This window comes from Halodurantibacterium daqingense (assembly GCF_042666235.1).
Classification (GTDB): Bacteria; Pseudomonadota; Alphaproteobacteria; order Rhodobacterales; family Rhodobacteraceae; genus Halodurantibacterium; species Halodurantibacterium daqingensis.
Window position 1 is genome coordinate 110,134 of sequence record NZ_JBHTFQ010000006.1, and the last position, 112,176, is coordinate 222,309.

Consider the following 112,176-nt stretch of genomic DNA (forward strand, 5'->3'; position numbering starts at 1 on the left):
GCGAGATCTCGACCGAGGTGATCCTCGCCTCGGCCTGCCTGCCGACGCTGTTTCAGGCGGTCGAGTTCGAGGATCCCGCCACGGGCGAAAGCGAAGCCTTCTGGGACGGCGGCTATTCCGGCAATCCTGCCCTGTTCCCGCTGTTCGACGCCGCACTTCCCGATGATGTGGTGGTGGTGAACATCAACCCGCTGCGCCGTGACAGCGTGCCCACCAGCCCCCAGGACATTCTCAACCGGATCAACGAGATCAGCTTCAATTCTTCCCTGTTGCGTGAACTCCGCTCGATCGCCTTCGTGAAGGAACTCATCGCCGGCGGCCGGGTCGAACGGGGGGTGATGAAGGATGTGCTGCTGCACATGATCGCCGATGACGCGCTGATGAACGATCTGTCCTCGGGCACCAAGCTTGTGCCCTCGCCCATCCTGCTGCACCGGCTGAAAGAGGCCGGTCGCAAGGCTGCCGATCTGTTCCTGGCAAACCACCGCGATGATCTGGGGCGGCGCAGCACCGTGGATCTGGAAACGCTGCTGTGAGACCCGCGCCGGGGCGTCAGACGGCGCCGGATGCCCGCATTCCCTCGGATGGCACTGCAGTCCGGACGCTGCCGCATCGCGTCGTCGTGCCACAGACGCGCCGGCGCGCCTGACCTGACGGCGACGCAGCCCCGGAATCCGATCGTGATCGCCTTGGGCGGACGCTGCCGATCTGGCAAGGTGACGATCCGGATCCCGGGCGGGGCGCGCCTTGCCAGGCGCAGGCAAGACGGCTTCGCAGCCCAATCTCCGGAACACCCGCCCCTCGGACAGCCCCACCCACGCCCATGACCTTTCCCCGTCGGCGCCCGCGCCCGGATGCGCAGAGGTGCCAAGGGCGCCCCGGGGCAGGCGCGCCACCGCGCCGGGCAAAAGGCGCCCGTGCCGCTCGGCCCCACCAGGAACAGACGCCCGGGGCAAGCGCCCCGCAGGCCAAGGCAGATGGCGGTTCAGCGGCAGGACAGCGCGCCCCGGCGCCGCTTCCGGCATAGCGAGAGGAGCCAGGCCGGCCGAACCCGCGGGCCAGCCCGAGGCGGCGCCGGACGGTCCCAGGCTCCGCTTCCGCTTCGGCACGGCAGCTTGGACAACGCCGGTTGGCCCGGGCCGCAGAGGGGCTGAACCCCGGCGCGGCCTGTCCCTGCGGGCGCGTTCCGCCTGCGCGTCCTCGCGGCTCAGTCGTCGCCCTGGGCCTCCGAGCGGCTCTTGCCGGCCACGTCCAGCGCCAGCGTCGCAGCCATGAAGCGGTCCAGATCGCCGTCAAGAACGCCCTGCGTATCGGATGTCTCGACCCCGGTGCGCAGATCCTTCACCATCTGGTAGGGCTGCAGCACATAGGAACGGATCTGGTTGCCCCAGCCGGCATCGCCCTTGTTTTCGTGCTGCTCCTGGATCTTTTCGGTGCGCCGGCGCAGCTCCATCTCGTAAAGCCGCGACTTGAGCGCCGCCATCGCGTTGGCGCGGTTCTGGTGCTGCGATTTCTCGGAACTCGTCACCACGATCCCGGTGGGAATGTGGGTGATCCGCACGGCGGAATCGGTGGTGTTCACGTGCTGACCGCCCGCCCCCGACGACCGGTAGGTATCCACGCGGATCTCGTTCGGCGGGATCTCGATCTCGATATTCTCGTCCACGACCGGATAGACCCAGACCGAGCTGAACGAGGTGTGGCGCCGCGCCGCGCTGTCATAGGGCGAGATGCGCACCAGTCGGTGCACGCCGCTTTCCGATTTCAGCCAGCCATAGGCGTTCGGCCCGGTGATCTTGTAGGCGGCGGAACGGATGCCGGCCTCTTCGCCCGAGGTTTCGGACATCAGCTCGACCTTGTAGCCCTTCTTCTCGGCCCAGCGGACATACATCCGCGCCAGCATCGCGGCCCAGTCGCAGCTTTCGGTGCCGCCGGCGCCGGCGTTGATCTCGAGGAAGGTGTCGTTGCCATCCGCCTCGCCGTTCAGAAGCGCCTCGACCTCCTTCTCGGCCGCCCGCGCCGCAAGGCTGCGCAGGGCCGCCTCGGCTTCGGTCACGACTTCGGTATCGCCCTCGGCCTCGCCCAGTTCGATCAGGTCGATGTTGTCGGTCAGGTCCTGGCGGATGCCGTTATAGGTATCCAGCGCGTCCATCAGCATCTGACGGTCGCGCATCAGCTTCTGCGCCTTGGCCGGATCGTTCCAGAGATCGGGATCCTCGATCATGGCGTTGAACTCCTCCAGCCGGTGGCTGGCGGTTTCCACATCCAGGCGCTGCCCCAGAAGGCTCAGCGATTTGCGGATCGTCTCGACAAGGTTCTGTGCCTCGGCACGCATCGCGGCTCTCTCTTTCGTTCGTCGCAGGGGTGATAGCGCGCGGGGCGCCGCCCGGCAAGGTCAGTAGAGCCCGCCCGAACTGAGCGTGCCGAAATCGGAACGTTCGGGGATCACCACATTGCGCCCGGTCGAGGTGGTCACCTCGGTTCCGCCGCCCTCGGCATTGTCGGTTTCACCGCGGGCGAACAGCGGCAGGTTCTGGCCCATGGCAAAGCCGCCATCCACGACCACCGCGGCGCCGATGAAGGGTTCGGCGCCTTCGCGGAAGTATTCGGCCACAACATTGTCGCCGGTTGCATCATCAGAGAGGCGCGCGCCGGTAAAACGGTCGATCTTGACGAAATAGCCGCCCGGGGGCACGGCGAAACGGGTGCCGCCGTATTTCTTGACCGCCTCGGTCATGAAGCTCTGGAACACCGGGCCGCACATGCTGGACCCATAGGCGCCCTGCCCCAGGCTGCGCGGCTGGTCATAGCCGATGTAGCAACCCGCAACGATGTTCGAGGAATAGCCGATGAACCACACATCCTTGGCATCGTTGGTCGTGCCCGTCTTGCCGGCGATCGGCACCGGCACATTGATGCCACGGCCCGTGCCGCGGGTCATCACGCCCTCCATCATCGAGGTGAGCTGATAGGCCGTCACCGGGTCCATCACCCGTTCGCGCGACGACAGGATCTCAGGCGCACGGCCCTGCGGCAGGTGCGCGCTGCTGCAATCGGCGCATTGGCGCTGGTCATGGCGATAGATCGTGCGGCCCCAGCGGTCCTGCACCCGGTCCACCAGCGTCGGCTCGACCCGTTCGCCGCCATTGGCGAACATGGCATAGGCGGCCACCATCTTGAACAGGGTGGTTTCCTGGCTGCCAAGCGCGTTGGACAGGAAGGTCTGCATGGGGGAATAGACGCCGAACCGTTCGGCATAATCGGCCACGGTTTCCATGCCGATTTCCTGCGCCATCCGGATGGTCATCAGGTTGCGCGACTGTTCGATCCCGGTGCGCACCGGCGTCGGCCCATAGAACTGGTTGGTGGAGTTGCGCGGCCGCCACAGGCCCTGCGGCGTGTTCACCTCGATCGGCGCATCGACGACGATCGTGGCCGGGGTATAGCCGCGGTCAAGGGCTGCGGCATAGACGAAGGGCTTGAAGGCCGAACCCGGCTGCCGCTGTGCCTGCGTCGCACGGTTGAACACCGACTGCTGGTAGGAAAAGCCGCCCTGCATGGCGATCACGCGACCGGTGTTGACATCCATCGCCATGAAGGCGCCCTGCACTTCCGGCACCTGGCGCAGCGACCAGCGGCGGAAGCCGCCATCGTCGCCCGTGACCGCGCGCACCAGCACCACATCGCCCACCGACACCAGATCGCCCGGCACGGTCGCCCGCGGCCCAAGCCGCCCGTCGGCCTGCCGCTTGCGCGCCCAGGTGACATCCTCGGCCGGGATGAAATGGCCCTCGTCGGTTTCCTCGACACCTTCGATGCCGATGCGTGCGCGGTTGCCCTCGGTCGAGAGCACCACGGCCGCATGCCAGCCTTCGATGTCGCGCGACACGGGCGTATTGGCAAGTGCGGCGCGCCAGGCGTCCTCGGTTTCCAGGTGCTCGGGCTCGATCACCTGCCGGGTGCCGCGCCAGACGCCCTGATTGCGGTCGTAGCGTTCCAACCCGTCGCGCAGCGCCTTGGCGGCAACTGTCTGCAGATCGGGATCGACGGTCGCCTTGATGGTCAGCCCCCCGCCGAAGAACTCCTGCTCGCCGAAGGTGCCGGACAGCTGACGCCGGATCTCGTCGCTGAAATAGTCGCGCGGCGGAAGGCTGTCGCGGAAGGCGGGGAAATCGCCGTTCTGCACGGTCAGAAGCGGTGCGGCCACGGCGCGGTCATGCTGGTCGCGGTCGATATAGCCGTTCTCCAGCATCTGCCCCAGCACATAGTTGCGCCGCGCGATCACGCGGTCGCGGTTGCGGACGGGGTGAAAGTTCGACGGCTGCGTCGGCAGGCCGGCCAGGAAGGCGACCTCCTCGAGGCTCAGCTGCGACAGGGTCTTGTTGAAATAGGTTTGCGAGGCGGCGGCCACACCATAGGAATTCTGGCCGAGGAAGATCTCGTTCAGATAGATCTCGAGGATCTTGTCCTTGGGCAGTGTCTCCTCGAACCGGGCGGCGAGGATGATTTCCTTCACCTTCCGCTCGGCCGAGCGTGATCCGTCCAGAAGGAAGTTCTTCATCACCTGCTGGGTGATGGTCGATGCGCCGCGCAGGGTTTCACCCCGGGTCTGCACCGCTTCCCAGATCGCCGCGCCAATGCCGCGCACGTCATAGCCGCTGTGGGTGTAGAAATTCTTGTCTTCGGCCGAGATGAAGGCCTGACGCACGATTTCCGGGATTTCCTCGATCGGCAGGAAGATCCGGCGTTCCTGCGCGAATTCGTCCATCAACTCGCCCTCGCCCGAATAGATCCGGCTGATGGTCGGGGGCGTATACTGGGCCAGCTGTTCGTGGCTGGGAAGGTCGCGGCTGTAGATCCACAGCACCCCGCCGATGGCAACCGCGGCGAAGAACAGGCCGATGGTCAGCCAGCTGAAGATCGCCCCCAGGAAGGACAGGATGAAACGTATCACGGAATACCCCCGATGGTGATGGCGCCTATATAGACTCATGGCCGCCAGGGGTCAAAGCCGCACCACCGCAGGATGCGCCATTTCCTGCCCGGTTCCGGTCACGATTTCGAAGGCGCGCCGTCCCGGCCGCTCAGCGCCGCAAAAGCCCCGCCTGTGCGGCATCCGCCGCAGCCCAGCCCTTGAGTGCCTGAACGATCCCGTCGGCGGTCTGGGCGCGCCAGCTCGGGCTGCGCAGCCGGGCCAGATCCTCGTCATTGGACATGAAGCCCAGTTCGATCAGGACCGAGGGGATATCGGGCGATCGCAGCACGGAAAAGCCCGCATGCAGCCGCGGCCGCTTGTGCATGGGGCCGGCCCGCGCCGCGATGCCCGCCACCAGCGCATCGGCCAGCGCCTCGCTGCGCGGCTGGGTTTCCGTCCGCGCCAGCGACATCAGCACATCGGCCACCAGATCGTCATGGCCGCTCAGATCCACGCCCGCCAGAAGGTCGTCGCGGTCGTGACGTTCCGCCAATGCCGCCGAGGCGCTGTCCGAAGCCTCGTCCGACAGGGTATAGATCGTGGCGCCGGTCGCATCCCCGTCGGCAAGCGCATCGGCGTGCAGCGACAGGAACACATCCGCCCCCGCCGCCCGGGCAATGCTGGCGCGGGCTTCGAGGGGCACAAAGGCGTCTTCGTCCCGGGTCAGCACAACGCGAAAGCCGCCGGCGCGCAGCAGATATTCCTTCAGCTCGCGCGCAAAGGTCAGCATCAGGTCGGCCTCGCGCAGCCCGCCGCGTTCGGCGCCCGGGTCGATGCCGCCGTGACCGGGATCAAGCACCACCACCAGCGGCCCCTCGCCGCGCTGACGCGGGCGGGCAAGGCCCTCGATCGGCGCGCGGGGCGGCAGGTCCCACAGCACTTCCTCGGCGGGGCGGGCGCGGGCGGCAAATTCCGGCGGGCTGATCGGCGCAAGCGTCAGGCGCAACAGCGCAAGCCCGCTGCCTTCATCCCGGCGCAGCCCCGCGCCGGTCACGCCATAAGGGCCATCGAGTTCGATCACCAGCCGCGACCAACCTGGTCCGATCGCGCCGAACCGCAGATCGCGCACGCCGCGCCGCACATCGGCCAGCAGCGCCTCGCGCGACAGGCCGTCCCAGGTCACCCCCTGAAAATCGACGACGATCCGCGGCGGATCGTTCAGGGTGACGATCTTGTAGGGCACCGGCTGCGACAGGGCGAGCGTCAGGACCACGCCCCGGCGCCCGGTTTCCAGCACCGTCTGCGCAGGTTCGACCCGCGCGCGGCCCGAAAAACCCTCGGCCGCCACCGGCTGGGGCGCCAACTGGATCAGAAGCGCAGCCAGAACCACGCTCAGGAAAGGTCTCAGACCGCTCATCGCCTCGCTCCTCGGCCTCTGTCGGGCCTTTGGCCGCAGGATAGCGCGAAGCCGCCGCCGCGAAAAGCCCCGCCGGACGTGGGAACGGCACCGCCCGGCATGGCGCCCTGGGACGGCAGATGACGGTCAGGCCTTGCCGCGCACCGCCATGAAATCCGCAAGCCGGCGCAGACCCTCGGCAATGTCCCCGGTCCCGCGGGCGTAGGAAAACCGCAAGGTCTGGTGGCCGCGCACCGGGTCGAAATCCAGCCCCGGCGTCACGGCCACGCCCGCCCCCGAAAGGATTTCCGCCGCAAGCGCGCGGCTGTCCTCGGTCAGTTCGGACACATCCGCGTAGATGTAGAAGGCTCCATCCGGCGGGGCGATCCGGGTAAACCCGGCACGCGGCAGGCCTTCCAGCATCAGGCGGCGGTTTTCGGCATAGACGGCGCAGTTGGCGTCCAGCTCTTCCGTGCAGTCAAGCGCCGCCAGCGCGGCGATCTGGCTGGCATGGGAAGGGCAGATGAACATGTTCTGCGCCAGCCGTTCGACGGTGCGAACATGATCCTCGGGCACCACCATCCAGCCGATCCGCCAGCCGGTCATCGAGAAATACTTGGAGAACGAATTGATGACGTAAAGGTCGTCGCTGATTTCCAGCGCGCTGACCGCGCGGCCCTGATACTGCAGCCCGTGATAGATTTCATCCGAGATGAAGCTGATGCCCCGTTCCGCGCAATGGCCGACAAGCGCCGCCAGCGCCGCATGGTCCAGCATTGTGCCCGAGGGATTTCCGGGCGAGGCGACGATCAGACCGTCCAGCCCTTCGGGCAGGTCCGCGGGCACCGGTTGCAGGCGGTTGGCCTCGGCCGTCGGAATGCCCACCGGGCACAACGACAGCGCCTTCAGGATCTGACGGTACGAAGGATACCCGGGCTCGCCCAGGCCCACACGCGCCCCCGCATCGAACAGCGCCGTGAACGCCAGCAGAAAGGCCGAGGACGACCCCGAGGTCACCACCACCCGCGCCGGATCAAGGCTGATCCCATACCAGCGCCCGTAAAGCGCCGCGATCCCTGCGCGCAGTTCCGGCAAGCCAAGCGCAACGGTATAGCCCAGCGGGCCGGCCTCCATCTGCCGGGCAAGGGCTGCGCGGGCCCCGGCGGGCGCCGGCGTTCCGGGCTGGCCCACCTCCATATGGATGATGTGACGCCCTGCGGCCTCGGCGCGGCGGGCCGCTTCCATCACGTCCATCACGATGAAGGGATCAACCGTTCCCCGGCTTGATATGCGCATGCCTGCCCTCCTATGCTGCGGCCCGGTCATCGCAGCGGGGGCCGGCAAGGTCAATGGCACCCGCCACCGACCGAGGTCGCGCCGGGCGCATGGCCCTTGCCCCCGCGCCCGGTTATCGCGATGCTGCGCGCAATGAAAACGGAGACTGACATGACTTCCAGCCGCCTGACGCTTGGCCTTGCAAGCGGGCTTGTAGCCGGCCTTGCCCTTGCCGCCCCCGCCGATGCCTTCGACATCGGCGCCATGAGCGCCCCCGAACGCGAGGCCTTCGGCGAAGCGGTGCGCAGCTATCTGATGGAAAACCCCGAGGTGCTGGTCGAGGCGATCACCGTGCTGGAACAGCGCCAGTTCGCGCAGGCCGCAGAGAACGATGGCGCGCTGATCGCCATGAACCGGGACGCGATCCTCGACGATGGCCATTCCTGGGTGGGCGGCAACCTCGAGGGCGATGTGACCCTGGTCGAATTCGTGGATTACCGCTGCGGCTTCTGCCGCCGTGCCCATCCCGAGGTCGAGGCGCTGATCGCGCAGGACGGCAACATCCGGCTGATCCTCAAGGAATTCCCGATCCTGGGCGAACAGTCCACCCTGGCGTCGCGCTTTGCCGTTGCGGTGCAGCAGCAGGCGGGCGACGACAGCTACAAGGCCGCACATGACGCGCTGATGGAGCTGCGCGGCGACGTGACGATCCCGACGCTCGAACGGCTTGCCGGAGAGCTGGGCCTCGACGCGCCCGCGGTGATCGCCCATATGAACGCCGAGTCGGTCAGCGAGGTGCTGCGCGCCAATCACCAGCTTGCCGAGCGCCTGCGCATCAGCGGCACCCCGACCTTCATCCTGGAAGACCAGATGCTGCGCGGCTACCTGCCGCTTGAGGGGATGCAGGAGATGGTCGCAGCCGTGCGCGACAACTGACCGGGATCGCGCACAGATGCCCGGAAAAGGGCACCGACCGGGCGTCGGTGCCGCATCGGACATGACCTTCATGCCCAAGACTTACGGTCAGAGGCGCAGTATCGTGATGACGCGCTGCCAGCCCGGGCCCTGCCGCCCGGTTCTGGCACCATGGCCCCATGCCGGCGGCGCGGGGTTGGGCAGGATGCTGATCCGCTGCACCACCCTCGCCGCGACTGCTGCGCCCTGATATCCGCCGCTGGCTACCCTACCCACACAGTCTCCAATGAGAGGCATCGCGCGCGCCTCGGCACAGATCCGCCCTGCCCTCCGCGCTTCGCACGGTCGGCGCGCGTTGCACGACCCTTCCCCGTGCGACGTTCATCCCCTCGCGTTTCACGGATTTCCTGACGCTCAGATGGATCGCGAACGTGTCGCAAGAGCCGACGGTGTTCTCATCGGCGCTTTGGTCAAGATGCTGGGGTCCGGACAGGTGAGGTCGCCGGGGCAATTGCGCGTAACGACTTCCGCAACCGCAACGCCCCGGCGACGCGACAGTCAATCGCCCTGTTCGCGGGCGCCGTCACTCGGACGCGTCTCCCTGCCCGCACCTTCACAAGAAACCTTTTATGCCGCCCCGGCCCCCTTATTCGCCGTGTAAGGACATGGGTCCCGGCGCAGAGTGTCCGACGAAGATCAGCGGGCAGCGACCGAGGCTGGCACATCAGGCTCCGCTTCCGCATCTGCGGCAGCTTCTGCGGCCTCGATCTCCTGCGCCTTCTTCTCGACCAGATCGACGATATGGTCGATCATCGCCTCGTTCGACATCTTGTGGCTTTGCCTGCCGGCCAGATAGACCATCCCCGCGCCTGCCCCGCCACCGGTGAAGCCGATATCGGTCATCAGCGCCTCGCCAGGACCGTTCACGACGCAGCCGATGATCGACAGGCTCATCGAGGTGGTGACATGGGCCAGACGGTCTTCCAGCGCGGAAACCGTCTTGATCACGTCGAAGCCCTGACGCGCGCAGGAGGGGCAGGAAATGATCGTGACGCCGCGGTGACGCAGGCCCAGCGATTTCAGGATCTCATAGCCCACCTTGACCTCTTCGACCGGATCGGCCGAGAGGCTGACGCGGATCGTGTCGCCGATCCCCATCCACAACAGGTTCCCCAGGCCGATCGCCGACTTGACGGTTCCCGAAACCAGTCCGCCGGCCTCGGTGATGCCCAGATGGATCGGTGCATCCGTCGCCTCGGCAAGTTGCTGATAGGCGGCGGCGGCAAGGAACACGTCGCTCGCCTTCACGCTGATCTTGTATTCGTGGAAATCATTGTCCTGCAGGATGCGGATATGGTCGAGCCCGCTTTCGACCATCGCCTCGGGGCACGGCTCGCCGTATTTCTCCAGCAGATGCCGTTCAAGACTGCCCGCGTTCACGCCGATCCGGATCGAGCAGCCGTGGTCCTTTGCCGCGCGGATCACCTCGCGCACGCGGTCGGGGCTGCCGATATTGCCCGGGTTGATGCGCAGGCAGGCGGCGCCGGCCTCGGCCGCCTCGATCGCGCGGCGATAATGGAAATGGATGTCGGCCACGATCGGCACCGGGCTTTCGGCCACGATCTCGCGCAGGGCGCGGGTGCTGGATTCATCCGGGGTGGAAACCCGGACGATATCCGCGCCCGCCACCGCACAGCGCTGGATCTGCTCGATCGTCGCCTTGACATCGCTGGTGTCGGTGTTCGTCATCGTCTGCACCGAGATCGGCGCATCCCCGCCCACGGCGACCTTTCCGACATGGATCTGCCGCGAGGGGCGGCGATGGATGTTGCGCCAGGGGCGGACGTGATTGAGCGACATGGGGCTGCCTTCGCAAGACTTGGGGCTGCCCCTCAGATAGCGCAGACGGGGCGTCATCACAACTCACCCCGCCGTGTGGCTTCGCTCAGTTCGCGGAAACGGCCTCGGCCACGGCGATGAACCGGGCAAGCTCCGGGTCGGCCTCGACATCGGCCAGGGCGAAGCGTTCGGTCAGCGCCTCGGGCGACAGCACGACATTGCGCGCCACATTCGCCCCGGGGGCGGCCGGGCCATAGGTTTCGCCATTGACCGCAAAGAAGACCGAGCCCGAGTTCCCGGCCCGCAGCACCGGCGGCTCTTCCATCGCCGGGACGACATAGCGTTCGCCGGCGTCAAGGATACGCTCCAGCAGGATCGTGCCATCGGCCGCCTGAACCCGCACCCAGGCCGGACGGATGGCCAGAATGGCCAGTTCCGGCGGGGCCTCTTCGACCACGCGCACCAGTTCGGGTTCGGGTTCGTCCAGAACCGCGGCAAGCTGTTCCGGCTCGGTCGTGCGCCGCGGATCGATGGCCGCGATCGGCCCGTCGCGCGCCACCAGCACCGGAACATCCAGCGCCTGCGGGCGATAGAGCCGGTCCAGCGCATCCGGATTGGGCAGAACCAGATCGGCCTGCTGCTCGAGCCCCTCGGACGGGCGGGTGAGTGCATCCAGCGGGTCGAGTTCGGCCACCACACCCGGCGTCTGTTCAACCGGAGTCAGCCGGACGCGCTGCACCTCTTGCAGGACGGACCAGCCGCCATAGCCGATCACGCCGATCAGGCCCAGCAGCACCAGAACCGAACCGACAGCCCCGGGCTGCACGCCACTCAGCAACCGTTCGCCACTGGGCACGAAGGGCGCGCGCGGGTTCATCAGCGGATCGGCGTCGCGCGTCGCCGCCTTGCGCGCCAGGGGTGGCCGCGGGCTGGCGGCCTTGGGCGACATGCCATGCGCCACGGTGAAATTCGCCTCGGCGCAGAATTTCTGATAGGCCCATTCCGGATCCATGCCCAGGTAACGGGCATAGGAGCGCACATAGCCGGCCACGAAACCCGGGGTTGCAAAGGCGCCGATATCGCAATTCTCGATCGCCGCGATATGGGTGGCCTTGATCTTGAGGTCGCGCTGCACATCCAGAAGCGATTTGCCAAGGGTCGCACGCTCGCCCCGCATGAGGTCGCCAAGCCGCAGATCGAAGTCGTCAAAGCCCTTCGGCTTCTCCTCTTCCGCTGCGGGAGGTTCCACCTTCCACCGGATCATGCGCCTGCCCCATTCCTTGCACGTTATCCGCGAGTGCGCCCAGAATCGGACGGCTCCCCGCATCTTGCGACATGGTTAGCATAGCCCAAGGTGCTTTGCACCTGTGAGATGAATCATGCAGACAATTCGGCGCGATTTAGCGCACAATGCGACCAAAGACCGTCCATCGCGCGCACCAGCCTGTCCATCATCGGCCCGTCGTGCACCGGCGAGGGCGTGAAGCGCAGCCGCTCGGTGCCGCGAGGCACGGTGGGGAAGTTGATCGGCTGCACATAGATGCCGTAATCCTCCAGCAGCCGGTCCGAAAGCATCTTGCACTTGACCGGATTGCCGACATGGACCGGAACGATATGCGACCCGTGGTCGATGATCGGCAGGCCCAGCCCGCGCAGGCGCATCTTGAGCACACGTGCCCGTTGCTGATGCAGATCGCGCAGGCCCTGATCGGTCTTGAGATGCCGGACCGAGGCCGCCGCCCCGGCTGCAACCGCCGGTGGCAGCGAGGTGGTGAAGATGAAGCCCGGCGCGTAGGAGCGGATCGCGTCCACCATCTTCGCGCTGGCAGCGATGTAGCCGCCGAACACGCCATAGGCCTTTGCAAGCGTCCCGTTGATGATGTCGATCCGGTGCATCAGACCGTCGCGTTCGGCCACGCCCGCACCGCGGGGGCCATACATGCCGACGGCGTGCACCTCGTCGATATAGGTGAGCGCGCCGAATTCATCGGCCAGATCGCAGATCTCGCGGATCGGGCCGAAATCGCCGTCCATCGAATAGATCGATTCAAAGGCGATGACGATCGGGCGTCCGGGCGTTATCGAGGACAGGATCTCGCGCAGATGCGCCACGTCATTGTGGCGGAAGATGTGCTTTTCGCAGCGGCCGCGGCGGATGCCCTGGATCATCGAGGCGTGGTTCAGCTCGTCCGAGATGATCACGAGGTCGGGAAACAGCAGTGGCAGCGTCGAGAGCGTTGCGTCATTGGCGATATAGGCCGAGGTAAAGACCAGCGCCGCCTCCTTGCCGTGCAGATCGGCCAGCTCGGCCTCCAGCTCCTTGTGATAGAGCGTCGTCCCCGAGATGTTGCGCGTCCCGCCCGAACCGGCGCCCGTCGCATCCACGGCGCGATGCATGGCCTCAAGCACCACCGGATGCTGGCCCATGCCCAGATAATCGTTGCCGCACCACACGGTGATCTCTTTCTCCGTCCCGTCGGGCCGACGCCAGATGGCATGGGGAAAGGCGCCATTGCGCCGTTCGATGTCGATGAAGGTCCGGTAACGGCCCTCCTCGTGAAGCCGGTTCAGCGCGGTGTCGAGTGCGTGGGCGTAGTCCAAGTGAAGTCTCCCTGGCCGATTGCTGGGTGCAGACGTAGCCTGCGCTCAGAGGGTGCTGGGGCAGATGAGCCGTTCTGTTGCATTCCTGCCTTGATATGGGTCAAATACGACGAAGCAAAGCCGGAAAATGACCTTTGTCTGCCGCCATGCCGCAAAACCCCCGGTTTTCCACTGCGGCATGTCGTCCCGGCCGCGCACGAAAGGCCCGGCCTGCGGGCCGGCGCGTCCTGGCCCGCCATCCTCCCCGGGATCCGATCGGGCGGCTTCGGCGGCCGTGGCCGCACCGCTCGGCCGCCTCGTCTCCTGGCACTTCGGCGCGGTCCGGGCGGGGAGTCCGGCGCAGCGCTCCACCCGCGGCCCCGCCCTCTGGACAGCAGGGGCAAGGCTGGTAGGCTGCCCCGGAACGATCGAAGGACCCGACCATGACCACTTCTTCCCGGCTCGATCCGGTGCTTGCCCGCATCGACGATACCCTGCCCCAGGCGACCGAGCGTCTTCTGGCGCTGCTGCGCATCCCCTCGATCTCGACCGACCCGGCCTATCGCGCCGAATGCGACCGCGCGGCGGACTGGTTGGTCGAGGATCTGCGCGGCATCGGCTTCGAAGCCGCAAAACGCCCGACCCCGGGCCATCCGATGGTGACCGGCCACGCCGGGGGCGCAGGGCCGCACATCCTGTTCTATGGCCATTACGACGTGCAACCGGTTGATCCGCTTGACCTCTGGGAGCGTGACCCGTTCGATCCGCAGGTCGAGGATACGCCGAAGGGCCGGGTGATCCGTGGCCGCGGCGCCTCGGACGACAAGGGGCAGCTCATGACCTTTGTCGAGGCCTGCCGCGCCTGGAAGGCCGTGCATGGCACCCTGCCCGCCCGCATCAGCCTGTTCTTCGAGGGAGAGGAGGAATCCGGGTCCCCCAGCCTTGTGCCCTTCATGCGCGAGAATGCCGAGGAACTGCGGGCCGATGTGGCGCTGATCTGCGACACGGGCCTGTTCGGGGACAGCACCCCGGCGATCGTCACCATGCTGCGCGGGCTTCTGGGCGAAGAGATCACCATCACCGGCCCGTCGAAGGATCTGCATTCCGGCATGTATGGCGGCATCGCGATGAACCCGATCCGGGTGCTGGCGCGCATCATCGCCGCGCTGCATGACGATCAGGGCCGTGTCACCATCCCGGGGTTCTATGACGGCGTGCCCGAACTGCCGGCGGATGTGGCGGCGCAATGGCAGGGGCTGAACTTCGATGCGCAGGGTTTTCTGGGCGAAGTGGGCCTGGGCCAGCCGGCCGGCGAGACCGACCGCAGCCCGCTCGAGATGATCTGGTCGCGCCCGACCTGCGAGGTCAACGGGATCACCGGCGGCTATACCGGCGCAGGGTTCAAGACGGTGCTTCCCGCGAAGGCCAGCGCCAAGATCAGCTTCCGCCTGGTCGGCCAGCAGGATCCGCTGAAGATCCGCGAGAGCTTCCGCAAGATGGTGCGCGACATGCTGCCCCCCGATTGCGAGGTCAGCTTCGCCGACCATTCGGCCTCGGCGGCAAGCCAGATGGAAACCAGCCACCCGGCCTTCGAGGCGGCCCGCATCGCGCTGTCCGACGAATGGCCGAACCCCGCAGCCTATGTCGGATGCGGCGGCTCGATCCCGATTGCGGGCCACTTCAAGACGTTGCTGGGCATGGACGCGATGCTGATCGGCTTTGGCAAGGACGACGACCAGATCCATTCCCCCAACGAGAAATATGATCTGGAGAGCTTCCACAAGGGCATCCGCAGCTGGGCGCGCGTGCTGGATGCGCTGTCGCGCTGATCCGGCGTGATCTGGCCCCGGGTCCGGCGGGTCAGATCACCACAGCCTTACCGGCAGCGCCGGCGCGGCCGCAACCGGTGAACGGTGGCCGCTCGGCGCCACCCTCCTGCGGTGACGGGTCTGCCCGGGCCCGGCCTGCGCAGCACGCGCGCCCACCAATGCCATTCGGGATTCAACCTGATGCGTCGTGCGACGCTGCGCGGCCATCCGCGTCACTCCGCCGGAAGTCGCGGCGCCGCCGCGACCCGCACATGCCAGCGGCGCCGTCAGGCAGGGCAAATCCCGGACCTGTCGCTCAGCTGCCCAGAATCACCTGAACGTAATTCGTCGTCTCGCGGTAGGGGGGCACATCGCCGTGGCGGTCCACCGCGCCGGGGCCGGCGTTATAGGCGGCCAGTGCCAGCCGCCATGTGCCATAGCGGTCATACATCATCCGCAGATAGCGCGCCCCGCCGTCAAGGTTCTGATGCGGATCCTCGATGCTGACCCGCAAGAGCCGCGCGGTATCCGGCATCAGCTGCGCCAGCCCCACCGCGCCCTTGTGAGAGACCGCCTGCGGGTTCCAGCCGCTTTCCTGCTGCACAAGCCGCAGGAACAGATCCTCGGGCACGCCATGCCGGCGCGCCGCGTCGCGCGCCACGACAAGATATTCGCCGCGATAGCTGCCGGCATAGGCGGGGATGCCGCTCTCCTGCCGCTGCGATGGCGGCTGCAGGCGCACCGAATTGTTGTATTGCTGGGCGCCCCGCGTATCGAGAAGCCGCGTCGCCGCCGAAAACGAGCCCGACTGTGCCTTGGACGAGGCCGAAAAAAGCAGCGTTTCCGAGGTTGCCGGGCTTGCGCAAAGCGCCATGATCCCGGCGGACCAAAGCCAGTTCCGCATGTTCCTGTCCCCCTTGTTCCGGCGGCACTATAGCCATTCCGCCGGCTGATTCCAGCATCTCGCGCGCGGCGCAGCCGCCGGCCACGGGCCCGGCGGCGGTTTTATGCTTTTCACCGGCGGGCGCGGATGCTGTAACGGAGGGCAGGACACATCAGATTCGAAGGGAGCGGCGGATGGCGGGCTCGGTCAACAAGGTGATCATCGTGGGCAACCTGGGGCGCGACCCCGAGGTGCGGAGCTTCCCCAACGGCGGCAAGGTCTGCAACCTGCGCATCGCCACCTCGGAAACCTGGCGCGACAAGGCCACGGGCGAACGGCGCGAGCGCACGGAATGGCATTCGGTCGCGATCTTTTCCGAGCCGCTGGCGAAGATCGCAGAACAATACCTGCGCAAGGGCTCCAAGGTCTATATCGAGGGCCAGCTGGAAACCCGCAAATGGCAGGACCAGAGCGGCGCCGACCGCTACACCACCGAAGTGGTGCTGCGCCCCTATCGCGGCGAGCTGACCCTGCTTGACGGGCGCGGCGAAGGCGGCGGTGCGGGCGGTGGCTATGACAGCGGCCCCGGCTATGACAGCGGTCCGTCGGGGGGCGGTTACGGCGGTGGCCAGGGCGGCTATGGCGGCGGTCAGGGCGGCGGCCGCCCGAACCTCGACGACGAGATCCCGTTCTGATTCGACGCCCCTCCGGGGGCGTCTGCATTGAAAGGATAAGCGATGTCCTGGTCGTTCCCCATCGGGCGGTTCCTTGGCTCGGAACTGCGGGTCCATGCCACCTTCTTCCTGTTGCTGGTCTGGATCGGGGCCGTGGCCTGGCTGGATGGCGGCGCGGCGGCGGCGGTCACCAACATCGCCTTCATCGCGGCGCTGTTCGCCTGTGTCGTTGCACATGAATATGGCCATGCGCTGATGGCGCGGCGTTTCGGGATTGCCACACCCGACATCACGCTGCTGCCGATCGGCGGCATGGCCCGGCTGGAACGGATGCCCGAACGGCCCGGGCAGGAAATCGCCGTGGCGCTTGCCGGCCCGGCGGTGAACGTCGTGATCTGGGCGGTGCTGGTTCTGGTTCTGGGGGCCGAGACGCGGATGCAGACCTTCGAGGAGATCGAGAACCCGGCGCGCGGCTTTCTGGCGCGGCTTGCGGCGGTCAACCTGTTCCTGGTGCTGTTCAACCTGCTTCCGGCCTTCCCGATGGATGGCGGGCGGGTGTTCCGGGCGCTTCTGTCCTATCGGCTGGACCGGGTGCGGGCAACGCGGATCGCGGCCGCCGGCGGGCAGGTTCTGGCGTTTGTCTTCGGCTTTCTGGGCCTGACCTCCGGCAATCCGCTGCTGGTGCTGATCGGGGTCTTCGTCTTCATCGCCGCCTCGGCCGAAAGCGCGGATGTGGCGATGCGGGCTGCGGCACGGCAATTCATGGCCCGCGATGCGATGATCACCACCTATGAACATCTGGACGAAGGCGACACGATGCAGGCCGCGGCGCAGGCGCTGATCCGCACCACCCAGCACGAATTTCCGGTGCTGGCTGCGAACGGGAGCCTTGCCGGGTTCCTCACCCGCCAGGCGCTGTTCCGCGCCCTGGCCGAGGATCAGCGCATGGCGCCGATCGCGCCGATCCTGCAGCGCGACATTCCCCGCATCGCCCTGACCGCCCCGCTGGAAGAGGCAATCCAGGCGTTGCAGGCCGGCGCTCCCGCCGTTGCCGTGACCAGCCGCGATGGCACCCTGGTGGGCTATGTGACCACCGAGAACATCGGCGAGCTGATGGTGGTCCGCAACAGGGGCTGAGGCGGGCCGGTCCGGGCCTGATCCGGCAGCAGCCGTGGCGCGCGGTTCGGATGGCTTGACCCGGCCAAGACAGAGCAGCCACCACCGCACAGCTTCGGTCCACGGCCGCGGCTGGGCCGTCGGACCGGCCGACCGGGACCCGGGCACCCTCCCCGGCACAGAGAGCGGCTGCGGTCCTGTTCCTTGCCCAGAGGCAGGACCGGCGGCAGTCGCTGCGCGGTCCGTTCGCCCATCCCGGCCCGTCGGGCGCGGGCGCGGCGCGCCGCGGCTCTCGAAAACACGCCGCAGGCCCGTCCGGTCCGGACGAGCGGCCGGACCGGGCGGGAATGGCCACCGCCCCAGGCCGGGCGTTGCACGTCCTGCGCCCTGCGCAACCCCCTGCAACAGCCGCGGTCCACCCGGTCAGCGGGCTTCCAGCGCCTCGGACAGAACGTTGCGCACGATGGCCGTATCGACGCCATCCGCGACGAAGGCCTTGCCGATGCCGCGCGCCAGGATGAAGCGCAGCCTGCCGTCCTGCACCTTCTTGTCCTGTGCCATGAGCTGCAGAAGCCCCTCTGCGTCCGGCAGATCGCCGGGGATATCGGCCAGCGTGGCCTTCATGCCCATGGCGGCAAGATGCGCGCGCAGCCGCCCCGGTTCCTCCTGCGGGCACAGGCCCAGCTTCTGGCTCAGATCAAAGGCCAGCGCGCAACCGATCGCGACGCCCTCGCCATGCAGAAGCCGGTCGGAATAGCCCGTCGCGGCCTCGAGCGCGTGGCAGAAGGTGTGCCCCAGGTTGAGAAGCGCGCGCTCGCCCTCCTCGGTTTCATCGCGCGACACGATGCCGGCCTTCATCTCGACCGAGCGGCGCACCGCATGCTGGCGCAGGCCCATGTCGCCCCGCGCCATCGCCGGGCCGTTCGCCTCGAGCCAGTCGAAGAAATCGGCATCGCCCAGAAGGCCGTATTTCACCACCTCGCCATAGCCGGCAAGGAAATCGCGCGGTGGCAGGGTTGCCAGAACCCCGATATCGGCCAGAACAAGCGCCGGCTGATGGAAAGCGCCGATCAGGTTCTTGCCCTGGGCGGTGTTGATCCCGGTCTTGCCGCCGACGGAACTGTCCACCTGCGCAAGAAGGCTGGTCGGGATCTGCACGAAGCGCACGCCGCGCCGCAGGACCGCCGCGGCAAAGCCCACGAGATCGCCGATCACCCCGCCCCCCAGCGCGATCACGATATCGCGCCGCTCGACCTGTTGTGCCAGCAGCCATTCCGAGGTGCGGGCGAACTCGGCCCAGCATTTGGTCGCCTCGCCCGCCGGAAGGGTCAGCGCGGCGCTGGCGATGCCCCGCGCCTCGAGCGCGGCGCGCAACACGTCCAGATGCAGGGCACCGACATGCACATCGGTGACAATCGCCGCCCGCGGGCGCCGCAGCAGGGGCGCGACCTGCGCCCCGGCATCGGCCAGAAGCCCCTGCCCGATCCGCACCTCGTAGGATCTTTCGCCCAGCGGAACATGGACCACATCCATCGCTTACCTCTTTTCCAGAACATCGGGCCGGGCCCGCAGCGCCTCGATCACCTCGCCGGCCATCCGCTCGACCGAATAATCTCCGCGCGATTCCACGCTGAGTTCCGCCAGCGCGTAGATCGGCGCGCGGGCCTCGTAGATCCCGGCCAGCGTTTCGCGCGGATTGGGCGTGCGCAGCAGGGGGCGCGTCGCCTTGTGCCGCACGCGCTGCCAAAGAAGGTCAAGATCGGCGCGCAGCCAGACCGCAACGCCCCGTTCGGCGATCGCCGCGCGATTGGCTTCCGCCAGAAAGGCGCCGCCGCCGGTGGACAGCACGCAGGGCCGCCCGCGCAACAGCCGGTCAAGCACCTGGCTTTCCTTGGCACGAAAGAAGGCCTCGCCATCGCGGGCAAATATCTCGGCGATGGTCATGTTGGCGGCTTTCTCGATCTCTTCGTCCGAATCGAGGAAAGGCACCGACAGAAGCCGCGCAAGCTGCGTTCCGACCGCAGTCTTGCCCGCCCCCATCATGCCCACCAGCACAACCGTCTTTTTCAACCGCCATGCCACGCCGGTCAGTTCCCGTCATTTTGTCTGGCCCCTGAATGGCGTGATCTGTAGACAAATGCCATATATAATCCGCACGATCCGACCGGCACCGCCCGGGCGGCTGTGGTAACGAACAAGAAACCGACAAATGGGGCCGAGGGCATGGGGCGACTTCTGAAACTGGTGCTGTTTCTGGCTGTGGTGGGCTTTCTTGGCCTTGTGGCCTATGCCTATCTGGGCGACATGCGCCCGACGCAGTCCGAAGTGACACGGCCGGTGAGCCTGAATGTCGATTAGGCGCGGGGTTCTGCCCTTCGTGGCGTTGGGGGCCTTGCTGGCGCCTCTGCCGGCCCTTGCGCAGGAGGCGCCGCTGTCGGCAATCGACTGGCTGTCCGAATCGGTCGCGTCTCCGCCGCCGCAACCCGTCACGCCCCGCGCCGAAGAACCCGCCATCACCGACAGCGCCCTGCCCGAAGAAATCAGCACCCGCCCCATCGACGGGCCCAGCCGGGATGCGACGGGGCTTCTGGCGCCGTCGGTCACCGGCCTGCCGCGCAAGCTCTGGGGGGAAACCTCGACCGATGAGCTGATCGCGCTGATCCGCGCCCAGCGTCCGGGCGGGCTGCCTGCGGTGCAGGACCTTCTGTATACCCTTCTGATGGCGGAAGTTGATCCGCCGGCCGACAGCGATCACAGCGGGCGGTTGTTCCTTGCCCGCGTCGACAAGCTGCTGGAATTCGGCGCGCTGGATCCGGCCATGTCGCTGCTGGAACTGGCCGGGCAGGACGAACCCGAAACCTTCCGCCGCTTCTTCGACGTGGCGCTTCTGATGGGGGATGAAGACCGCGCCTGCGACACCATGCGCGCCACACCGGAAATCGCCCCCACCTTTCAGGCCCGGATCTTCTGCCTTGCCCGGGGCGGAGACTGGAACGCCGCCGCGCTGAGCCTGCGCACCGGCCATGCCCTTGGCCAGATCAGTGCCGAGGACGAGGCGCTTCTGGCCCGCTTTCTTGACCCCGAGCTGTTCGAGGGGGAACCTGATCTGGTCCCGCCCTCGCGCCCGACGCCGCTTGTCTGGCGCATGTTCGAGGCTTTGGGCGAACCCATCCCGACGCAGACGTTGCCGGTGGCCTTTGCCCAGGCCGATCTGCGGGCCAACACCGGCTGGAAATCGCAGATCGAGGCCGCCGAGCGTCTGGCGCGGCTGGGGGCGATTTCCCCGAACCGGCTTCTGGGGCTTTATACCGAACGGGTTCCGGCGGCCTCGGGCGGGGTCTGGGACCGGGTGCGCGCGGTGCAGCGGCTGGATCAGGCCCTGAACCGCGAGGATGCGCCCGACGTGCTGGCCCAGGCGGTTCAGACCGCCTGGGAGGTGATGGGCGATGCCGAGCTTGAGGTCATTCTGGGCCAGCTTTATGGCGAGGCGCTGATGACGCGCGATCTGCCCGGCCCGGCGGGGGCCACCGCCTACCGGCTGGCGCTTCTGTCGCCGGCCTATGAAGAGGCCGCGACCCGCCGCGATCCGACCCAGGGCGAAGAGCGTTTTCTGGCGGGCATCGCGCGCGGCGCGCTGGATGGCGCCAGCATGCCCGGATCGATGGCGGCGGCGATCCGCACCGGGTTGGGGGCCGAGGCGCCGCCCGCCGATGTTGCGGCGCTGATCGAGGGCAACCGTATCGGCGAGGCGCTGCTGCGCGCCGCGCGCGGGCTCAACGAAGCCGCTTCGGGCGATCCGCGCAGCGCGGCCGACGGACTTGCGGCGCTGAGGCATCTGGGGCTCGAGGACGTGGCGCGGCGCGCGGCGCTGCAGCTCATGATCCTTGAACGGCGGGGCTGAGGTGGACCGCTGGATCTCGGCCTTTCTGGAAGCACAGGCGGCGGAACTTGATGCCGCGCGCAACACCCGCCTGGCCTATGGCCGCGATCTGCGCGATTTCGCCACCTGGGCCGCAGGGCGCGGGCTTGACTTCGAGACCGTGCAGCGCAGCGATGTCGAGGCCTATCTGATCCATTGCGACGCACAGGGCCTGTCGCGCGCCACGCGGGCGCGGCGGCTGTCGGCCATCCGGCAACTGTTCCGCTTTGCCTATGAGGAAGGCTGGCGCAGCGACAACCCGGCGTTGCAGATCAAGGGGCCGGGCAAGGCGCGCAGCCTGCCGAAGACCCTGAGCGTGGAAGATGTGGAACGGCTGTTGCAGGCGGCGCGCGAAACCGGACGCAGCCCGTCGGACCGGCTGCGCAACACCTGCCTGATGGAGCTTCTCTATGCTACCGGGATGCGGGTGAGCGAACTGGTCAGCCTGCCGGTTGCCGCCGCCCGTGGCGATCCGCGCATGCTGCTGGTGCGGGGCAAGGGCGGCAAGGAACGGATGGTGCCCCTGTCGCCGCCCGCGCGCAGGGCACTGATCGACTGGCTTGCGCAACGCGATGCCGATGAGGACCGCGCCCGCGCCAAGGGGCATACGGCCTCGCGTTACCTGTTCCCGTCGCGCGGGGCCGAGGGTCATCTGACCCGGCACCGCTTCTACACCCTCATCAAGGAGCTGTGCGTGCAGGCCGGGATTTCGCCCGCGAGCGTCACGCCGCATACGCTGCGCCACGCCTTTGCGACGCATCTTCTGGCCAATGGCGCCGACCTGCGCGTGATCCAGATGCTGCTGGGCCATGCCGATCTTGCCACGACCGAGATCTACACTCACGTCGTCGAGGACCGGCTGCGCGATCTGGTCCTGCAGCACCACCCGCTTGCCCGCAGCCCCGAGCGGCCTTGATCGCAGGCCGCAGGCGCCCCATAAGCATGAGGGCGCAACCAAGGATGAACGCCCTCATGGACGATGGTTCCAGTCTGTTCGACGCCGCCTTCTGGATTACGGCCGCGGCAATCTTTCTTCTGCTCCTGTTCTCGGCCTTCTTCTCGGGCTCGGAAACGGCGCTGACCGCATCCTCGCGCGGCAAGCTGCGCGCCCAGGCCGACAAGGGATCGACCGGGGCGCAGATCGCGCTTCGGATCACCGAGGACAACGAACGCCTGATCGGTTCGGTGCTGCTGGGCAACAACCTCGTCAACATCCTTGCCACCTCGCTGACCACGGCGCTGTTCACGCGGATGCTGGGCGAAGGCGGCGTGGCGCTGGCGACGCTGGTGATGACGCTGCTGGTCCTGATCTTCGCCGAAGTGCTGCCCAAGACCTATGCGATCACCAATCCCGAAACCGCCTCGGCGCGCGTGGCGCCCCTGATCCGCGTGACGATCCTGGTCTTTGCGCCGGTGGTCTCGGCGGTGCGGCTGCTGGTGCGGGGGCTTCTGTGGCTGTTCGGCGTCAAGACCGATCCGAACAGCCAGATCCTGTCGCTGCGCGATGAAATCGCGGGGGCAATTGCGCTGGGGCATTCCGAAGGCTCGGTGCACAAGGAGGATCGCGACCGCCTGCTGGGCGCGCTTGACCTGTCGGACCGCACGGTCGAGGAAATCATGCGCCACCGCAGCCAGATCGAGATGATCGACATCGACAGCTCGCCCGAGGCGATCATCACCCAGTCGCTTGCCTCGCCCCACACCCGCCTGCCCGCCTACAAGGGCGAGCGCGAGAATATCGTCGGCGTGATCCATGCCAAGGACCTGCTGCGTGAAGTGGACCGCCTGCTGCGCGGCGCGAACGGGCGGCTGCGGGCGATCGGCGACCTCAAGGTGATGAACATCGCCCGCAAGCCCTATTTCGTGCCGGAAACCACGCCGCTTGACGAACAGATGCGCCAGTTTCTGCGGCGCCGGGCGCATTTCGCGCTGGTGGTCGATGAATACGGCGCGCTGCGCGGGCTCATCACGCTTGAAGATATCCTCGAGGAGATCGTGGGCGAGATTACCGACGAATTCGATCAGGACGAAGGCGCGCCGCTCAAGCGGACCGAGGCCGGGGATTACCTGGTCGATGGCGCCATGACGATCCGTGACCTGAACCGTGCAATGGACTGGAACCTGCCGGATGAAGAGGCCAATACCGTCGCGGGCCTCGTGATCCACGAGGCGCAGATGATCCCGAACGAGGGGCAGGTGTTTTCATTCCACGGCTTCCGCTTCGAAATCGCGGCGCGGCAGGAGAACCGGGTCACCATGCTCAAGGTCCGCCCGGCAGGGGCCGTTGGCGGCGCCGCAGCAGCCATCCCCCCGAAGGGCTGAGGCGGCCGGCAAGGCACAGCAACACCGGCAACAGCCCGGCCGGGAATGTCTTCCGTCACCCGCCTGTGCACCCGGGCTTGCGCCGCTCCGGGCGATCCGGTCCCGATACAGTCCGGGATCGGCACGGGCGGCTTCGGGTTCCACCACGGCCACTGCCCGCCGCCCGAGCCTGGTCCCGCCGGCGGCCCCGACCCTCGGCGCAGTGGCGGGGGCGGCGTGATCGGCCGCAGTCGCTAGCGATATGTTAACCTGTTGCCGGCAGGATCGATCCGTCGAAGCGATAGATCCCGCTTCGACTTACTTCCTCCCTGTTGGACTGGCCGCGCCCCAGGGCGCGGCCCTTTTCGCGGGCCTGACGGCTGCACCCCCTTCCCCTGCGTCCGAGGCAGCCAGACCTGTTGACGAGCCGTCACGCCGCTGAGGATGCAGAGAGTGCCCAGCCTGTCTTGCAGCGCGGATCCGGGATCCCGTCGTCCCCCTTGGCCGCATCCGGTGCGGCCGTCCCGCTGCGCGGGTCTTGCCGTCCGGCGCAGCACGTGATCGCGCCTCGCGCGGCGCATCTGCGCGCCCGCCTGCGGCCGGGCCCGCACCGGCTTGCGCGGGATCGTGCCGAAAAATCCGTTGACGCGTTTGTCATAACTTCGTAGCGTTTTCTTCAATGATGTAAGTCGGCCCGTCCGACAGGGAGCGCACAGCAAAAAGGGCCTTTGCGGGCCCTTTTTCATTCGGCAGCCGCGTGTCCTGCCCGGTCGGCCGCGCGCGAGGCCCGCCCGATGCCCTGCCCGTTGCCCCAGCCCCGCGTTTTGCCCCTGACAGGCGCGTCCCCGCGTGATAGAGCGGGGCCAGAGTCTTTAACCCGATGGAAACTGGAATGTCCGACATGAGGAAATCCCTTGCTCTGGCCACGGCCATGCTCTGCGCCGTTGCGATGCCGCTGAGCGCGCAAGAGACGAACGAGGCACCGGCAGAAGAAACCCAGGCACCGGTCGTCGGCGATGGCGCCACCGGTTCGGCGACGGATCTGTCGCTGGGCGAGGTCGTGGGCGAAGACGGGTTGGGCGAGGCCTATACCGCCGAAACCTTCGGCGACTGGGAAATGCGCTGCATCCGCACCCCCGACGATCAGGATCCCTGCCAGCTTTACCAGCTTCTGGATGATGCCGAGGGCAATTCCGTGGCCGAGATCAGCCTGTTCGCCCTGCCCGCAGGACAGCAGGCCGCGGCGGGTGCCACCATCGTCACGCCGCTGGAAACGCTGCTCACGCAGCAGATCACCATTCAGGTGGATGGCGCGCAGGCCAAACGTTACCCCTTCACCTGGTGCAGCCCGATCGGCTGCGTGGCCCGGGTGGGCTTTACCCAGGCCGAGATCGATGCCTTCAAGCGCGGCAACCGCGCAACGATGACGATCGTGCCGGTGGCCGCCCCCGATCAGCAGGTGGCGCTTGACGTGTCGCTGGCAGGCTTCACCGCAGGCTATGACGCGGTGGCCGCAAGCAACGCCGCCCTGCCGGAATAACCGGCCCCCGGCCCGCGCGCCGTCCCGTCGGGGCGGCGCGCTCAGACCGCGCGCAGGGCCAGAACCGCGTTCAGCCCGCCAAAGGCGAAAGCGTTGGACAGGACCGCCGTCACCTTCGCCTCGCGCGCCGTGTTCGGCACCACATCCAGCGCGCATTCGGGATCGGGCTCTTCATAGCCGATCGTGGGCGCAATGATGCCCTCGCGCAGTGCCATGATGCAGGCCAGAAGCTCGACCGCGCCGGTGCCCCCGATCAGATGCCCGTGCATGGATTTGGTCGAGGAGATCATCAGCGCATCGGCATGATGACCGAAGGCATGGGCGACGGCCGCGCATTCCGTCTTGTCATTCGCCGCTGTCCCCGTGCCATGGGCGTTGATATAGCCCACATCCTCGGGGTTGAGCCGCGCATCGCGCAGCGCGCCGGTGATGGCCCGTTCGGCCCCCTGCGCCGAGGGCATCACGATGTCGCCGGCATCCGAGGTCATGGCAAAGCCCACAACTTCGGCCAGAATCTCGGCGCCGCGGGCGCGGGCATGATCATAGTCCTCGAAGACGAAGATCGCCGCACCCTCGCCCTGCACCATGCCGTTGCGATTGGCGCTGAAGGGCCGGCAGGCGTCGCGCGACATGACGCGCAGCCCCTCCCAGGCCTTGACGCCGCCAAAGCACAGCATCGCCTCGGACCCGCCGGTCAGCATCACCTTGCACATGCCGCCCCGGATCATGTGAAAGGCCTGGCCCATGGCGTGATTGGAAGATGCGCAGGCCGTTGCCACGGTGAAGCTGGGGCCCTTGAGATTGAACTCCATGCTCAGGTGGCTCGCGGCCGCATTGTTCATCAGCTTGGGCACCACGAAGGGATGGACGCGGTTCTTGCCCTCTTCATAGACGGTGCGGTAATTCTCGTCCCAGGTGTTCACACCGCCGCCGGCCGTGCCCAGCACCACCCCGGTGTCATAGGACAGCGGATCATCAAAGCTCAGCCCCGATTGCGCCACCGCCTGCTGGGCGGCCAACACGGTGAACTGGGTGAACTTGTCGAACAGCGCGATCTGCTGGCGGTTGAAATGGACCTCGGGGTCCCAGCCGTGCACTTGGCCGCCGATCCGCACCGACAGACGTTCCACATCGCGGAACACCAGCTCGGAAATTCCGCAGCGCCCCTCGCGGAAGGCCCGAAGCGTGCCGGGAACGTCATGCGCCAGCGCGTTGATCGTGCCCGCGCCCGTGATGACGACGCGCTTCATTGCGCCTTCCCGGCCACCAGACCCTCTACCGCACGGACGATGGCCGCGACCGAGGAGATGTCGAAATCGCTTTGCGACGGCTCATTCGCGTTGAAGGGCACCGAAATGTCGAAGGCTTCCTCGATCGCGAAGATGCTTTCCACAAGCCCGAGGCTGTCGATGCCCAGATCCTCGAGCGTCGAGTCCATCTTCACATCCGCCACGTCCAGCACGGCCTGTTCGGCGATGATGGCGATCACTCGGTCCTGAACGCTTTCCATGACGCAACTCCTGCTTGGGTCCGGTCAGTCGCCGGCACGCTTGAACACCGCTTTCTGCAACTCGGCCACCTGGGCGAACAGCCGCGGCAGGCGGCGGACGGCCTTGTTGATTTCCATCTGCGTTTCCATCTTCACCGCCGGCGAGCCCAGAAGAACCCGCCCCGCCGGCGCATTGGTGAAGATCTTGGTCGCCCCGCCCGCGATCACGTCATCGCCGATGAAGATGTTGTCGCTGACGCCCACCTGCCCGCCCAGCACGACACGGTTGCCGATGCGGACCGAGCCGGCCACGCCGACCAGCCCGCACATGAGGCAATGATCGCCCACCTGGGAATTGTGGCCGATCTGCACGAGGTTGTCGATCTTGGTGCCGTTTCCGACCGTCGTGTCGCGGATCGTGCCGCGATCAATGGTGGAATTCGCGCCGATTTCGACATCATCGCCGATGCGGACGGCGCCAAGGCTGTGAATCCGCGTCCAGCTTTGCGCCTCCTGCGCCGCGCGGGCGCCAAGGGTCTCGCGGATCTGCTCCACCCCGGATTTTTCGGGTGTCACGAAGGAAAAGCCGTCGCCCCCGATCGCGGCACCGGGCTGGGCGATGAAGCGGTCGCCGATCCGCACCCGGGCGCCGATGCGGGCGCCCTGCATCAGCAGCGCATCCGCGCCGATCTGCGCGCCTTCCGCGATGCTCACATGGCTGGCGATCCGGGCGCGCGGCCCGATCACCGCGCCGGCGCCGATCGCGACGAAGGGGCCGATGGCCGCACCTTCCCCGATACGGGCGCTGGGATCGATCACCGTCATGGGATGGATGCCCGGCGCGATATCGGGGCCGGGATCCATCAGCCGCGTGAGGCCGGACATGGCATAGCGCGGGCGCGGCACGAAAATCGCAGCCTCAAGCCCCATCGCCTGCCAGTCGGCCCCTTCCCACAGGATCGCCGCCCTTGCTGCACCGCGGGTCAGGCCCTCGCCATATTTCGGATCCATCGCGAGCGCGAGCGCGCCGGCATCCGCGTCATCCGGCTCGGCAGCCCGGTCGATCCGCAGGGCGCCATTGCCCTCGACCCGGGCGCCAAGCGCCGTGGCGATGTCCTGAACCGTGAACTTCATGCGCGCCCTCTCCGGTTGCAGGGACAAGCGGCCGTCCCCGCGCCCGGTTTATCCCTGAACGCCGCCCAAGACTACCCCAGCCTGCGTGAGTGCCTCGAAAATTCGCGCGTCGCGGCCATAGATGTCCCGACGAAAGGTGATGGCCCCGTCGGGACCGACGAAGGCGGTGCGATAATCGAGATGGATCGGCACCGGGCGTTCCAGCGGCACCGTGGTTTCCCGCCCCGTCGCGAGGATCCGCGCGAAATAGGCCTCGGGATCCGCCACCTGCCCGGCCAGAAGCGCATAGGCGAAGGCATGGGGATCATTCAGGCGGATGCAGCCGTTCGAGAAGGCGCGCATATCCCGCCCGAACAGGTTTTTCTGAGGGGTATCATGCAGATAGATCGCATACTTGTTGGGGAACATGAACTTCACCGTTCCCAGCGCATTCTGTGGCCCCGGTGCCTGGCGCATGTGAAAGGGGAAGTTGCGCGCGCTGAACTGGGTGAAGTCGATCGCCCCGCGCGGGATCTCGCGCCCGCTGGCATCCACCACCTGCAGATGCCCCACCGCATAGGGATCACGCTGCAGGGCCGGAAGATAGTCGCGTCCGATGATCGAGCGCGGGATGGACCAGCTCGGGTTGATGACCATATAGGTCATCTGGTCCGAGAATTCGGGCGTGCGCCGTTCGCGGGTATCGCTCCCGATGACCGAGCGCGTCTCGAAGGTGATCTGCCCGTCCTCGACGATCTGCGTGGTGAAGTCGGCCAGATTGACCCAGACGTGGCGCGCTTCGCGCGGGCCAAGCCAACGCTCCCGCTCCATCGCCGCGATGACCGATTGCAGCCGCGCCTCGGGGCTGGTGTTGATCGCGTCCAGCGTGGCCTCGCCCACCACCCCGTCGGCAACAAGACCGTGGGCGGCCTGAAAGCTGCGGACGGCCTCGGTCAGCACGGCGTCGAACCCCGACCCCGTCGCTTCGGCAAGGACTCCCATCGCGGCAAGCCGGTCGCGCAGGGCCAGAACCGCGGGGCCGTCGTCGCCGGGACGCAGCGTCGCGCCGGCGGGCACTGCCGGCCCCCATCCGGTGCCGATCACCCGCTGCTCCAACCGCAGCTTTTCGCGCATCAGCGCCGCATATTCCGGCGTCTGCGGCGGCAGTTCCCGCAGGAACCGCGGGCCCTCGCGCTCCAGTCCGTGCAGAAGTGCCAGCGGATCGGGGCGCGTGACCTCGCGCACGATGCCCGCATCGAGCCGCCCGGGCTCCAGCACCCCCGAGGACACGTCGCGCGCCCAGGCAAGAAAGGCGCGGCTCATCCGCACCTCGAGCACGCCCAGATCACGATCGCTGCGCAGATCACGGAAAGCCGCCGAAAGCCCTTCGGCATCATACCGGACGGCGGGCAATCCATGGGCCTGAACCTGTTCCAGCGCCGCGAAGAAGGCGCGCCGCAGTTCGGCGGCGTCCGGGGCCATCCACAGCGGCGCCTGATCGCGCGCGGCATAGAACCGGGCCAGAGCTTCGGACTCGACGGCAGAATCGTTCAGCGATTCCATCAACGCCCCGCGGAAAGCGCCGCTTGGCACCGGCGGCGCGGCGACCGCAGCGGGAATGCCAAGCCCAAGACTCGCCCCAAGGACGATCAATGCAACTGCGCGGGTGGGGGCGGAGCGGAATGCCATCCGGATGCCGAAGCCTTTCACAACTGTGTCAGCTGCGCTTGTGCGGGATCTGCTGTTTTGCGTCCATTCACAACTTTGCAAGAGACTCCAGAGACCTGCAATTTTCGTGTCCTTTCCGCAACAGTTCCTGCCCCACCCGCTCTCGGCAGGAAGGCACGTTCATATTCGGGCCATTTCGGCAGATTTTTGCCGACAAAGGTTAACGCCCCGTGCAGCCCGGACTCGGCTGTTGGGAAAACGGGCGGCCTGTGGCATAAGTTCCTCGAACAAGGTAACGACCATATAAACAAACCGCGACAACGGCGGTGATGTGCAAAATAGCGGGACAGGCGTTCAGGCATGACAGTGACTTCGGAAAAGGGGCTTTCAAGGCGTGCCCTTCTTGGCATCTTTGCGGCAACGACAGTGGCTGCGGCCCCTACCTATGCAAATGCGTTCGGAATTCTGCGCAGTGCGGGCGATTTTCGCCGCATCCGCATGTATTCCGGACGCACCGGGGAAAGCATCGATACGATCTACTGGATCGATGGCAACTATATCCCCGAGGCGCTTGGCGAAATCACGCATTTCATGCGCGACTGGCGGTCGAATGCCACGCGCAACTTCGACCCGCGCGCGGTCGATATCATGGCTGCAGCGCATCGCATGATGGAGGTGAACGAGCCCTACACGATGCTGTCGGGTTACCGCTCGCCCCAGACCAACGCGATGCTGCGCTCGCAGTCGCGCGGTGTGGCGCAGAACTCGCTGCACATGTCGGCCCAGGCGGCAGACCTGCGGCTGAAATCCCGCAGCGTGGCCCAGATGTATCGCGCGGCCCAGGCCTGCAACGCCGGTGGCGTCGGGCGGTATTCGCGCTCGAACTTCGTGCATATGGATTGCGGTCCGGTGCGCCACTGGGGCGCCTGAAGTCCCGTCGAACAGAATGCGCGAAAAGCCCCACCGCCTGCGGTGGGGTTTTTCGTATGTGAAGAGCGTGAGCGCGCAAGGCCCCGGACGACGGGCATGACATGGCCCACGCGGACCTGCGCCCTGACCCGCAGCAGGAAGGCAGAACGGGCCGATCGCTTGGCATGAGGCGCCCGTGACTTCCCGGTCGCGGCGCCCGGCGCTGGCCCCGTCTTGCTCCGCTGTGGCTTCGGCCGGGCCGGGGGCCCGGCCGGAAAGCCTTGGGTCCGTCGTCTGCCGGTCGCACCAGCAGTTTGCCTTCCTTCCGGCGCGCGTTGCGATCCGGCCATAGGGGCGGTGAAGCCGGGCGTCACAAGAACGGTCCGCCGGGTCTTGCGCCACCTCCCGGCGGGCAGCTCTCGCTGCACCCGGATCAAGCCTGCCCGCCGCTCTGGCGTCACACGGCCGGCGGGAGTGCTCGGGCGTTCCGGTCCTGTTGCGCGGGTCCAGCCAACGCCACTCGCGGATCGGCGGCCCTGCCCCAACCGAAGATGGGATGGCTTCGAAAGCGGCCGGTCACCCGTTCCGTTCCCCATCGGGCCAGCGCGGGGTGTGAGATCAAGATATCCTTGCACCCCTGCGGGCGCCGGGCCGGTGCACAGACACCAACGCCCCGGAAGGCAGGGCAGGCCTCACGCGAAGCTTCAGGATTTCGCCCACCGGCTGATCCCTCGGCGGGCTCTGGCGCTGCGCGTGCATTGGCAAGGTTCGGAGCGAAAGCCGATCAAGCTGCCGCGTTTCCATCAACAGATGCCGAGGCACGAGACCGGCTGCTGATCGGGGTCGAGGCTGGGCCTGCGGGGGCGCCGGAGTTCCCCCGCAAACCCGGCGAGTGCCCGGAACCTGATCCGGCGCTTACGGATGATCCTCATCCGCCGGCTGCTGCCGCCGACCGCGAAAGCCGGTTGCGACCACGAATTTCTCGGAACTGTCCGAGCGGCTTGCCGGCGGCTTCACATTGGCCACCTTCTCGAAATTCTGCTTGAGGATGGTTTGCAGGCTGTTCTCCGCGCCGCCCGCCAGCACCTTGGCCACGAAGGTTCCGCCGTCCTCGAGCACGTCAAAGGCAAACTCGGCCGCCGCTTCGCACAGGGCGACGATCCGCAGGTGGTCGGTCTGCTTGTGTCCGCTGGAGGCAGCGGCCATGTCCGACATCACCACATCGGCGCGCCCGCCCAGCCAGTCCTTCACCTGCTGATCGGCGCCCTCCGCGAGGAAGTCCAACTGGTGGATCTCGGCTCCGGCAAGCGGTTCGACGGGCTGAAGATCGACGCCCAGCACGCGGCCGATCTTCTTGCCCGGCCGCTCTCCCAACGCATTCACCCGCGCCACCGCCACCTGGCACCAGCCCCCGGGGGCGCAGCCCAGATCGACCACCCGCGCGCCAGGCACGAGGAAGCCGAAGCGGTCATCCAGCTCCAGGATCTTGAACGCCGCGCGGCCGCGATAGCCCTCGCGTTTCGCGCGCTGCACATAGGGGTCGTTCAGCTGCCGTTCGAGCCAGAGGGTCGAGCTGAGCTTGCGCCCCCGCGCCGTCTTGACCCGCACCCGCAGATCGCGTTGCCCGCGACCCGAGGTATTGCCCGTGCCGCCCGATTTTCCGCCACTTTTCGTCATTTCAGAACGGCCCGTCCTCGAGAACTCCATCGGCGCACATCTGCGCGTAAAGCAAGCCCTCGCGCAACCCCCGGTCCGCCACCGAAAGCCGGTCGGTCGGCCAGATTCGCATCAGCGCCTGCAGAATCGCCGCCCCCGACATGATCAGCGTGTGCCGGTCGCGCCCGATCCGGGGATCGCTGCGCCGCCCTTCCGGCCCCAGCACCAGATATTCGCGGATCACCCGGTCGATCTGGTCGCTGGTCATCCGCAGCCCGTCAACCTTGTTGCGATCATAGCGCCGCAGGTTCAGATACGAGGCCGCAACCGTGGTCACCGTGCCCGAGGTGCCGATGATCTGAAAGCCCTCGCGCGCCTGCTGATGGCTGTAGGGCGAGAAATCGGCGAGGTTCTCCTCGAAGAACCAGCTCATCAGCGCGAAGCGTGCCGCGTCATCCTCGACATCCTGAAACTGGTCCTTCAGCGTCGCCACCCCCAGCGGCACGCTGATCCAGTCCACGACCTTGGCGGCGGGAAAGGGGCTTTCGGGCGGATGGAACCCGGCGTGCAACCGCATGATCGCGCGCGGCCGTTCATGGCGCGGCACCGAGGAGAGATCGATCCAGACCAGCTCGGTCGAGCCGCCGCCGATATCCACCACCAGAAGCTGTTCGGTGCGCACCGACACCAGCGGCGCGCAGGAAACAACCGCCAGCCGCGCCTCTTCCTCGGGCTGGATCACATCCAGCGCAAGGCCGGTTTCGCGCCGCACCTGGCGCAGGAAGTCGCGGGCGTTGCGCGCACGGCGGCAGGCCTCGGTCGCGACCAGCCGCATGCGCTTGACATTGTGCTGTTCGATCTTGCGCTGGCAGATCCGCAAGGCCTGGATCGTGCGCGACATCGAGGCCCGCGACAACCTGCCGGTTGCCTCGAGCCCGGCGCCAAGCTGCACCGTCTTGGAAAAACTGTCGACCACATGAAACTGGTTGCCCTTGGGCTGGGCAATCAGCATGCGGCAACTGTTCGTGCCCAGATCCAGCGCGGCGTAAAGCTCGGCCGGATCGGGTTTTGGGGCGCCGGGCGGCTCGACCGGTTTGGGAAACGCGCCCGCACCCCGGGGACGCCTGGGCGTCATCTCGTCGCCCTCCATTCGCTGTTGGATCAAGCCTATCGCCAGCCCCCGGCCGACGCAAGCAAAGACGGGGCCGGGCCGCCCTCGCGCTGTCTTGGCCAGCTGCACCCGAAGGCACCCGATGCCATCATCGGCCCCGCGCGATGCAGAGCCCCCGCGCGGGCGAGCCCGGGGCTTGACCGGCCCGAAGATGCAATGCCCGGGTTCGGCTTGCAGCGCGCTGCCTCGCGGCCTATCACCAGTGAACCCGCGCCCGAGGAGATCCATATGCGCCAGCCCCCCAGCCTGTCTGTCGTGGCCGATATCGGCGGCACCAATACCCGCGTCGCCCTGGCCGAGGGCCCTGCGCTGCGGCCCGACTCGATCCGCCGGTTCCGCAACGCCGATCATCCGGGGCTGGAGCCGATCCTGCGGGCCTATCTGGACACGATGGGGATCGAGGCCTGTGCCGGCGCCTGCGTTGCCGTGGCCGGACCCGTGCGCGACGGCGTGGCGCGGATGACGAACCTTGACTGGGAAATGACCGAGCGTTCCATCGCCGCGGCAACGGGGGCCGCGCGGGTGGCCATTCTCAACGACCTGCAGGCGCAGGGCCACGCCCTGGACCATCTTGGCCGTGAAAGCCTGCTTCCCGTCCTGCCCGGCCGGCCCGCGCCCGCCGGGGCGGCCCGGCTTGTGGTGGGGCTTGGCACCGGCTTCAATGCCGCGCCGGTGCATTGCACGCCCTCCGGCCTGGTCGTCGCACCATCCGAATGTGGTCATGTGACCCTTCCGACCCGCTCGGCTGCCGAACTGCGCCTGGCGCGCCATATCGAGGCCCAGCACGGATTCGCTGCGGTCGAGGATGTGCTGTCGGGACGGGGCCTGGCCGGACTGCACGCCTGGCACAGCCACAACGGCGCGGATCTCGGCCCCGCCGAGGTGATGCAGGCGATCGCAGCGCAGGATCCCCTTGCCACCGAGGCCGGGCGGCTGTTCGTCGGGCTGCTGGGCCGCGTCATGGGCGATCTTGCGCTGATCCACCTGCCCTTCGGAGGTGTCTTCCTGATCGGCGGGGTGGCGCGGGCCTTCGGCCCCTGGCTGGAGCCTTTCGGCTTTGGCGAAGCGTTCCACGACAAGGGCCGCTTTTCGGATTTCCTCGGGAATTTTCCGGTGGCGCTGGTCACGGATGACTATGCGGCCCTGCAAGGTTGCGCCGGCCATCTGGCTGCCCGGTAGCCGGAGGCTTCCGAGCCAGACCCTTCCGCCGCAGACCCCGGGTGCCCGGGCCGGGTTCGTCGGTGCAGCATCTTGGCGCCGAGGGGCGGACGGGTCATGCCCCCAGGGCGCTGCGCACGGGCCCGGCGCGCGAAAGGGTTCCTCAGGCGACGGTTCCCGCCCTCCGGCCCCGGAAACAGGGACCAGCGGCCTGTCCTTCGGCGGATTGCCGCCGCGGAAACAAATTCGTGAACAATTCCGGCACTGGCGCGTTCTTCCGCCACAAGCCGCACGGATGGGCCGCGCGGCACCCCGGAAATGGAGAGTCCGATGACCCGCAGCCTGAAACTCGTCGCCCCCGGTCTTGCCGTCCTTCTGCTGGTTGCCGCCTGTGGCGAAACCCGCACCCAGCGTGCCGCGACCGGCGCCCTCGGCGGCGCAGCCGCCGGCCAGATCATCGCGGGCGAGCCGCTTGCCGGCGCCGCGATCGGAGGTGTGGGCGGCGCGCTTATCCCCTGACGCCGCCAAAAGGAAACGGGGGCCGGCATTGGTGCCCGCCCCCGTTTCGCATTCCCCGAGAACGCGATCAGCGCTCCACGCTCACGCGGGCCATGTAATCCGGATCATCCACCGCGCCATTCGCACGGCTGTTGCCCTTCTTGATCGCATCGACCGCATCCATCCCCTCGATCACCTGCCCGACCACCGTGTACTGGCCGTTCAGATGCGAGGCCGGCGCGAACATGATGAAGAACTGGCTGTTGGCCGAGTTCGGGTTCTGCGACCGGGCCATGCCGACGGTGCCGCGTTCAAACGGCAGGCGCGAGAATTCGGCCGGAAGGTCAGGCAGATCCGACCCGCCCATGCCTGCCCGCCGCGTGTCGCTGCCCTGCCGGCCGTATTGCACATCGCCGGTCTGTGCCATGAACCCGTCGATCACCCGGTGGAACACGACGCCATCATAGGCGCCCTGCTCGGCCAGCATGGTCAGACGTTCGGCATGGGCGGGGGCCAGATCCTCGCGCAGGTCGATCACGATCCGGCCCGAGGCGCTTCCGCCCAGCTCGATCACCAGATTGGGGCCAGGCCCGTCCTGTACCTGCGCATCGGCCGCGCCGCCGCTCTGGATCAGCGCGAAACCCCCCAGCACGGCAAGCCCGAGGCCGAACAGACCGCCGGCGATTACCCGATCATGCATCGGCAGCCACCTTGACGCTGATCATCCGGTCGGGCTCGGCAGGCGGCTCGCCCCGCGCGATCTTGTCCACATGCTCCATCCCCGAGATCACCCGGCCATAGACGGTATACTGACCGTTGAGGAAATGGTTGTCCTTGAAGTTGATGAAGAACTGGCTGTTGGCGGAATTCGGGTTCGAGGAACGGGCGGCGCCCAGCGTGCCGCGGTCATGCGGAATGCGCGAGAATTCAGCCGGAAGATCAGGCAGATCCGATCCGCCGGTGCCGGCGCGGCGCAGGTTGAAATCGCGTTCGGCATTGCCGTTCGCCACATCGCCCGTCTGGGCCATGAAGCCCTCGATCACGCGGTGAAAGACCACGTTGTCATAGGCGCCGGCGCGGGCAAGCTCCTTCATGCGCGCGGCGTGTTGCGGCGCAATGTCTGCCAGAAGTTCGATCAGCACCGGGCCGTCCTTCAGCTCGATGATGATGGTGTTTTCGGGATCCTTGATCTCGGCCATGGCCAGTCCTTCCGTGATGGTATGCCTGCAACCTAGTCGCTGCGGCGGGCAAGGAAAAGGCCAAAGCCCGGGTCCGCGTTGCGGTTGACGCAGCCCCCCGCTTCGGGCGACATGGGCGCGACATGGACTTCCTGCACTGGAGAAACCGCGATGAGCTGGAAAACCCTGGACGATATGGACCTTGCGGGCAAGACCGCGCTGGTGCGGGTCGATATCAACGTGCCGGTGGCTGACGGGCAGGTCACCGACGCGACGCGGATCGAGAAGATCGTGCCGACGGTCAAGGATATAACGGGCCGCGGCGGCAAGGTGGTGCTGCTGGCCCATTTCGGCCGCCCCAAGGGAAAACACGTGGAGGAGATGAGCCTGCGCGTGACCCTGCCCGCGCTGGAGCGTGCCCTGGGCCAGCCGGTGCGCTTTGCCGGGGATTGCGTGGGCGCGCCCGCAGCACAGGCCATTGCCGCAGCCGGCACGGGCGATGTCGTGCTGCTCGAGAACACCCGCTTCCACGCGGGCGAGGAAAGGAACGACCCCGCGCTTGCACAGGCCATGGCCGCGCTGGGGGACATCTATGTGAATGATGCGTTTTCGGCCGCCCACCGCGCCCATGCCTCGACCGAGGGGTTGGCCCATCTGCTGCCCTCATGCGCCGGCCGGCTGATGGAGGCGGAACTCCGCGCCCTGACGGCCGCCCTTGGCACGCCGGAACGCCCGGTGGTCGCCGTTGTCGGCGGCGCGAAGGTTTCAACCAAGCTGGAGCTGCTGGGCAACCTTGTGGGCAAGGTCGATCATCTTGTGATCGGGGGGGGCATGGCCAATACCTTCCTTGTGGCGCAGGGTATCGCTGTCGGGAAATCCCTCGCCGAACATGACATGGCGCCGACGGTTCAGGACATCCTCGCCAAGGCCGGGGCGGCGGGCTGCACCATCCACCTGCCCCGCGACATCGTCGTCGCACGCGAGTTCCGCGCCGGCGCCGCGCATGAAACCCTGCCGGTGGAGGCCTGCCCCGAGGATGCGATGATCCTGGATGCCGGGCCGGAGTCGGTGGCGCAGCTCGGCAAACTGTTCGAAAGCTGCCGCACGCTGATCTGGAACGGGCCGCTGGGTGCCTTTGAAATCGTCCCCTTCGATGCTGCGACCAATGCCGCCGCCCGCAAGGTGGCCGAACTGACCAGGGCAGGCAGGCTTGTCAGTGTCGCCGGGGGTGGGGACACTGTCTCGGCGCTGAACAAGGCCGGCGTTGCGGCCGAGTTCAGCTATATCTCCACCGCCGGCGGTGCCTTCCTCGAATGGATGGAAGGCAAGGAGCTTCCCGGCGTCGCGGCATTGATGCGCTAGGCCGGCAAAACAATCACAGGTGGCGCCTGTTAGCGCCACCAGCGTTGCACCTTGGCGCGGGGCACACTAACCAAGGGCAAGATCATTCCCAGACCGAGAGGCGACGCAATGCGTGCGACACGGACCGTTCAGAAAATCCTGAGCAATTATGAAGGCGAAACGCCCGGCGTGAAGGCGAACCTGTGCCGGATGCTGATGCAGGGCAAGCTGGGCGGCACCGGCAAGATGATCATCCTGCCGGTCGATCAGGGGTTCGAACACGGCCCCGCCCGGACCTTTGCCGCGAACCCCGCCGCCTATGACCCGCACTACCACTATCAACTTGCGATTGATGCGGGCCTGAGCGCCTATGCCGCGCCGCTCGGCATGATCGAGGCCGGGGCCGATACCTTCGCCGGCCAGATCCCGACGATCCTCAAGGTCAACAGCGCGAACTCGCTGATGTCGGACACCGCGGGCAAGAACCAGGCGATCACGGCAAGCGTCGATGATGCGCTGCGGCTGGGCTGTGCGGCCATCGGCTTCACCATCTATCCGGGGTCGGACGCCGCGCTGGAGATGTATGAGGAAATCAGCGCGATGCGCGAAGAAGCCGCGCGCAAGGGCGTGGCCACCGTGATCTGGTCCTATCCGCGCGGCGAGGCGATCAGCAAGGACGGGGAAACCGCGATCGATGTCGCCGCCTATGCGGCACAGATTGCAGCGCTTCTGGGCGCCCATATCATCAAGATCAAGCTCTCGACCGATCACCTGATGCTGCCCGAGGCCAAGAAGGTCTATGAGGAAAAGGCGATCGATATCGCAAGCCAGGCCGCCCGGGTGAAGCACTGCATGGAGGCCAGCTTCAACGGCCGGCGCATCGTCGTGTTCTCGGGCGGGGCCAAGAAGGGCGCCGACAGCGTCTATGACGACGCCCGTGCAATCCGCGACGGCGGCGGCAACGGTTCGATCATCGGCCGCAACAGCTTCCAGCGCAGCCGCGAAGAGGCGCTGGAGATGCTCGGCAAGCTGGTCGATATCTACAAGGGCCGTGCCTGAGCAACCGCCCGCGACACCCACGAAAGCGCGCCCCATCCGGGGCGCGTTTTTCATTGAGGGATTCCCAAGCCGGGTGGTTTGTGCCATCCTGATCCCAACGCGTCCCGTGAGAGGACTGGCACAGGAACGTCATGAGCAGACAGCGCAGCCGCCCCTCGCTTGGGCCGATCATGTTCTACGGCCTCGCCTTCACCCTGGCGAGCTACTTCACCTTTGCTGCCGTGCAAGGGGATTACGGCGTGTTCCGCCGCGTGCAGCTGGATGCGGAATCCCGTGCCCTGATCGAGGAGCGCGACATGCTGGCGGCCGAACTGGCCGAGATGGAGAACCGCAACCGCAGGCTGTCCGACGAATACCTTGATCTCGACCTGCTGGACGAACAGGCGCGCGACGTGCTGGGACTGATCCGGATGGACGAACTCGTCGTCCGCTGAGGCGGCGAAAAACGTCTTTGCCCTTGCTGCGCCAATCCGCTATAGAATGGTTTAGCGTTAAACTATCTTGCACAGACCAGGGAGAGGCTCGGCATGGCCGCGAGAAAGACCCCCGAGAAATCGAATGTCTCGAAGGATGAGTTGCTGAAGTACTATCGCGACATGCTCCTGATCCGCCGATTCGAGGAAAAGGCCGGGCAGCTTTACGGAATGGGCCTGATCGGCGGCTTCTGCCACCTCTATATCGGTCAGGAAGCCGTGGTCGTGGGCCTTGAGGCGGCAGCCGAGGAAGGGGACAAGCGCATCACCAGCTATCGCGACCACGGGCACATGCTGGCCTGCGGCATGGACGCGAACGGGGTGATGGCCGAGCTTACCGGGCGCGAGGGCGGCTATTCCAAGGGAAAAGGCGGCTCGATGCACATGTTCAGCCGCGAAAAGCACTTCTACGGCGGCCATGGGATCGTCGGCGCCCAGGTGCCGCTGGGTGCGGGTCTTGCCTTTGCCGACAAGTACAAGGGCAATGGCCGCGTGACCTTCACCTATTTCGGCGACGGCGCGGCGAACCAGGGTCAGGTCTACGAGACCTACAACATGGCCCAGCTCTGGAACCTGCCGGTGGTCTTCGTGATCGAGAACAACCAGTATGCGATGGGCACCAGCGTGGCACGTTCCACCAAGTCGCCCAGCCTCTGGGAACGGGGCGCCGCCTACGGGATCAAGGGCGAGGCCGTGGATGGCATGGACGTTCTGGCGGTCAAGGCTGCTGGCGAAAAGGCCGTGGCGGCCTGCCGTGCGGGCGACGGTCCCTATATCCTGGAAATGAACACCTACCGCTATCGCGGCCATTCGATGTCGGACCCGGCCAAGTACCGCACCCGCGAAGAGGTGCAGAAGATGCGTGACGAAAAAGACCCGATCGAACGCGTCCGCGACCTGCTCCTGACCGGCAGTCACGCGACCGACGATGACCTCAAGGCCATCGACCGGGAAATCAAGGCGATCGTCAACGAATCCGCCGAATTCGCCAAGAACAGCCCCGAGCCCGACGTTTCGGAGCTCTGGACCGATATCTACGCCTGAGGGGGACGAAAGACATGGCAACCGAAATCCTGATGCCCGCGCTTTCGCCCACGATGGAGGAAGGCACCCTCGCGAAATGGCTGGTGAAAGAGGGTGACAGCGTCACCGCGGGCCAGATCATCGCCGAGATCGAGACCGACAAGGCAACGATGGAGTTCGAAGCGGTCGATGAAGGCACGGTCGGCAAGCTTCTGATCGCCGAAGGCACGGCGGGCGTGAAGGTCAACACGCCCATCGCCGTTCTGGTCGATGAGGGAGAGAGCCTCGGCGAAGGCCAGAACCGCACCGGCAAGTCCGAGGATGTCGGCGGCGAAAAACCCGGCGTCGAGAAGGCAGACAAGGCGCTGCCGAAGGATCTGCCGGCCGCTGCCGCGCCGCAGGCCGCGCCCCCGGCTGCCCCCAGGGTCGCGCGCGATCCCGATTGGCCGGAAGGCACGGAAATGAAGACCCAGACGGTGCGCGAGGCCCTGCGCGACGCGATGGCCGAGGAAATGCGCCGCGAGGAAACCGTCTACCTGATGGGTGAGGAAGTCGGCGAGTATCAGGGGGCCTACAAGATCAGCCAGGGCCTGCTGGACGAGTTCGGCGCCAAGCGCGTGATCGACACGCCCATTACCGAACACGGCTTTGCCGGCATCGCCGTCGGCTCGGCCTTTGGCGGGCTGCGCCCGATCGTCGAGTTCATGACCTTCAACTTCGCCATGCAGGCGATCGACCAGATCATCAACTCGGCGGCGAAGACGCTTTACATGTCGGGCGGGCAGATGGGCTGCCCGATCGTGTTCCGCGGCCCGAACGGCGCCGCCGCCCGTGTGGGCGCGCAGCACAGCCAGGATTACGCAGCCTGGTATGCGCAGATCCCGGGCCTCAAGGTGGTGATGCCCTATTCGGCGGCCGATGCGAAGGGCCTTCTGAAGACGGCGATCCGCGACGCAAACCCGGTGATCTTCCTCGAGAACGAAATCCTCTATGGCCGCAGCTTCGAGGTGCCGGTTCTGGATGATTTCACCGTTCCCTTCGGCAAGGCAAAGATCTGGCGCGAAGGCACCGATGTCACGATCGTCTCTTTCGGGATCGGCATGACCTATGCGCTGGAAGCCGCCGAGAAGCTTGCCGAGGACGGGATCAGCGCCGAGGTGCTTGACCTTCGCACGATCCGCCCGATGGATACCGAGGCGATCATCCAGTCGGTCAAGAAAACCAATCGTTGCGTCACGGTCGAGGAAGGCTGGCCGCAGGGTTCGGTCGGCAACTATATCAGTTCGGTGCTGATGCAGCAGGCATTCGATTATCTCGATGCCCCGGTCATCAACCTGACCGGCAAGGACGTGCCGATGCCCTATGCGGCAAATCTCGAGAAACTCGCGCTGGTCACGACGGCCGAGGTGATCGAGGCGGTCAAGCAAGTCACCTACCGGTAAGGAGACACGGATATGGCAACCGAAATCCTGATGCCCGCCCTGTCACCCACGATGGAGGAAGGGACGCTCGCCAGATGGTTGGTGAAAGAGGGCGACACAGTGTCGTCCGGCGATATCCTGGCCGAGATCGAGACCGACAAGGCCACGATGGAGTTCGAGGCCGTTGATGAAGGCGTGATCGGCAAGATCCTCGTGGCAGCGGGCACGGCGGGTGTGAAGGTCAACCAGCCGATCGCTCTCCTCGTGGAAGAGGGCGAAGAGGTCACGGACACGCCGAAGCCGACGGCCCCTGCCTCTGCGCAGGATGCAAAGGCTGCCAAGGAGGCAGAGCCGCTGCGCGAAGCCGGTCGCACCGACGCCGATCCTGCGCCGCAGAAGACGGGCTCGGAAGCGCCCCAAAGGCAAGGAGAGCGCATCTTCGCCTCGCCCCTCGCCCGGCGCATCGCAGCCGAGAAGGGTCTCGATCTGGGGTCGATCCAGGGCTCCGGCCCGCGAGGACGGATCGTGAAGGCGGATGTCGAAGGCGCGGCTGCCATGCCCAAGGCCGCCGCGGCCCCTGCTCCCGCCGCCAAGGCCGAAGCGCCCAGGGCGGAACCGGTCAAGCCCGCCGGCGCCTCTGCCGATGCGGTGGCGAAGATGTACGAAGGCCGGGCCTATGAGGAAGTCACCCTCGACGGCATGCGCCGCACGATTGCCGCACGGCTGTCCGAGGCCAAGCAGACCATTCCGCATTTCTACCTGCGCCGCGAGGTTCAGCTTGACGCGCTGATGAAGTTCCGCAGCACGCTCAATGCCCAGCTCGAGGGGCGCGGCGTGAAGCTCTCGGTCAACGACTTCATCATCAAGGCCGCCGCGATGGCGCTGCAGACGGTTCCCGACGCGAATGCCGTCTGGGCCGGCGACCGCATCCTGCGGCTGAAGCCGTCGGACGTCGCCGTGGCCGTCGCGGTCGAGGGCGGGCTGTTCACCCCGGTCCTCAAGGATGCGCATCAGAAATCGCTTTCTGCGCTGTCGGCCGAAATGAAGGATCTGGCCGGACGCGCGCGCAACAAGAAACTGGCCCCGCATGAATATGTGGGTGGATCGATGGCCATCTCGAACCTCGGCATGTTCGGGATCGAGAACTTCGATGCCGTCATCAACCCGCCGCATGGCAGCATCCTGGCGGTGGGCGCCGGGCTGAAGAAGCCGGTTGTGGGGGCGGATGGGGAACTGACGGTCGCGACGGTGATGTCGATGACGCTTTCGGTGGACCACCGGGTCATCGACGGTGCGCTCGGGGCGCAGTTCCTGCAGGCGGTGATCGAGAATCTCGAGAACCCGATGGCAATGCTTGCCTGATCCGGGCGTCCCGGGGCTCTGCCCCGGACCCCGGGATATTTGTGCCAAGAAGAAACAGCGCCCCGACTCCGACAGCGGAATCGGGGCGCTTTCTCCTTGGGCGGTCATCGGCGTCCCCGCCTGTACCGCTCCTTCAGTCTGGCAGGCGATGGTTAATGAAATGCTAACGTCCGAGGGCGCCCCCCGCCGAAACGGAAGGCCGCCGAGCGCTCAGGGCTTGAGAAGATGATCCATGCTGATCGAGGGCTGTGCACAACCGGCTTCGCCCACCACCCGCGCCGGAACGCCCGCGACGGTCGAACATTCCGGAACGTCCTGCAGCACGACCGATCCGGCCGCGATCCGGCTGCAATGGCCCACGTGGATATTGCCCAGGACCTTGGCGCCGGCACCGATCAGCACGCCGTTGCCGATCTTGGGATGGCGGTCGCCGTCCTCCTTGCCGGTGCCGCCAAGCGTGACCGAATGCAGCATCGAGACATTATCGCCCACCACTGCGGTTTCACCAATCACGATGGAATGGGCATGGTCGATCATGATCCCCTTGCCGAGCCGCGCGCCGGGATGGATGTCGACCCCGAAAACCTCGGAAACCCGCATCTGGATGAAATAGGCCAGATCCCGCCGGCCCCGCTGGTAAAGCCAGTGACCCACCCGATAGGCCTGAACCGCCTGGTAGCCCTTGAAGAACAGGATCGGCTGGATGAAGCGGTGGCAGGCAGGATCGCGGTCATAAACCGCGACCAGATCGGCGCGGGCGGCCTGACCAAGCTCGGGCGCTGCGGCATAGGCCTCATCCGCGATTTCGCGCAACAGCTGCTCCGGCATCTCGCCGGAGGCGAGCTTCAACGAAAACCGGTAGGCCAGCGCCCGCTCCATCGTCGGATGGTGCAGCAGGCTGGAATGGATCAGCCCGCCCAGAAGCGGCTCCTGGGCGACGGCCTCACGGCCCTCTTCGCAGATCCGTTCCCAGACCGGATCGATCTTCGCGAGCTTGGGGCGCTTTTCTGCCATGATCTCGTCCTCTGCGGCGACCTTCCCTTCAGGTAACCTTTGCCTCGCGCGGGAAAAGAGGACAAGTCCGAAAAAAGGCGGAACCACGGCCCGCCCGCCCTGCGCGGCTGCGCAAGGCGGACAGAACCGTCAGAAGCGCATCCAGGTAATCCGCATCGTCGAGGAACGGCTCGTCCTGTCGCGGATAGCGTGCGGCTGCGTCCATGAGCGTCCCGTTGCCATAGGTGGCATGGCTGCGGCCCAGCCGCTTGCGACAGCAATCGGCCAGATGCGCCTCATAGAGCAGCCGGTCCATCATCGCCGCCCGTTCATGGCGCGGCAGCGGCAGCAGCATGCGTGCCGCCGCGATCGCATCCCCCATCAGAACCCGCCGCATCACGGGGACGGCAGGCCGACTTCGAACAGATGCAGCGCGATCCGCACCTCGCCGCCGGTAAAGCTGCCGCCTGTGGCCGTCAGAACCAGAGGGGTGTTTTCGTAAAAGCTCATGGGCGTCGACAGGAGTCCGCGCGCCCAGGATCCCGTCTGCAGGCCAAGGCCCGATCCAAAGCGGTTGAGCGCGCCGGGATTGCCCAACTGCCAGCCTGTCAGCGTCCCGGTGATCGGCGCAAGCACCCGTGCCGTGACGGCCAGCAGCATCGTTCCTGCCGGAACAACCGGGCTGGTCTGCGACGAACTGCCGGCCGTGATCGGGTGATCGAATTCGCTGACGCGGAAGAACGACCCGGCCCGTGCCGGCGAGAGCGCGACCGCGCCGCTGCGCCAGGCGGCGCCGTCAAAGACTGCCTGCATGTGTTCCGCGGCGATCCATGCGGTCCATCCGGGGCGCGGGCTGACAAAGCTCCAACCGCCGTTCTGGAACAGGGCCAGCTTGCCGCCCTGCCCCTCCCAATCGTTCACCGCGCCTTGCGGAACGGCCCAGACCTGGCCCTCGGTCGCCGCGACCGGTGGAAGCACCACCGTCCGTGAAACGATGACCAGCTTTGCCAACGCATCGAGACGTGTGAACGCCTCGTTCACCGTGACGTGTTTTTGTGCCTGGGCCGGTTGCACAAGCGGCAGGCCCATCTGAACGGTCTCAGTCATCGATCTCAATCCCCGTGAATGAACCGGCGCCATACTGCGCCGAAAGTTGTGCAACCTCGATCCTGAACGGTCGCTCGATGCCATCGGCAGCCTGCTCGGCCGCGCCATAGGTCCAGAAGGGCCGGGTCACGACCGTTTCGCGGCGCAGGGCCCCATCCTTCAGGATGCGAACCAGATAGGCTTCGCTTTCCTCGCCGAGCGGCACGTCCATGCCCGCCCAACTGTCGCCATCGATCCGCGTGCGGCGCAGCCATCTTGCCTCAAGCCCATCCGCCAATTGCCGCAGCCGCAGGTGGCAGGGGGCATAGGGACGCAGTCCGATGCCCCGGAAGGCCTCGACCAGATGGGTATAGGACGGATCATCATAACCGCACTGCGCCGGCCCGATCCGGTAATGCCGCGCCAGATCCCGCGCCGAGAGCGGCAGGTCAATCTGGCGGACTGCAGCATTGAGCAGGACGACCCGACTGCCCGCCGGCCAGACCTCTGGCATGTCCTGTTCGGTGCCGGCCTGACCGCGCAGGCGGAGGCTCAGGTCATAGACTCCCGGGCCGACAAGATCCGCCCGCGCGAATTGCAGCACCTCCCAGCCCTGCGATGTGCCTGCCCCAATCGCCAGCGCATTGGCGCCGTTCAGCACCTCGGCCGGGCTGGCCGAGACAAGCGGCCCCGACATGCGCACCCGCAGCGGCGCCCCGCGATCCCAGACACCGGGGCGCGCCCGGTCAAGCGAGGTCAGCGTCTGGCCGATCACCGCGCGGTCCGAAAGGGTGCGGTTCAGCACATAGCCATTGTCTGTCTCGGCCTGCCAGACCGCCACCGCCCCCGGCCAGGGTGTGGCGGTCACCGCCAGATGCGGCGCATGCGCCACTTCGGTCCCGCGCAGAAGCGGCAGATCCAGAAACACCGGCAACACCGGCACCGGCGCCGCGAAGGGCCGCTGGCGCACCGGCAGGTCGGCGGCGTCGCTGGGCTGATAGACCCCCGGCTCCACGCGCACCGCCTCGATGTTCAGAACGCCCGCCTGCTCGACCCGGTCGATCCGCCAGCGGGCGCCACCCAGCAGCACCACATCCCCGGCGCCCAGCGCCGACGAGGGCGGCAGGGCAAAGCGCAGCCCGTCGCGTGCCACCCGCGCCTCGGCCAGCCAGCGTTCGGTCACGGCACGGGCCTCGGCCTCGGTGAGAGCCAGCGGCAGTTCCGAATGCGACACCGAGTGGGTTGCCTCGTCCGGGAAGATCGCCTCGACCGTGCGCGCGGCGTAATCCCCCTCGGCCTCGACAAAACCCAGCCGCACCCGTCCCGCAATTTCGGCCTCAGGCGCGCGAATGGCCTCGGTCAGGGCATCCAGCCGGTCGCCCAGCGCCAGTTGCCCCTGGTCAAGCATTCCATCCACGCGCCCGTCCCGCATCTGAAAGCGCAGCACGCCGTCGCGCTCGACCGCTTCGAAACCATGGGCCAGCATGAGGGGTTGCAGGGCCGCGCGGGCGCTCTCCACCGACGGCAGCACATAGCCGCGCACCAGCCCGTGCAGCCCGCTCACATCATAGGCGCGCAGGCCCGAACGTTCGCAAAGCTCGGCCACCACATTGGCAAGCGGTTGCGCCGCAGTGCGCCCGGTCAACCAGTGGCCACGCGCATGGTTCTCGCCGTCCGCCCAAAGATCACGGTTGTTTGGAAAGGCCGGATAGGGCCGCGCGTCCCAGGCCCAGACATGGGCGCGCGACATGTCCACCATGCGGCCCCCGTACATGTCCGAAACCGGATTATGCGCCGGATCGCCCCAGTAATCGGCCATCGCGCGCAGATACTGCATCTGGATCAGATCATCCCGCGCGCCCGATGAAAACCGTGGCAGGCTGGATTCCGACGATTTCGGATCGAGGAACTTGTTCGGCTCGTTCGTTCCCTTGTCCACGGCGGCACAGCCAAGCTCGGTGAACCAGATCGGCTTGGAGGCAGGCTCCCAGGCGGTCGGATTTGCCAGACGCTGCCCGTCAATCCGCTCGTGATGGGCATTGGCCCACCAGTTGCGCAGATCCTTGTAGCGCCAGATCCAGTGCTCGCCATAGGCGCCGTCCTCGATCGGAACGCGGTTCTGCGCCGCCAGCGCCTCGGGGCCGGGATAGTACCAGTCATAGCCCTCGCCGCCTTCGATATTGGCCTTCAGATAGTCCAGGTTATGGATCGTGCCCCAGGCGGCATCAGCATGATCGTCGCCATCGCGCCAGTCGGACAGCGGCATGTAATTGTCGATCCCGATGAAATCGACATTTTCATCGGCCCAAAGCGGGTCGAGGTGAAAATACCGGTTTCCGTCGGCGCTGTATCCGAAATACTCCGACCAGTCGGCGGCATAGCTGATCTTGACCTCGTCGCCCAGAATGGCGCGCACCTCGGCGGCAAGCCGCCTGAACTCCGCCACCGCCGGAAAGCTGTCATTCGCCCCGCGTATCTGCGTAAGGCTGCGCATCTCGGATCCGACGCAGAAGGCATCGATCCCGCCCGCCGCCTTGCACAGATGCGCATAGTGCAGGATGAAGCGGCGATAGCCCCAGTCCTCGGGGCCGGTATAGATCACCTGCTCCCCGTCGATGCGAAAATCACCGGGCTGGCAGGATCCGAAAAACGCAGCCACCTCGGCCGCTGCGGCTGCTGTGCGGTCGGTGGTGCCGGTGCGTCCCGGCGCTTTTGCCGTGGTGATCCGCCCGCGCCAGGGCAGTGCCGGCTGGCCCTCTGCCCCCGTCCAGGGGTCTGGCAGGCTGTTCCCCTCGCGCTGCTCCATCAGCAGGAACGGATAGAATACCGCCCTCTGGCCCTGCGCCTTCAACGCGCGCAGGGCCTGGATGACCGAGGCATCGGCCGGCGTGCCGCCGTAGATCGGTCTTCCCTCGCGGCCGGCGATCACCTGCGCAGTTTCACGCGTCAACCCGCTTACACGCCAGGGCATTTCGCGCCCGTCGATAGCGGTCTGTTCCACCTTGGGGCGGACGCGGCACTGCCCGCAGCGCAGATCGTCCCCGAACCATGACGCAATCAGCAGCACCGATCCGACACGGGGCAGCTCCTCGCGCAGCTGCTCGAGCGAGACCGCAAGATCCGCCTTCCCCGAGGGCGTGTTGATATTGACGGGCAGAACCTCGCCCAGGCCCTTGTCGAAATGAACCGGCTGCGTGGCCAGCGCATATTCCCCCGTCCCTGGCATGAGCGCGACGGCCTCGATACCGCGCACGAGATCGGGCACCCCGGGCGCCTCGGCCGGCCGGAATACCTCAAAGGTGAACTGCGGCACACGGTTGCCAAAGCGGCCAAGCTCCAGATCCTCGAGCACGACATAGGCAATCCCGCGATAGGCCGGCGCCTGATCCACCCCTTCAACCGCAGCGATCTTGGCATCGGGAAGCTGATCCTCGGTGCCGGTATGAACACGCAGCGGCAGGTCATCGCGCGGGATCTCCTCGCCATCGGCCCAGACGCGACCGACCCGGGTAATGACCCCCTCGCACAGCGCAATGGCCAAGCTCACCGAATAGGAATGGCTGACCGTGGTAACCTTGGGCTGTGGCGCCCCCTTGCCGCCTCCGCTCGTGCTGCGCTCGGTCCGCTCGGCGAAACGTGTCGCCCAGATCACCTGCCCGGCCATGCGCATCCGGCCATAGACCAGCGGCACGGCCGCCCCTTCCGACGCACCGGTCAGCCGGAACCGGTCCACCTTTCCGGTCTCGACTGTCTCGGACCCCGCGCCCAGCAGCCGCTGGTCGATGACCCGGCCCAGCGTGGCGCCGACCGCGCGGCCGATCACGGCGCCCGACAGCCCCAGAACCGTGCCGCCAAAACCCGCTCCGACCGCCGAACCGACGGCCCCCAGCACAATCGTCGCCATCACGCACTCCTTCAGGGAAAGGCAAAACGCGCCGCGATCCGGCGCGCCCAGGGTGCGGACAGAGGGCTTTCAACCACCCCATGCCCGCTGTAGGCGTGGACGAATGTCGCCCCCGCTCCGATTTCAGCGGCAATGCCAAGATGCTTGGCAATGCCGTCACTCCGCATGCGGAACAAAAGCACGTCGCCCGGCGCGGCCGCAGCATCGTCCTTCGGGATCAGATGGCGCAGCGCGGCCCGCATCAGAACCTCATCCCGGGCCGGTTCCGCCCAGTCAGGGCTATAGGGCGGGACGGATTCGGGCTCGGCGCCGTAAAGCGCGCGCCAGACCCCGCGCAGAAGCCCAAGACAATCCGCGCCCGCGCCCCGAGCCGAGGCCTGATGGCGATAGGGCGTGCCGATCCAGGCCCGCGCCTCGGCCAGCACAAGGGCACCGCTCATCGGAACAGGCTCCCGCCGTCGTTATGCCCGGCGCTCGTGGGATAGGACATCAGCCAGTCCTCCCCCGGGATATGCGGAAAGCCACGGAAATTCAGGAAGTTGTTGAACTTGAGCCTGCATGTCTCGGCCCGCTTGTCACAGCCGGCCTCCAGCCGCACCAGATCGCCCGCCGCAGCCGCCGTGCCCAGCGCCTGCCACAGGACGATCTCGCGCCCGTCCGGGCGACGCCGGTCGTTCTTGACCAGGGCGATCAGTCCGGCAGCCGGGCCCGAAAGCACCCGCAGCCGTCCACCCTCGAACCACCGGTCGTCGAACTCCTGCATCGGCGGCAACTGAAGCACCGTATCGCGCGCCGCTGACAGCGGCACTTCCGCCGCATAGCCCGGCCGCGTCAGATCAAAGCGGCACTGCCCATCGCCCAGAACAGCGGCGCATCCGCGCTGGAACACCCGCCCCTGCGGCTGGTTCAGCACCTCGGTCAGGCCGCGCAACTCGGCCCGGAACGCACCGCCCTGGCGCGAGATCTCGCCCAGCGACCCCTGAAAGATGAGCCGTCGTTCCTCGACCGATGCCCAGTTCACCTGCCAGATGCGCACGTTGGCGCCGTCATAACGCCCGGCCAGGATGTCGGCCTCGGTCAGCCCCTCGTCGCTCAGCGCGCCAAAGCCCTCGGCATTGTCCACCGCAAGCCCGGTGCCCTGCTCGATCGCATGGGCCGTCATGCCGCTCCGGGCGCGAAAGATGATGCCGTCAAAGGCAAGATCGCCGTCATGGTCGGTGAATCCCATGATCTGCCCGTCGCGGCGCTCAAGCGCCCAGGCCCGGCAGACGGTGGTGGCACCGGTCTCCAGATGCTGACGCAGGGTCATGTCCGCACCTCCAGCACCGGCACGTTCGGCACATCTCCGGCCTGAAAGCTCGCGACAGAGACATGGATCCGGTCGGTGTCGAAACGCACCGGCACATCGAATTCGAACCCCGCCGTCACCCGTGCCCCAAGGGCAGGCGGATCGACAAACTGCACCAGCCCCCGCAGCGTATCGACGCTGTAATGCACCCCTTCCCTCATCGGCAGCCCGCCCACCGCCACCCGCACTGTGCCTTCGACCGGCTTGGCGATCGGGCGAAGATAGGCCGCCGGGCCCGAGGCATAGGCCTTGCGCAGCGCAAAGCTGTCGCGCTGACCGTCGCCCACCCCCAGTTCCTGATCCTCGGGTGTGATCGGCTTGGATGCCGGGGCCGAACGGTAATCCGCCCAGTCCTTCCAGCGAAACCCGTGGATCTGCCCCTGACGCGCCTCGAAAAAGGCAATCAGCGTCTCCACATCGTCCAGGCTGCGCAGACCCATCCCCGCGTCATAGCGCCGGCGCGAATGGGCCCAGGGGGTATTCCGCTCTTCATGCCCGTTTGACAGCGCCACGATCTCGGTGCGCCGTTCCGGCCCGCCCACCGACCCGAACGAGAGGTTGGCAGGGAATCTGATTTCATGGAAAGCCATTCACCGGTTCCTTTGTCCGCGGCCCAGCGCCCGCGCCATCTGCGCGGCGATCTGGCTCTGACTGCGCTGGAAGCCCTGCACATCCGGGGTCTGCACGTTCATGACGATGCTCACCGGCCGCCCGCCCCCCTGGGCCTGAACCCCCAGCTTGCCATCCGGGCCGCGCGTCAGCGGCATGATCGCCTCGGGTCCGGCCTCGCCCATCAGGCCCCGGCCGCCCCGCATCGGGAACATCACCGGCCCGCTGACGATGCCCCCCTGCGCAAAGGGCATGACGCGCCCCTGCGTGAAGGCGCCGCCCTGAGCGAAAGGCATCACCCCCGAAACCGCTGCATTCAGCCCCTGCGCCAGCACCCCGCCCACCGCGTTCTGCACCGGACGCATCGCCACCGCATAGACCTGGTCGATCATCGTTCGCGCCACCTGCCGCAGCGCATCCGAAAGCCGCATCCCGTCGAAGATCACGCCGTCGAAGGCGCGGCGCAGCCCGCTGCCAAAGCTGGTGCTCAGCCGCGCCACCTCGCGGTCGGCAAAGACCATGCCCTCGCGCATACGGGCAAGCTCGCCCTCGAAGGCGGCCGTCACGGTGCTGGCGCCGCGCATCTGCTCTTCCAGCGCGGCGATCTGGTCGCTCAGCACGTCAAAATCACTCATCGCTCACCTCTGTGGAATGTGTCGGATCCGACGGGGCCGAAGGCCCTGCCCCGGGTGCTGCCGGCGCGATGCCGGGTCCCGGGCCATCGGGCCAGGCGGCGGCAAGCTCTTCAAGCCGCGCGCGGTTCAGGGCGGGCGGTCCGCCATCCAGCCCCAGCATGATCAGCAGATCGGCCGGGGTCAGCTGCCAGAACTCGGCCGGGGTCAGCCCCAGATCCCGCAGCCCCGCGCGCATCAGGCCCCGCCAGTCCAGCGTTCTCATTGCGGCACCGAAAAGGCCCGGGCCAGAAGCTCGGCCGCGACCCGGGCGGCCTCGAACGGGCCACCCCGGATCTCGGCCGTGCGCAGCGCCTCGGCGGTGCCGGTCCAGCCGCCGCCGCGCAATCCCGCCACGATCAGCGCCAGAACGTCACGGGTGGAAAAGGCGCCGGTCTCGAACCGCTCCACCAGATCGATCAGCCCGCCAGCCTCCAGCGCCGCCTCAAGCTCGGCCAGCGCCCCAAGGGTCAGACGGCACACGTGGCGCTGGCCGTCCAGCCAGATCGCCACCTCTCCTGCCAAAGGGTTCGCCATCAGATCGCCACGAAGCTCAGCGCCCCGGCCGAGGCGAGGCTCATCTCATAGCTCGCCTCCCCGTTGTGACTGCCGGAATACTCGATGCCGGTGATCTGGAACGGCCCCTGAACGATCCCGAAATGCGGGATGATCACCTGAAAGGCCGGCGTTTCGCCGTCAAAGAAGATCTGGCGTGCGCGTTCATCGGTATTGGCATCGCGGAACACCCCCGATCCGGAAATCGAGGCCGATTTCATTCCCGCGCCCCCCAGCAGTTCCCGCCAGCCGCCCTGGCTTTCAAGGCTGGTGACATCCACCGTTTCTGCGTTGAAGCTCACCCGCGTGGCGCGCAGCCCCGCGATGGTCTCGAACTGGCCGTCGCCGGTCAGGTCGATCTTGATCAGCAAATCCTTGCCGTTCTGGGCACCCATGGCCATCTCCTGCACTTGAAATCCGTTTCGGCGCGTCAGACGCGCCAATCTTCCACGCGGGCGCGGAAGGTCAGGTCGATCCGGCGCCCGCCGTCCGTGCGCCGCGCCACCGCCTTCACAAAGCTCAGCCCCACAAGCCGGCCGCGGCTCAGGGCCAGATCGGCGCCGACCAACGCATCGGAAACCGCTGCCGCCGCATCCTTGGCACGCTGGAACCCCGCCGCGTCACTGACGACCGAGACGACGAACCGATGCTCGGCCCCGCCGCCCGTGCCGTCCGAGGCATCGCGCACCTCTTCGGGGCCAAGGGCGACATAGGTTCCGTTGGCCTGGCCCGCCGGCATGGCATCATGCACCGCGCCATCGACCAGCGCCTCAAGGGCCTCGTCCGCCAGCAGCCGCTGGAATACCGCGGCCTGCAGCGCTGCCGCACAGCCATAGCTCATCGCGCCACCTCCTCATGGGCAAGGCAGGTCAGATAACGGCCCGCCGCATCGCGTTCGGAGACCGAGAGGATGCGGAACACCCGCAATCCGTCGCGGAACCGCTGCCCCGGACGTGGCCGCGAGGGGGCCCCGATCGGCGCCCCGCGCACGGTGATCCGCCAGGGCACCATCGACAGCGTGACGATATCCGCCACCCTCTCGCGCCCCGATCCGGCCACGATCTCGGCCCACAGCGTTCCCAGCGGCTCCCAGCTTTCGGCAAAGCCACCGGCACCGTCGGGCAGATGCACCGGCTCTTCCAGAACCATCGCCTGACGCAGGTTGACCGGCTTCATCGCCCCGCCCCCCCGAAGGTGCGCACCGTGCGCCAGCGTTCGACCAGCGCCTGCACCGCCGCGGGCATGGCGCCGGTGCCGGGGCGGTCCTCGTAATACTGCGCCGCCAGCATCAGCGTTGCCTGCCGCAGATCGGCGGGCACATCGGTCCAGGCGCCGAACCCGGCCAGAAGCCCGATCCGCACTGCACCGCCCGTCGGGATCCCCGGAAGGATGAAACCGGTGGCAACCAGCTTCGGCCGGTGCATGTCGCGCAACAGCCGCCAGCGCTCGGGCGGGATGCTCCGCTCGGTGCCGTGGCGATCCAGGGTCAGCACCGCGCTGACCTCGACCACCGGCGCCACCGGCAGCGCCTGAGCCCCGGCCTCGCGCCATTCGGCCAGCTCCAGTTCAAAACTCCGCTGCAACAGCACCTTGGCCGTGCGCGCCTCGATCGCGGCGATGGCGGCCCGCAGATGGGCGCGCAACAGGCCGTCCTGCACCGCGCCATCGGCAAAGCCCGATCCCAGACGCAGATGCTCCTTGAATTCCTCGACAGGCAGGGCCGCGTCGGCCACCGCGCTCAGCTCGCTCAACATCATGGTTTTCTCCGCCTCGTGGGAAAGTCGTGCGCGTGCCCCGGCCCGCTCGGACGGGGAGGATTCAGCTAGCCGGACCAGGGCACGCGCGCCCCCCGCCCAAGGACGGGGGATCAGCGATCAGTTCGCCGCGAACTTCAGCAGCTTGATGGCGGCAAAGTCGCTCACGTCACCGCCGACACGCTTGGAGGCATAGAACAGCACATGCGGCTTGGCCGAGAACGGGTCGCGCAGCACCCGCAGGTCGGGGCGGTCCGCGACGGTATAGCCGGCGGTGAAATCCCCGAAGGCGATGGCAAAGGTGCCGGCGGCGATATCGGGCATGTCCTCGGCGATCAGGACCGGATAGCCCATCAGCCGCGCCGGCTGTTCGGCGGCCAGCCCGTCCGACCACAGGAACCGCCCGTCGGCATCCTTCATCTTGCGCACCGCACCCGCGGTTTTCGAGTTCATCACGAAGGTCGCATTGGCGCGGTAGGTGGCATTGAGCGCATAAACCAGATCAACGATGGCGTCCGAGGCGCTGATCGTCGCAAAGTCGCCATTGTTGCCGGTGGCGATATAGCCCAGCTTGCCCCAGCTCCACTGCTGCTCCGCAACCTTCGGATGGGCCAGGAACCCCTTGGGCTTGTCCTGCCCGTCGCCGTTGACAAAGGCTGCGGCCTCGGCGCGGGCGAACTTGTCGGCGATGCGGCCGGCCAGCCAGCCCTCGATGTCGAAGGCGCTGTCGTCCAGCAGACGCTGGCTTGCCTTGGGCATGGCCGAAAGCTCGTGCAGCGGGATAGAGATGCGTTCGATCACCGGCGTGTCGCTTTCCGCCACCGGCCCGCTTTCCGAGGCCCAGCCCGACCCCATGTCGGAATGATCGACCAGCACGTCAAAGCTCGTGGCCTCGACCGTCACCACATTGGCGATGGCCCGGATCGAGGCGGTCGATTTCAGCACCGAGCGGATGGTGTCGGCGGTCTGCGGATCGACAAGATAGCCACCCTCGGCGGCCACCGCCGTATTCAGCCCCTTGCCCTCCAGCACCAGGGCGCGCAGCCCGTCGTCATCGCCATTGCGCAGATAGGCATCGAACGCCTTCTGATGCGGCGCGGCGGCCTCGGTGGCGCCGGAAAGCGCGGGGCGGGCAAAGGCGATGGTCTTGCGGTCCAGCATGGTCACTCGCTCTTCCTGTTGTTTGAGCTTCGATTGAACGTCGGTTTGAAAGGCTTTGAGTTCGTTCAGAAATCCGTCCAGCGCGGCTTTGACCTCGCGCGGTTCTGCGGGCATGGCGTCGCCGGCCCGGGACTTGGTCTCGGTTCTCATGTCATCTCCGTTGATGGTGAAAATCAGATCGTGGCGCGCAGCTCGGCCAGCGCCCGGGCGGCAGCATCGAAGGCTGCCGCCACCTCCGGCACGGGCGCGGCCTTGGCCCCCACCCGTGCGGTGCTCAGCATCGGGAATGTCACCAGCGACACTTCCCACAGGTCCAGTTCCAGAAGGCGCCGCCCGCCACCCGATTTCTCGGCCCGCCGCACCCGATAGCCGATGGACAGCCCGTCGAGCGCCCCGGCCCCGATCAGCGCCGCCGCCTCGCGTCCCCGCGCCACCTCGGGCAGAAGTCGGCCGCGAACGTAAAGCCCCCGATCATCCTCGCGCACCTCGTCCCAGATGCCGATCGGCTGTGCGGGATCATGCTGCCACAGCATCTTGACCCGCCGCCCCGCCGCCGCGAGCGTGGCAAGCGAGGCCGCATAGGCGCCCCGCTCCACCACATCCCCGCCCTGGTCGCGCTGGCCGAACAGGCTTGCATAGCCTTCGATCAGCGCCTCCCCCGTCACCACCAGCCCTGCCTCGGGCCGGTGGAACTTGTGTTCCAGCTCCATCGCTCTCTCCTACTGCACGATCAGCGATTGCACGCCCTGGGCGAGGATCACCGCCACCACCCCGTAAACGGCCAGCCAAAGCCGCTTTTCCAGCCGCTCCAGCGTCGCCTCCATCTGCTGCAACCGGTATTCGAGCCCGGCCCAGCGTTCCTCTGCGACCCGTTCGTTCGCCTCGATCCGGGCGGATGCGGCATCGAATGAATCGTAGAGATAGCGCGACCCGCCCGTGGGCCGCCGCGTGCTCATTCCTCCTCCGCCAGCCGCGGCAGGCCCAGAAGCACCCGCTTCTCGGCCTGGGTCAGGAAGGTCGCCTCACCGACCCGGCGCCATTGCTGGTCCCGCTCGACCGCCAGCGCCGGCACCTGGTCCAGATCGGGCCGCAGCTCCACATCCGCCCCCGCGAACCCCGACAGCCAGTGCGACACCGCCGCCGCGACGCGGGTGACCAAGGGCACCACCGTCAGGCGATAGAAGGCGCGGTTGGCCTCCTGATAATTCGCATAGGTCGCGTCGCCGGTGATCCCCAGCAGCATCGGCGGCACCCCGAAGGCGATGGCGATTTCGCGCGCGGCCGCCTCCTTGGTCTGCTGGAACTCCATGTCCGATGGGCTGAACCCCATCGGCTTCCAGTCCAGCCCGCCCTCCAGCAGCATCGGCCGGCCGGCGTTGCGCGCGCCCTGATGGTGCATCTCCATCTCCATCACCAGCCGGTCATACTGATCCTGGCTCAGCGCGGCCTGCCCGTCGGCGCCCTTGTAGATGATCGCGCCCGAGGGCCGCGCGGCATTGTCCAGCAGCGCCTTCGACCAGCGCGAGGCCGCGTTGTGCACATCCACCGCCGTCGCCGCCGCCTGCATTGGCGAAAAGCCATAGTGGTCGTCCTGAGGATGGAAACTGCGGATATGGCAGATCGGCGTGCCGGCGCTCATGTCAAACCGGTGTTTTCGACTGCCGACGCTGTAGTCATAGCCTATCGGCCAGCCATCCGCCCCGGGCACCACCGCCATCCGGTCCGAGCGCAGCACATGCAGCTCGCCCGGGAAACCCTCGCCCACCGCCTCGAGATAGCCGTTGCCGGACAGCAGAAGCTGCCCGTAAAGCGCCTCGAACAGTTCGGCCTTGCCCTGTGCCGGGTTGGGGCGGCGAATGAGGTCCAGCACCGGATGCGCCTCATAGCGGCGTTCGCAATCCTGCAACACCAGGGGCAGTGCGGCCGCGGCCTCGGCGATCAGCTTGACCGCGCGGAACCCTACCGGGTTGCCCTGAAACCCGGTCCGCGTGAGGGAAACCGTATCGCGCGGCGTCCAGGCGACGCTGCGCCCGACGCTGCCCCAGGCCACCACCGGCCCGGTCGCGCTGGCCTTGCGCTCGGGCGGCCCGGCCACCTCGCGCTTCAGAAAATCGAACATGCCCAACTCCTTGCTTCGACAGTGGCCAAGAAAAAGCCCGCCGGCAGAACCGGCGGGCCATCCCGTCACAACGATCTCATCTGTGGTCGTCGCCAGTGCTGGGCGGGCTGGATCATCAGCTCGTGCAGCGCCCAGACCAGCGCATCCACCCGGTCGGGGCTGCCGCGCCCTTCATAGCCGCGCGGGGTCATGCGGCACATCTGGTCCTCCAGCGCGCCAAGGCCCCGCAGGTGGTGCACCCGCCCCTGTTCGTAAAGCGCCGCCACCGGCTCGGCCCGGGCGGCCTTGCCCTTTGCCGCCCGTACCGCCCGATAGGGCACCAGCGGATCAACCTGCCGCACCACGCTTTCCACCAGATCGCCACCCTGATTGACCTCGGCCACCAGCCGTTCGGCGCCGTGGCGCTCCATCGCGGCAATCGCGGCGCGGGCCCATTCGGCGGGGCTTTTGCCGGTGACGCTCGCATCCTCAAGCACATAGGCCTTCCAGTCGGCGGGTGGGCCGTCGGTGACCACCCCGGCCACCACGATGCCGCATTCGTCCGACCCGTTGTGCCCCGTCACTGGCGGATCGACCGCCACGACCACCCGCCCCAGCCGCGGCGCCCGATCCACCCGGCCGGCCTCAAGCCCCGCCGAGGTCCAGAGCGCACCTTCCGCATCCTCCAGCAGCTCCCCGTCCAGTTCCTGCCGGCCCAGCCGCGTTCCGGCATAGCGGTTCCGCACCTCCTCCAGGAAGCTCGCGGCCAGCCAGGCGCGGTTTGCCTCGGTCGCGGCATGGGTGCTCACCGTGCTCGCATTGCCCAGCACCTGCTTCAGCACCGCAACGTTGCGCGGCGTCGTCGTCACCACCTGACGCGGATGCTCGCCCAGCCGCAGCGCGAACTGCAACATGTCCCAGACGTCTTCGCCGCGCTTCCATTTCGCCAGCTCGTCCACCCAGGCGGCATCGAACTGCGGCCCGCGAAGGTTTTCCGGCTCATGCGCCGAAAAGGCCTGTGCCACCGCGCCGTTGGGCCAGACCAGCCTGCGCCGCGTCGCCTCCCACACCGGTTTGCGGTCCGGTGGGGAACAGGCAAGGATGCCGCTGTCGCCAAAGATCATCACATCGCGCACCTGGTCGAAGGTCTCGCCCACCAGCGCCACCCGGCGCGACCGCCCCGGATCCAGCGGTCGTGGCCCTTCCACCTCGGCCCGCACCCATTCGGCCCCGGCGCGCGTCTTGCCCGCGCCCCGCCCGCCCAGAATGACCCAGGTCTTCCAGTCCCCCTCGGGGGGCAGCTGATGCGGCTGTGCCCAGAATTCGAACAGCCACGGCAGCGCCATCAGCGCCCCGTCGCTCAGCCCGGCAATGAACTCATCCACCACCTCCGGCGCTGCGGAGGCGAGCCATCCTGCGCCCGATCTCATCGCGGGCCGACTGGAAGTCGAGCGCATAGTCATAGGCAATTCCGGCGTCCTGTCTGCGAAGCTGTTCAACTTTCTGCCTTTCCTGCATGGCTGTCTGAAGCGCCTTCTGGAACTCCTTGGCGTAAAGCTGCGCGTCACGCGCCGTCCTTGCATCGCCGTCCCTGGCTTCTTCGATGACCAAGGCGAAAACCTCCGCCGCGGTCCGGTACAGCAAAAGGGCCTCCGAAAGCATTGCCTCGGAAGAGCCCGCCTCATTCACGGGAACCAGTACTGTCATGTGTTGTTAAACCCGCCTCTCATGCCTGCCCCGCACGAGCCGAAATGAAAAAGCGGCGCCGGGTTTCCCCGTGCCGCTTGCCCACTTCTCCTAGCTTGCCATGAGGTATACCTCAGAGCGTGCGCCGAGTCAACAACAAACTTTCAGGTTGTATCCGCTACTCGGCCGCCTCGGTTTCCTCCACCACGGCTCCGGTCTGCGGATCGCTTTCGATCCCCCGCGCCGCGCGTTCGCGCTCGATCTCGCGCCAGCGGGCCACGGCTGCGTTATGCTCCTGCAAAGTCACGGAAAAAGCGTGCCCCCCGGTGCCGTCGGCCACGAAATAGACATAGGGCGTATCATCCGGGTTCAGCGCCGCCTCGATGCTCGCGCGGCCCGGATTGGCGATCGGCGTCGGCGGCAGGCCGTCGATCTGATAGGTGTTGTAGGGCGTGCGCGCATCCAGTTCGCTGCGCCGCAGACCCCGGCCCAGCGTGCCCTCGCCATTGGTGATTCCATAGATCACCGTCGGGTCGGTCTGCAGCCGCATTCCCTGATTCAGCCGGTTGACAAAGACGCTGGCCACCTGCCGCCGTTCGTCCGCAACCCCGGTTTCCTTTTCGACGATCGAGGCGAGGATCAGCGCCTCCTCGGGGGTCGAAATCGGCAGCCCCTCGGCACGCGCCTCCCACAGATCGCTCAGGATGCGGGTCTGGCGCGCTTCCATCTCGGCCAGAAGCTGGCCCCGATCGGCGCCGCGGCGCACTTCATAGCTGTCGGGCGCCAGCCGCCCCTCGCCGGGAACGGCCGCAATCTCGCCCTGCAGGAACTCGGCCCGGCGCAGCGCATCCACCGCCTGCCAGCTCGTGGCCCCCTCGGCCAGCGTCACGCGGAACCGCGTGTCATCGGCCTGGGCCACGTCCAGATAACCGTCCGGCACCGGGTCGGTGGCCGGGTTGAACTTGATCGTCTCGACATAGCGCGCGGTTTCCGGGTCAAGCTCGCGCACCACCATCTCGGCCACGACAACCCCGATGCGATAGTTGATCTCGGTGCCGCAGGTCGAGGCGCCGCCGCGCGTGATGACGTCCAGAACCTCTTCCATCGAGGCGTGGGGCGGCACCAGATAGCTGCCGAACCGCAGGTCCGAGCGTTCGGCGTAACGGGCACCGATGCGGAAGATGGTGCCATTGCTCACCACACCCTGCTCCTGCAACTGCTCGGAAACGCGGGCCAGATTGGCCCCGCGCTCGATCCGGACGCAGGCCGATTGCTCCAGCGGCCCCGGAATCACGAACTGCCGCTGCCCCCAGGCCACAAGCCCGCCCAGCAGGAACAGCAGCACCACGAACAGCGTCAGGGCGTTGGATGCGATGTGGCGCCACATCAGCCCGTCACCCGGCCAAGAACCAGGCTGGCGTTGGTGCCGCCAAAGCCGAACGAGTTGGACAGCGCCACGTCGATCTTGCGCTGCCGCGCCGCATTGGGCGCCAGGTCAAGCTTCGGCTCCACGGCGGGATTGTCCAGGTTGATCGTCGGCGGCGCGATCTGGTCGCGGATCGCCAGCACGCAGAAGATCGCCTCCACCGCGCCGGCCGCCCCCAGAAGATGCCCGATCGACGATTTGGTCGAGGACATGGTCGCCTTGGCCGCCGCATCCCCCATCAGCCGCTCCACCGCGCCCAGCTCGATCGTGTCGGCCATGGTCGAGGTGCCATGGGCATTGATGTAATCCACCTGATCCGGGGTCACGCCCGCCCGTTTCAGCGCCGCCTGCATCGAGCGATAGCCGCCATCCCCATCCTCGGACGGGGCGGTGATGTGATAGGCGTCACCCGACAGGCCATAGCCCAGCACCTCGGCATAGATCCTGGCGCCGCGGGCCTTGGCATGTTCGTATTCCTCCAGCACCACGACGCCTGCGCCTTCACCCATCACGAAGCCGTCGCGGTCGGCGTCATAGGGCCGGCTGGCCTTGGTGGGATCCTCGGCGCGTTTGGTGGACAGCGCCTTGCAGGCATTGAAGCCCGCGATACCGATTTCCGAGATCGGGCTTTCCGCGCCGCCCGCCACCATGACATCCGCATCGCCGTGGGCGATCAGCCGCGCCGCGTCGCCAATCGCATGGGCGCCGGTCGAACAGGCCGTCACCACGGCATGGTTCGGCCCCTTGAAGCCGTAGCGGATGCTGACCTGACCCGAGATCAGGTTGATCAGCGCGCCCGGAATGAAGAACGGCGACACCCGCCGCGGCCCCTTCTCCTTGATCAGCAGCGCCGTTTCCGCGATGGTCGAAAGCCCGCCGATACCCGATCCCAGCATCACGCCGGTGCGCAGGCGGCTTTCCTCGTCCTCGGGCATCCAGCCGGCATCCTCGACCGCCTGCTGCGCCGCGGCCATGCCGTAAAGGATGAAGTCATCGACCTTGCGCTGCTCTTTCGGCTCCATCCAGTCATCGGGATTGAAGGTGCCATCCGACCCGTCGCCGCGCGGGATTTCGCAGGCATAGGTCGTGGCAAGATGGCTTGCGTCAAAGCGGGTGATGGTGCGCGCGCCGCTCTGGCCGGCCAGCAGGCGCCGCCAGGTTTCCTCCACTCCGCAGGCCAGCGGCGTGACCATTCCCAAGCCAGTGACTACCACCCGACGCATCGGCATCTCCCAATTCCTGTGACCGGCGCTTGATACACGCCCTACCCCTGCCGCGCAATAACGCCCAGGGTGGCGGCGATCAACTGCGCGGCAACCAGCGCAGATTGTCCGTCGATGTCGCGTTCGGGCATGAACTCCACCAGGTCGAAGGCGGCGATGCGGGCCCGCGCCGCCACGCCGGCAATCAGATCCAGCGCCTGCCAATAGCTCAGCCCGCCCGCGGTGCGCCCGATCACCGCCGGCATGATCGCCGGATCAATCGCGTCGCAGTCGAAGCAGATGATGACCTCGGCGCCCTCGGGGATCAGATCCAGCGCCGCCTGAACCCCGCGCCGCGCCACCTCGGCCGCCGGAACGAACTGGACGCCCCAGTCGCAGGCATCGCGGTAGTCCTGCGCCCGGGCCGAGCCGATGCCCCGCTGCCCCACCTGGATGATCCGCTCCACATGGCCCATCTCGCTGGCCCGCCGCATGGTCGAGGACAGGCCCAGCCGTTCGCCCTCTACCGCGTCGCGCCAGTCGATATGGGCGTCGATCTGCAGGATGGTATAGCGCCCGCGCCCGGCAAAGGCCTCGAGCATCGGGATCGGCAGGCTGTCGTCGCCGCCCAGAAGCAGCGGCACCACATCCTGATCCAGCAACTGCGCCACCGCATCGCGGACCAGCGCCCGGTTCTCCGCCCCGGCGCCATCCACCGTTGCCAGATCGCCGCAATCCACAGCCGCACCGTCATGAGGCAGGGTCGGCGCACCCAGGTCGAAGTTCATATGCGCAAGGTTCGCCGCATAGGCCGCGCCCCCGGCCCGGATCGCCGCCGGACCATTCGCGCAATAGGCCCCGACCGACGGATAAGAGGTTACCGCCCCCGCCCCCAGGATCGCCACCCGCGCGCCCCGCGCCGCCTCGATCCCGACGCGCGGCAGGCCCAGAAACCCCTCGGACGCCGCCGCCCCGAACATCTTCCCCAGATCCGCCATCCCGATTCCCTCTTCCCAGATCCCTTCCGCGGCGCTTTCCGGCGGGGTCCTGCTGCCCCTCTGCCTCCGGACGCGAAGCACCTTGCCGGAACCCTCGCCACAAATCCCGCCAAGAGCAAGGGCTCTGGCAGGAAGCCGCGCCTCGGTTCGCCGCAGCCCGGCCGCTGCCCCTTCCGGCCACTCAGGCCGTCCCGCGCAGGCCAAGGCCGTCCCGCGCGGCGTCACAGGCCCGCCCTAGCCCCGCTCGGCGCCGTGGCCGCGTCGGAAAGCACGGGGCCGGTGCCCCTCGCCGCGCGGCAAAACAAACGTCGTGAAAAAGCACAAAAAAATCACCGGCCTGATCTGCATCAAGGCACGGGGTCGCGGCATCTGATGTTGTCGGCAACAGACCAGCGCACCCCGATCCCCCGCGCAAAAGCCGACCGAAGACTGCCGCCCGAACGACAAAGCTGACGATCCTGCCCGACCACCCCGCCCGATCCATGCCATCCGCTGCCCGCACATCCTGCCCCTTCCCCTGCCCGAGGACCGAATGCGCCTGACGACCCGCACCAATCTTGCCATGCGCACGCTGATGTTCTGCGCCATCAATCCCGACCGCAGCGTTCGCAAACAGGATGTCGCCGAGGCCTGCAACGCGTCGGAAAACCATCTTGCCCAGGTGGTGAACCAGTTGGCGCAGCTTGGTTTCCTGACCACCCAGCGCGGCCGCAACGGCGGGATCGCGCTTGGCCTGCCTCCTGACCGGATCAACGTCGGCACGCTGTTTCGTGCCTTCGAATCGGGCCTGCCCTTCGCGGAATGTTTCGGCGCCGACGAAAACCGCTGTCCGCTTGCGCCAGCCTGCCGACTGCGCGATGCGCTCGGCGCCGCGCTCGAGGCCTTCTACGGCGCGCTGGACAGCATCACCCTTGCCGATCTGGTGGACAGCAACGACCCGCTCACCGCGATCCTGACGCTGGACAAGCCCGCCTGCACCAGCCGCCCGGCCTGCCGCGCGGCCTGCTGATCCCGGGGCGGCTTCGGGCACGACACCTTGCCCGAAGCGGGCCGGCCCGTGCCGCGGCATCTCGTCCCGGGCCCTCACCCTCGGCCAGAGCCGCCTGCACGGCGCCCCATCAGCGGCCCGGGGCAGCCAGGCCCAGCGCGGCCGGGCCCCGGATCCGCGCGCCCCGCGTCAGGGCTGCCCAGCCTGGCCTCGATCGGCGCGCCAGAAGGCTCCCTTTCGGTGCCGCCCGGGCACCGACAGGGCCGGTCCGCAGCTTCGGCAGCCCGCCGCCACGAAGAAACCGCCACCCCGCAGCCCGCCTGTTCCCCGGGGGCACGAACCCCGGAGGCGGCAGGCGGCGCACCTCAGACGCGTTCCGGGTCGCTCACCTCGGTGGCCTGGCGCATCCACATCGCGGCATAGCGCCCACCCCGCGCCAGCAGCGCCTCATGCCCGCCCTGTTCGACGATCCGGCCATCCTCAAGCACCACGATCAGATCGGCATCCACCACGGTGGACAGACGATGCGCGATGGTGATGACCGTGCGGCCTTCGCCCATGGCGCGCAGGCTGTCCTGGATGTCATGTTCGGTCTGGCTGTCCAGCGCGCTGGTCGCTTCGTCCAGCAGCAGGATCGGCGGATCCTTGAGCAAGGTGCGCGCGATGCCCACGCGCTGCTTTTCCCCGCCCGAAAGCTTGAGCCCGCGTTCCCCCACCGCTGTGTCATACCCTTCGGGAAGGGAACGGATGAAGTCATGGATGCGGGCCGCCCGGGCCGCGGCGATGATCTCATCCTCGGTCGCGCCATCACGGCCATAGGCAATGTTGTAGCGGATCGTGTCGTTGAACAGCACCGTGTCCTGCGGCACCACGCCGATGGCGGCATGCAGGCTGTCCTGGGTCACATCGCGCAGATCCTGCCCGTCGATACGCAGCGCACCCCCGGTCACGTCGTAGAACCGGAACAGCAGCCGCCCGATGGTGGATTTCCCCGCCCCCGAAGGCCCCACGATCGCCACGCGCTGCCCGGCACCCACCGTCAGGTCCAGGCCCTTCAGGATCGGCCGCGCCGCGTCATAGCCGAATTCCACCGCGTCAAAGCGCACCTCGCCGCCGGTCACGCGCAGGGGTCTTGCGCCGGGACGGTCGGTCACCTCGGGCGGCTGGTCCAGCAGGGTGAACATCTCGCCCATGTCCACCAGCGCCTGACGGATTTCGCGATAGACGGTGCCCAGAAAGTTCAGCGGCATCGTGATCTGGATCATGTAGGCGTTGACCATCACGAAATCGCCCACCGTCAGATCGCCGCGCTGCACCCCCATCGCCGCCATGACCATCACCACCACCAGCCCGCCGGTGATCAGCAGGGCCTGCCCGAAGTTCAGGAAGGCCAGCGACAGGTTGGTGCGCACCGCCGCTTCCTCGTATCCCGCCATGGCCGCGTCATAGCGCGCCGCCTCGCGGGCTTCGGCGTTGAAATAGCGCACTGTCTCGAAGTTCAGCAGGCTGTCGATCGCCTTCTGGTTCGCGTCGGTGTCGGAATCGTTCATCGCCTTGCGGATCCTGACCCGCCATTCCGTCACCCGCAGCGTGAACCAGACATAAAGCGCGATCGTCGCCACCACGGTGGCCAGATACCAGATGTCGAACAACCAGAAGAAGATCACCCCGATCATCGCCAGTTCCAGCACCAGCGGCCCGATCGAGAACAGAAGGAAGCGCAGCAGGAAATCGACCCCCTTGACCCCGCGCTCGATGATCCGCGACAGGCCGCCCGTCTTGCGGGTGATGTGATAGCGCATCGAAAGGCGGTGGATATGGCCGAAGGTCTCCAGCGCGATTCGGCGCAGCGCGCGCTGGCCGACGCGCACGAAGATCACATCCCGCAACTGCTGGAAGCCCACGTTCATCAGCCGCGCCAGGCCATAGGCCAGCGTCAGCCCCACCGCGCCCGCGGCCAGCATCCATGCCTCGCCCTCGCCGGCCAGCGCATCGACGGCCGCCTTGAAGAACAGCGGGGTAATGACCGCGACCAGCTTGGCCAGAACCAGCGCCGCCATGGCCCCCAGGATGCGCCGCCGCGCCCAGCCGTCGCCCCGCGGCCACAGATAGGGCGCAACCCGCACCAGCACGCGGCGGGCGCTGTGGCGGCTGTCGGATGACGATGGGTCTGCGGTGCTGGCGCGGCGCATCAGGTTCTCCCGGGTAAAGGCCGTGACCCTAATCGCGGGCCGCAGCTTTGACCAGCGCAGCAAGATGCTTGCGCAACGGCGCCGGGCGCGCTACCGATTGTTCAACCCAAGGGGTATGCGCCCGGGTCACGACCACCGTGACGGTAGCCCGGCGCCGCAGACCTGCCCCCGGGCAGACGGTCATTTCGAGGTTGACATGGCATTACCGAGTTTCACGGGACTAACTGCGCACCAGATTTCACGCCTGCAGAAAGTCGTCATCCGGCGCGAGCCACCCCCCCGGCCCGAAGCCGACCAGACACAGCCCGAAACGCGAGATACGCCGGCCGGTTCAGGCACGATTGGCAGATAATCGCTCATGCTGCAGGGTTTTGCTGGTCAGAGCCCCGCGTCGCTGCTATTTCCTACCATTATGATAGGGATCGGGCGTCCTGACTCCTGATCCCGGCGCCCCCGGGATGCAAGTCCACCACTCACGCAGTTCTCCCCGGGGGCGCGCTTTCCGTTTAGGCCGATGCCGTCTTCTGTCAGGCCGATGCCGTTTTCCCGATGCCGTTTTCCGTCAGGCCGATGCCGTCTTCTGTCAGGCCGGCGCCGTTTCCCGTCAGGCCGGCGCCGTCATGAGTCTCCCTCCTCCGAAATCGCAACTCGCTTCCCTGGGCGCCGCGCTGGCCTGGCAGCCAGAGGCATGCCGCCCCCTGGGCCGTGCCGTTGCACAGGCGCCTGTCGCATCTTGCGCCCCCTTCCGCCCGCCCGGGCCACGGGCGCGGCAAGGGCGGCCCGCCGGCGCCGCGTGACGCCTGCCTCCGGCACAGCCGGCGCCGCGTGACGCCTGCCTCCGGCACAGCCGGCGCCGCCAAGGCCGTGCCCCGTCAGCGCCCCGTCAGCCGCAGGATCCGGCGCCGGGCATGCAGCGCCGGTGGCCGGCCGCCCACCCGCCCGAAGCGCTGCGACCGACGCCTCTGCCAGTGCCACCAGATCGCGCGCGCGGGCGTCTGCCAGTGCCGCCAGATCGCGCAGGCGGGCGGATGTGATGCGGTCAAAGCCGATCATGCGGCAGGCCCGGCACCAAGCTCCTGCACAAGGCCGCGGCACCAAGCTCCTGCACAGCATCCCTGACACCGCCCCTGCCCGAAGCTGCCCTGCTTCAACGCGGGCTGCGCCCCCCGAACCGATCTCCGGAACCGATCTCCGGAACCGGGGCTGTCCGCGCAGCCGGTCGAAGTCTTCCGCCCGCAACATCCCTCGCATGTCGCTGCATCATTTCTGAGCAGAACTCCGCCACCCTTCGGTTTAGTGACTGGACATCCGGCAATCAGAACGCGATCAAGGGCTGTGATCCGTGATCTGGTGGCGAGTGTAGATGATGAAAGACTTGGTTCAGTATCATCCCGTGGGCGTGCTGGCGGGAAACGGTCATGTCTCGATCGAGGCGCAGCCCTTCCTTCCGGTACGCTACACGTTGAATCTGTCCGAGCTGGACGGTGATCTTCGGGCCGAGGGCCATCTCAGCGGCGATCCCGCGCGGATCGCGCAGTGTCGCCACCTGGGCGACAGCGCCATCCTTGCCCTTGGCACGGGCGAGAAGATCGCGCTGCGGCTCATCGAGGTGGACAGCTTCGGCCGCGCCCGGATCGAGAGCACCGGCAGCCTTCCACAGTTCTAGCTTCCGCCCTTCGCAACTGACCCGCATGGCCGCGCATCTGCGGTCAGCCCCGCCTCGGGCAGATCGCCCCCATGCGGGGCATGACGGCGCGCCTTCTTCCGGTTTTCCGGCGCGGCGGTCAGGATGCCCCTGCGCCCCGCCATCGCCTGCTGGCCGAGCGCGGCTGGCCCAATGCGGCTGGCCCAATGCGGCTGGCCCAGTGCGGCTGGCGCGGGGCGGCTGGCGCGGAAGCTCCGATATCCGGCATCGGGCAGGCCCTGCGCGCGCAGCACCAGCCTGCCGCACGCACGGCACGTGACCCGATCGCCCCCTCCGGCGCGCTGTTCCCTGCCGGGTCGGGTGCGCGCCCCCTGATCCCGGAGGCGCGCACCGTCAGTCAGGCATGGTGAATATCTGGCCGGGATAGATCAGGTCCGGGTTGCGGATCTGGCTGCGGTTGGCCTCATAGACCCGCAGGTATTCGATGCCGCGCCCATATTCGGCGCGGGCAATGCCCCAAAGCGTGTAGCCCGGCTGCACGGTGATCGCGCGCAACTGCATGCCATCGGGCGGCAGGTCGGGGCTGACGGCGGCCAGCTGCGCCGGATCCTCGCGCTGGAAGGGTGTCTCGTAGCGGGAAACGACCGTGCCCTCGGCGTCCAGCTCATCGATGCGCAGGGTATAGACGCCCTGCGCGACGCCTTCGATCGCAGCCGTCCAGTCGCGACCGGGCGTGATCTCGGCCGTGGTCACGTCCTGGTTGTCAAGGTAAAGCCGCACATGGCCCTCGCCCGTGGCGCGGCCCGCAAGCTGCACCTCGCCGTCAAGGCCATAGGTGATCGTATCGACCACGACATTGTCGGCCGGGCCCGCCCCCAGAAGCCGCACCCCTTCGGCATCGGCAAGAAGCACCGCGGTCGCCCCCGCGCCCGCCTCGGCGACGGGATCGGCCGCTGCGCCGTCAGGCCCGGCCGCCGCCGGGACGCCCACCGCCCCCGCCTCGGGCCGGGCGCCGGCGGCCTCGGCCAGGACGGAGGGCGCAGGTTCCGCGGCGGCAGAGGCCGGATCTGCCGATTGCGCCGGATCGGCGGGCGTCGCAGAGCCTGCCAGTTGCGGGAGGGCCGGTTGCGCGGGGGCGGCTTCCGGGGCGGTCGGCTCCGGGGCGGCCCGCTCGACGACCGCCGGATCTGAGGACGTTCCCCCACTGTCGGCCGGCCCCGAGGCTGCCGCCTCTGCCGTTGCCAGCTCCGACCCGGCGTGCGGCAGGGTCGGGTCTTCGGCACCGTCGCCGGACGGCGCCGGCTCGGCCAGGGCAGCCACCCGGGGCGCGAGGATGACCGATTGCTCGGCCATCAGCATCTCGTCCCCCTCCAGCGCGAGGCCAAGCGTCAGGACCCGGGGCGCATCCGAGGGCGCAACATCGAACATCGCCACAAAGGCCCCCGAAGGCGCGGCCGCCACGCGCGCCGCCTCGGCGCCGTCGATCAGGATCGCCACCTCGGCACCCGGCGCGGCAAAGCCCGCCACCAGGGTCGCGCCATCGGGCCCGTGGCGCACCGTGTCGAAGCGCGGCGGGCGCGGGGCCTCGGGATCGGCCGGCGCGGCCGCAGGGTCGGGCCCGGTGGCCGGCTCGGACATCGGCACCGGGCTGTCGGCGCCGCCCTCGCTCTCGGCAGGGGCCAGCGCCGCCGTCACCTCGGGCGTGGGGCGGGGCAGCGCCAACCAGGCCCAGAGCGCGACCGCCACAACGGCAACGCCCGCACCCACCAGCCCCGCCCCGACCATTACCGGAAGCCGCCGCACCTTTGCCGCCTGATCCTGCCCTGCCATCGTCCCGCTACCCCCGCAGCCATTCCTCGGCGGCAGCGCAAATCCGCCGAACGCCTTGAGCCCTGCCAGAAGTGCCGATAACACGGGCTCAAAGCAACTGAAATCGCAGCAGCAGGACGCCCATGCCCGATCACCGGACCCCCCTTCACTCGATCTGTGTCTACTGCGGATCGCGCAACGGCGCCGATCCTGCCTTCCGTGCGGCAGCCGCCGATCTGGGCGCGCTGATCGCCGAACGCAACTGGCGGCTGGTCTATGGGGCGGGCGACGTGGGCCTGATGGGCGAGGTGGCACGCGCCGCGCAGACCGCCGGCGCCGAGACCTTCGGCGTGATCCCCACCCATCTTCTGGCGCGCGAAAAGGGCAAGCGCGACCTGACGCGGATGATCGTCACCGAGAACATGCACGAACGCAAGAAGGTCATGTTCATGAACTCGGACGCGATCGTGGTGCTGCCGGGGGGCGCGGGCACGCTGGACGAATTCTTCGAGGTGCTGACTTGGCGCCAGATCGGCCTGCATGAAAAGCCGATCTTCCTGCTGAACACCAATGGCTACTGGACCCCGCTCGCCGCGCTGATCGATCATGTGATCGCGGGCGGCTTTGCCGAGCCTGACCTGCGCGGGCTGGTCGGGCTGGTGCCCGATGTCGCGGCACTGGACATGGCGCTTCAGGTGGCGCTTGCGGCGCGGACCCCGGCATGAAGCGCATCTCGCAGCCGCTGCGCGACCCGGGGTTCGTCCAGAACCCCTATGCCTTCTATGACCGGGCGCGGGCGCTTGGCCCGCTGGTCTACTGGGAAGAGTACGGCATGGCCTGCGCGCTGAGCCATGCCGCGGTGAACCAGATCCTGCGCGACCGCCGCTTTGGCCGCGAGGAACCCGAGGAGACGCGCAGGCCGGTTCCGCCCGCCCTGGCCCCCTTCTATGCCGTCGAGGCACATTCGATGCTGGAACTGGAGCCGCCGCGCCACACCCGGCTGCGCGGGCTGGTGCTGCGCGCCTTCACCTCGCGCCGGATCGCGGCCCTGGCCCCCGAGATCGCGACGCTGAGCCATCAGCTGATCGATCCGCTGCCCGACAGCTTCGATCTGCTGCCGGTCTTTGCGCAGAAGCTGCCGGTCATCATCATCGCCCGGCTTCTGGGCGTGCCCGAGGCAATCTGCGATGATCTGCTGCGCTGGTCGAACGCGATGGTGCGGATGTACATGCCCGGGCGCAGCGCGGCCGATGAACAGGCCGCCGTGGCTGCCACGGAAAGCTTCGTGGCCTTCCTGCGCGCCCATGTCGAGGACCGGCGCCGCAAGCCGGGCGACGATCTGATCACCCATCTGATCGCCGCCGAGGAAGAGGGCGAAAGCCTGTCCACCGACGAGTTGATCGCCACCTGCATCCTGCTTCTGAACGCCGGGCACGAGGCGACGGTCCACAGCCTTGGCATTGCCGTCAAGACGCTGCTCGAGGCGGGAACCGGGCCGGAGTGGCTGGCGCCGGACCTGATCGAGGATACGGTCGAGGAATGCCTGCGCCTCGATCCGCCATTGCATCTGTTCCAGCGCATCGCCTATGACGAGATCGAGGTGATGGGCCATGTGTTCCGGCGCGGCGACCGCGTGGCCTGCCTGCTGGGCGCCGCGAACCGCGATCCGCGGATGTGGGACGAGCCGCACCGCTTCAACCCGGCGCGCCCGCGCAAGACCAACCTCGCCTTCGGCAGCGGATTGCATTTCTGCGTGGGCGCGCCGCTTGCACGGCTGGAACTGCAGGTGGCGCTGCCGATCCTCTTCGCCCGCCTGCCCGACCTGCGCCTGGCCGCACCGCCCGCCTATGCCGACAGCTACCATTTCCACGGCCTCTCGGCCCTGCACCTGACGCGCGGCTGAGCCGCCCGTCATGACGCCGCGGCGGCCCACCCCCCGGGTGACGCCCTGCCGTCGCGGCCACGGGGGCGGTGCAGCGGAACCGAACCGGTGCCCGCTGGGGGCCGGGCCTGGCCCTCAGACCAGCCGCCGCGATGGCAGGCGCGGACCGGATGCGGCGGAAACGCCCGGCACCGCACGAAGGAGGGACGGCCCTGCAGTCAAGGGCGGGGGCGCTCCCGCCCGTCTTCACCGCCTGCGGCGGTTCATCCCGTTGGGCCGGGCGCCGCCTGCGGCGGCGCGGTGGGGGCCCGGCACGTCCGGGGAGCCGGAAGCGGCCGGACGCCACGGCGGCCCGGGGCGCAGCATGGCCCGGCGGTGGTGGAGCCTGCCGCGGGATCCCGGGCGGAGGCCGCGGGCGCGACGGGCGGAGCGGCGGCGGGCTGCGTCAGCATCACAACGCCTGTCGGGCGGCAGCGCGCTGGCGGCCCGGGGCGCAGCATCGCCGGCGGCGGTGGAGCCTGCCGCGGGACCCTGGGCAGAGGCGGCGGGTGCGACGGAGCGGTGCAGGAGCGGGCGGTGCAGGAGCGGACGGCTCAGGAGCGGGCGGTGCGGAGGGGCGGTGCAGGAGCGGGATGGGCAGCGCGACCCGGCCTCTCGCGCCCGAGCGCGGCAGCGCGGCAGCGCGGCAGGGCGCGCCTACAACGGCAGCAGGGTTGTGGACTTGATCTCTTCCATCGACAGCAGCGCAGTGACATTGAAGATCCGCACTTCGGAAATCAGCGCCTGATAGAAGCTGTCATAGGCCCGCGCATTGGGCACCCGCACCTTGAGGATATAGTCGATCTCTCCGGCCAGGCGATGCGCCTCCTGCACCTCGGGGCGCGCGCGCAATGCGGCGAGGAACTTCTGCTGCCATTCGGCCTCATGCTCGCTGGTGCGGATCAGCACGAAGAAACAGGCGTCCAGCCCCAGCGCCTCGGCGTCGAGAATGAAGGTCTGGCGGCCGATGACCCCCGCCTCGCGCATCTTGCGGATCCGATTCCACACCGGCGTCTTGGACGAGCCGACCTTGCGCGCGATCTCGTCCAGCGACTGGCCTGCATCCTCCTGCAGTTCGGCCAGAATTTTCCGATCCATGTCGTCCAGCCGGACTGCCATTCCACGCTTCTCCCCATATCGGAACAGTGATCGTCCTTGTGGCGGATTATGGAACAACCATCCTTATCCGCAAGCCCTTATGGCGCAATGAGGGGAAAATATCCTACATTGCGATAGCAAACCAACCTGCCCCCAGCCGAAAGGTGCGACCGCCATGAAGCACTTCCCGATCTTCCTCAACGTCGAGGGCCGCCGCATCGTGGTGGCGGGCGGGGGCGATGCGGCCATCGCCAAGCTGCGGCTCCTGCTCAAGACCGAAGCGCGGCTGACCGTCTTTGCCGAAGACCCGGCGCCGGAAATCGAAGCCTGGGCCGACGCCCGCCGCCTGACGCTGCACCGTCGCGCCTTCGGGCCGGGCGATGCGCTGTGCGCCGCCCTTGCCTATGGCGCGGCCGAAGATGCGGCGGAAGATGCGCGCGTGGCCGCCATCGCCCGCGCCGAGGGCGCGCTGGTCAATATCGTGGACAACCTGCACGACAGCGCCTTCATCACCCCCGCGATCGTGGACCGCGATCCGGTGGTGGTGGCGATCGGGACCGAGGGCGCGGCCCCGGTGCTGGCCCGCAAGATCAAGGCGGACCTGGAAGAACGGCTCTCGCCGGTTCTGGGCACGCTGACGCGGATCGGCAAGGCCTTCCGCCATGCGGCGGATGCGCTGCCGATGGGCCGCAAGCGCCGCGATTTCTGGGCCGCCTATTACGACACCGACGGTCCGCGCGCCTTTGCCGAAGGCGGACAGGAGGCGCTGCGCCCCACACTGGAACGCCTGCTGGACCGGCACCTGAACGCGGCCGCGCGCGCGGGCCATGTGGCCATCGTCGGCGCCGGCCCGGGCGATCCGGAGCTTCTGACCCTGAAGGCCCGCCGCCTGCTGGACGAGGCCGATGTGGTGATCCACGACGGGTTGGTCACGCCCGAAATCCTGGAGCTTGCCCGGCGCGAGGCGTTGCTGATCTCGGTCGCCAAGGAGGGCTATGGCCCCACCACCCCGCAGGCCGAGATCAACCGCCTGATCGTCGAACACGGGGCCTCGGGCGCGCAGGTCGTGCGGCTGAAGGGCGGCGACCCGGGGGTCTTTGGCCGGCTGGACGAGGAAATCGACGCGCTTGAGGCGGCAGGCGTCGCCTGGTCGCTGGTGCCGGGGCTGACCGCGGGCGCGGTGGCGGCGGCGGCCGTGGGCCAGGGGCTGACCCGCCGCGGGCGCAATGCCTCGGTCCGGATCCTGACCGGGCATGACATGCAGGGCTTTGCCGATCACGACTGGCGCAGCCTTGCCACGACGGGCGAGGTCGCGGCGATCTACATGGGCAAGAAATCCGCCCGCTTCATCCAGGGCCGGCTGATGATGCATGGCGCCAGCCCCGATACGCCGGTGACGGTGGTGGAAAACGTCTCGCGCCCCGATCAGCGCGTGGTTCCCGCCACCCTTGCCACACTCCCGCAGGCCGTGGCCGAGGTGCCGGGCCCCGCCATCCTGCTTTACGGCCTTGCGCCCCGTGCCCAGGCCGCCGCCCTGTCCGAACTGAAAGAGGCCGCGCAATGAGCCGTCGTTTCACGCCCAAAGTCGTTACCGCCAACGCGCTGCTGGAAGGCGATGTCGTCTATCTGACCGAGGATGACCGCTGGACGCGCCACCACCACGAGGCCGAGCTGATCGAGGACGAGGCCCATGCGACGCTGCGGCTTCTGCATGCGCAAAGCCAGCCGCATGTGGTCGTGGGCCCCTATCTTGCCGATGCCGTGGCCGGCGACAATGGCCCCGAGCCCACGCATTTCCGCGAAGCCTTCCGCACCCGCGGCCCGTCAAACTATCCGCACGGCAAGCAGGCCGAGGCCGCAGGCTGAGCGAGGAGAGAGCCAGATGTACAGCTACAACGAATTCGACGAAGCCTTTGTCCGCGAGCGCGTCGCCCAGTTCTCCCAGCAGGTCCAACGCCGGATCGACGGCAGCCTGACCGAGGACGAGTTCAAGCCCCTGCGCCTGATGAACGGGCTTTACCTGCAACTGCATGCCTACATGCTGCGGGTCGCGATCCCCTATGGCACGCTCAACAGCCGCAAGATGCGCCAGCTTGCTTACATCGCCGAACGCTGGGACAAGGGCTATGGCCATTTCACCACGCGCCAGAACATCCAGTTCAACTGGCCGAAACTTCCCGACGTGCCCGCGATCCTGACCGCGCTGGCCGATGTGGAAATGCATGCCATCCAGACCTCGGGCAACTGCGTGCGCAACGTGACGGCCGACCATTTCGCCGGCGCTGCCGCCGATGAGATCGCCGATCCCCGCCCCGTGGCCGAACTTCTGCGCCAGTGGTCCACCGATCACCCGGAATTCCAGTTCCTGCCGCGCAAGTTCAAGATCGCCATCACCGGCAGCCCGAACGACCGCGCGGTGACGAAATCGCATGACATCGGTCTGCGGATGGTGCGCAACGCGGCGGGCGAACCGGGCTTCGAGGTCATCGTGGGCGGCGGCCTTGGCCGGACGCCGATGATCGGCAAGGTGGTGCGGGACTTCCTGCCCAAGGCCGATCTGCTGCCCTATGTCGAGGCGATCCTGAGCGTCTATAACTCGTTCGGGCGGCGCGACAACAAATACAAGGCGCGCATCAAGATCACCGTGCATGAAACCGGGCTGGACCAGATCCGCGAGATGGTCGAGGCGCGCTTTGCCGAGATCCGCCCCCAGTTCAGCGGCGTCGATCAGGAGCTTCTGGCCGAGATCGAGGCCGCCTTTGCCCCGCCGCAGTTCCGCACCGCGCCTGTGGATGCCTATGACGCCTTCTACAAGGCCGACCCGGTGTTCCGCGCCTGGGCCGACACGAACCTGTCGCAGCACCGCAATGACGGCTATGCGATCGTGACCATCAGCCTCAAGGCGCATGGCGCGACGCCGGGCGACGCGACGGCCGAACAGATGCGCGTGATGGCGGATCTGGCCGAACGCTATGGCCATGACGAATTGCGCATCAGCCACGAACAGAATGTTATCCTGCCGCATGTCCACAAATCCGACCTGCCGGCGGTGCATGCCGCGCTGGCGCAGGTGGGGCTGGCCACGGCGAATGTCGGGCTGATTTCCGACATCATCGCCTGCCCCGGCATGGACTACTGCGCGCTGGCAACCGCCCGGTCGATCCCGGTGGCGCAGCAGATCGCGCTGCGCTTCGACGCGTTGAAGCTGGAACATGACATCGGGCCGCTGAAGCTCAAGATCTCGGGCTGCATCAATGCCTGCGGCCACCATCATGTGGGCCATATCGGCATCCTTGGCCTCGACCGCGCCGGCGTGGAGAACTACCAGATCACGCTGGGCGGCGACGGCACGGAAACTGCCGCCATCGGCGAACGCGCCGGCCCCGGCTTTGCCTATGACGAGATCGTCCCCTCCATCGAACGTCTGGTCCATGCCTATCTGGAGCATCGCGAAAGCCGCGAGGAAACCTTCCTTGAGGCTTATCGCAGGCTCGGCGTCGCGCCCTTCAAGGCGGCGCTTTATCCCGATGAAGGCAAACAGGATGCCGCGTGATACCACACTCGCACCCGTTGCCGAACGGGTCGCCGACCTGAACGATCGCTACCGCCACCATGCGGCGGTGGCGGTGCTGGAACATGCGCTGAGGGATCCGCAGGTGGGGCGTATCGGGCTGGTATCGTCCTTCGGGGCGGAATCGGTGGTGCTCTTGCACATGATTTCAGTCATGGCGCCGCAGACGCCGGTGCTGTTCATCGACACCGAGATGCTGTTTCCCGAAACGCTCGTCTATCAGGCCGATGTGGCGCAGAAGCTGGGGCTGTCCGATATCCGCACCATCCGCGCCAGCCGGGCGGCGGTGGCGGCGCATGACCCGGATGGCCTTCTGCACCAGACCGACCCGGATGCCTGCTGCGCCTTGCGCAAGACCGAACCGCTGGAACGTGCGCTGGGCGATTTCGACGCCTGGATCACGGGCCGGAAGCGGTTTCAGGGCCAGACGCGGGAAACCATCGACTTCTTCGAGGCCGAAGGCGATCTGCGCATCAAGGTCAATCCGCTGGCGCACTGGACGCGGGACGACCTGCAGGACTATATCGTCAACAACCGCCTGCCCCGGCATCCGCTGGTGGCGCAAGGCTATCCCTCGATCGGCTGCGCGCCCTGCACCAGCCCCGTCAAACCCGGCGAAGATCCCCGCGCGGGCCGCTGGCGCGGGCAGGACAAGGAAGAGTGCGGCATCCATTTCATCAACGGCAAGGTCGTCCGCGGCCCGCTGCCGAAAACGACCGGAGAGACCGCAGCATGAGCGTGATCGTCACCGACGAAGGTTTCCGCCCCGACGACTGGACCGGCGGCTTTGCCCCTTTGGGGGAACGCAGCGGCCCCCAGGCGCTGGACCTGCCCGCCGATACCGACCCCGAAACCCTGCGCGGCCAGCTCGAGGGCGTGGAGCTGATCCGCGTCGCCTTCCCCAGCTTTTCCAACGGGCGCGGCTTTACCATCGGGCGCTGGCTGCGCACCATGGGCTATGAAGGGCGGCTGCGGGCCGCCGGCCATGTGATCGCCGATCAATATGCCATGGCGCGCCGGGTCGGCTTTGACGAGGTCGAGATCAGCGACGAGCTGGCCGCGCGCCAGCCGGCCGGACAGTGGCAATATCGCGCCGACTGGCAGGCGCATGACTATCAGTCGCGGCTGCGCGGCAATCCGTCCCCTTTCCCCCGTAACGCCTGAGCGTTAGAACGACCTGAATCAGAGGCGGGGCGCATGCCCCGGATGCCACATGAACCAACAGACTTCCGTGCAACCGGCCGTGAAAACCCTTCCCGATGCGCAGACGGTCACCGCCGTGCGCCACTGGACCGACGATCTGTTCTCGTTCCGGGTGACGCGGCCGCAGTCGCTGCGGTTCCGGTCGGGCGAATTCGTGATGATCGGCCTCCTGAAGGAGGACGGCAAGCCGCTCTTGCGCGCCTATTCGATCGCCTCGCCCTCCTGGGATGACGAGCTGGAGTTCTATTCGATCAAGGTGCAGGACGGCCCGCTGACCAGCCGGCTGCAGCATATCCAGCCGGGCGACCAGATCATCCTGCGCCCGAAACCCGTGGGCACGCTGGTTCTGGACGCGCTGCTGCCGGGCAAGCGGCTGTGGCTCTTTGCCACCGGCACCGGCATCGCCCCCTTCGCCAGCCTGATCCGCGACCCCGAAACCTATGAACGCTATGACGAGGTGATCCTCACCCATACCTGCCGCGAGGTTGCGGCGCTGGAATATGGCCGCCAGCTGGTCGAGGAAACGCTGAACCACGAATTCATCGGCGAGGATGCCCGCGCCAAGCTGCGCTATTTCCCGACCACCACGCGCGAGCAAAGCCCGCAGATGGGCCGCATCACCGATCTGTTGCGGTCGGGCGAAGTGTTTCAGAAGCTGGGCATCCCGCCGATCAGCGCCGAGACCGACCGCGGCATGGTCTGCGGCTCGCTGGCCTTCAACCTGGAGATCAAGGAGATCCTCGAAGGCTTCGGCCTGCACGAGGGGGCGAATTCCGAACCCGCCGAATATGTGGTGGAAAAGGCCTTCGTCGGCTGATCCCCGCCGCCGGGGCGCCGGCCGCCCTGAACGGGCCTCGGCGCTTCCGGCATCGGCACCGCATCAGCCGCACGGCGCCGCCCCGGATCCCGCTATCGCGCGGGGCCGGACCGCCTTGGCCCGACGGATGCGGCACCGGGCTGCGGGGCCGGATCCCGGCCGGGGAGCCGCAGCCCCCCTTTCGGGCGCGTTACCCTTGGCGCCGGGCTTTCACACTTCATGACATGCGCGTGACAGCGGCCCTTGCCGCGGGGACCGGCGGTTGCCCCGCGCGGGTGCGGGTTACATAACGGCCTGACCTGTTGTCCGGGTTTCCGGCCCTTGCCGGACCTGCCGCCCGGGCCAGCCGGCCCCAGGCCCCGGATCGCCCCATGTCAGAGGATATTCATGAAATCGCTTGTTCTTTGTGCCTCGCTGGCCCTGCTTGCCGCCTGCGCGGGACCGACGACGCTGACCCCGGCCGAACGGCAACTGAGCGCGCTTTGCGCCGAGGGCGACGGCGCCGCCTGCACCGCGCTTGACCGGCTGAACCGCCCGCGCCCCTGAGCGGCACGGCATGCGACGGCCCGGACCCGACCGCGCGACCGGCGTGGAAGGCCGGGCCGCGCGCCCGTCAGGCCCTTCCCCCCGGCGGCGCCGACCTGATCGCCTCTGGCTGCCCCGGATCTGCCGCGGCGGGACCGGCCCCGCCGCCGTCGCGGCGCCCGGAAGAAACCGCCGCAGGGGGCAGATGGGCCAGGGCCGCCCCTTCGGCCAATCCCGGCCTCGGACGCGCCCGCCGCAAGATGCCCTGCACGGCAGAGCATCTGCCGTTCTCGGTTCAGGGGGCAGGCGCTCCGGCCGGGAATGAGCGTCGCAAGCCCGCGAAAGCAGCCCCATCCGGCCGAAGCCACCTGCCCTCCGCCAAGCCGACGGCCGCCGCCGCGCCGCGGACCAAGGCTCTCCGCCGCCCCGCAGGCGCCCTGCCGCCAACACTCTGCCGCGCACCCGCCGGCGGTTCAGCGCCAGGCACCCGTTGGCGGGCCGCCGCCACTGCCAGGGACGGATGACGCCGCGGTGCTTGACCCGATGGTGCCGCGCCGGGCTTTGACGACCGGTTCGGCCGGATGTGGACCCTCTACCCCCCTCCTGCGCGCGACGTTTCGCTGCGGCAACCGCGATGTGGTGCAGATGAGAAATACGCCGTCACTGGCCCCGGGGGTTGCGGCGCGACCTGGCCCGCCGGTGCAAGGTCAGGCACGGCCCGGCGGGCGCACCACCGGCAACACTCTGCCGCGCGTCTCCCGCGCGTCTGCCGCGCGTCTGCCGCGCATCTGCCGCGCGCGCGGAAGCGGATCAACCGGACGGGGGCCAGGCCATTCCTCGGGCGCCGAGGGCCGAACCCCGCGTGGCCCTCCTGACGCAAGGACCGGCGCCGCCCTCCGCAGCAACGACGAAGGGCCGCGGCGGTTGCCCGCGCGGCCCTTGATGCCCTTGCCGGCGGTCCGGCCTTAGCCGACCAGTTCGAGGCCCGAGAAGAAGAAGGCGATCTCGATCGCCGCGTTCTCGGCCGAATCCGAGCCGTGGACCGAGTTTTCGCCGATCGACAGGGCGAATTCCTTGCGGATCGTGCCCTCGGCGGCCTCGGCCGGGTTGGTCGCGCCCATCACTTCACGGTTCTTTGCCACGGCGCCTTCACCTTCCAGCACCTGCACCACGACCGGCTCGGAGGCCATGAATTCGCACAGCTCGCCGTAGAAGGGGCGCGCGGCGTGAACTTCGTAGAACTTGCCGGCCTGGGCCTGGCTCAGATGAATGCGCTTCTGCGCGATGATGCGCAGGCCGGCCTCTTCGAACTTGGCGTTGATCTTGCCGGTCAGGTTGCGGCGGGTCGCATCGGGTTTGATGATGGAAAGGGTGCGTTCAGTGGCCATTGTCGCCTCGTGCTGCTGGGGGCTGTGCCCCGCTGTGGAAAACCGGCGCCCTGCTAACACGGGCGGCGGGGCTTGAAAAGGTGATCCGGCATCCGGGCGGCCGGCGGCCCGCGACCGGGCGCGCCCGCTCCGGGCGGCGCGATGCGCCCCGCCGGGCAACAGGGGCAGCGCCCGACGCCGCTGCCCGTCGCGCCGGCCGCCCGGAACCGGGACCGTGCGGTCGCCAGCGGCCGGGCGCCCGCGGATGGCAAGCGCCGGGGCCTTCACCCCCGCCGGACCCCGGGGCCGCTGCCCCGCCCCGGTTCCGGGCGTGCTGCCCCCCGCGCCATCGGCACCCCCGCCTGCCCGCGCGCAACGCAGGCATCGGCCGCCCCCCCCCGCACGCGCTGCCCGCGATTGACGGCGCTGCGGCAATGGTGCAGGGGGTGTCCATGCTCACCATACGCGACATCACCTATTCCGTCGAAGGCCGTCCCCTGTTCGAGGGGGCCAGCGCCATGATCCCGACCGGCCACAAGGTCGGGCTTGTCGGCCGCAACGGCGCCGGCAAGACCACCTTGTTCCGCATCATCCGCGGCGAACTGGCGCTGGAGGGGGGCGAGATCAGCCTGCCCGCCCGCGCCCGCATCGGCGGCGTCGCGCAGGAGGTGCCCTCGTCCTCCACCTCGCTGATCGAGACGGTGCTCGCCGCCGATACCGAACGCGCCAGCCTGATGGCGGAATCCGAAACCGCGACCGACCCCGCGCGTATCGCCGAGATCCACGCCCGGCTTTCGGATATCGACGCCTGGTCGGCGGAAGGCCGCGCCAGCTCGATCCTGCGCGGGCTGGGCTTCGAACCCGAGGACCAGCTGCGCCCCTGTTCGGATTATTCCGGCGGCTGGCGGATGCGCGTGGCGCTGGCGGGCGTGCTGTTCGCCCAGCCCGACCTGCTGCTGCTGGACGAACCGACGAACTATCTCGACCTTGAAGGCGCGCTGTGGCTGGAAAGCTATCTGGCGAAATACCCGCACACGGTCATCATCATCAGCCATGACCGCGGCCTGCTGAACCGAGCGGTGGGCGCGATCCTGCATCTCGATGACCGCAAGCTCACGCTTTATCAGGGCGGCTATGACACCTTCGCCCGCACCCGCGCCGAACAGCGCGCCGTGCTGGCCGCCGAGGCCAAGAAGCAGGAGGCCCGCCGCGCCCATCTGCAAAGCTTCGTGGACCGGTTCAAGGCCAAGGCCTCGAAGGCCAAGCAGGCGCAAAGCCGCGTCAAGATGCTGGAGAAGATGACGCCGATCACCGCCCCGGAGGAGGCCGCAAAGCACGTCTTTACCTTCCCCGCCCCCGAGGAACTGTCGCCCCCCATCATCGCGCTGGAGGATGTGGCCGTGGGCTATGACGGCAAGGCGATCCTGCGCAAGCTGAACCTGCGCATCGACCAGGATGACCGCATCGCCCTGCTGGGCCGCAACGGCGAAGGCAAATCGACGCTGTCCAAGCTGCTGGCCGGCAAGCTCGAGCCGATGGGCGGCAAGACCACCCGATCGTCCAAGCTGCGCATCGGCTATTTCGCCCAGCATCAGGTGGATGAACTGCACCTCGATGAAACGCCGCTGCAACACATCATGCGCCAGCGCCCGACCGAGGGCCAGCCCCGCCTGCGCGCCCGCCTCGCCGGCTTCGGCCTGATGGCCGCGCAGGCCGAAACCGAGGTGGGGCGGCTTTCCGGCGGGCAGAAGGCGCGGCTGTCGCTGCTGCTGGCCACGCTGGATGCGCCGCATCTTCTGATCCTCGACGAGCCGACCAACCACCTCGACATCGAAAGCCGCGAGGCGCTGGTGAACGCGCTGACCGATTATTCCGGCGCGGTGATCCTTGTCAGCCACGACATGCACCTTCTCAGCCTCGTGGCCGACCGGCTGTGGCTGGTCAAGGGCGGGGCCGTGGCGCCCTATGAGGATGACCTGGAGACCTACCGCAAGCTTCTGCTGCAAAGCGACGATCCGAAGCCGGACAAGCCGAAGCCCGAGAAGAAGCGCGCCAGCCGCGACGAGATGCAGGCGCTGCGCAGCGAGGTCCGCAAATGCGAAGAGCGTCTGGGCAAGCTGAACGACATGCGCGACAAGCTGGCAAAGAAGCTTGCCGATCCGGCGCTTTACGAACCCGCGCGCATCGGCGAGATGGAGACCTGGCAGAAGAAATACGCCGAGGTCATGGAAGGGCTCGACCGCGCCGAGGCGCTGTGGCTGAAGGCCCAGGAACGGCTGGACGAGGCCGAAACGTGACCAGCGGGCGCCGGGCCGGAAGAAGGCTCCGCGCCAGAACGGAGCCCCGGGTCGGAACGGAGCGGCCCGGCGGAACGGAGCGGCCCGGCGGAACGGAGCGGCCCGGCGGAACGGAGAGCCGGGCCAAGAGGCCATGCTTGGCCGGAACGGAACCCCCGGTCGGAACGGAACCCCCGGTCGGAACGGAGCAGCCAACTGAAACCGAGCGCCCCGCCGGAACACAGATCCCGGACCGCACGGGGCATCAGGCCGGAACGGGATGCGGCGGTCAAACAGCGCCCACGCCCGGAACGGCGCACCGGCCCGGAAAGGCACGCCCGACCCGAACGCATGCCGGACTCGAACGGCATGCCTGCCGCGATCTGCCCCATTGGAACGGCGCGCCGGGCCGGAATGTCACCCGGGCCCGGCAGAGCGGACCGCCGCGCGCCGGCCTGCCGGTGATCGTGCCGGCAAGGCTGCCACGCCCGCCCGCTCCCCCTCTCCCTGCGCATGCCCCCTGTTCGGGCGAGGCTGCCCTGTTGCACCCGTTTGCGCCGTCCCGCGCTCCGGCGGTCCCATTCCTTGCGCCTGCCGCCGGTCCATGCGTCCCCTCGCGGCACCGCCCGCGCCGTCCCGTCCTCCGGCGCTTTGTCTTGCGCGCCGCAGGCATCACGGCGGCCTGCGGCACCCGGCACTGCCAGCCCTCCAGCCGTCACCGCCCTTCCTTGCATCCGCCGACAGTCCACACGCCGCACCGCAGCCTTCCGATCGGCCTCCCGGCTTCCTGCGCCACACCACGTCCCATCCTGCCGCTGCGGTCACCGCGTTGCGTCCGGCCACATCTCCGCCCGCTGCACATGGCACTGCCGCAGTTGACCCCGGTTTCCCATGCCCCCCAAGCGCCACCCCCCGCCGCCCGGCGCTTGATCCCCTCGCTCGGAAGTCGCCGCGATCGCAGCCTCCAGGCCACGGGCGCAGCGCCAACCCGTCCCACTGCAAAAGGCCCGCGCGTTGCACGGCACTACAGCGCAACCGGCCCCTCCCCCCACGGCCCCGGCGTCCCGGTCCAGACCCGCCGCCCCCTGATCCCTATGTCCGGAAGGCGCAGCAATCGCAGCCACCAGGCCAAGGGCCGCCCCGTATGGCCAGGCGACGACGACAGACATCCCGGCAGCAACCGCCCCCTCCACGAGAGCCCCGCCCACACCACATCGGCGCGCCCGGCCAGAGCGCGCGCCCGAGGCGCGGCTCGCGCGCCTCGCCGCTGCTCCGCCGGCCCGACCAGCCGCACCCCCACAAGCCCCGCGCCAACGCCCGCCCCTCGATCCGCGTCCCACCGGCCCATGGCGCGAGGAGGGCGCGGGGCCGGTGCGGGCTCGATGCCCGCGCCGGCCCCATCCCCCCGCGCCTTCGGACAGGAGCAACGCTGATGGACGTCACCTTCCTCATCACCGCCTTTGTCGCGCTGTTCGTGGTGATCGACCCGATCGGCCTTGCGCCGCTGTTCATCGCCCTCACCGCCGGCATGACCCAGCGCGAACGCGTGGCGGTGGGCCTGCGGGCCTGCGCGGTCTCCATTGCGCTTCTGACCCTCTTCGGCCTCGCCGGCGAGGGCGTGCTGGCCTTCATCGGCATCTCGATGCCCGCCTTCCGCATCGCCGGAGGCATCCTGCTGTTTCTCACCGCGCTCGACATGCTGTTCGATCGGCGCGCCCCGCGGCGTGAAGGCCAGACCATCCCGGCCGAGGATCCGTCAGTCTTTCCGCTGGCCATGCCGCTGATCGCGGGACCGGGCGCGATGGCCACGATGATCCTCCTGGCCGGACAGACCGAGTCGAACCTTGCCCTGCTGGCCGTGCATCTGGTGATGGCGGCGGTGGTGGCGATGTGCTTCCTGCTGTTCCTGCTGGCCGGCCCGATCGAGCGCGTCCTGGGCCGCACCGGAACGCTGGTCGTCACGCGGCTTCTGGGAATGCTTCTGGCGGCGCTGTCGGTGCAGTTCGTCATCGACGGGCTGCGAAGCGTTCTCGCCTCCTGATCCCGGCAACCCGACGTGGCGCGGGGCCGGACAAGGCCGCTTTCAGCGCCGCGGCCCGACCCCGGGTGCAGCGCGGAACTCGTCGCCGGGCAAGGCAGCGGCGCGATCCCCGGCCGGACCGGGCAGAGGCGCGCGCCGGACACGGGCCCGCGCCGCGCTTGACCACCCCGCCAGGCACCTGCACGACCGACCGCCGCCCGGCCTTGCTGTTTTTCCCAACCCGCCCGTGACAGCCGCCGTCCCGCGCCCTAGATTGCACCGCAGGGGGTATGCCGATGGCCGGAGACGATTTCGCACGGGTGCTTTACCTGATCTTGCTGCTGGCGGTGATCGGCGGCTATTTCCTGCTGCAGAACCGCCGCCAGATGGGGCAGATGGTGCAGCAGATGGCGATCTGGCTGCTGATCATCATCGGGCTTGCCACCGGCTGGGGGCTCTGGTCCGATCTTCAGCGCGACCGCATTCCGCAGCATTCGGTCATCACCGGCGCCGCCCGGGTCGAGGTGCCGCGCGCCATCGACGGGCATTACTACCTGACGCTTGAGCTTAACGGCACGCCGGTGCGCTTTGTCGTCGATACCGGCGCCACCGACGTGGTGCTGACCACGCAGGACGCGGCGCGCATCGGCATCGACCCGGCCGATCTTGGCTATTTCGGCCAGGCGCGCACCGCCAACGGCACGGTCCGCACCGCCCGGATCCGCATCGACGAGGTGACCCTGGGCGAGTTCCGCGACACCAACCTGACCGCCTGGGTCAACGAGGGCCAGATGGAAACCTCGCTTCTGGGCATGGCCTATCTGAACCGGTTCGAGCGGATCGAGATGGTCCGCGACCGGCTGATCCTTTCACGCTGAACATGAAGATTGCGGCGCAACGCTAGGCTTTTTCTGCCTTTTTCTGCCAGCGGCCCGTTTCCTCGCTCCAGTATTGCGCGGCGATGCCCGCGCCGGTCAGGCGGCGCCACTGGTCGCGGGCGGCCTCGACCGCGGCGGGATCATTGCCGTCGAACAGAAGCCAGGCGCGTTCCAGCGTCCGCGCCTCGTCGGCCTCGATCACCGCCCCGTCCAGCGCCATGAGGCACTGCGCCCCGTTCGGACGGTCGCTGCCGGTGGTCAGCAGCACCGGCTGGTCGGCATCGTGCGGCCCGCCCGCCAGCCCATGCGGCAGAAAGCTGTCGTCAGCCCCCAGCCACAGGCGCTGGTCAAGCCAGGCCAGCCGATCCGCGTCACTGCCGCGGATCACCACCCGCCAGCCGGTCTGCAGCGCCTTTTCCAGCAGCATCTGCGCAACCGTTTCCACCGGCGAGTGGGTCAGATGATAGAACAGCGCCGGCATCAGCCCTGTGCGTCAGGGCCGGTTTCGAACCGGTCGCGGATCAGCCGGTCAAGCGCCATGACGCCCCAGCCCGTTGCCCCCTTGGGCGCAAAGCTGCTGTCGGTGGTCAGCAGGGCGACGCCGGCGATATCAAGGTGGATCCAGGGGGTTTCCGGCTTCACGAAGCGTTGCAGGAACTGCGCCGCGGTGATCGACCCGGCCGCCCGGCCGCCGGTGTTCTTGATATCGGCCACGCGCGACTTGATGAGCTTGTCATAGGCCTCGCCCAGCGGCATGCGCCAGGCGCCCTCGCCCTCGGCGGCGGCGGCCTTGAGGAAGGCACCGCACAGCCTGTCGTCGTTTGAGAACACGCCGGCGTTTTCATGCCCCAGACCGATGATGATCGCCCCGGTCAGGGTGGCAAGATCGATCAGGCCCGCGGGCTTGAAACGGTCCTGCGCATACCACAGCACATCGGCCAGCACGAGCCGCCCCTCGGCATCGGTATTGATCACCTCGATCGTGTCGCCCTTCATCGACCGGACGACATCGCCGGGCCGCTGCGCGCGCCCGTCGGGCATGTTTTCCACCAGCCCCACAAGGCCCACGACATTGGCCCGCGCCTTGCGCAACGCAAGCGTGCGCATCACGCCCGCCACGACGCCCGCGCCGCCCATGTCCATGGTCATGTCCTCCATCCCGGCGGCGGGCTTGATCGAGATGCCGCCGGTGTCGAAGACCACGCCCTTGCCCACCAGCGCAAGCGGGGCTTCGTCGCCACCGCCGCGCCACTGCATGACCACGACCTTCGAGGGGCTTTCCGAGCCCTGCCCCACGCCCAGAAGCGCGCGCATCCCCAGCGCCTCCAGCTCCGGTTCCTCGAGGATCTCGACCTCGAGGCCCAGTTCCTGCATCGCAGCAAGGCGGGCGGCGAAATCGCTGGTGGTCAGGATGTTGGCGGGTTCGTTCACCAGATCGCGGGTGAAGAACACGCCTTCGGCCAGTGCGGCCATCGGTGCGGCGGCGGCGGCCACCTCTTCGGGGCGATCGACCATGAAGGTCACGCTGCCCAGCGGCTTGGTTTCCTCGGTCTTGTGATCGGTGAAGGCATAGGCGCGCAGCGCAAGGCCAAAGGCCACTTCGGCGGCGCGCGTGATGCCGGGCGCAAGCACCAGAACCGGCTGCGGCCCCAACGCCTTGCCAATTGCGGCCCCGGCCTTGCGCGCCTCGGCGGCGCCGGCACGGCGGTCAAGCCGCACGACCTGCAGCGCCTCGGCCTTCAGGCCCGCGGGAAAGGCCAGGTCGCGCGCCTCGCCCGGCTTGGCCTTTTGCCATCCCTCGCTGTCCAGAAGCCGCGCCAGCGCGCCACGGGTGGCGCGATTGGCACGGCGCACGGCGGCGGTGCTGCCTGACAGGACAACAACGCGCCCTTCGAAGGTGGACAGGGCCGCAAGATCGGTTTCGGTGAAATGAATGCTGACAGGTGTGGTCATCTGGTCTTCCCTTGGCTTCGGCGCGAGCCTAGCCGCCCCCCGCCGCGATGACCAGATTAGAGTTTTCCCCGCCCGGCAATTCGGCTAGGGTCCGCGCCACTGTTCACCCCGGGGGTCGCCGCGCGCATGTCAAGATTCGACAGATACATGCTGTCGCAACTGATGACGGTGTTCGGCTTTTTCGCGCTGGTGCTCGTGTCGGTCTATTGGGTCAACCGGGCGGTGGCGCTGTTCGATCAGCTTCTGGGCGATGGCCAGACGGCGCTGGTGTTTCTGGAAATCAGCGCCCTGACCCTGCCCAATGTCATCCGGCTTGTGCTGCCGGTCGCCTCGTTCGCGGCGGCGGTCTTTGTCACGAACCGGCTGTCCACCGACAGCGAACTGGTGGTGATGCAGGCCACCGGCTTTTCCAGCTTTCGCCTTGCGCGGCCGGTGCTGATGTTCGGGCTGGTGGTGGCGCTGCTGATGTCGGTGCTGACGCATTACCTTGTGCCGGCAAGCCGCAGCACCCTGGCCGAACGCCAGGGCGAGATCGCCGAGAACATCACCGCCCGCCTGCTGGTCGAGGGCCAGTTCCTGCACCCCGCCGAGGGCATCACCCTTTACATCCGCGAAATCCTGCCCAGCGGCGAATTGCGCGACATCTATCTCTCGGACGCGCGCAGCCCGCGCAGCCGCACCACCTATTCCGCCCGTGCCGCCTATGTCGTGCGCGGTGACAGCGGCCCGGTGCTGGTGATGGTGGACGGGCTGGCCCAGACCCTGCGCGCCGAGGGCCAGCGCCTGTTCACCACCCGCTTTGGCGATCTGACATATGATATCGGCGCGCTGGTGTCGGTGGGCGGGCGCGGTCGGCTGGATGCGCGCGAACTGCCGACGCTGGCCTTGTTCAACCCCAGCGAGACGCTGCTTGAGGAAACCCGTCAGAGCCGCGCCTTCTTCCTGCACGAGGCCCACAGCCGCTTTGCCCAGCCGATGCTTGCGGCCGTCTCTGCGCTGATCGGCTTCGGCACGCTGCTTCTGGGCGGGTTCAGCCGCTTCGGGGTCTGGCGGCAGATGCTTCTGGCGGTGGTCCTGCTGGTGCTGGTGCAGATGGTGGCCAATGTCGCCTCGGGGATGGCCTTGCGCGATGAACGGCTGGCGGCGCTGGCCTGGGCACCGGTGCTTGCAGGGGGGGCGATCGCGGTGCTGGTGCTGTGGCTGTCGATCCGGCCGCGCCGCGTGCGCCCGCCCCGCCCGCCGCAGGGTCCACCCCAGAATCCGCGCCGGGGTCTGCACGGAGGGGCAACGGCATGACCCTTGCCCGCTATTTCGCGCGCCGCTTCCTGCGGGCCTTTGCCATCGTGCTGGGGGTCTTTGCCGGAATGCTGCTGCTTCTGGACATGGTGGAACAGATCCGCCGTCTGTCGGGCAGCGCCCCGGGGCTTGGCCCGGCGCTGGAGCTGGCCGCGCTCAACATGCCCGAAGGGGTGTACCGGATCCTGCCGCTGATCGTGATCCTTGCGGCGCTTCTGATGTTTCTGAGCCTCGCACGCAGTTCGGAACTGGTGGTCACGCGGGCGGCGGGCGTTTCGGCATTGCGCAGCCTCGTCGCCCCGGTCGCGACGGCGGTGCTGCTGGGGGTGCTGGCGGTCGCGGTGCTGAACCCGCTGATAGCCGCAACCTCGAAACGCTACGAGGCGCGCGCCGGCCAGTTGACCGGCAGCGAAAGCGTGCTGTCGATCAGCCGCGAGGGGCTGTGGCTGCGTCAGGGCGGGGCCGAGGGCCAGACGGTGATCCGCGCGCAACGCGCCAGCCTTGACGGGACGGTGCTGCAGGGGGTGACCTTCCTTACCTTCGCGCCCGAAAGCGGCCCGGCCCGCCGGATCGAGGCCGCCGAGGCGCGGCTGACCCCAGGCGCCTGGCAGGTGCAGGATGCCAAGGACTGGCCGCTGGACAGCGACAACCCCGAACGCGACGCGCGCCGCCACGCGGCGATGACACTGCCCACCGACCTGACGCTCTCGCAGATCCGTGACAGTTTCGGCACCCCTTCGGCCATTCCGATCTGGGATCTGCCCGCCTTCATCGGCCAGCTGGAACGCGCGGGCTTTTCCGCCCGGCAACACCGGGTCTGGTTCCAGATGGAACTGGCGCTGCCGCTTCTGATGGGGGCGATGGTGCTGATCGCCGCCGCCTTTGCCATGCGCCCGCCCCGGCTGGGGCGCACCGGGCCCCTGGTGCTGATCGCGCTGCTGGCGGGGCTGGGGATCTTCTTTCTGCGCAACTTCGCGCAGGTGCTGGGTGAAAACGGCCAGATCCCGGTGATCCTGGCCGCCTGGAGCCCGCCCATCGCCGCAGCCCTGCTGGCGCTGGGGCTCATTCTGCATCTGGAGGACGGATGATCGCCTTGCGGACCCTTTGCGCGGCGGCCGCGCTGTCGATCGCGCTGGCCGTTCCCGGCCAGGCGCAGGATCTGCCCGCGACGCTGGTGGCCGACCGGGTGCAGATCGCCGGCGACAACCGGCTGATCGCCGAGGGCGCGGTCGAGGTTCTCTATGGCACGACGCGGATGCGCGCCAGCCGGATCATCTATGACCGGGCGGGCGACCGGCTGACCATCGAGGGGCCGATCACGCTGGTGGACGCGGCCGGGGTGATCCTGGTGGCCGATGAGGCCGAGCTGAGCACCGATCTGCGCGAGGGCCTTCTGCAAGGCGCGCGCATGGTGCTGGAGCAGCAGTTGCAACTGGCCGCCACCAGCCTTGCGCGGCGCGAGGGGCGCTATACCGAGTTGCGCAACACCGTGGCCTCGTCCTGCCAGATCTGCGCGAACAATCCGACGCCGCTGTGGGAAATCCGCGCCGCCCGGGTGCTGCACGACCAGGAGGCGCAGCAGCTTTACTTTGACCGCGCGCAGTTCCGGATCATGGGCCTGCCCGTCGCCTATATTCCGCGCCTGCGGATGCCCGATCCGACGCTGGACCGGGCCAACGGCTTTCTCGCGCCACGTTTCCGCACCACAAGCACCCTGGGCTATGGCGTGCGGATTCCCTATTTCTTCACGCTGGGCGATCATGCCGATGTGACGGTCTCGCCCTATATCTCCTCGGGGCGGACGCGGACGCTGGACTTCCGCTATCGCCAGGCGTTGCCCGGCGGCAGCTATGAACTTGCCGGGGCCATTTCGGACGACGATCTGGAGCCTTCGGGGCTGCGCGGATATGTATTCGGCAGCGGCCGGTTCGACCTGCGCGACGACTATGTGCTGAGCTTCGGGCTGCAGGCCGCCAGCGACAGCTTCTACCTGCAGGATTACGACATCTCGGATCAGGACCGGCTGACCAATCGGGTTGAACTGTCGCGCACCCGCCGCGACGAGCATTTCAGCGCCCGGGTCTTTCACTTCCGCAGCATCCGCGCCGGCGAGGTGAACGCCCTGCAACCCACCGCCGTCACCGATCTGAACTATATCCGCCGCGAAACGCTCTGGGGCGGGATCGGGACGGCGCGGTTCAATGCCCATACCCATTACCGCCCCTCGGATATCGACATGCTGGGCCGCGACGTGGGCCGCGCAAGTGGCCAGCTGGACTGGCAGCGCAGCTGGATCCTGCGGGGCGGGCTCAAGGCCACGGCGAACCTGCGCGGCACCTTCGATCAATATGCAATCCGCCAGGACAGCAGCCTGCCGCCACGCCCCAACCGCTTTACCCCCGCCGCAGCCGTGGAACTGCGCTGGCCCTGGGCGCGGCAGGGCACCACGGGCGTGGTGCATGTGATCGAGCCGGTGGTGCAGGTGGTGCGCAGCCATTCCTCGCGCAACGGGCTGCCCGACGAGGACAGCGTGCTGGTCGAATTCGACGAGGGCAACCTCTTCAGCCTCAACCGCTTCCCGGGCTGGGACCGGCACGAGACAGGCACGCGCGTCAACGCCGGGCTGCAGTACAGCCGGCTGGATCCGGCCGGCTGGCAACTGGGCCTGGCCCTGGGGCGGGTGCTGCGCGACGACGGACGCGATCAGTTTCCCACCCAGTCGGGGCTGGGCGGCGCGCGGTCCGACTGGCTGGTGGTGGCCGATATCACCAATTTCGCGCTGCGCGGCACCGGCACGATCAGCCTGACCAACCGCGCCCTCTTTGCCGATGACCTGAGCTTTTCGCAGAACGAGCTGCGCCTGAACTATGATGCCGGGCGGCTGGATCTGGCCAGTTCCTACCTTTGGGCGGCGGCCGATCCGGCGCAAGGGCGCGAGGCCGATGCCTCGGAATGGGTGCTCGATGCCGCCTGGCGCGTGACGGCGAACTGGCAGGCGCGCACCGACTGGCGCTATGACTTCGAGGCCGAACAGGCGACACGGGCGGGCTTTGGCCTGATTTACCGCAACGAATGCGTGGCGGTTGATCTTTCCCTCTCGCGCAGGTTTACATCCTCGACTAGTGTGCGGCCCACCACGACCTTCGGCCTTTCGGTCGATCTGGTTGGCTTCGGCACCGGCCAGGCGGGGGCGCGCAGCCGCTCCTGTTCGGGCTGAGCCGGGCGAAAGACGGAGAACGGACCAGACCATGCGCCTGACCATGCTTTTCACCGCCGCCCTTCTTGCGCTGACCCCGCTTCCGGGCGCGGCGCAGGGGCTGTTCCAGACCCGCGCCCAGGTGAACGACCGGATCGTCACCGGCTACGAGGTCTCTCAACGGGCGATGTTCCTCGAAGTGCTCAACACCGCCGGCGACCTGCAGCAGCAGGCGCTTGACGCGCTGATCGAGGACCGGCTGCGGCAGGATGCGGCGGCCCGGCTGGGCATCACCCTGACCGAGGCGCAGCTTGAGGCCGGCATGGCCGAATTCGCCGGCCGCGCCAACATGAGCACCGAGGAATTCGTCGCAGCCCTGGGCCAGACCGGCATCGCCGAGGAAACCTTCAGCGATTTCGTCGCCGCCGGGATGCTGTGGCGCGAGGTGGTGCGCGCCCGTTTCGCGCAGCGCGCCAGCACCAGCGTGACCGAGGCCGATATCGACCGGGCGCTTTCGGCCAGTTCGCAGCGCGGGGCGGTGCGGGTGTTGCTGTCGGAAATCATCCTGCCCGCAACGCCCGAGTTCATCGAACAGACCGCGCCCCTGGCCGAGGAAATCAGCCAGCTGCGCGGCAGTGCCTTTGCCGACGCGGCGCGCCAGTTTTCGGCCGCGCAATCGCGCGAACAGGGTGGCCAGATCGACTGGCTGCCACTGGCGAACCTGCCGCCCGAAATCGGTGCGATGTTCCTGACCATGCAGCCGGGCGACGTGACCCCGCCGATCACCCTGGGCAATGCGATCGCGATCTTCCAGCTGCGCGCGCTTGAGGAAACCCGCAGCACCGACCCCAGCGCGGTCGAGGTGGAATATGCGCGCTTCCTGATCCCCGGCACCGGCGCCGCGGCGCAGACGCTTGTGGCGCAGATCGCGGCACAGGTGGACAGCTGCGTCGATCTCAACCGCCCCGCCGTGGGCCTTTCCCCGGGGCAGGTCGTGGTCACCAGCCAGACGGTTGCGCAGCTTCCGCAGGATATCGGGATGGAGCTTGCGCGCCTTGATGCGAACGAGATCTCGTCCAGCCTGACACAGGGCAATGACACGCTGGTGCTGATGCTCTGCCACCGCCGGCCGATCCTGCCCGAGCCGCCGTCGCGCGATGCGGTGCGCGAACAGATCATCAACCAGCGTCTGAACGGCTATGCCGATATCCTGATGGACGAACTGCGCGCCGACGCCTTCATCCGCCTGCAATGACGGCACGCCTCCAGCCTTCCGCCGGTGCGGCCTGCGATGGCCGGCCCGCCTGGCGGGCGCCGCCTGGCTGCGGGCGCGACCCGGCCTTGCGCGGGGGCCGCGCATGAGCCGCCCGCCCGTTGCCCTCACCTGCGGCGAGCCTGCCGGCATCGGCCTTGAAATCGCCCAATCCGCCTGGGCGGTACTGGGCGCGCGGCTGCCGTTCTTCCTGATCGCCGACCCCGCGCATCTGCCCAAGGGCGCCGCGATCCGCGAGATCAGCGACCCGTCCGAGGCGCTGCATGTTTGCGCCACAGCGCTGCCGGTGCTGCCGCACCCCTTTCCCGCGCCGGCGCGCCCGGGCCGGCCCGAGCCTGCCAATGCCGCCGCGGTGATCGAGGTCATCGCGCGGGGCGTGCAGCTTGTGCAGCGCGGCGCGGCCTCGGCGCTTTGCACCAATCCGATCCACAAGAAGGCGCTGAAGGATGGCGCGGGCTTTGCCTATCCTGGCCATACCGAATACCTCGCGGCGCTGGCCGGGGTGGACCGGGTGGTGATGATGCTGGCCTGCGACGCGTTGCGGGTGGTGCCGGTAACGATCCATATTCCGCTGTCGCAGGTGCCTGGCCAGCTTGATGCGCAGCTTCTGCGCGACACGCTGCGCATCACCCATGCGGCGCTGCAACGCGATTTCGGGCTGGTCAGCCCGCGGATTGCCGTGGCCGGGCTCAACCCCCATGCCGGCGAGGGCGGCGCGATGGGCGACGAAGAGGCGGTGCTTATCGCCCCGGTTCTGCGCGCCCTTCAGGCCGAGGGCATGGCCATCACCGGCCCCCATTCCGCCGACACGCTGTTTCACGCCGAGGCCCGCGCCCGCTATGACGTGGCGGTGGCCATGTATCACGATCAGGCGCTGATCCCGATCAAGACACTGGATTTCGCCAACGGGGTCAATGTGACGCTGGGCCTGCCCTTCATCCGCACCTCGCCCGATCACGGGACCGCATTCGACATCGCCGGCAAGGGCAGTGCCGACCCTTCCAGCCTGATCGCCGCCCTGCGCATGGCCGAGGCGATGGCCCGCGCCCGCGCCCTTGCCGATGGCGCGCCATGAGCGCGATTGACGGCCTGCCCCCGCTGCGCGCGGTGATCGCGCAGCACGGGCTCAGCGCGAAGAAGCAGCTTGGCCAGAACTTCCTGCTGGATCTGAACCTGACCGCCAAGATCGCCCGTCAGGCCGGCGATCTGTCCGGCGCGGATGTGCTGGAAATCGGGCCCGGGCCCGGCGGGCTGACGCGCGGCCTTCTGGCCGAGGGCGCGCGCCGGGTTCTGGCGGTGGAAAAGGATGCCCGCTGCCTGCCCGCCCTGGCCGAGATCGCCGCCGCCTATCCCGGCCGGCTTGAGGTCATCAACGCCGACGCGCTGGATCTGGACGTGACCGCGCATCTGACGCCGCCGATCAAGGTGGTGGCAAACCTTCCCTACAACGTCGGGACCGAGCTTCTGATCCGCTGGCTGACCCCTGCCGCCTGGCCGCCGTTCTGGGACAGCCTGACGCTGATGTTCCAGAAAGAGGTGGCCGAGCGCATCGTTGCGCGCCCCGGGTCAAAGGCCTATGGCCGGCTGGCGCTGCTGGTGCAATGGCGCGCCGAGGCCCGGATCGTGATGACCCTCCCGCCCGAGGCCTTTACCCCCGCGCCCAAGGTGCATTCGGCGGTGGTGCATGTGACGCGCCGCGAGGCGCCGCTTTACCCGGCCGACGAACGGATCCTGTCGCGGGTGACGGCCGCAGGCTTCAACCAGCGGCGCAAGATGCTGCGCGCAAGCCTCAAGGGCGTCGCGCCGGATATCGAGCGTCACCTTGTCACCGCCGGCATCCCCCCGACCGCGCGGGCCGAGGAAATCAGCCTCGAGGCCTTCTGCGCCCTCGCCCGCTCGATCGCCGCGGGCTGATGCGCCTGCGCCTTCGGGCCGCGGCGGTGTCGGCCCCAGGGCCGGGACACCCGGCGCGGTATCTTCCGCCTGGCGCGGGGGCGCCGGCCGCAGGCCAGCCACCTTCCGGGCGGAAGGGGCGCTGCCCTCGGCGCGAACGACCCGCCGTCAGCCGCCAGCGTCGCCCGGGATCCGCCTCATGTCCAGGCAGCTTGCCCGGCACGATCAGGGACAGGGTGCCCTCCGCCTCGGGGGCCGGGCGTCCCTCGGCCGTCAATCCGCAGCACCTTCGACCTCACCCTGCCACGGTCACGCCCGGATCGACCGGCAGCCCGCCGCCCTGGCGCAACGCCCGCGCCCGGCGCGGCTGAACCGGCCCGCCGGCAGGATGCCCCCGGCCGGCCGTTCCGGGCCCCGGCCTCAGCGTCATTCCGCCGACCGTCCGATGAACGGGCACAACCACCATCCCGGCCAAGCCGTATCAGCCTGCCCGGCGCATAGACAACCGGCCAGAGCGCATACACCCGGGCCGGCACATGCGCCGCCACCCGTGCCCATCGCCGCCGGCCGGCCGCGCGGGAGCCAGAGACGCCGACAGGGAAAGGGTGCACGGGATGCCTGCGGGCCGCAAGCTCTGTTCTGCCCCCTTGTTGCCGCTGGCTGCCCCGTGTGGAGAACTGGCCGGGAGGTGTCCTTGGGAGTTCATCGGGAGCGAAATATGGAGGCCATTGGCTTGGTGGAGCTGCTGGCGGCACGGGCTGGCGAGGGTCGGCGACCGGCTGGCGGCGTTCCGGCAGGGCCGACGGCCGGCGGGCAGCCGGAACCGGCCGCGACCAGGGCGGGCCTCGGCGGTCGGTGTGGAACGGAGATGCGGCGGGCGCCGGACAGAAAACGGGCCCGAAGGCCCGCTGGTCATTCGACCGTGGTTTTCTTGTCGCTGTCCGCCTTCGGCTTGCGCGTATAGCGGCGCTTGGGCTTTTCGGCCGGCGCCTCGGCGGCGGGTTCGTCGAACAGCGCCGGCTGGGCATCGGCCTGGGGCTCAGCGGCCGGGGGGGCGGCGTCAGCTGCCTCGGGGGCAGAGGGTTCGCGGCGCGGGCTGCGGCGGCGGTTGCGCTGCGGATTGGCCTCGGGCGTTTCGACGAGCCCGGATTCCTCGCCGCTCAGGTCGATCACCTCGTTCGCGCCAAGGGTCTGGGCGTCGGACGCAGGGGAAGCCGGTGCATCGCTGCCACGCTCCGGGCCGGACGATGCGGGGGCCGCAGCGGCGGGCGGCTGCTCGGCGCCGCGCTCGGCGGGCTGGGGCGCATCGGCGCTTGCCTCGGCACGCGGTTCGTGGCGCGGCTGGGCGCGATGCTCGTTCTGGGCCCGGTCCTGGCCACGATCCTGGCGGGGCTGATCCTGGCGCGCGGTGTCGCGCGGCTGATCGTTGCGCCCGTCATTGCGGTCGTTGCGCCCGTCATTGCGGTCGTTGCGCCCGTCATTGCGGTCGTTGCGCCCGTCATTGCGGGTGTCGTTACGGCCATCCTGACGGTTGTTGTCCTGACGGCCGTTGTGGCCATTGCCCTCATAACGGTCGTCGTCCTCGCGGCGTTCGGGCTGCTGGCCCATTTCGCGCTGCGCCTCGCCCAGCATGCGGGTGTAATGCTCGGCATGCTGCAGGAAGTTCTCGGCGGCCACCCGGTCATTGGAAAGCTGGGCGTCACGCGCGAGGATGAGGTATTTGTCGATGATCTGCTGCGGCGTCCCCCGCACCTTGCCCTCGGGGCCGGACGAATCGAACACCCGGTTGACAATATTGCCGAGCGGGCGCGGGCGGTTCGACTTGGAACGCGAACGGGACTTGGATGATCTCATGCTTTTCTTTTATCCAGCCTTGATGGGCCTTGCGTGGCGGGATCGGCGGCGAATCGGCGTGCCGTAACCCGTTGAACCGCACATGTTGGGCTTACCAGCGCGGGAAACAGCGCATCGCCATCCTCCCGTCACGGGACTGACTAAACATGTCAGGCGCCATGAAACAAGCGAAAAACACATCACCACCCGCGACTTTGCCGCTTTTCGCCGGAATGTGGCCGGGCCGCGCCACTGCGCGCGCTCAGGGCCACTGGCCCAGAACCACCCTGTCCCGACCATCCAGATCGGGCAGAACCCGCACCCGGGCCGCACCTGCCCCGCGCACCAGCGCCGCAACCGCGGCGCCCTGCGTGGCGCCGATTTCCAGCGCCAGCCGCCCGTTCGGGGCCAGATGCGCCCGGACCCCGGCCGTGATCGCGCGATAGGCGTCAAGCCCGTCGCCGCCCGGCGTCAGCGCCAGATGCGGTTCCCAGTCGCGCACCTCGGGGGCAAGCGCCTCCATCTCCGCAGCAGCAATATAGGGCGGGTTGGACACGATCAGATCGAACTGCCCCGGAACGGCGGCATACCAGTCCGATTCGGCAAAGCGCGCCCGGTCCGACAGGCCCAGCAGGCGGGCATTGTCCCGCGCCACATCCAGCGCCGCCGGCGACAGATCGACGCCCAGCCCCGTGGCATCGGTTTCGGCCAGAAGCGTCAGCAGGATCGCGCCCGTGCCCGTGCCCAGATCCAGCACGCGCGCAAAGGGTTCCTCGAGCGCGGCGGCAACCAGCGTTTCGGTTTCCGGGCGGGGATCGAGCACATCCGGCGTCACGCGGAAGCGGCGGCCAAAGAAGTCCCGCCAGCCAAGGATCTGCGAAACCGGCTGGCGGCGAAGGCGCGCGGCGATGGCCTGCTCAAAGCGCGCGGCGGCACCTTCGGGCAGAGGGTCGTGCAGGGCAAGGGTCAGCCGGTCGGCGGGAATGTCCAGCGCATGCGCCATGAGAAGCCGGGCATCGCGGGGGGCGCCTTCGATGCCCGCGTCGCGCAGGCGGGCAACGGCTGCGGGCATGAGGTCGGCTGCCCTCATGCCTCCATCTCGGCCAGCCGCGCCGCCTGGTCATGCGCGATCAGCGCGTCGATCACCTCGGTCAGGTCGCCCTGAAGGATCGCGTCCAGACGGTAAAGCGTGAGGTTGATGCGGTGGTCCGTCATCCGGCCCTGGGGGAAGTTGTAGGTGCGGATCCGCTCGCTCCGGTCGCCTGAACCCACCTGCGCCTTGCGATCGGCCGAGCGTTCCGCATCGGCGCGGCTGCGCTCCATGTCGTAAAGGCGCGCGCGCAGCACCTGCATGGCGATGGCGCGGTTCTGGTGCTGGGACTTTTCCGAACTGGTGACCACAAGCCCGGTGGGAATATGGGTGATCCGCACGGCCGAATCGGTGGTGTTGACATGCTGCCCCCCCGCCCCGCTGGCGCGCATCGTGTCTATGCGGATATCGGCCGGGTTGATCTCGATATCGACCTCTTCGGCCTCGGGCAGGACGGCGACCGTCGCGGCCGAGGTATGGATACGCCCGCCGCTTTCGGTGGTGGGAACGCGCTGCACCCGGTGCACCCCGGATTCGTATTTGAGCCGGGCAAAGACGCCCTCGCCCTGAACGCTGGCGATCACCTCCTTGATGCCGCCCAGCTCGGTTTCCTGCAATTCGATGATCTGGAATCGCCAGCCCTGGGCCTCGGCGTATTTCTGATACATGCGAAGCAGATCACCGGCGAAAAGCGCGGCCTCGTCCCCGCCGGTTCCGGGGCGGATCTCGATGATCGCGGGGCGGGCATCGGCGGCATCCTTCGGCAGAAGCGCCAGTTGCAACGCCTGTTCCAGCCCCGGAAGGCGGGCGCGCAGGCGCGGCAGTTCGTCCTCGGCCAGGGCGCGCAGTTCCGGGTCGGAGAGCATCGCCTGCGCATCGTCCAGATCGGCCAGCACCTGACGGTAGGCGGCGATTTCGGCGACCACAGGCTTCAGCTCGGAATATTCCCGGCTGAGCGCGGCAATCTCGGAGGGCGCAGCGCCCTCGGACAGCTTGGCCTCCAGGAACTGGAAGCGGCGGGTGATCTGATCGAGTTTTTCCAGCGGAACCATGGCCGCAGGGCATGGCCGATCGGCCCGGCGCGGTCAAGCCTTTGCTAGAGCGGTTCGGGCAGTTGCCGCAGCCAGCCATCAAGCCGCGCCTGGTTGACGCCCATGTCGGAACGGCCGAACCGCGCCCGGGAAAACACCGCCAGCGTCGCGCCGTCAGGATGCGGGACGACCCGGACCGTGACCAGATCCGGAAAGCCCCAGATCCGGCTGCGCGCCACATAGGTCATGTGCCCTTCGGCCACCGAGCCGGCCAGAAGCCGCGTGCGCGGATCGGCCATGGCGATGTCATCCACCGCGGCGGCGAGGGTTTCGGGCGGAATCGGATAGACCACGCTGCCCGACCGCAAAAGCGCGTGGTTGGGCCGGTCGGGCGGTTGCACCTGATCGGGATCGACATGCCAGGCCGGGCCCTCAAGCGGCGCAAGGCGCACCCAGGCGGCTCCGCCCAGCGCGGCCACGACCAGCAGCAGAAGAAGGCGCCGCATCATCGCCGGCCCCAGCAATAAAGGCACATCAGCTCGGTGGCCACATGCGCGCCCATGATCGCGGTGACCCCCGTCGGATCATAGGGGGGCGAGACTTCGACAACATCGCCGCCGACCATGTTGATCCCGGCGATATCGCGCAGGATATGGGCGGCCTGCGCGCTGGTCAGCCCGCCCCAGACGGGCGTGCCGGTGCCCGGCGCAAAGGCCGGATCCAGCGCGTCGATATCGAAGGTCACATAGGCCGGATGGTCGCCCACGATGTCCCGGATGCGCGCGGCGGTCACGGCGGCGCCGTTTTCATGCACGAAGCGCGCATCAAGGATCTGCATGCCCATCGTGTCGGGGTTGTCGGTGCGGATTCCCACCTGAACCGAACGGGCCGGATCCACCAGCCCCTGCCGGATCGCCTTGTAAAGGAAGGTGCCGTGGTCGATGCGCGTCATGTCGTCATCCACCCAGGTGTCGGAATGGGCGTCGAACTGGATCACCGACAGCGGCCCGAACCGCTCCGCATAGGCGCGCAGGATCGGCAGGGTGATGAAATGGTCGCCCCCCAGCGTCAGGCTGCCCGCCCCCGCCGCAAGGATGGTGCGGATATGGGCCGTCAGCGTATCGGGAAAGGCCGGGACATTTGCGTAATCGAAGGCCATGTCGCCATAATCGACAATCGCGAAGCCCTCGAGCGGGCTGAACCCCCAGCCATAGGGCGCATCGAAGGCCTGAAGCGCCGAGGCCTCGCGGATCGCGCGCGGACCAAAGCGTGTGCCGGGGCGATGCGTCACCGCCTGGTCGAAGGGCACCCCGGTCACGGCCAGATCCACACCGGTCAGATCCTTGGTATAGCTGCGACGCAGGAAACTCGTCGCGCCGCCAAAGGCGTTTTCATAGGCGAGGCCGCGCGGCCCCTGCCGGGTAAAGGCGGTATCCACCTCGGTCCTTGCATCTTCCAGCGCCATGGTCGCATCCTGTTTGCGCATCTTTCCCCCGCACACTAGCGTCTCGCGCAGGAAAGGCCAGCACGAGCGGAAACCATGCAGCTTTACGAATCCCCCGCCTATGATCCGGCCTGGCCCGACAGCCACTGGGCCGCGACCAGCCCCGCGCCCCCGCCCTGCCCGCCCCTGACCGGCGCCGCGCGCAGCGAGGTGGCCGTGATCGGCGCGGGCTATGCCGGGCTGTCGGCGGCGCGCGCGCTTGCGCAGGCGGGCGTGGGCGTGACGGTGCTTGAGGCCGTGCAGCCGGGCTGGGGTGCTTCGGGGCGCAACGGCGGTTTTTGCTGCATGGGCGGGTCCAAGCTGGACGATGCCGCGCTGGTCCGCCGCTTCGGCCCCGAGGCCGCGCGCCGCTTCCACCGCTTTCAGCAAGAGGCCGTGTCCCATGTTGCCACCCTTCTGCAGGAGGAGGAAATAGACGCCGATCGCGGCCCCGATGGAGAGATGCTGCTGGCCCATCGCCCCGCCGCCTGGGCGGCGCTGCAGCGCCAGGCGCGCGAGCGGGCGCAGCTTCATGGCGAAAGGCTGGTGCTGCTGTCGCCTGCGGAGCTTGCCGCGCGGGGCATTGCGGGGGCGGGGTTTCACGGCGGGCTGTTCAACCCGGTGGGCTTCCCGCTGCATCCGCTGAAATATCTGCGCGGACTGGCCCGGGCGGCGCAGCGCGCGGGCGCCACCATCTGCGGCGACAGCCCGGTGTCATCGCTGCGCCCCTCCGGGGGCGGCTGGCAGCTGACCACGCCGCAGGGCAGCCTGCAGGCGGGGCGGGTTCTGATCGCCACCAACGGCTATGGCGCCGACGACCTGCCGCCCTGGCTTGCCGCCCGGCGCCTGCCGGTGCTGTCCGCCGTCTTCACCACCCGCCCCCTGTCCGAGGCGGAACGCGCCGCCCAGGGCTGGACCAGCGAAACCATGAGCTTCGACAGCCGCGCGCTTCTGCACTATTTCCGGCTGCTGCCCGACGGGCGCTTCCTGTTCGGCATGCGTGGCGGCACCAGCGCCCGCCCCGCCGCGCTGGCGGCGCTGCATGCCGAGGCACGGCGGCATTTCGCGGCGCTGTTTCCCGCCTGGGCCGATGTCGCGGTCGAACGGCACTGGTCGGGGCTTGCCTGTCTGACCGGCAGCCTTGCCCCCTTTGCCGGGCCGGTGCCCGGGGCGCCGGGCCTGTTCGCCGCGCTTGGCTGGCACGGCAACGGGGTTTCCACCGCCAGCCTTGCCGGGGCGCGCATCGCGCAGGAGATCCTTGGCCAGACGCCCGACCTTCCCGGGATCATGCGCCACCCGCCGCGCCGTTTCCCGCTTCCCTTCCTGCGCCGGCCGCTGCTGGCGCTGGGCTACCGGGTTCTTGCGCTGAAGGACGGGCCGCTGCCGCGCCCGGGCCAAGCCGCTTGCCATCCCGCCCCCGGGCGCGGATAAGGCGCCGCATCACCCGCACCGCACCGACAGGAGGCCCCATGCCGCCCCGCGCTTTGACCACTGTCCGCGACCTGATCGAGGCCGGGCTTGCACCGGCCGCGGATGAGGCCACGCTTGATGCCGTGGCCGAGGCCTTCCGCATCCGGATCACCCCGGCCATGCAGTCGGCAATCGGCGCCGATCCCGCTGCCGATCCGGTGGCGCAACAGTTCCTGCCCCGGCCCGACGAGCTTGCGATCAAGGATGGCGAACTGGACGACCCGATCGGCGACAGCGTGCACAGCCCCACGCGCGGGCTCACGCATCGCTATCCCGACCGGGTGATCCTGGCCGCGACCCATACCTGCGAAGTGTACTGCCGCTTCTGTTTCCGCCGCGAAAAGGTCGGCGAGGAAGGCGCGCTGCCCGAAGCCGATCTGTCCGCGGCGCTGGACTATATCGCCGCCACCCCGGCCATCCACGAGGTGATCCTGACCGGCGGCGACCCGATGGTGCTGTCGCCCCGGCGGATCGCGGCGCTGCTGGACCGGCTCGCGGCCATTCCCCATGTCGATGTGGTGCGCTTCCATACCCGCATCCCGGTCGTCGCGCCGGAAAGGGTCACGGCGGATCTGGTCGCGGCGTTGGGCCGGCATCCGGCCGTCTATGTGGTGATCCACACCAACCATGCGCAGGAACTGACGCCCGAGGCCTGCGCGGCACTGGCACGGCTCGCGGGCGCGGGCGTGCCGCTTCTGTCGCAGACGGTGCTTCTGCGCGGCATCAATGACGAGGTCGCCGCCCTCGCCGCGCTTTTCCGCACGCTGGTGCGCAACCGGGTCAAGCCCTACTATCTGCATCATTGCGATTTGGCCCGCGGCACCAGCCATTTCCGCACCACCATCGCCCGGGGTCAGGCGCTGATGGCGGCGCTGCGGGGCCAGATCTCGGGCCTCTGCCTGCCCACCTATGTGCTGGATATTCCCGGCGGGTTCGGCAAGGTCCCGATCGGGCCGGGGCATCTTGAACCGGTTGCCGACGGCAGCTGGCGCGTCACCGATCCTTCGGGGCGCGTGCATGGCTATGCCGACCCGCCCGGCCTGCCCTGACAGGAAAGCCTGCGCCAGGGTCGTGATGATCGACGCGCATTCCCGAAGCCGCATCGCGGACCCCGGGCACCGGATCGGGCCGACGACGGGCGCCTGATCGTTTCGTTCGCAGAGCGCGGCCGGTGTCCGGTGTCCGGTGTCCGGTGTCCAGGACATCCGCGGATGAATGGCCGGCCGCAAGGGACGCCAGCGGCCACCCGCCGAGGTTCGTCATGATGACCGGTGCAGCGGCATCCTGGCCGCAGCTCCGCAGCCCGATGGCGGATCGACGGCCCGAAGCGCGACGCCGAGGGATTTCGGGACGCTGTGAAAGACGGGGGATATGGCCCCGGATACCGTCCGGACGTCCTGCGGCAGGCCCGCCCTTTGCCCCACGCGCCGCTGGAAGCGCCGCAACCGGATCGCGATCCTGTTCGGCAGGCTCAAGAACCGGGGCAGAACGCGGCCCTGGGACAGTGCCTGATGGTGTTCGTCTCGGCCCACAGGCGCGATCATGCTGTCTGGCGGCGCGGATCGTCGGTGCCTGAACCCGGTGCCGGAAGCTTCCACGGGCGCAACCAGACCCGTCGGAGCGGGGCTGACGTGCGCAAGCCCGCCGGTGTCGAAGCCGGGCCATCACGGAAAAAGCCCGCCAGGGGCGGGCTTTCGCGGGGTTCCGCAGGCGTCAGTTCCGGCTGCGGTGAGGCAGGCGGGGCCAGCCCGCCGTCATTTCCAGGCCGGTCAGGCGGCTTCCGAGATGAACTTGACCGCGTCGCCGAAGGTCTGGATGGTTTCGGCGGCGTCATCGGGGATCTCGATCCCGAACTCTTCCTCGAAGGCCATGACCAGCTCGACCGTGTCGAGGCTGTCGGCGCCCAGATCGTCGATGAAGGACGCGTTTTCCGTGACCTTGTCCTCTTCGACGCCGAGATGTTCGACGACGATCTTCTTAACGCGATCAGCGATATCGCTCATGTTCATTCCTCATTCGTTTCGCGGGAGGCATCCCGTCTTACTTGTCCTTGCCCCTCGGGGCGGTTCAGAGCCCGCCCCATGCGGAAACAAGGCCACGACCAGCACGGGCAACGCCCCCGGCTCAATCAGCGCCGCCTATAGCACAGTCTTAACCAGAGGCAAACGCTTTCAACCGGGGGAATCCCCCTTGGGTCAGATCATGGCCATACCGCCGTTCACATGCAAGGTGGCACCTGTCACATAGGCGGCCTCGGGGCTGGAAAGATAGAGCACCGCGGCCGCGATCTCGCCCGGCGCGCCCATGCGGCCGGCGGGGATCTGGGTCAGGATCCTGCCCTTCTGGTCATCGTTCAGCTTGTCGGTCATTGCGGTCGCGATGAAGCCCGGTGCGACGGCGTTTACCGTGATTCCCCGGCTTGCCACCTCGTAGGCGAGGCTTTTCGACATGCCGACCACCCCGGCCTTGGCAGCGGCATAATTGCCCTGCCCCGGGTTGCCCGTGGCACCCACGACCGACGAGATGTTGACGATCCGCCCCCAGCGCGCCTTCATCATCCCGCGCAGCACGCCGCGGCACAGGCGGAAGGTCGCCGTCAGGTTCACGTCGATCACGCTTTGCCATTCCTCGTCGGACATGCGCATGAACAGGTTGTCGCGGGTGATGCCGGCGTTGTTCACCAGCACATCGACCGAGCCCATCGCCTCGGCCGCCTGTTTCGGCAGCGCCTCGACCGAGGCCGCATCCGACAGGTCGCAGGCGATCACATGGGCGCGGCCGCCCAGTTCGGCCGCCAGTTCCTGAAGCGGGGCGGTGCGGGTGCCCGAAAGCGCGACCGTGGCCCCCGCGCCATGCAGCGCGCGGGCAATCTCGGCCCCGATCCCGCCCGAGGCGCCGGTGATGAGGGCGTTCTTGCCGGTAAGGTCGAACATGGGAAAACTCCTGTTGTTGGGGCCTTCAGCCAAGGGCTGCGGCCAGATCCTCGGGGGTGCCGATCGTGCGGGTGGCCGCGTCTTTCGCGATGCGCTTGACCATCCCCGAAAGCGCCTTTCCGGCACCGACCTCCCAGAACTCGGTCACGCCGGCCGCCGCCATGAAGGCCACGGATTCGCGCCAGCGGACCGATCCGGTGACCTGTTCGACCAGAAGCGCACGGATGGTTTCGGGATCGGTGACCGCCGCGGCGCGCACATTGGCGACCAGCGGCACGACGGGCGCGTGAATGGTGACGCCGGCCAGCGCCTCGGCCATCGCCTCGGCGGCGGGCTGCATCAGCGCGCAGTGGAAGGGCGCCGAAACCGGCAGCAACAGCGCGCGCTTCGCCCCCCTGGCCTTGGCAATGTCCAGCGCGCGTTCCACCGCCTCGCGGTGGCCCGAAACCACGACCTGCGCGGGATCGTTGTCATTGGCAGCCTGGCACACCTGGCCCTGCGCCGCCTCGGCGGCAACTTGGGCCGCCGCGTCGAAATCAAGCCCGAGCAGTGCCGCCATCGCGCCCTGACCCACCGGCACCGCCTCTTGCATCGCGCGGCCGCGGATGCGCAGCAGGCGGGCGGTATCGGCAAGGCTCAGCGCCCCGGCGGCGGCGAGCGCGGAATACTCGCCCAGGCTGTGGCCCGCGACAAAGGCCGCATCGGTCACCGCGATCCCTTCAGCCTCAAGCGCGCGCATCGCGGCGATCGAGGTCGCCATCAGCGCCGGCTGGGCATTGGCGGTCAGGGTCAGATCCTCGGCCGACCCCTCCCAGATCAGCGCCGAGAGCTTTTCGCCCAGTGCCTCGTCCACCTCGTCGAACACCGCCTGCGCCGCGGGATAGGCCGCGGCAAGTGCCCGCCCCATGCCTACGGTCTGCGCCCCCTGGCCGGGAAAGATATATGCGCGGCTCATCCAGTCCTCCGTTTCAGCTTTGCCCCTCGTCTAGCGGCTGGGCGCGCGCGGTGCAATCTTGACCGCACCGGCCGGGCCATTGCACAGCCACTGTGCATGGAGGGGCGTTCTACGCCGGCGCCGCTTGGGCTAAACTCGGGCGGACCTCAGCAGGATGATCCCCATGGCCACGATGAGCCTTGCCAATACCCGCACCGATTTCGGCGCCGTCGCCAGGACCCTTCACTGGATGACGGCCCTCCTGATCCTCACCGCCCTGCCGCTGGGCCTGGTGGCCGAACGCTGGCCGATGGCGACCGAGGCCGAGCTTGCGGCCAAGGTGACGCTGTTTTCCCTGCACAAGACCCTGGGCGTTGTGGCCTTCCTGATCGCACTGGCGCGCATACTCTGGGCGCTGGTGCAGCCCCGGCCGGTGCCGCTGCATCCGGAGCGCCGGGCCGAGACCTTTCTGGCCGATACGGTGCATTGGGCGCTGTATCTGTCGATGCTGCTGGCCCCGCTGACAGGCTGGGTGCATCATGCGGCAACGACCGGCTTTGCGCCGATCTGGTGGCCCTTCGGTCAGCGCCTGCCCTTCGTTCCGGTGGATGAGGGGCTGGCCCATCTGGCTGGCGGGCTGCACGGTGTCTTTGTCTATGTGCTGCTGGGGGCGATCCTGCTGCATGTGGCGGGGGCGCTGAAGCACCATCTGGTGGACCGCGACGACACGCTGCGGCGCATGCTGCCAGGACGGCGCGCCACTCCGGCCCGCACGGCGGCCCCGGTCCGGCATGGGCTGGTGCCTGCGGTGGCGGCGCTGGCGCTCTATGGGCTTGCGACGGCGGGCGCGCTGGCACTGATGCGCGATACGGCGCCGGCCAGCGTGCTGGGCCCGGTCGAGACCGGCTGGCAGGTCGAGGAAGGGACGCTGGCGATCACCATCCGCCAGATGGGCGCCGAGGTTGCGGGCCGTTTCGAGACCTGGACCGCCGCGATCGCCTTCGACGAAACGCCGGAGGCGGGTAGCCACGGCCGCGTCGAGGTGGACATCGCGATCGAGAGCCTGCGGCTCGGCTCGGTCACCGCGCAGGCGATGGGGGCGGATTTCTTCGACGCGGCCAACCACCCCACCGCACGGTTCGAGGCCGAGATCCTGCCCGAGGGCGAGGCCTATCTGGCCCGGGGCACGCTGACCCTTCGCGGCGTGACGCTGCCGATGGACCTGCCCTTCACCTTGCAGATCGATGGCGACCGGGCGGTGATGGAAGCCACGGCCACGCTTGACCGTCTTGCCTTCGGCATCGGCGCCAGCCAGCCGGGCGAAGGCACCCTGGGCCATGGCGTGACCGTCGATGTGGCCCTGACCGCCCGGCGGCTTCGCTGAGCCGGGCGGCACCTGCGGCAAGGCCTGGGGCTGCGCGGGGCGGCTGCACCGATATGCTTTCCGCCCGCCGCGGCCCCGGGAAACCCGGAGGAGATGCCGCACATCACCGGCGCATATCACCGGCCCATCCGGCAGATGCGAAGCGGTCGCGCAGCACGCCCGCGCGGGCTGGCGCTGCGGCGACGCGCCCGCCTCAGGGGCCTGCGGCAGGATCCCGGGGCGGTTCTCCGGCACCCTCGTAATGGCTGGCGATCGCCGCGCGCGCCTCGGCGGGCAGGTCTGCCATCCGCAGAAGATAGCTGTGAATCGAAAACACCACTGCGCCTGTCCGCGGCAGGCGCAGCAGGCACTGACGTTCGCTGCGCAGATAGGGCATCGGGCCCGGCGGGCGCGGCCGGCCCTCGGCCTCGCGTTGCGGGGCGTGCAGGGTCGGGTCGGCGCAGGGCAGCACATTGGCGCGCCACAGGGGGCGGTCGGGGTGAATGCCATCGAAAAGCCGCTGCACCCGCCGCGCGATCTCGGCATCATATTCGGGCACCGGCACATGGATGGCGGTCAGCGGGCGCAGGAACTTCTCGGCCAGGGTCCAGCGCGAGGGAAAACAGAGGATCGCCCCGGTCAGCACATGTTCGTCCGCCTCCTTCTGAAGGATGCAGAAATCTTCCTGACAAAGCCGGCCAAGGGTCAGAAGCGGCGCGCGGCGATCCAGCGGCACGCACAGGCCATCGGGGCGGGTAATGGCATCGCCCAGGCTGAAGCCAAGCGCCGGCAGATGCGACAGCACAAGGTCCAGAAGCTCCTCGGCCGCGGCCTCGGCGATGGGGGCAAGGGCATGGACGGGCGCGCGGCCTGCGATCAGCACATCGCGCAGCGCCATCTGGCCGGCATAGGCCTCGTCCACCGCCAGCCAGTCGGCAGGATCAAGCGGCTGGATGCCCGGAAGGCGGCGGGTATGGGGCGCAGCCCAGGGCGCGACGGGAAGCCGTGTGTGAAACACAGGATCCATCGCGCCCGCGCCCGTCATTTCAGCGGCGGCTTGCCCAGGTGCTTGCGCAGCCGCGAGGGCGTGGACTTCTTGCGGTCCTTGTAGGGGTTCTGGTCGGACTGGCTGCGCAGCGTCATGCGGATGGGCGTGCCCGGCATGTCGAAGGCATCGCGCAGCCCGTTCACCAGATAGCGCGTATAGCTGTCGGGCAGCTTTTCGGGATGCGAACACATCACCACGAAGCCCGGCGGACGGGTCTTGACCTGGGTCATGTAGCGCAGCTTGACACGGCGCCCGCCCGGCGCGGGGGGCGGATGCGCCTCGGTCATCGCGCCCAGCCACTGGTTCAGCTTGGCGGTGGTGATGCGGCGGTTCCAGACCTCATGCGCCTTCATCACCGCCTTGTGCAGCCGGTCAAGCCCCCGCCCGGTCATGGCTGAAACCGTGACCATGGGCGCGCCGCGCAGCTGCGGCAGCAGGCGTTCGAACATCTCGCGCAGTTCGGCCAGCTTTTCCTGCTTGGCCTCTTCCAGATCCCATTTGTTGACGGCGATCACCACCGCGCGGCCTTCGGTTTCCGCGAAATCGGCGATGCGCAGGTCCTGCTGCTCGAACGGGATCTCCACGTCCAGAAGCACGATCACCACCTCGGCAAAGCGCACCGCCCGCAGCCCGTCCGAGACCGAGAGCTTTTCGAGCTTGTCCTGCACCTTGGCGCGCTTGCGCATGCCGGCCGTGTCGAAGATCCGGACGGGCGTGCCTTCCCAGTCGGTGCGCAGCGAAATGGCATCCCGGGTGATCCCGGCCTCGGGGCCGGTCAGCAGCCGGTCCTGGCCGATGATCCTGTTGATGAGCGTCGATTTCCCCGCGTTGGGCCGGCCGATCACCGCAATCTGCAACGGCTTGGCCTGGGTGGGCACGCGCGGCCCGTCCTCGTCGCCCTCGGCCACATCGACATCGGTTTCGGGCGCGGTGTCGGCGGCGCGTTCGTCGAAGGCATCGGCAAGGGGGCGCAGACGCTGGTAAAGCTCCTCCATCCCCTCGCCATGCTCGGCCGACAGCGGCACCGGCTCGCCCAGACCCAGCGAATAGGCCTCGAGCATCCCGGCCTCGCCGGCGCGGCCCTCGGCCTTGTTTGCCGCAAGGATCACATGCGCGTTCTTGCGGCGCAGGATCTCGGCAAAGATCTGATCGGTGGGCAGGACGCCGGCACGCGCATCCACCAGGAACAGGCAGACATCGGCCATTTCCACCGCACGTTCGGTGAGGCGGCGCATCCGGCCCTGCAGGCTGTCGTCGGTCGCATCCTCCAGCCCCGCCGTGTCGATCACGGTAAAGCGCAGGTCGCCCAGCCGCGCGGCGCCTTCGCGCAGATCGCGCGTCACGCCGGGCTGGTCATCGACCAGCGCCAGCTTCTTGCCGACCAGACGGTTGAACAGGGTCGATTTGCCCACATTGGGCCGCCCGACAATGGCAAGGGTAAAGCTCATCACGCCCTCCAAAGGGTTAAGCGGTTGCCCTTACACCGGTTCGGCCTCAGCGGAAAGCGTGAAGCTGACCGTTGCCGCCCACGACATACATCGTGCCGTTCACGACCACCGGATTGGCCGCGGCGCCGCCCGGGATCGCCACTTCGGTCACCAGACCGCCGGCGACGGGATCGAAGGCGCGCAGCATCCCGTCATTGCCCGCCAGCCACAGCCGCCCGCCGGCCAGGACCGGGCCGTAATGGGCCACGATCTCGTTCCGGCGGCGTTCGCGCGTGTCGGTGAAATAGGGCAGATCGGCCGCCCAGATCCGCGCCCCGCTGCTGGCGTCAAGCCGGACCAGCTGGCCTTCGTCCGACACAAGGAACAGTGAATCCCCGGCCGGCCAGACCGGCCCGTAGGCCCCTTCGCGCGCCGCCCAGCGTTGCGCGCCGGTGGCAAGATCCAGCGCCATGACGCGGCCCGAGGCATTGCCGACAAAGACCGTCTCGCCCTGCACGACCGGATCGCCGGTGATGTCGGTCACCCCCGCCCAGGCGCGGCCCGGGCGGCTGCCGGCCACCGTCGTGCCCCAAAGCCGGCTGCCGCTGTTGCGCAGCACCGCCACCAGTTCGCCGCTGGAATAGGGCAGCAGCGCCACGCGGTCGGTGACCGCAGGTGCCGGGCCCCCGACAAAGGCCGCCGTGGTCGGCGTGCCCGAAAGCTGCCAGCGTTCGCGGCCATTGGCGGCATCCAGCGCCCAGGCGGTGTTGTCAGCCGCCACGACATAGACCGTTCCGCCCGCGATCGTCGGCGCGGCGGTCACCGGCGCGGCAAAACGCTGCGTCCAGATCTCGGCGCCCGTGGCCGGATCAAGCGCGACAAGGCGGCCATAGCCGGTGGTGACGTAAAGCCGCCCCTCGCCATAGGCCAGCGCCCCGCCCGAAGCCCGGGGCGTGCGTTCGCCGGGCGGCGTCAGATCGCGCGACCAGAGTGTGCTGCCATCCAGCCCCGTCGCGGTGACGGTGGCGCGGGCATCAAGGGTAAAGACGCGGTTCGCGGCCACGACCGGATCGGCGGTGATGCGGAACTGCCGCCCCTCACCGGTGCCGATCGGCGCCGACCAGTAAAGCTGCGGCACCGCCGCGAAGGCCGGATGCTGAAGGCGGTGGGTGGCACTGCCGCCCCGCTGCGGCCATTCGGCATGGTTGACCTGCGCCGCCAGCGCGATCGGGCGCGCCACGTTCACCTCGGACAGCCGGACCTCCTGCCCGTCGCGCAGGGCAAGGCGTTCGCCGGGAAGAATGACTTCGGGTTCGCTGCAGGCGGTCAGTGTTGCCAGACCAGCCAGAGCCCCCAGGATATGGATCCGCTTCACCTTGCCTGTCCCTTCTTCAAGGCCCGGTCCATTGGCCGGGTGTTTTTGACTGCGCGCGGCCTCAGCCCGCAGCTTCGGGGTTTTCCCCCAGAACGACAATCAGCTGCATCGCGCGCCGGCGCAAGTTCGCCGTCAGGCCGGGCTCCTGCAGCACGTCGCGCAGAAGCGCGATGGCCGCATCGGTGTCGCCGGCCTCGATCCGCAACAGCGCCAGCTGTTCAAGCGCAAGCGGTCGGAACGGCTGCCCGGCCTGCGCAAGCCCCTGAAGCGCGGCTTCCCGCTCCTCGGCCGGCAGGTCCGCCCCGCCCAGCACCACGCGTTTCAGCATGGCGAGCTGGCGATAGCTTGCCGGCAGCGCGCCATCCGCGGCCACGGCATCGAGCGCGGCAAGCGCGGCGGCACTGTCGCCTGCCGCCATCGCCTCGGATGCCTGCAGAAGGGCGACCACGCCGCCCTGCGCACCCGTGGTCGGCACCTCGGCCAGCGCCTCGCGCCGGGCGTCGGGGGTTTCATGCAGAAGGGCGGCCAGAACCGAGTCTCCGAATGCCTCGGCCGCGGCGCGGTTCTGCGCCTTTTGCCATTCGTTCCAGGCGGCGGCCCCCACCAGCACCAGAATCAGCAGCACCGCAATCCAGCCATAGCGACGCAGGTAGCCGAACAGACGCTCGCGCCGGACCTCTTCGGTCACCTCGTCGATGAAACTTTCCGAATTGCTCACGCCGCTGCCTCCGCATCAATCGGCCCTGTCTTACACACAAGGGCCGCCAGTTGCCAAGCCCCGCCTGCCGTTACAGGCCCTGGAGGCCCCGCTTCCGGTGCAGCCGGGCGCGTTGCGCCGGGATGTTCCGCAAGGGCATCGGCACGAACCGGGACGCGCCCTTGTGCGCTGAACAGGCTGCGGGTAATCTGCCGCTGCGGACCGCACGTACAAGGTCTGTGGTCCCCAGCCGGAGACACCGCGTTTTCAGCAGATCCCGCCGGATTACCGACAGCCGCGCCAATCCGCCATGCCCGAGGTTGTGCCATGATGCGTTTCTTCCCGATCCTGACGGCCGTTCTGGTCACGATCAGCCTTTACCTGCTTGTGATCGAGCGGCCGCAGCTGATGCGGATGGCGCGGGTGGTGCCGCCCCCCGCGACCGAGCCCGCCCCGGCCGCTGCCGCGCAGCCCGGAACGACCGGCGCCAGCGAGCTGCCCGAAGGGCGGCTGGTCGGCGTGGTGGCGGCGCAGAGCACCGCGCGCCCGGTGGATACGGCCGTGCTGCTGCGCGGCCGGACGGAAGCGGCGCGCGCCGTCGAGGTGCGGGCCGAGACGACGGCGCAGGTGGTATCGGAACCGCTGCGGCGGGGGGCAATGGTCGCGGCGGGCGATCTCTTGTGCGAGCTTTCGCCCGGAACCCGCACCGCCGCCCTTCTGGAAGCCGAGGCGCGGCTGGCCGAGGCCGAGATCAACTTCCGCGCCGCCGATCAGCTTGCCGCCGGCGGCTTTGCCTCGGAAACCCGGGCCGCGGGGGCACGGGCCGCGCTTCAGACCGCGCAGGCCGCGGTCGAGGCCGCCCAGACCGAAATCGCGCGGCTGCGCATCACCGCGCCCTTCGACGGAACGCTGGAATCCGACGCGGCCGAAACCGGATCGCTGCTGCAGGCGGGCGGGCTTTGCGCGACGGTGATCCAGCTTGATCCGATCCGGCTGGTCGGTTTCGTGCCCGAAACCGAGGTGGCGCGGGTCGAGATCGGCGCCCCGGCCGGGGCGCGCCTTGTGTCCGGCACCGAGCTGCGCGGCACGGTCAGCTTCCAGTCGCGCTCGGCCGATCCGGCCACCCGCACCTTCCGGGTCGAGGTTCAGGTGCCCAATCCCGACCTGGCGATCCGCGACGGCCAGACCGCCGAGATCGTGATCGGGGCCGCCGGCGTGGGCGCCCATCTGCTGCCCGCCTCGGCACTGACGCTGGATGACAGCGGCCGGCTGGGCCTGCGCATCGTGACGGATGATCCCGCCGGCGGGCAGATCGCCGGCTTCGCGCCGGTATCGGTTCTGCGCGACAGCCCGCAGGGGGTCTGGGTCACCGGCCTGCCCGACAGTGTGGCGGTGATCGT

102 protein-coding genes (2 of these 102 cut by a window edge) are annotated in these 112,176 nt (G+C 68.2%); 43 read left to right on the top strand and 59 right to left on the bottom strand.

Annotated elements, in window-relative coordinates:
- Positions 1–536: the 3' portion of a patatin-like phospholipase family protein gene (locus tag ACFQXB_RS12170; RefSeq protein WP_377403961.1), read on the top strand. The gene continues 502 nt to the left of window position 1, outside the view; 536 of the gene's 1,038 nt are visible here — the last part of the coding sequence; its start codon lies off the left edge, out of view; it ends in the stop codon at positions 534–536.
- Positions 537–1,207: 671 nt separating this feature from the next.
- On the opposite strand, the gene prfB is transcribed toward ACFQXB_RS12170, so the two are convergent.
- The 4 genes from prfB to ACFQXB_RS12190 all read right to left on the bottom strand — a co-directional run bounded on the left by prfB (position 1,208) and on the right by ACFQXB_RS12190 (position 7,607).
- On the bottom strand, positions 1,208–2,335 hold the full coding sequence (gene prfB, locus ACFQXB_RS12175) for a peptide chain release factor 2 (protein ID WP_377403963.1): 1,128 nt from the start codon (positions 2,333–2,335) through the stop codon (positions 1,208–1,210).
- A gap of 60 nt (positions 2,336–2,395) precedes the next feature.
- On the bottom strand, positions 2,396–4,954 hold the full coding sequence (locus ACFQXB_RS12180; RefSeq protein WP_377403966.1) for a penicillin-binding protein 1A: 2,559 nt from the start codon (positions 4,952–4,954) through the stop codon (positions 2,396–2,398).
- Positions 4,955–5,084: 130 nt separating this feature from the next.
- A complete protein-coding gene (locus tag ACFQXB_RS12185; RefSeq protein ID WP_377403969.1) occupies positions 5,085–6,332 on the bottom strand; it encodes an N-acetylmuramoyl-L-alanine amidase in 1,248 nt (415 codons plus the stop codon).
- Positions 6,333–6,458: 126 nt separating this feature from the next.
- Positions 6,459–7,607, bottom strand: coding sequence for a pyridoxal phosphate-dependent aminotransferase (locus ACFQXB_RS12190; protein WP_377403972.1), 1,149 nt, complete (start codon positions 7,605–7,607; stop codon positions 6,459–6,461).
- A gap of 150 nt (positions 7,608–7,757) precedes the next feature.
- Here ACFQXB_RS12190 and ACFQXB_RS12195 point away from each other — a divergent pair, with 150 nt between their 5' ends.
- Positions 7,758–8,522, top strand: coding sequence for a DsbA family protein (locus ACFQXB_RS12195; protein WP_377403975.1), 765 nt, complete (start codon positions 7,758–7,760; stop codon positions 8,520–8,522).
- 675 nt (positions 8,523–9,197) lie between these two features.
- On the opposite strand, the gene ispG is transcribed toward ACFQXB_RS12195, so the two are convergent.
- The 3 genes from ispG to hemA all read right to left on the bottom strand — a co-directional run bounded on the left by ispG (position 9,198) and on the right by hemA (position 12,941).
- On the bottom strand, positions 9,198–10,361 hold the full coding sequence (gene ispG, locus ACFQXB_RS12200) for a flavodoxin-dependent (E)-4-hydroxy-3-methylbut-2-enyl-diphosphate synthase (RefSeq protein ID WP_377404587.1): 1,164 nt from the start codon (positions 10,359–10,361) through the stop codon (positions 9,198–9,200).
- Positions 10,362–10,446: 85 nt separating this feature from the next.
- A complete protein-coding gene (locus ACFQXB_RS12205; protein WP_377403978.1) occupies positions 10,447–11,604 on the bottom strand; it encodes a helix-turn-helix domain-containing protein in 1,158 nt (385 codons plus the stop codon).
- 113 nt (positions 11,605–11,717) lie between these two features.
- Positions 11,718–12,941 carry a 5-aminolevulinate synthase gene (gene hemA / locus ACFQXB_RS12210; protein WP_377403981.1) on the bottom strand — a complete coding sequence of 408 codons (1,224 nt, stop codon included), beginning with the start codon at positions 12,939–12,941 and terminating at the stop codon, positions 11,718–11,720.
- A 422-nt stretch (positions 12,942–13,363) separates the two neighbouring features.
- Here hemA and ACFQXB_RS12215 point away from each other — a divergent pair, with 422 nt between their 5' ends.
- Positions 13,364–14,749 carry a M20/M25/M40 family metallo-hydrolase gene (locus tag ACFQXB_RS12215; protein WP_377403984.1) on the top strand — a complete coding sequence of 462 codons (1,386 nt, stop codon included), beginning with the start codon at positions 13,364–13,366 and terminating at the stop codon, positions 14,747–14,749.
- Between the two features lie 295 nt (positions 14,750–15,044).
- Here ACFQXB_RS12215 and ACFQXB_RS12220 read toward each other — a convergent pair whose 3' ends face one another.
- Entirely contained in the window at positions 15,045–15,632 is a 588-nt protein-coding gene (locus ACFQXB_RS12220; RefSeq protein ID WP_377403987.1) for a lytic transglycosylase domain-containing protein, read from the bottom strand.
- 173 nt (positions 15,633–15,805) lie between these two features.
- On the opposite strand from ACFQXB_RS12220, the gene ssb reads away from it, so the two are divergent.
- A complete protein-coding gene (ssb, locus tag ACFQXB_RS12225) occupies positions 15,806–16,306 on the top strand; it encodes a single-stranded DNA-binding protein (protein WP_377403990.1) in 501 nt (166 codons plus the stop codon).
- A 42-nt stretch (positions 16,307–16,348) separates the two neighbouring features.
- On the top strand, positions 16,349–17,422 hold the full coding sequence (locus ACFQXB_RS12230) for a site-2 protease family protein (protein ID WP_377403993.1): 1,074 nt from the start codon (positions 16,349–16,351) through the stop codon (positions 17,420–17,422).
- A gap of 402 nt (positions 17,423–17,824) precedes the next feature.
- Here ACFQXB_RS12230 and aroB read toward each other — a convergent pair whose 3' ends face one another.
- Both aroB and ACFQXB_RS12240 read right to left on the bottom strand, forming a co-directional pair.
- Positions 17,825–18,934: a 3-dehydroquinate synthase gene (gene aroB, locus ACFQXB_RS12235; RefSeq protein ID WP_377403996.1), complete on the bottom strand. Its 1,110-nt coding sequence runs from the start codon at positions 18,932–18,934 to the stop codon at positions 17,825–17,827.
- Positions 18,935–18,937: 3 nt separating this feature from the next.
- Entirely contained in the window at positions 18,938–19,483 is a 546-nt protein-coding gene (locus ACFQXB_RS12240; protein WP_377403999.1) for a shikimate kinase, read from the bottom strand.
- A 141-nt stretch (positions 19,484–19,624) separates the two neighbouring features.
- On the opposite strand from ACFQXB_RS12240, the gene ACFQXB_RS12245 reads away from it, so the two are divergent.
- The 5 genes from ACFQXB_RS12245 (at position 19,625) to ACFQXB_RS12265 (ending at position 25,161) form a co-directional block, all read left to right on the top strand.
- Positions 19,625–19,759 (top strand): hypothetical protein, encoded by a 135-nt coding sequence (locus tag ACFQXB_RS12245; RefSeq protein ID WP_377404002.1) that lies wholly within the window; start codon positions 19,625–19,627, stop codon positions 19,757–19,759.
- Positions 19,749–21,302: a hypothetical protein gene (locus ACFQXB_RS12250; RefSeq protein WP_377404005.1), complete on the top strand. Its 1,554-nt coding sequence runs from the start codon at positions 19,749–19,751 to the stop codon at positions 21,300–21,302. The genes ACFQXB_RS12245 and ACFQXB_RS12250 overlap by 11 nt, the downstream gene beginning before the upstream one ends.
- A gap of 1 nt (position 21,303) precedes the next feature.
- Positions 21,304–22,236 carry a site-specific tyrosine recombinase XerD gene (locus ACFQXB_RS12255; RefSeq protein WP_377404008.1) on the top strand — a complete coding sequence of 311 codons (933 nt, stop codon included), beginning with the start codon at positions 21,304–21,306 and terminating at the stop codon, positions 22,234–22,236.
- A 56-nt stretch (positions 22,237–22,292) separates the two neighbouring features.
- On the top strand, positions 22,293–23,642 hold the full coding sequence (locus ACFQXB_RS12260; RefSeq protein ID WP_377404011.1) for an HlyC/CorC family transporter: 1,350 nt from the start codon (positions 22,293–22,295) through the stop codon (positions 23,640–23,642).
- Between the two features lie 871 nt (positions 23,643–24,513).
- Positions 24,514–25,161 (top strand): invasion associated locus B family protein, encoded by a 648-nt coding sequence (locus ACFQXB_RS12265; RefSeq protein WP_377404014.1) that lies wholly within the window; start codon positions 24,514–24,516, stop codon positions 25,159–25,161.
- Between the two features lie 41 nt (positions 25,162–25,202).
- Here the strand turns inward: ACFQXB_RS12265 and ACFQXB_RS12270 are convergent, their stop codons facing one another.
- Genes ACFQXB_RS12270 through ACFQXB_RS12285 form a run of 4 tightly spaced genes read right to left on the bottom strand, consistent with a single transcriptional unit; the run spans position 25,203 to position 29,452 of the window.
- Positions 25,203–26,411, bottom strand: a complete 1,209-nt coding sequence (locus ACFQXB_RS12270) for a beta-ketoacyl-[acyl-carrier-protein] synthase family protein (RefSeq protein ID WP_377404018.1) — start codon at positions 26,409–26,411, stop codon at positions 25,203–25,205.
- Positions 26,408–26,671 carry an acyl carrier protein gene (locus ACFQXB_RS12275; protein ID WP_377404022.1) on the bottom strand — a complete coding sequence of 88 codons (264 nt, stop codon included), beginning with the start codon at positions 26,669–26,671 and terminating at the stop codon, positions 26,408–26,410. The genes ACFQXB_RS12270 and ACFQXB_RS12275 overlap by 4 nt, the downstream gene beginning before the upstream one ends.
- 24 nt (positions 26,672–26,695) lie before the next feature.
- Positions 26,696–27,784 carry a UDP-3-O-(3-hydroxymyristoyl)glucosamine N-acyltransferase gene (gene lpxD, locus ACFQXB_RS12280; protein ID WP_377404025.1) on the bottom strand — a complete coding sequence of 363 codons (1,089 nt, stop codon included), beginning with the start codon at positions 27,782–27,784 and terminating at the stop codon, positions 26,696–26,698.
- A gap of 48 nt (positions 27,785–27,832) precedes the next feature.
- Positions 27,833–29,452 carry a L,D-transpeptidase family protein gene (locus ACFQXB_RS12285; RefSeq protein ID WP_377404028.1) on the bottom strand — a complete coding sequence of 540 codons (1,620 nt, stop codon included), beginning with the start codon at positions 29,450–29,452 and terminating at the stop codon, positions 27,833–27,835.
- A 339-nt stretch (positions 29,453–29,791) separates the two neighbouring features.
- On the opposite strand from ACFQXB_RS12285, the gene ACFQXB_RS12290 reads away from it, so the two are divergent.
- Positions 29,792–30,361 carry a YcbK family protein gene (locus ACFQXB_RS12290; protein ID WP_377404031.1) on the top strand — a complete coding sequence of 190 codons (570 nt, stop codon included), beginning with the start codon at positions 29,792–29,794 and terminating at the stop codon, positions 30,359–30,361.
- Positions 30,362–31,255: 894 nt separating this feature from the next.
- On the opposite strand, the gene ACFQXB_RS12295 is transcribed toward ACFQXB_RS12290, so the two are convergent.
- Both ACFQXB_RS12295 and ACFQXB_RS12300 read right to left on the bottom strand, forming a co-directional pair.
- Positions 31,256–32,017, bottom strand: a complete 762-nt coding sequence (locus ACFQXB_RS12295) for an RlmE family RNA methyltransferase (RefSeq protein ID WP_377404034.1) — start codon at positions 32,015–32,017, stop codon at positions 31,256–31,258.
- A 1-nt stretch (position 32,018) separates the two neighbouring features.
- A complete protein-coding gene (locus ACFQXB_RS12300) occupies positions 32,019–33,131 on the bottom strand; it encodes a Ppx/GppA phosphatase family protein (RefSeq protein ID WP_377404037.1) in 1,113 nt (370 codons plus the stop codon).
- A 264-nt stretch (positions 33,132–33,395) separates the two neighbouring features.
- Here ACFQXB_RS12300 and ACFQXB_RS12305 point away from each other — a divergent pair, with 264 nt between their 5' ends.
- Together ACFQXB_RS12305 and ACFQXB_RS12310 are read left to right on the top strand one after the other, a co-directional pair.
- Entirely contained in the window at positions 33,396–34,346 is a 951-nt protein-coding gene (locus tag ACFQXB_RS12305) for a glucokinase (RefSeq protein WP_377404040.1), read from the top strand.
- Between the two features lie 309 nt (positions 34,347–34,655).
- Complete coding sequence (locus ACFQXB_RS12310) at positions 34,656–34,844, top strand: hypothetical protein (protein WP_377404043.1); 189 nt, start codon at positions 34,656–34,658, stop codon at positions 34,842–34,844.
- Between the two features lie 67 nt (positions 34,845–34,911).
- Here the strand turns inward: ACFQXB_RS12310 and ACFQXB_RS12315 are convergent, their stop codons facing one another.
- Together ACFQXB_RS12315 and ACFQXB_RS12320 are read right to left on the bottom strand one after the other, a co-directional pair.
- Complete coding sequence (locus ACFQXB_RS12315; RefSeq protein ID WP_377404046.1) at positions 34,912–35,523, bottom strand: peptidylprolyl isomerase; 612 nt, start codon at positions 35,521–35,523, stop codon at positions 34,912–34,914.
- The gene (locus ACFQXB_RS12320; protein WP_377404049.1) at positions 35,516–36,022 is read right to left on the bottom strand and encodes a peptidylprolyl isomerase; all 507 of its coding nucleotides are present in this window, start codon (positions 36,020–36,022) and stop codon (positions 35,516–35,518) included. Before ACFQXB_RS12320 ends, ACFQXB_RS12315 begins: the two co-directional genes overlap by 8 nt.
- A 150-nt stretch (positions 36,023–36,172) precedes the next feature.
- Between ACFQXB_RS12320 and ACFQXB_RS12325 the strand changes: the two genes are divergently transcribed.
- The 6 genes from ACFQXB_RS12325 to ACFQXB_RS12350 all read left to right on the top strand — a co-directional run bounded on the left by ACFQXB_RS12325 (position 36,173) and on the right by ACFQXB_RS12350 (position 42,680).
- Complete coding sequence (locus ACFQXB_RS12325) at positions 36,173–37,363, top strand: phosphoglycerate kinase (RefSeq protein WP_377404052.1); 1,191 nt, start codon at positions 36,173–36,175, stop codon at positions 37,361–37,363.
- A 108-nt stretch (positions 37,364–37,471) separates the two neighbouring features.
- Entirely contained in the window at positions 37,472–38,401 is a 930-nt protein-coding gene (locus tag ACFQXB_RS12330; RefSeq protein ID WP_377404055.1) for a class I fructose-bisphosphate aldolase, read from the top strand.
- Positions 38,402–38,532: 131 nt separating this feature from the next.
- Positions 38,533–38,835 (top strand): FtsB family cell division protein, encoded by a 303-nt coding sequence (locus ACFQXB_RS12335; protein WP_377404058.1) that lies wholly within the window; start codon positions 38,533–38,535, stop codon positions 38,833–38,835.
- Positions 38,836–38,928: 93 nt separating this feature from the next.
- The gene (pdhA, locus tag ACFQXB_RS12340; protein ID WP_377404061.1) at positions 38,929–39,918 is read left to right on the top strand and encodes a pyruvate dehydrogenase (acetyl-transferring) E1 component subunit alpha; all 990 of its coding nucleotides are present in this window, start codon (positions 38,929–38,931) and stop codon (positions 39,916–39,918) included.
- A 14-nt stretch (positions 39,919–39,932) separates the two neighbouring features.
- Positions 39,933–41,339, top strand: coding sequence for a pyruvate dehydrogenase complex E1 component subunit beta (locus ACFQXB_RS12345; protein ID WP_377404064.1), 1,407 nt, complete (start codon positions 39,933–39,935; stop codon positions 41,337–41,339).
- Between the two features lie 12 nt (positions 41,340–41,351).
- A complete protein-coding gene (locus ACFQXB_RS12350; protein ID WP_377404067.1) occupies positions 41,352–42,680 on the top strand; it encodes a pyruvate dehydrogenase complex dihydrolipoamide acetyltransferase in 1,329 nt (442 codons plus the stop codon).
- Between the two features lie 210 nt (positions 42,681–42,890).
- Here the strand turns inward: ACFQXB_RS12350 and cysE are convergent, their stop codons facing one another.
- The 23 genes from cysE to ACFQXB_RS12465 all read right to left on the bottom strand — a co-directional run bounded on the left by cysE (position 42,891) and on the right by ACFQXB_RS12465 (position 62,171).
- The gene (cysE, locus tag ACFQXB_RS12355; RefSeq protein WP_377404070.1) at positions 42,891–43,694 is read right to left on the bottom strand and encodes a serine O-acetyltransferase; all 804 of its coding nucleotides are present in this window, start codon (positions 43,692–43,694) and stop codon (positions 42,891–42,893) included.
- 28 nt (positions 43,695–43,722) lie between these two features.
- On the bottom strand, positions 43,723–44,055 hold the full coding sequence (locus tag ACFQXB_RS12360) for a DUF7742 family protein (RefSeq protein WP_377404073.1): 333 nt from the start codon (positions 44,053–44,055) through the stop codon (positions 43,723–43,725).
- A 14-nt stretch (positions 44,056–44,069) separates the two neighbouring features.
- Positions 44,070–44,780 carry a DUF2793 domain-containing protein gene (locus ACFQXB_RS12365; RefSeq protein WP_377404076.1) on the bottom strand — a complete coding sequence of 237 codons (711 nt, stop codon included), beginning with the start codon at positions 44,778–44,780 and terminating at the stop codon, positions 44,070–44,072.
- A complete protein-coding gene (locus ACFQXB_RS12370; RefSeq protein ID WP_377404079.1) occupies positions 44,773–48,663 on the bottom strand; it encodes a baseplate multidomain protein megatron in 3,891 nt (1,296 codons plus the stop codon). The genes ACFQXB_RS12365 and ACFQXB_RS12370 overlap by 8 nt, the downstream gene beginning before the upstream one ends.
- A gap of 11 nt (positions 48,664–48,674) precedes the next feature.
- The gene (locus tag ACFQXB_RS12375; protein WP_377404082.1) at positions 48,675–49,103 is read right to left on the bottom strand and encodes a peptidase; all 429 of its coding nucleotides are present in this window, start codon (positions 49,101–49,103) and stop codon (positions 48,675–48,677) included.
- A complete protein-coding gene (locus ACFQXB_RS12380) occupies positions 49,100–49,972 on the bottom strand; it encodes a DUF2163 domain-containing protein (RefSeq protein WP_377404085.1) in 873 nt (290 codons plus the stop codon). The genes ACFQXB_RS12375 and ACFQXB_RS12380 overlap by 4 nt, the downstream gene beginning before the upstream one ends.
- Complete coding sequence (locus ACFQXB_RS12385; protein ID WP_377404088.1) at positions 49,969–50,601, bottom strand: phage distal tail protein, Rcc01695 family; 633 nt, start codon at positions 50,599–50,601, stop codon at positions 49,969–49,971. Before ACFQXB_RS12385 ends, ACFQXB_RS12380 begins: the two co-directional genes overlap by 4 nt.
- On the bottom strand, positions 50,602–51,255 hold the full coding sequence (locus ACFQXB_RS12390; protein WP_377404091.1) for a phage tail tape measure protein: 654 nt from the start codon (positions 51,253–51,255) through the stop codon (positions 50,602–50,604).
- Entirely contained in the window at positions 51,248–51,517 is a 270-nt protein-coding gene (locus ACFQXB_RS12395) for a phage tail assembly chaperone (protein ID WP_377404094.1), read from the bottom strand. Before ACFQXB_RS12395 ends, ACFQXB_RS12390 begins: the two co-directional genes overlap by 8 nt.
- Positions 51,514–51,828 (bottom strand): gene transfer agent family protein, encoded by a 315-nt coding sequence (locus ACFQXB_RS12400; RefSeq protein WP_377404097.1) that lies wholly within the window; start codon positions 51,826–51,828, stop codon positions 51,514–51,516. Before ACFQXB_RS12400 ends, ACFQXB_RS12395 begins: the two co-directional genes overlap by 4 nt.
- Complete coding sequence (locus ACFQXB_RS12405; RefSeq protein WP_377404100.1) at positions 51,828–52,241, bottom strand: phage major tail protein, TP901-1 family; 414 nt, start codon at positions 52,239–52,241, stop codon at positions 51,828–51,830. Before ACFQXB_RS12405 ends, ACFQXB_RS12400 begins: the two co-directional genes overlap by 1 nt.
- A 35-nt stretch (positions 52,242–52,276) precedes the next feature.
- Entirely contained in the window at positions 52,277–52,687 is a 411-nt protein-coding gene (locus tag ACFQXB_RS12410) for a DUF3168 domain-containing protein (RefSeq protein WP_377404103.1), read from the bottom strand.
- On the bottom strand, positions 52,684–53,022 hold the full coding sequence (locus tag ACFQXB_RS12415) for a head-tail adaptor protein (RefSeq protein WP_377404106.1): 339 nt from the start codon (positions 53,020–53,022) through the stop codon (positions 52,684–52,686). The genes ACFQXB_RS12410 and ACFQXB_RS12415 overlap by 4 nt, the downstream gene beginning before the upstream one ends.
- Entirely contained in the window at positions 53,019–53,603 is a 585-nt protein-coding gene (locus ACFQXB_RS12420; RefSeq protein WP_377404109.1) for a head-tail connector protein, read from the bottom strand. Before ACFQXB_RS12420 ends, ACFQXB_RS12415 begins: the two co-directional genes overlap by 4 nt.
- A gap of 117 nt (positions 53,604–53,720) precedes the next feature.
- Positions 53,721–54,911 (bottom strand): phage major capsid protein, encoded by a 1,191-nt coding sequence (locus tag ACFQXB_RS12425; RefSeq protein WP_377404112.1) that lies wholly within the window; start codon positions 54,909–54,911, stop codon positions 53,721–53,723.
- 23 nt (positions 54,912–54,934) lie between these two features.
- On the bottom strand, positions 54,935–55,471 hold the full coding sequence (locus ACFQXB_RS12430; protein ID WP_377404115.1) for an HK97 family phage prohead protease: 537 nt from the start codon (positions 55,469–55,471) through the stop codon (positions 54,935–54,937).
- Positions 55,472–55,480: 9 nt separating this feature from the next.
- A complete protein-coding gene (locus ACFQXB_RS12435) occupies positions 55,481–55,717 on the bottom strand; it encodes a GTA head formation protein, RCAP_rcc01685 family (RefSeq protein WP_377404118.1) in 237 nt (78 codons plus the stop codon).
- Positions 55,714–56,880, bottom strand: a complete 1,167-nt coding sequence (locus ACFQXB_RS12440; RefSeq protein WP_377404121.1) for a phage portal protein — start codon at positions 56,878–56,880, stop codon at positions 55,714–55,716. Before ACFQXB_RS12440 ends, ACFQXB_RS12435 begins: the two co-directional genes overlap by 4 nt.
- 65 nt (positions 56,881–56,945) lie before the next feature.
- A complete protein-coding gene (locus ACFQXB_RS12445) occupies positions 56,946–58,289 on the bottom strand; it encodes a DNA-packaging protein (protein ID WP_377404124.1) in 1,344 nt (447 codons plus the stop codon).
- Positions 58,237–58,566 carry a hypothetical protein gene (locus ACFQXB_RS12450; protein WP_377404127.1) on the bottom strand — a complete coding sequence of 110 codons (330 nt, stop codon included), beginning with the start codon at positions 58,564–58,566 and terminating at the stop codon, positions 58,237–58,239. The genes ACFQXB_RS12445 and ACFQXB_RS12450 overlap by 53 nt, the downstream gene beginning before the upstream one ends.
- 157 nt (positions 58,567–58,723) lie before the next feature.
- Complete coding sequence (gene mltG, locus ACFQXB_RS12455; RefSeq protein ID WP_377404130.1) at positions 58,724–59,932, bottom strand: endolytic transglycosylase MltG; 1,209 nt, start codon at positions 59,930–59,932, stop codon at positions 58,724–58,726.
- Positions 59,932–61,194, bottom strand: a complete 1,263-nt coding sequence (fabF, locus tag ACFQXB_RS12460) for a beta-ketoacyl-ACP synthase II (RefSeq protein ID WP_377404133.1) — start codon at positions 61,192–61,194, stop codon at positions 59,932–59,934. Before fabF ends, mltG begins: the two co-directional genes overlap by 1 nt.
- Before the next feature lie 41 nt (positions 61,195–61,235).
- Positions 61,236–62,171, bottom strand: a complete 936-nt coding sequence (locus ACFQXB_RS12465) for an arginase family protein (protein WP_377404136.1) — start codon at positions 62,169–62,171, stop codon at positions 61,236–61,238.
- 532 nt (positions 62,172–62,703) lie between these two features.
- On the opposite strand from ACFQXB_RS12465, the gene ACFQXB_RS12470 reads away from it, so the two are divergent.
- Positions 62,704–63,180 (top strand): RrF2 family transcriptional regulator, encoded by a 477-nt coding sequence (locus ACFQXB_RS12470; RefSeq protein ID WP_377404139.1) that lies wholly within the window; start codon positions 62,704–62,706, stop codon positions 63,178–63,180.
- A 344-nt stretch (positions 63,181–63,524) separates the two neighbouring features.
- On the opposite strand, the gene ACFQXB_RS12475 is transcribed toward ACFQXB_RS12470, so the two are convergent.
- Positions 63,525–65,351 carry an ABCB family ABC transporter ATP-binding protein/permease gene (locus ACFQXB_RS12475; protein WP_377404142.1) on the bottom strand — a complete coding sequence of 609 codons (1,827 nt, stop codon included), beginning with the start codon at positions 65,349–65,351 and terminating at the stop codon, positions 63,525–63,527.
- A gap of 1,363 nt (positions 65,352–66,714) precedes the next feature.
- Here ACFQXB_RS12475 and ACFQXB_RS12480 point away from each other — a divergent pair.
- Positions 66,715–67,017: a hypothetical protein gene (locus tag ACFQXB_RS12480; RefSeq protein WP_377404145.1), complete on the top strand. Its 303-nt coding sequence runs from the start codon at positions 66,715–66,717 to the stop codon at positions 67,015–67,017.
- A gap of 372 nt (positions 67,018–67,389) precedes the next feature.
- Here the strand turns inward: ACFQXB_RS12480 and ACFQXB_RS12485 are convergent, their stop codons facing one another.
- Positions 67,390–68,826, bottom strand: a complete 1,437-nt coding sequence (locus ACFQXB_RS12485; RefSeq protein ID WP_377404148.1) for a LysM peptidoglycan-binding domain-containing protein — start codon at positions 68,824–68,826, stop codon at positions 67,390–67,392.
- Between the two features lie 122 nt (positions 68,827–68,948).
- Between ACFQXB_RS12485 and ACFQXB_RS12490 the strand changes: the two genes are divergently transcribed.
- Both ACFQXB_RS12490 and ACFQXB_RS12495 read left to right on the top strand, forming a co-directional pair.
- Positions 68,949–69,530 carry an LOG family protein gene (locus ACFQXB_RS12490; RefSeq protein ID WP_377404151.1) on the top strand — a complete coding sequence of 194 codons (582 nt, stop codon included), beginning with the start codon at positions 68,949–68,951 and terminating at the stop codon, positions 69,528–69,530.
- A complete protein-coding gene (locus ACFQXB_RS12495; RefSeq protein WP_377404154.1) occupies positions 69,527–70,708 on the top strand; it encodes a cytochrome P450 in 1,182 nt (393 codons plus the stop codon). Before ACFQXB_RS12490 ends, ACFQXB_RS12495 begins: the two co-directional genes overlap by 4 nt.
- Positions 70,709–71,383: 675 nt before the next feature.
- Here ACFQXB_RS12495 and ACFQXB_RS12500 read toward each other — a convergent pair.
- Positions 71,384–71,845 (bottom strand): Lrp/AsnC family transcriptional regulator, encoded by a 462-nt coding sequence (locus ACFQXB_RS12500; RefSeq protein ID WP_377404157.1) that lies wholly within the window; start codon positions 71,843–71,845, stop codon positions 71,384–71,386.
- A gap of 154 nt (positions 71,846–71,999) precedes the next feature.
- Here ACFQXB_RS12500 and cysG point away from each other — a divergent pair, with 154 nt between their 5' ends.
- From cysG to ACFQXB_RS12535, 7 genes are all read left to right on the top strand, one after another.
- Positions 72,000–73,388, top strand: a complete 1,389-nt coding sequence (gene cysG, locus ACFQXB_RS12505; protein WP_377404160.1) for a siroheme synthase CysG — start codon at positions 72,000–72,002, stop codon at positions 73,386–73,388.
- On the top strand, positions 73,385–73,690 hold the full coding sequence (locus ACFQXB_RS12510; protein ID WP_377404163.1) for a DUF2849 domain-containing protein: 306 nt from the start codon (positions 73,385–73,387) through the stop codon (positions 73,688–73,690). The genes cysG and ACFQXB_RS12510 overlap by 4 nt, the downstream gene beginning before the upstream one ends.
- Before the next feature lie 16 nt (positions 73,691–73,706).
- Positions 73,707–75,377, top strand: coding sequence for a nitrite/sulfite reductase (locus tag ACFQXB_RS12515; RefSeq protein WP_377404166.1), 1,671 nt, complete (start codon positions 73,707–73,709; stop codon positions 75,375–75,377).
- The gene (locus tag ACFQXB_RS12520; protein WP_377404170.1) at positions 75,367–76,131 is read left to right on the top strand and encodes a phosphoadenylyl-sulfate reductase; all 765 of its coding nucleotides are present in this window, start codon (positions 75,367–75,369) and stop codon (positions 76,129–76,131) included. The genes ACFQXB_RS12515 and ACFQXB_RS12520 overlap by 11 nt, the downstream gene beginning before the upstream one ends.
- Positions 76,128–76,559, top strand: coding sequence for a DUF934 domain-containing protein (locus ACFQXB_RS12525; RefSeq protein WP_377404173.1), 432 nt, complete (start codon positions 76,128–76,130; stop codon positions 76,557–76,559). The genes ACFQXB_RS12520 and ACFQXB_RS12525 overlap by 4 nt, the downstream gene beginning before the upstream one ends.
- A gap of 49 nt (positions 76,560–76,608) precedes the next feature.
- On the top strand, positions 76,609–77,415 hold the full coding sequence (locus ACFQXB_RS12530; RefSeq protein ID WP_377404176.1) for a ferredoxin--NADP reductase: 807 nt from the start codon (positions 76,609–76,611) through the stop codon (positions 77,413–77,415).
- A gap of 387 nt (positions 77,416–77,802) precedes the next feature.
- Positions 77,803–77,961, top strand: a complete 159-nt coding sequence (locus ACFQXB_RS12535; RefSeq protein ID WP_377404179.1) for a hypothetical protein — start codon at positions 77,803–77,805, stop codon at positions 77,959–77,961.
- Positions 77,962–78,905: 944 nt separating this feature from the next.
- Here the strand turns inward: ACFQXB_RS12535 and ndk are convergent.
- Positions 78,906–79,328, bottom strand: coding sequence for a nucleoside-diphosphate kinase (ndk, locus tag ACFQXB_RS12540; RefSeq protein WP_377404182.1), 423 nt, complete (start codon positions 79,326–79,328; stop codon positions 78,906–78,908).
- Between the two features lie 431 nt (positions 79,329–79,759).
- On the opposite strand from ndk, the gene ACFQXB_RS12545 reads away from it, so the two are divergent.
- The 3 genes from ACFQXB_RS12545 to ACFQXB_RS12555 all read left to right on the top strand — a co-directional run bounded on the left by ACFQXB_RS12545 (position 79,760) and on the right by ACFQXB_RS12555 (position 84,481).
- Positions 79,760–81,604, top strand: a complete 1,845-nt coding sequence (locus ACFQXB_RS12545) for an ABC-F family ATP-binding cassette domain-containing protein (protein WP_377404185.1) — start codon at positions 79,760–79,762, stop codon at positions 81,602–81,604.
- Positions 81,605–83,015: 1,411 nt separating this feature from the next.
- Positions 83,016–83,624, top strand: coding sequence for a MarC family protein (locus tag ACFQXB_RS12550; protein WP_377404188.1), 609 nt, complete (start codon positions 83,016–83,018; stop codon positions 83,622–83,624).
- A 275-nt stretch (positions 83,625–83,899) separates the two neighbouring features.
- Positions 83,900–84,481, top strand: coding sequence for a retropepsin-like aspartic protease family protein (locus ACFQXB_RS12555; protein WP_377404191.1), 582 nt, complete (start codon positions 83,900–83,902; stop codon positions 84,479–84,481).
- Between the two features lie 22 nt (positions 84,482–84,503).
- Here ACFQXB_RS12555 and ACFQXB_RS12560 read toward each other — a convergent pair whose 3' ends face one another.
- Together ACFQXB_RS12560 and ACFQXB_RS12565 are read right to left on the bottom strand one after the other, a co-directional pair.
- Positions 84,504–84,962: a DNA polymerase III subunit chi gene (locus ACFQXB_RS12560; protein ID WP_377404194.1), complete on the bottom strand. Its 459-nt coding sequence runs from the start codon at positions 84,960–84,962 to the stop codon at positions 84,504–84,506.
- Positions 84,962–86,434, bottom strand: a complete 1,473-nt coding sequence (locus tag ACFQXB_RS12565) for a leucyl aminopeptidase (protein ID WP_377404197.1) — start codon at positions 86,432–86,434, stop codon at positions 84,962–84,964. The genes ACFQXB_RS12560 and ACFQXB_RS12565 overlap by 1 nt, the downstream gene beginning before the upstream one ends.
- Before the next feature lie 126 nt (positions 86,435–86,560).
- Between ACFQXB_RS12565 and lptF the strand changes: the two genes are divergently transcribed.
- The 6 genes from lptF (at position 86,561) to rsmA (ending at position 94,113) form a co-directional block, all read left to right on the top strand.
- The gene (lptF, locus tag ACFQXB_RS12570; protein ID WP_377404200.1) at positions 86,561–87,730 is read left to right on the top strand and encodes an LPS export ABC transporter permease LptF; all 1,170 of its coding nucleotides are present in this window, start codon (positions 86,561–86,563) and stop codon (positions 87,728–87,730) included.
- Positions 87,727–88,818, top strand: coding sequence for an LPS export ABC transporter permease LptG (gene lptG / locus ACFQXB_RS12575; RefSeq protein WP_377404203.1), 1,092 nt, complete (start codon positions 87,727–87,729; stop codon positions 88,816–88,818). The genes lptF and lptG overlap by 4 nt, the downstream gene beginning before the upstream one ends.
- On the top strand, positions 88,815–90,947 hold the full coding sequence (locus ACFQXB_RS12580; protein ID WP_377404206.1) for an LPS-assembly protein LptD: 2,133 nt from the start codon (positions 88,815–88,817) through the stop codon (positions 90,945–90,947). Before lptG ends, ACFQXB_RS12580 begins: the two co-directional genes overlap by 4 nt.
- A gap of 31 nt (positions 90,948–90,978) precedes the next feature.
- Positions 90,979–92,181, top strand: coding sequence for a peptidylprolyl isomerase (locus ACFQXB_RS12585; protein WP_377404209.1), 1,203 nt, complete (start codon positions 90,979–90,981; stop codon positions 92,179–92,181).
- Between the two features lie 103 nt (positions 92,182–92,284).
- On the top strand, positions 92,285–93,274 hold the full coding sequence (gene pdxA / locus ACFQXB_RS12590; protein WP_377404212.1) for a 4-hydroxythreonine-4-phosphate dehydrogenase PdxA: 990 nt from the start codon (positions 92,285–92,287) through the stop codon (positions 93,272–93,274).
- Complete coding sequence (rsmA, locus tag ACFQXB_RS12595) at positions 93,271–94,113, top strand: 16S rRNA (adenine(1518)-N(6)/adenine(1519)-N(6))-dimethyltransferase RsmA (protein ID WP_377404215.1); 843 nt, start codon at positions 93,271–93,273, stop codon at positions 94,111–94,113. The genes pdxA and rsmA overlap by 4 nt, the downstream gene beginning before the upstream one ends.
- Positions 94,114–95,004: 891 nt before the next feature.
- Here the strand turns inward: rsmA and ACFQXB_RS12600 are convergent.
- The 5 genes from ACFQXB_RS12600 to speB form a co-directional block, all read right to left on the bottom strand.
- Positions 95,005–95,946 (bottom strand): DUF4167 domain-containing protein, encoded by a 942-nt coding sequence (locus ACFQXB_RS12600; RefSeq protein WP_377404218.1) that lies wholly within the window; start codon positions 95,944–95,946, stop codon positions 95,005–95,007.
- 241 nt (positions 95,947–96,187) lie between these two features.
- Positions 96,188–97,015: a peptide chain release factor N(5)-glutamine methyltransferase gene (prmC, locus tag ACFQXB_RS12605; RefSeq protein WP_377404221.1), complete on the bottom strand. Its 828-nt coding sequence runs from the start codon at positions 97,013–97,015 to the stop codon at positions 96,188–96,190.
- Complete coding sequence (gene prfA, locus ACFQXB_RS12610; protein WP_377404224.1) at positions 97,012–98,067, bottom strand: peptide chain release factor 1; 1,056 nt, start codon at positions 98,065–98,067, stop codon at positions 97,012–97,014. Before prfA ends, prmC begins: the two co-directional genes overlap by 4 nt.
- 44 nt (positions 98,068–98,111) lie before the next feature.
- Positions 98,112–98,555: a DUF1499 domain-containing protein gene (locus ACFQXB_RS12615; protein WP_377404227.1), complete on the bottom strand. Its 444-nt coding sequence runs from the start codon at positions 98,553–98,555 to the stop codon at positions 98,112–98,114.
- Entirely contained in the window at positions 98,552–99,511 is a 960-nt protein-coding gene (speB, locus tag ACFQXB_RS12620) for an agmatinase (RefSeq protein WP_377404590.1), read from the bottom strand. Before speB ends, ACFQXB_RS12615 begins: the two co-directional genes overlap by 4 nt.
- A gap of 75 nt (positions 99,512–99,586) precedes the next feature.
- Between speB and ACFQXB_RS12625 the strand changes: the two genes are divergently transcribed.
- Together ACFQXB_RS12625 and ACFQXB_RS12630 are read left to right on the top strand one after the other, a co-directional pair.
- On the top strand, positions 99,587–100,960 hold the full coding sequence (locus ACFQXB_RS12625) for an NAD(P)/FAD-dependent oxidoreductase (protein WP_377404229.1): 1,374 nt from the start codon (positions 99,587–99,589) through the stop codon (positions 100,958–100,960).
- A gap of 38 nt (positions 100,961–100,998) precedes the next feature.
- Positions 100,999–102,048 (top strand): lysine-2,3-aminomutase-like protein, encoded by a 1,050-nt coding sequence (locus tag ACFQXB_RS12630; RefSeq protein WP_377404232.1) that lies wholly within the window; start codon positions 100,999–101,001, stop codon positions 102,046–102,048.
- A 720-nt stretch (positions 102,049–102,768) separates the two neighbouring features.
- On the opposite strand, the gene ACFQXB_RS12635 is transcribed toward ACFQXB_RS12630, so the two are convergent.
- The 3 genes from ACFQXB_RS12635 to fabD all read right to left on the bottom strand — a co-directional run bounded on the left by ACFQXB_RS12635 (position 102,769) and on the right by fabD (position 104,887).
- Entirely contained in the window at positions 102,769–103,002 is a 234-nt protein-coding gene (locus ACFQXB_RS12635) for an acyl carrier protein (protein WP_150422503.1), read from the bottom strand.
- Positions 103,003–103,194: 192 nt separating this feature from the next.
- A complete protein-coding gene (fabG, locus tag ACFQXB_RS12640) occupies positions 103,195–103,932 on the bottom strand; it encodes a 3-oxoacyl-ACP reductase FabG (RefSeq protein ID WP_377404235.1) in 738 nt (245 codons plus the stop codon).
- A gap of 25 nt (positions 103,933–103,957) precedes the next feature.
- Entirely contained in the window at positions 103,958–104,887 is a 930-nt protein-coding gene (gene fabD, locus ACFQXB_RS12645) for an ACP S-malonyltransferase (protein ID WP_377404238.1), read from the bottom strand.
- A gap of 163 nt (positions 104,888–105,050) precedes the next feature.
- Here fabD and ACFQXB_RS12650 point away from each other — a divergent pair, with 163 nt between their 5' ends.
- The gene (locus tag ACFQXB_RS12650) at positions 105,051–106,250 is read left to right on the top strand and encodes a cytochrome b/b6 domain-containing protein (protein WP_377404241.1); all 1,200 of its coding nucleotides are present in this window, start codon (positions 105,051–105,053) and stop codon (positions 106,248–106,250) included.
- Positions 106,251–106,443: 193 nt separating this feature from the next.
- Here the strand turns inward: ACFQXB_RS12650 and ACFQXB_RS12655 are convergent, their stop codons facing one another.
- From ACFQXB_RS12655 to ACFQXB_RS12670, 4 genes are all read right to left on the bottom strand, one after another.
- The gene (locus tag ACFQXB_RS12655) at positions 106,444–107,256 is read right to left on the bottom strand and encodes a heme-dependent oxidative N-demethylase family protein (RefSeq protein ID WP_377404244.1); all 813 of its coding nucleotides are present in this window, start codon (positions 107,254–107,256) and stop codon (positions 106,444–106,446) included.
- 14 nt (positions 107,257–107,270) lie between these two features.
- Complete coding sequence (der, locus tag ACFQXB_RS12660) at positions 107,271–108,725, bottom strand: ribosome biogenesis GTPase Der (protein ID WP_377404247.1); 1,455 nt, start codon at positions 108,723–108,725, stop codon at positions 107,271–107,273.
- 46 nt (positions 108,726–108,771) lie between these two features.
- A complete protein-coding gene (locus ACFQXB_RS12665) occupies positions 108,772–110,079 on the bottom strand; it encodes a PQQ-like beta-propeller repeat protein (RefSeq protein WP_377404250.1) in 1,308 nt (435 codons plus the stop codon).
- A 61-nt stretch (positions 110,080–110,140) separates the two neighbouring features.
- Entirely contained in the window at positions 110,141–110,797 is a 657-nt protein-coding gene (locus ACFQXB_RS12670) for a tetratricopeptide repeat protein (protein WP_377404253.1), read from the bottom strand.
- Positions 110,798–111,106: 309 nt separating this feature from the next.
- On the opposite strand from ACFQXB_RS12670, the gene ACFQXB_RS12675 reads away from it, so the two are divergent.
- On the top strand, positions 111,107–112,176 hold the 5' portion of the coding sequence (locus tag ACFQXB_RS12675) for an efflux RND transporter periplasmic adaptor subunit (protein WP_377404594.1). Its footprint extends 67 nt past the window's final position; 1,070 of the gene's 1,137 nt are visible here — the first part of the coding sequence; it begins with the start codon at positions 111,107–111,109; its stop codon lies beyond the right edge, outside the window.

Excerpts from the sequence above, each read along its gene's own strand:
- prfB (WP_377403963.1), bottom strand. The coding sequence starts at position 2,335 with ATGCGTGCCGAGGCACAGAACCTTGTCGAGACGATCCGCAAATCGCTG.
- ACFQXB_RS12185 (WP_377403969.1), bottom strand. The coding sequence starts at position 6,332 with ATGAGCGGTCTGAGACCTTTCCTGAGCGTGGTTCTGGCTGCGCTTCTG.
- ACFQXB_RS12190 (WP_377403972.1), bottom strand. The coding sequence starts at position 7,607 with ATGCGCATATCAAGCCGGGGAACGGTTGATCCCTTCATCGTGATGGAC.
- ACFQXB_RS12195 (WP_377403975.1), top strand. The coding sequence starts at position 7,758 with ATGACTTCCAGCCGCCTGACGCTTGGCCTTGCAAGCGGGCTTGTAGCC.
- ispG (WP_377404587.1), bottom strand. The coding sequence starts at position 10,361 with ATGTCGCTCAATCACGTCCGCCCCTGGCGCAACATCCATCGCCGCCCC.
- ACFQXB_RS12205 (WP_377403978.1), bottom strand. The coding sequence starts at position 11,604 with ATGATCCGGTGGAAGGTGGAACCTCCCGCAGCGGAAGAGGAGAAGCCG.
- ACFQXB_RS12215 (WP_377403984.1), top strand. The coding sequence starts at position 13,364 with ATGACCACTTCTTCCCGGCTCGATCCGGTGCTTGCCCGCATCGACGAT.
- ACFQXB_RS12220 (WP_377403987.1), bottom strand. The coding sequence starts at position 15,632 with ATGCGGAACTGGCTTTGGTCCGCCGGGATCATGGCGCTTTGCGCAAGC.
- ssb (WP_377403990.1), top strand. The coding sequence starts at position 15,806 with ATGGCGGGCTCGGTCAACAAGGTGATCATCGTGGGCAACCTGGGGCGC.
- ACFQXB_RS12230 (WP_377403993.1), top strand. The coding sequence starts at position 16,349 with ATGTCCTGGTCGTTCCCCATCGGGCGGTTCCTTGGCTCGGAACTGCGG.
- aroB (WP_377403996.1), bottom strand. The coding sequence starts at position 18,934 with ATGGATGTGGTCCATGTTCCGCTGGGCGAAAGATCCTACGAGGTGCGG.
- ACFQXB_RS12245 (WP_377404002.1), top strand. The coding sequence starts at position 19,625 with ATGGGGCGACTTCTGAAACTGGTGCTGTTTCTGGCTGTGGTGGGCTTT.
- ACFQXB_RS12250 (WP_377404005.1), top strand. The coding sequence starts at position 19,749 with ATGTCGATTAGGCGCGGGGTTCTGCCCTTCGTGGCGTTGGGGGCCTTG.
- ACFQXB_RS12260 (WP_377404011.1), top strand. The coding sequence starts at position 22,293 with ATGGACGATGGTTCCAGTCTGTTCGACGCCGCCTTCTGGATTACGGCC.
- ACFQXB_RS12265 (WP_377404014.1), top strand. The coding sequence starts at position 24,514 with ATGTCCGACATGAGGAAATCCCTTGCTCTGGCCACGGCCATGCTCTGC.
- ACFQXB_RS12270 (WP_377404018.1), bottom strand. The coding sequence starts at position 26,411 with ATGAAGCGCGTCGTCATCACGGGCGCGGGCACGATCAACGCGCTGGCG.
- ACFQXB_RS12275 (WP_377404022.1), bottom strand. The coding sequence starts at position 26,671 with ATGGAAAGCGTTCAGGACCGAGTGATCGCCATCATCGCCGAACAGGCC.
- lpxD (WP_377404025.1), bottom strand. The coding sequence starts at position 27,784 with ATGAAGTTCACGGTTCAGGACATCGCCACGGCGCTTGGCGCCCGGGTC.
- ACFQXB_RS12285 (WP_377404028.1), bottom strand. The coding sequence starts at position 29,452 with ATGGCATTCCGCTCCGCCCCCACCCGCGCAGTTGCATTGATCGTCCTT.
- ACFQXB_RS12290 (WP_377404031.1), top strand. The coding sequence starts at position 29,792 with ATGACAGTGACTTCGGAAAAGGGGCTTTCAAGGCGTGCCCTTCTTGGC.
- ACFQXB_RS12295 (WP_377404034.1), bottom strand. The coding sequence starts at position 32,017 with ATGACGAAAAGTGGCGGAAAATCGGGCGGCACGGGCAATACCTCGGGT.
- ACFQXB_RS12300 (WP_377404037.1), bottom strand. The coding sequence starts at position 33,131 with ATGACGCCCAGGCGTCCCCGGGGTGCGGGCGCGTTTCCCAAACCGGTC.
- ACFQXB_RS12305 (WP_377404040.1), top strand. The coding sequence starts at position 33,396 with ATGCGCCAGCCCCCCAGCCTGTCTGTCGTGGCCGATATCGGCGGCACC.
- ACFQXB_RS12310 (WP_377404043.1), top strand. The coding sequence starts at position 34,656 with ATGACCCGCAGCCTGAAACTCGTCGCCCCCGGTCTTGCCGTCCTTCTG.
- ACFQXB_RS12315 (WP_377404046.1), bottom strand. The coding sequence starts at position 35,523 with ATGCATGATCGGGTAATCGCCGGCGGTCTGTTCGGCCTCGGGCTTGCC.
- ACFQXB_RS12320 (WP_377404049.1), bottom strand. The coding sequence starts at position 36,022 with ATGGCCGAGATCAAGGATCCCGAAAACACCATCATCATCGAGCTGAAG.
- ACFQXB_RS12325 (WP_377404052.1), top strand. The coding sequence starts at position 36,173 with ATGAGCTGGAAAACCCTGGACGATATGGACCTTGCGGGCAAGACCGCG.
- ACFQXB_RS12330 (WP_377404055.1), top strand. The coding sequence starts at position 37,472 with ATGCGTGCGACACGGACCGTTCAGAAAATCCTGAGCAATTATGAAGGC.
- ACFQXB_RS12335 (WP_377404058.1), top strand. The coding sequence starts at position 38,533 with ATGAGCAGACAGCGCAGCCGCCCCTCGCTTGGGCCGATCATGTTCTAC.
- pdhA (WP_377404061.1), top strand. The coding sequence starts at position 38,929 with ATGGCCGCGAGAAAGACCCCCGAGAAATCGAATGTCTCGAAGGATGAG.
- ACFQXB_RS12345 (WP_377404064.1), top strand. The coding sequence starts at position 39,933 with ATGGCAACCGAAATCCTGATGCCCGCGCTTTCGCCCACGATGGAGGAA.
- ACFQXB_RS12350 (WP_377404067.1), top strand. The coding sequence starts at position 41,352 with ATGGCAACCGAAATCCTGATGCCCGCCCTGTCACCCACGATGGAGGAA.
- cysE (WP_377404070.1), bottom strand. The coding sequence starts at position 43,694 with ATGGCAGAAAAGCGCCCCAAGCTCGCGAAGATCGATCCGGTCTGGGAA.
- ACFQXB_RS12360 (WP_377404073.1), bottom strand. The coding sequence starts at position 44,055 with ATGGGGGATGCGATCGCGGCGGCACGCATGCTGCTGCCGCTGCCGCGC.
- ACFQXB_RS12365 (WP_377404076.1), bottom strand. The coding sequence starts at position 44,780 with ATGACTGAGACCGTTCAGATGGGCCTGCCGCTTGTGCAACCGGCCCAG.
- ACFQXB_RS12370 (WP_377404079.1), bottom strand. The coding sequence starts at position 48,663 with ATGGCGACGATTGTGCTGGGGGCCGTCGGTTCGGCGGTCGGAGCGGGT.
- ACFQXB_RS12375 (WP_377404082.1), bottom strand. The coding sequence starts at position 49,103 with ATGAGCGGTGCCCTTGTGCTGGCCGAGGCGCGGGCCTGGATCGGCACG.
- ACFQXB_RS12380 (WP_377404085.1), bottom strand. The coding sequence starts at position 49,972 with ATGACCCTGCGTCAGCATCTGGAGACCGGTGCCACCACCGTCTGCCGG.
- ACFQXB_RS12385 (WP_377404088.1), bottom strand. The coding sequence starts at position 50,601 with ATGGCTTTCCATGAAATCAGATTCCCTGCCAACCTCTCGTTCGGGTCG.
- ACFQXB_RS12390 (WP_377404091.1), bottom strand. The coding sequence starts at position 51,255 with ATGAGTGATTTTGACGTGCTGAGCGACCAGATCGCCGCGCTGGAAGAG.
- ACFQXB_RS12395 (WP_377404094.1), bottom strand. The coding sequence starts at position 51,517 with ATGAGAACGCTGGACTGGCGGGGCCTGATGCGCGCGGGGCTGCGGGAT.
- ACFQXB_RS12400 (WP_377404097.1), bottom strand. The coding sequence starts at position 51,828 with ATGGCGAACCCTTTGGCAGGAGAGGTGGCGATCTGGCTGGACGGCCAG.
- ACFQXB_RS12405 (WP_377404100.1), bottom strand. The coding sequence starts at position 52,241 with ATGGGTGCCCAGAACGGCAAGGATTTGCTGATCAAGATCGACCTGACC.
- ACFQXB_RS12410 (WP_377404103.1), bottom strand. The coding sequence starts at position 52,687 with ATGAGCTATGGCTGTGCGGCAGCGCTGCAGGCCGCGGTATTCCAGCGG.
- ACFQXB_RS12415 (WP_377404106.1), bottom strand. The coding sequence starts at position 53,022 with ATGAAGCCGGTCAACCTGCGTCAGGCGATGGTTCTGGAAGAGCCGGTG.
- ACFQXB_RS12420 (WP_377404109.1), bottom strand. The coding sequence starts at position 53,603 with ATGATGTTGAGCGAGCTGAGCGCGGTGGCCGACGCGGCCCTGCCTGTC.
- ACFQXB_RS12425 (WP_377404112.1), bottom strand. The coding sequence starts at position 54,911 with ATGAGAACCGAGACCAAGTCCCGGGCCGGCGACGCCATGCCCGCAGAA.
- ACFQXB_RS12430 (WP_377404115.1), bottom strand. The coding sequence starts at position 55,471 with ATGGAGCTGGAACACAAGTTCCACCGGCCCGAGGCAGGGCTGGTGGTG.
- ACFQXB_RS12435 (WP_377404118.1), bottom strand. The coding sequence starts at position 55,717 with ATGAGCACGCGGCGGCCCACGGGCGGGTCGCGCTATCTCTACGATTCA.
- ACFQXB_RS12440 (WP_377404121.1), bottom strand. The coding sequence starts at position 56,880 with ATGTTCGATTTTCTGAAGCGCGAGGTGGCCGGGCCGCCCGAGCGCAAG.
- ACFQXB_RS12445 (WP_377404124.1), bottom strand. The coding sequence starts at position 58,289 with ATGAGATCGGGCGCAGGATGGCTCGCCTCCGCAGCGCCGGAGGTGGTG.
- ACFQXB_RS12450 (WP_377404127.1), bottom strand. The coding sequence starts at position 58,566 with ATGACAGTACTGGTTCCCGTGAATGAGGCGGGCTCTTCCGAGGCAATG.
- mltG (WP_377404130.1), bottom strand. The coding sequence starts at position 59,932 with ATGTGGCGCCACATCGCATCCAACGCCCTGACGCTGTTCGTGGTGCTG.
- fabF (WP_377404133.1), bottom strand. The coding sequence starts at position 61,194 with ATGCGTCGGGTGGTAGTCACTGGCTTGGGAATGGTCACGCCGCTGGCC.
- ACFQXB_RS12465 (WP_377404136.1), bottom strand. The coding sequence starts at position 62,171 with ATGGCGGATCTGGGGAAGATGTTCGGGGCGGCGGCGTCCGAGGGGTTT.
- ACFQXB_RS12470 (WP_377404139.1), top strand. The coding sequence starts at position 62,704 with ATGCGCCTGACGACCCGCACCAATCTTGCCATGCGCACGCTGATGTTC.
- ACFQXB_RS12475 (WP_377404142.1), bottom strand. The coding sequence starts at position 65,351 with ATGCGCCGCGCCAGCACCGCAGACCCATCGTCATCCGACAGCCGCCAC.
- ACFQXB_RS12480 (WP_377404145.1), top strand. The coding sequence starts at position 66,715 with ATGATGAAAGACTTGGTTCAGTATCATCCCGTGGGCGTGCTGGCGGGA.
- ACFQXB_RS12485 (WP_377404148.1), bottom strand. The coding sequence starts at position 68,826 with ATGGCAGGGCAGGATCAGGCGGCAAAGGTGCGGCGGCTTCCGGTAATG.
- ACFQXB_RS12490 (WP_377404151.1), top strand. The coding sequence starts at position 68,949 with ATGCCCGATCACCGGACCCCCCTTCACTCGATCTGTGTCTACTGCGGA.
- ACFQXB_RS12495 (WP_377404154.1), top strand. The coding sequence starts at position 69,527 with ATGAAGCGCATCTCGCAGCCGCTGCGCGACCCGGGGTTCGTCCAGAAC.
- ACFQXB_RS12500 (WP_377404157.1), bottom strand. The coding sequence starts at position 71,845 with ATGGCAGTCCGGCTGGACGACATGGATCGGAAAATTCTGGCCGAACTG.
- cysG (WP_377404160.1), top strand. The coding sequence starts at position 72,000 with ATGAAGCACTTCCCGATCTTCCTCAACGTCGAGGGCCGCCGCATCGTG.
- ACFQXB_RS12510 (WP_377404163.1), top strand. The coding sequence starts at position 73,385 with ATGAGCCGTCGTTTCACGCCCAAAGTCGTTACCGCCAACGCGCTGCTG.
- ACFQXB_RS12515 (WP_377404166.1), top strand. The coding sequence starts at position 73,707 with ATGTACAGCTACAACGAATTCGACGAAGCCTTTGTCCGCGAGCGCGTC.
- ACFQXB_RS12520 (WP_377404170.1), top strand. The coding sequence starts at position 75,367 with ATGCCGCGTGATACCACACTCGCACCCGTTGCCGAACGGGTCGCCGAC.
- ACFQXB_RS12525 (WP_377404173.1), top strand. The coding sequence starts at position 76,128 with ATGAGCGTGATCGTCACCGACGAAGGTTTCCGCCCCGACGACTGGACC.
- ACFQXB_RS12530 (WP_377404176.1), top strand. The coding sequence starts at position 76,609 with ATGAACCAACAGACTTCCGTGCAACCGGCCGTGAAAACCCTTCCCGAT.
- ACFQXB_RS12535 (WP_377404179.1), top strand. The coding sequence starts at position 77,803 with ATGAAATCGCTTGTTCTTTGTGCCTCGCTGGCCCTGCTTGCCGCCTGC.
- ndk (WP_377404182.1), bottom strand. The coding sequence starts at position 79,328 with ATGGCCACTGAACGCACCCTTTCCATCATCAAACCCGATGCGACCCGC.
- ACFQXB_RS12545 (WP_377404185.1), top strand. The coding sequence starts at position 79,760 with ATGCTCACCATACGCGACATCACCTATTCCGTCGAAGGCCGTCCCCTG.
- ACFQXB_RS12550 (WP_377404188.1), top strand. The coding sequence starts at position 83,016 with ATGGACGTCACCTTCCTCATCACCGCCTTTGTCGCGCTGTTCGTGGTG.
- ACFQXB_RS12555 (WP_377404191.1), top strand. The coding sequence starts at position 83,900 with ATGGCCGGAGACGATTTCGCACGGGTGCTTTACCTGATCTTGCTGCTG.
- ACFQXB_RS12560 (WP_377404194.1), bottom strand. The coding sequence starts at position 84,962 with ATGCCGGCGCTGTTCTATCATCTGACCCACTCGCCGGTGGAAACGGTT.
- ACFQXB_RS12565 (WP_377404197.1), bottom strand. The coding sequence starts at position 86,434 with ATGACCACACCTGTCAGCATTCATTTCACCGAAACCGATCTTGCGGCC.
- lptF (WP_377404200.1), top strand. The coding sequence starts at position 86,561 with ATGTCAAGATTCGACAGATACATGCTGTCGCAACTGATGACGGTGTTC.
- lptG (WP_377404203.1), top strand. The coding sequence starts at position 87,727 with ATGACCCTTGCCCGCTATTTCGCGCGCCGCTTCCTGCGGGCCTTTGCC.
- ACFQXB_RS12580 (WP_377404206.1), top strand. The coding sequence starts at position 88,815 with ATGATCGCCTTGCGGACCCTTTGCGCGGCGGCCGCGCTGTCGATCGCG.
- ACFQXB_RS12585 (WP_377404209.1), top strand. The coding sequence starts at position 90,979 with ATGCGCCTGACCATGCTTTTCACCGCCGCCCTTCTTGCGCTGACCCCG.
- pdxA (WP_377404212.1), top strand. The coding sequence starts at position 92,285 with ATGAGCCGCCCGCCCGTTGCCCTCACCTGCGGCGAGCCTGCCGGCATC.
- rsmA (WP_377404215.1), top strand. The coding sequence starts at position 93,271 with ATGAGCGCGATTGACGGCCTGCCCCCGCTGCGCGCGGTGATCGCGCAG.
- ACFQXB_RS12600 (WP_377404218.1), bottom strand. The coding sequence starts at position 95,946 with ATGAGATCATCCAAGTCCCGTTCGCGTTCCAAGTCGAACCGCCCGCGC.
- prmC (WP_377404221.1), bottom strand. The coding sequence starts at position 97,015 with ATGAGGGCAGCCGACCTCATGCCCGCAGCCGTTGCCCGCCTGCGCGAC.
- prfA (WP_377404224.1), bottom strand. The coding sequence starts at position 98,067 with ATGGTTCCGCTGGAAAAACTCGATCAGATCACCCGCCGCTTCCAGTTC.
- ACFQXB_RS12615 (WP_377404227.1), bottom strand. The coding sequence starts at position 98,555 with ATGATGCGGCGCCTTCTTCTGCTGCTGGTCGTGGCCGCGCTGGGCGGA.
- speB (WP_377404590.1), bottom strand. The coding sequence starts at position 99,511 with ATGGCGCTGGAAGATGCAAGGACCGAGGTGGATACCGCCTTTACCCGG.
- ACFQXB_RS12625 (WP_377404229.1), top strand. The coding sequence starts at position 99,587 with ATGCAGCTTTACGAATCCCCCGCCTATGATCCGGCCTGGCCCGACAGC.
- ACFQXB_RS12630 (WP_377404232.1), top strand. The coding sequence starts at position 100,999 with ATGCCGCCCCGCGCTTTGACCACTGTCCGCGACCTGATCGAGGCCGGG.
- ACFQXB_RS12635 (WP_150422503.1), bottom strand. The coding sequence starts at position 103,002 with ATGAGCGATATCGCTGATCGCGTTAAGAAGATCGTCGTCGAACATCTC.
- fabG (WP_377404235.1), bottom strand. The coding sequence starts at position 103,932 with ATGTTCGACCTTACCGGCAAGAACGCCCTCATCACCGGCGCCTCGGGC.
- fabD (WP_377404238.1), bottom strand. The coding sequence starts at position 104,887 with ATGAGCCGCGCATATATCTTTCCCGGCCAGGGGGCGCAGACCGTAGGC.
- ACFQXB_RS12650 (WP_377404241.1), top strand. The coding sequence starts at position 105,051 with ATGGCCACGATGAGCCTTGCCAATACCCGCACCGATTTCGGCGCCGTC.
- ACFQXB_RS12655 (WP_377404244.1), bottom strand. The coding sequence starts at position 107,256 with ATGGATCCTGTGTTTCACACACGGCTTCCCGTCGCGCCCTGGGCTGCG.
- der (WP_377404247.1), bottom strand. The coding sequence starts at position 108,725 with ATGAGCTTTACCCTTGCCATTGTCGGGCGGCCCAATGTGGGCAAATCG.